The organism is Brevibacillus daliensis (genome assembly GCF_021245735.1).
Taxonomy (GTDB): Bacteria; Bacillota; Bacilli; order Brevibacillales; family Brevibacillaceae; genus Brevibacillus_B; species Brevibacillus_B daliensis.
In genome coordinates, this window is sequence record NZ_JAJISB010000003.1 from 284,202 (window position 1) to 399,544 (window position 115,343).

The 115,343-nt window shown below is 41.1% G+C and carries 128 protein-coding genes, 1 tRNA gene, 2 pseudogenes and 1 other annotated feature (2 of these 132 cut by a window edge); of the genes and pseudogenes, 122 read left to right on the forward strand and 9 right to left on the reverse strand.

The window, feature by feature from the left end:
- The 20 genes from nrdD to LM917_RS04470 all read left to right on the forward strand — a co-directional run.
- Positions 1-1,313 carry the 3' portion of an anaerobic ribonucleoside-triphosphate reductase gene (nrdD, locus tag LM917_RS04375; protein WP_232696265.1) on the forward strand. It extends 610 nt beyond the left edge of the window, so the window shows 1,313 of its 1,923 coding nt (coding positions 611-1,923); its start codon lies beyond the left edge, outside the window; it ends in the stop codon at positions 1,311-1,313.
- Complete coding sequence (gene nrdG / locus LM917_RS04380; protein ID WP_232696266.1) at positions 1,314-1,817, forward strand: anaerobic ribonucleoside-triphosphate reductase activating protein; 504 nt, start codon at positions 1,314-1,316, stop codon at positions 1,815-1,817.
- 181 nt (positions 1,818-1,998) lie between these two features.
- The gene (locus LM917_RS04385) at positions 1,999-2,469 is read left to right on the forward strand and encodes a MarR family winged helix-turn-helix transcriptional regulator (protein ID WP_232696267.1); all 471 of its coding nucleotides are present in this window, start codon (positions 1,999-2,001) and stop codon (positions 2,467-2,469) included.
- Positions 2,470-2,598: 129 nt separating this feature from the next.
- Complete coding sequence (locus LM917_RS04390; RefSeq protein ID WP_232696268.1) at positions 2,599-2,985, forward strand: DoxX family protein; 387 nt, start codon at positions 2,599-2,601, stop codon at positions 2,983-2,985.
- Positions 2,986-3,093: 108 nt separating this feature from the next.
- Positions 3,094-3,717: a nitroreductase family protein gene (locus LM917_RS04395; RefSeq protein WP_232696269.1), complete on the forward strand. Its 624-nt coding sequence runs from the start codon at positions 3,094-3,096 to the stop codon at positions 3,715-3,717.
- 309 nt (positions 3,718-4,026) lie between these two features.
- Positions 4,027-4,410, forward strand: coding sequence for a ClpX C4-type zinc finger protein (locus LM917_RS04400; protein WP_232696270.1), 384 nt, complete (start codon positions 4,027-4,029; stop codon positions 4,408-4,410).
- A 56-nt stretch (positions 4,411-4,466) separates the two neighbouring features.
- The gene (locus tag LM917_RS04405; protein ID WP_232696271.1) at positions 4,467-4,904 is read left to right on the forward strand and encodes an HD domain-containing protein; all 438 of its coding nucleotides are present in this window, start codon (positions 4,467-4,469) and stop codon (positions 4,902-4,904) included.
- A gap of 140 nt (positions 4,905-5,044) precedes the next feature.
- Entirely contained in the window at positions 5,045-5,722 is a 678-nt protein-coding gene (locus tag LM917_RS04410) for a site-2 protease family protein (protein WP_232696272.1), read from the forward strand.
- Between the two features lie 80 nt (positions 5,723-5,802).
- Positions 5,803-6,573 carry a segregation/condensation protein A gene (locus tag LM917_RS04415; RefSeq protein WP_232696273.1) on the forward strand — a complete coding sequence of 257 codons (771 nt, stop codon included), beginning with the start codon at positions 5,803-5,805 and terminating at the stop codon, positions 6,571-6,573.
- Complete coding sequence (gene scpB, locus LM917_RS04420; RefSeq protein ID WP_232696274.1) at positions 6,560-7,156, forward strand: SMC-Scp complex subunit ScpB; 597 nt, start codon at positions 6,560-6,562, stop codon at positions 7,154-7,156. The genes LM917_RS04415 and scpB overlap by 14 nt, the downstream gene beginning before the upstream one ends.
- Before the next feature lie 75 nt (positions 7,157-7,231).
- A complete protein-coding gene (locus LM917_RS04425; RefSeq protein ID WP_232696275.1) occupies positions 7,232-8,407 on the forward strand; it encodes a D-alanyl-D-alanine carboxypeptidase family protein in 1,176 nt (391 codons plus the stop codon).
- Entirely contained in the window at positions 8,400-8,990 is a 591-nt protein-coding gene (locus tag LM917_RS04430; RefSeq protein ID WP_232696276.1) for a nucleoside recognition domain-containing protein, read from the forward strand. Before LM917_RS04425 ends, LM917_RS04430 begins: the two co-directional genes overlap by 8 nt.
- A 21-nt stretch (positions 8,991-9,011) precedes the next feature.
- Positions 9,012-9,542, forward strand: coding sequence for a spore maturation protein (locus tag LM917_RS04435; RefSeq protein ID WP_232696555.1), 531 nt, complete (start codon positions 9,012-9,014; stop codon positions 9,540-9,542).
- Between the two features lie 94 nt (positions 9,543-9,636).
- Complete coding sequence (locus LM917_RS04440) at positions 9,637-10,356, forward strand: pseudouridine synthase (RefSeq protein ID WP_232696556.1); 720 nt, start codon at positions 9,637-9,639, stop codon at positions 10,354-10,356.
- 176 nt (positions 10,357-10,532) lie between these two features.
- On the forward strand, positions 10,533-11,054 hold the full coding sequence (gene resA, locus LM917_RS04445; protein ID WP_232696277.1) for a thiol-disulfide oxidoreductase ResA: 522 nt from the start codon (positions 10,533-10,535) through the stop codon (positions 11,052-11,054).
- A gap of 13 nt (positions 11,055-11,067) precedes the next feature.
- Positions 11,068-12,735, forward strand: coding sequence for a cytochrome c biogenesis protein ResB (resB, locus tag LM917_RS04450; protein ID WP_232696278.1), 1,668 nt, complete (start codon positions 11,068-11,070; stop codon positions 12,733-12,735).
- A 19-nt stretch (positions 12,736-12,754) separates the two neighbouring features.
- A complete protein-coding gene (gene ccsB / locus LM917_RS04455; RefSeq protein ID WP_232696279.1) occupies positions 12,755-13,981 on the forward strand; it encodes a c-type cytochrome biogenesis protein CcsB in 1,227 nt (408 codons plus the stop codon).
- Between the two features lie 91 nt (positions 13,982-14,072).
- Complete coding sequence (locus LM917_RS04460) at positions 14,073-14,786, forward strand: response regulator transcription factor (protein WP_309241929.1); 714 nt, start codon at positions 14,073-14,075, stop codon at positions 14,784-14,786.
- Positions 14,787-16,562, forward strand: a complete 1,776-nt coding sequence (locus tag LM917_RS04465; protein WP_232696280.1) for an ATP-binding protein — start codon at positions 14,787-14,789, stop codon at positions 16,560-16,562. It abuts the gene before it with no gap.
- A gap of 42 nt (positions 16,563-16,604) precedes the next feature.
- Positions 16,605-17,741, forward strand: a complete 1,137-nt coding sequence (locus LM917_RS04470) for an HAD family hydrolase (protein ID WP_232696281.1) — start codon at positions 16,605-16,607, stop codon at positions 17,739-17,741.
- 62 nt (positions 17,742-17,803) lie between these two features.
- Here the strand turns inward: LM917_RS04470 and serA are convergent, their stop codons facing one another.
- From serA to LM917_RS04490, 4 genes are all read right to left on the reverse strand, one after another.
- Positions 17,804-19,393 (reverse strand): phosphoglycerate dehydrogenase, encoded by a 1,590-nt coding sequence (gene serA, locus LM917_RS04475; protein ID WP_232696282.1) that lies wholly within the window; start codon positions 19,391-19,393, stop codon positions 17,804-17,806.
- Entirely contained in the window at positions 19,386-20,540 is a 1,155-nt protein-coding gene (locus LM917_RS04480; RefSeq protein WP_232696283.1) for a pyridoxal-phosphate-dependent aminotransferase family protein, read from the reverse strand. The genes serA and LM917_RS04480 overlap by 8 nt, the downstream gene beginning before the upstream one ends.
- A 90-nt stretch (positions 20,541-20,630) precedes the next feature.
- Positions 20,631-20,874: a binding site (T-box leader), on the reverse strand.
- A gap of 329 nt (positions 20,875-21,203) precedes the next feature.
- Positions 21,204-21,413, reverse strand: a complete 210-nt coding sequence (locus LM917_RS04485) for a ferredoxin (protein ID WP_232696284.1) — start codon at positions 21,411-21,413, stop codon at positions 21,204-21,206.
- Positions 21,414-21,527: 114 nt separating this feature from the next.
- Entirely contained in the window at positions 21,528-22,454 is a 927-nt protein-coding gene (locus LM917_RS04490) for a hypothetical protein (RefSeq protein WP_232696285.1), read from the reverse strand.
- An 83-nt stretch (positions 22,455-22,537) separates the two neighbouring features.
- Between LM917_RS04490 and LM917_RS04495 the strand changes: the two genes are divergently transcribed.
- From LM917_RS04495 to LM917_RS04520, 6 genes are all read left to right on the forward strand, one after another.
- On the forward strand, positions 22,538-23,635 hold the full coding sequence (locus tag LM917_RS04495) for a YpbB family protein (protein WP_232696286.1): 1,098 nt from the start codon (positions 22,538-22,540) through the stop codon (positions 23,633-23,635).
- A complete protein-coding gene (locus LM917_RS04500; RefSeq protein WP_232696287.1) occupies positions 23,628-25,229 on the forward strand; it encodes a RecQ family ATP-dependent DNA helicase in 1,602 nt (533 codons plus the stop codon). Before LM917_RS04495 ends, LM917_RS04500 begins: the two co-directional genes overlap by 8 nt.
- Positions 25,213-25,797, forward strand: a complete 585-nt coding sequence (locus LM917_RS04505) for a CPBP family intramembrane glutamic endopeptidase (RefSeq protein WP_232696288.1) — start codon at positions 25,213-25,215, stop codon at positions 25,795-25,797. The genes LM917_RS04500 and LM917_RS04505 overlap by 17 nt, the downstream gene beginning before the upstream one ends.
- A gap of 21 nt (positions 25,798-25,818) precedes the next feature.
- Complete coding sequence (locus LM917_RS04510; protein WP_232696289.1) at positions 25,819-26,502, forward strand: LysM peptidoglycan-binding domain-containing protein; 684 nt, start codon at positions 25,819-25,821, stop codon at positions 26,500-26,502.
- Between the two features lie 54 nt (positions 26,503-26,556).
- Complete coding sequence (locus tag LM917_RS04515; RefSeq protein WP_232696290.1) at positions 26,557-27,462, forward strand: NAD(P)/FAD-dependent oxidoreductase; 906 nt, start codon at positions 26,557-26,559, stop codon at positions 27,460-27,462.
- 466 nt (positions 27,463-27,928) lie between these two features.
- The gene (locus LM917_RS04520; RefSeq protein WP_232696291.1) at positions 27,929-28,522 is read left to right on the forward strand and encodes a genetic competence negative regulator; all 594 of its coding nucleotides are present in this window, start codon (positions 27,929-27,931) and stop codon (positions 28,520-28,522) included.
- Positions 28,523-28,768: 246 nt separating this feature from the next.
- Here LM917_RS04520 and LM917_RS04525 read toward each other — a convergent pair whose 3' ends face one another.
- The gene (locus LM917_RS04525; RefSeq protein ID WP_232696292.1) at positions 28,769-29,542 is read right to left on the reverse strand and encodes a PIG-L deacetylase family protein; all 774 of its coding nucleotides are present in this window, start codon (positions 29,540-29,542) and stop codon (positions 28,769-28,771) included.
- Between the two features lie 352 nt (positions 29,543-29,894).
- Here LM917_RS04525 and LM917_RS04530 point away from each other — a divergent pair, with 352 nt between their 5' ends.
- A complete protein-coding gene (locus LM917_RS04530; protein WP_232696558.1) occupies positions 29,895-31,169 on the forward strand; it encodes a Glu/Leu/Phe/Val family dehydrogenase in 1,275 nt (424 codons plus the stop codon).
- An 89-nt stretch (positions 31,170-31,258) separates the two neighbouring features.
- Here the strand turns inward: LM917_RS04530 and LM917_RS04535 are convergent, their stop codons facing one another.
- A complete protein-coding gene (locus LM917_RS04535) occupies positions 31,259-32,230 on the reverse strand; it encodes an asparaginase (RefSeq protein WP_232696293.1) in 972 nt (323 codons plus the stop codon).
- A gap of 89 nt (positions 32,231-32,319) precedes the next feature.
- Between LM917_RS04535 and prsW the strand changes: the two genes are divergently transcribed.
- From prsW to LM917_RS04615, 16 genes and pseudogenes are all read left to right on the forward strand, one after another.
- A complete protein-coding gene (gene prsW / locus LM917_RS04540) occupies positions 32,320-32,994 on the forward strand; it encodes a glutamic-type intramembrane protease PrsW (protein WP_232696294.1) in 675 nt (224 codons plus the stop codon).
- Between the two features lie 20 nt (positions 32,995-33,014).
- A complete protein-coding gene (locus LM917_RS04545; RefSeq protein WP_232696295.1) occupies positions 33,015-33,179 on the forward strand; it encodes a hypothetical protein in 165 nt (54 codons plus the stop codon).
- Between the two features lie 250 nt (positions 33,180-33,429).
- A pseudogene (locus LM917_RS04550) lies at positions 33,430-33,828 on the forward strand (cell wall hydrolase); the annotation flags it as partial.
- Between the two features lie 44 nt (positions 33,829-33,872).
- Positions 33,873-35,252, forward strand: a complete 1,380-nt coding sequence (gene ypeB / locus LM917_RS04555; protein WP_232696559.1) for a germination protein YpeB — start codon at positions 33,873-33,875, stop codon at positions 35,250-35,252.
- Between the two features lie 128 nt (positions 35,253-35,380).
- Positions 35,381-36,064, forward strand: a complete 684-nt coding sequence (locus LM917_RS04560; RefSeq protein WP_232696296.1) for a flagellar brake protein — start codon at positions 35,381-35,383, stop codon at positions 36,062-36,064.
- A 24-nt stretch (positions 36,065-36,088) separates the two neighbouring features.
- Positions 36,089-36,274 carry a hypothetical protein gene (locus LM917_RS04565; RefSeq protein WP_232696297.1) on the forward strand — a complete coding sequence of 62 codons (186 nt, stop codon included), beginning with the start codon at positions 36,089-36,091 and terminating at the stop codon, positions 36,272-36,274.
- Between the two features lie 118 nt (positions 36,275-36,392).
- Positions 36,393-37,043 (forward strand): (d)CMP kinase, encoded by a 651-nt coding sequence (gene cmk / locus LM917_RS04570; RefSeq protein WP_232696298.1) that lies wholly within the window; start codon positions 36,393-36,395, stop codon positions 37,041-37,043.
- 13 nt (positions 37,044-37,056) lie between these two features.
- Entirely contained in the window at positions 37,057-37,647 is a 591-nt protein-coding gene (locus tag LM917_RS04575) for a lysophospholipid acyltransferase family protein (RefSeq protein ID WP_232696299.1), read from the forward strand.
- A 163-nt stretch (positions 37,648-37,810) separates the two neighbouring features.
- Complete coding sequence (gene rpsA, locus LM917_RS04580; RefSeq protein ID WP_232696300.1) at positions 37,811-38,992, forward strand: 30S ribosomal protein S1; 1,182 nt, start codon at positions 37,811-37,813, stop codon at positions 38,990-38,992.
- Positions 38,993-39,218: 226 nt separating this feature from the next.
- Positions 39,219-39,884 (forward strand): YphA family membrane protein, encoded by a 666-nt coding sequence (locus tag LM917_RS04585; RefSeq protein WP_232696301.1) that lies wholly within the window; start codon positions 39,219-39,221, stop codon positions 39,882-39,884.
- Between the two features lies 1 nt (position 39,885).
- On the forward strand, positions 39,886-40,800 hold the full coding sequence (locus LM917_RS04590; RefSeq protein WP_232696302.1) for a YIEGIA family protein: 915 nt from the start codon (positions 39,886-39,888) through the stop codon (positions 40,798-40,800).
- Positions 40,800-40,979, forward strand: coding sequence for a capping complex subunit for YIEGIA (locus tag LM917_RS04595; RefSeq protein WP_232696303.1), 180 nt, complete (start codon positions 40,800-40,802; stop codon positions 40,977-40,979). Before LM917_RS04590 ends, LM917_RS04595 begins: the two co-directional genes overlap by 1 nt.
- Positions 40,980-41,035: 56 nt before the next feature.
- On the forward strand, positions 41,036-42,349 hold the full coding sequence (der, locus tag LM917_RS04600; RefSeq protein ID WP_232696304.1) for a ribosome biogenesis GTPase Der: 1,314 nt from the start codon (positions 41,036-41,038) through the stop codon (positions 42,347-42,349).
- Positions 42,350-42,367: 18 nt separating this feature from the next.
- Positions 42,368-42,973 (forward strand): glycerol-3-phosphate 1-O-acyltransferase PlsY, encoded by a 606-nt coding sequence (gene plsY, locus LM917_RS04605; protein ID WP_232696560.1) that lies wholly within the window; start codon positions 42,368-42,370, stop codon positions 42,971-42,973.
- A 12-nt stretch (positions 42,974-42,985) separates the two neighbouring features.
- Positions 42,986-44,020: an NAD(P)H-dependent glycerol-3-phosphate dehydrogenase gene (locus LM917_RS04610; protein ID WP_232696305.1), complete on the forward strand. Its 1,035-nt coding sequence runs from the start codon at positions 42,986-42,988 to the stop codon at positions 44,018-44,020.
- Positions 44,021-44,091: 71 nt separating this feature from the next.
- The gene (locus LM917_RS04615) at positions 44,092-44,358 is read left to right on the forward strand and encodes a stage VI sporulation protein F (RefSeq protein WP_232696306.1); all 267 of its coding nucleotides are present in this window, start codon (positions 44,092-44,094) and stop codon (positions 44,356-44,358) included.
- Between the two features lie 203 nt (positions 44,359-44,561).
- Here LM917_RS04615 and LM917_RS04620 read toward each other — a convergent pair whose 3' ends face one another.
- Complete coding sequence (locus tag LM917_RS04620; RefSeq protein ID WP_232696307.1) at positions 44,562-45,149, reverse strand: hypothetical protein; 588 nt, start codon at positions 45,147-45,149, stop codon at positions 44,562-44,564.
- Between the two features lie 148 nt (positions 45,150-45,297).
- Between LM917_RS04620 and LM917_RS04625 the strand changes: the two genes are divergently transcribed.
- The 63 genes and pseudogenes from LM917_RS04625 (at position 45,298) to LM917_RS04925 (ending at position 101,466) form a co-directional block, all read left to right on the forward strand.
- Positions 45,298-45,462: a DUF2768 family protein gene (locus tag LM917_RS04625; protein WP_255667945.1), complete on the forward strand. Its 165-nt coding sequence runs from the start codon at positions 45,298-45,300 to the stop codon at positions 45,460-45,462.
- 12 nt (positions 45,463-45,474) lie between these two features.
- Complete coding sequence (locus LM917_RS04630) at positions 45,475-45,777, forward strand: 2Fe-2S iron-sulfur cluster-binding protein (RefSeq protein WP_232696308.1); 303 nt, start codon at positions 45,475-45,477, stop codon at positions 45,775-45,777.
- A 10-nt stretch (positions 45,778-45,787) separates the two neighbouring features.
- Entirely contained in the window at positions 45,788-46,132 is a 345-nt protein-coding gene (locus LM917_RS04635) for a 2Fe-2S iron-sulfur cluster-binding protein (RefSeq protein ID WP_232696309.1), read from the forward strand.
- 10 nt (positions 46,133-46,142) lie between these two features.
- The gene (locus LM917_RS04640) at positions 46,143-46,862 is read left to right on the forward strand and encodes a YphF family lipoprotein (protein WP_232696310.1); all 720 of its coding nucleotides are present in this window, start codon (positions 46,143-46,145) and stop codon (positions 46,860-46,862) included.
- A 218-nt stretch (positions 46,863-47,080) separates the two neighbouring features.
- Positions 47,081-48,559, forward strand: a complete 1,479-nt coding sequence (gene spoIVA, locus LM917_RS04645) for a stage IV sporulation protein A (protein WP_232696562.1) — start codon at positions 47,081-47,083, stop codon at positions 48,557-48,559.
- A 309-nt stretch (positions 48,560-48,868) separates the two neighbouring features.
- Positions 48,869-49,141: a non-specific DNA-binding protein Hbs gene (gene hbs / locus LM917_RS04650; protein ID WP_232696311.1), complete on the forward strand. Its 273-nt coding sequence runs from the start codon at positions 48,869-48,871 to the stop codon at positions 49,139-49,141.
- 198 nt (positions 49,142-49,339) lie between these two features.
- Positions 49,340-49,906, forward strand: a complete 567-nt coding sequence (gene folE, locus LM917_RS04655; RefSeq protein WP_232696563.1) for a GTP cyclohydrolase I FolE — start codon at positions 49,340-49,342, stop codon at positions 49,904-49,906.
- 270 nt (positions 49,907-50,176) lie between these two features.
- Complete coding sequence (locus tag LM917_RS04660; RefSeq protein ID WP_232696312.1) at positions 50,177-50,422, forward strand: hypothetical protein; 246 nt, start codon at positions 50,177-50,179, stop codon at positions 50,420-50,422.
- Between the two features lie 331 nt (positions 50,423-50,753).
- A tRNA-Pro gene (locus LM917_RS04665) sits at positions 50,754-50,830 on the forward strand.
- Between the two features lie 191 nt (positions 50,831-51,021).
- The gene (locus tag LM917_RS04670) at positions 51,022-51,717 is read left to right on the forward strand and encodes a lytic transglycosylase domain-containing protein (protein WP_309241930.1); all 696 of its coding nucleotides are present in this window, start codon (positions 51,022-51,024) and stop codon (positions 51,715-51,717) included.
- Positions 51,718-51,768: 51 nt separating this feature from the next.
- Entirely contained in the window at positions 51,769-51,999 is a 231-nt protein-coding gene (gene mtrB / locus LM917_RS04675) for a trp RNA-binding attenuation protein MtrB (protein ID WP_232696313.1), read from the forward strand.
- Positions 52,000-52,266: 267 nt separating this feature from the next.
- Positions 52,267-53,889: a peptide ABC transporter substrate-binding protein gene (locus tag LM917_RS04680; RefSeq protein WP_232696314.1), complete on the forward strand. Its 1,623-nt coding sequence runs from the start codon at positions 52,267-52,269 to the stop codon at positions 53,887-53,889.
- Between the two features lie 360 nt (positions 53,890-54,249).
- Positions 54,250-54,426 carry a hypothetical protein gene (locus tag LM917_RS04685; protein ID WP_232696315.1) on the forward strand — a complete coding sequence of 59 codons (177 nt, stop codon included), beginning with the start codon at positions 54,250-54,252 and terminating at the stop codon, positions 54,424-54,426.
- Between the two features lie 178 nt (positions 54,427-54,604).
- Positions 54,605-55,591 carry a thiamine pyrophosphate-dependent dehydrogenase E1 component subunit alpha gene (locus LM917_RS04690; protein WP_232696316.1) on the forward strand — a complete coding sequence of 329 codons (987 nt, stop codon included), beginning with the start codon at positions 54,605-54,607 and terminating at the stop codon, positions 55,589-55,591.
- Between the two features lie 30 nt (positions 55,592-55,621).
- Positions 55,622-56,605, forward strand: coding sequence for an alpha-ketoacid dehydrogenase subunit beta (locus LM917_RS04695; protein ID WP_232696317.1), 984 nt, complete (start codon positions 55,622-55,624; stop codon positions 56,603-56,605).
- Positions 56,606-56,620: 15 nt separating this feature from the next.
- Positions 56,621-57,949 (forward strand): dihydrolipoamide acetyltransferase family protein, encoded by a 1,329-nt coding sequence (locus tag LM917_RS04700; RefSeq protein WP_232696318.1) that lies wholly within the window; start codon positions 56,621-56,623, stop codon positions 57,947-57,949.
- Positions 57,950-57,960: 11 nt separating this feature from the next.
- Positions 57,961-59,340 (forward strand): dihydrolipoyl dehydrogenase, encoded by a 1,380-nt coding sequence (lpdA, locus tag LM917_RS04705; RefSeq protein ID WP_232696319.1) that lies wholly within the window; start codon positions 57,961-57,963, stop codon positions 59,338-59,340.
- A 114-nt stretch (positions 59,341-59,454) separates the two neighbouring features.
- Complete coding sequence (locus tag LM917_RS04710) at positions 59,455-60,420, forward strand: sugar-binding transcriptional regulator (protein ID WP_232696320.1); 966 nt, start codon at positions 59,455-59,457, stop codon at positions 60,418-60,420.
- A gap of 42 nt (positions 60,421-60,462) precedes the next feature.
- A complete protein-coding gene (locus tag LM917_RS04715) occupies positions 60,463-60,834 on the forward strand; it encodes a hypothetical protein (protein ID WP_232696321.1) in 372 nt (123 codons plus the stop codon).
- Positions 60,835-61,049: 215 nt separating this feature from the next.
- Entirely contained in the window at positions 61,050-61,565 is a 516-nt protein-coding gene (locus tag LM917_RS04720) for a hypothetical protein (protein WP_232696322.1), read from the forward strand.
- 146 nt (positions 61,566-61,711) lie between these two features.
- Entirely contained in the window at positions 61,712-62,545 is an 834-nt protein-coding gene (locus LM917_RS04725) for a heptaprenyl diphosphate synthase component 1 (protein WP_232696323.1), read from the forward strand.
- 5 nt (positions 62,546-62,550) lie between these two features.
- Positions 62,551-63,270, forward strand: coding sequence for a demethylmenaquinone methyltransferase (locus LM917_RS04730; RefSeq protein WP_232696324.1), 720 nt, complete (start codon positions 62,551-62,553; stop codon positions 63,268-63,270).
- Positions 63,271-63,383: 113 nt separating this feature from the next.
- Positions 63,384-64,253 carry a UbiA-like polyprenyltransferase gene (locus LM917_RS04735; RefSeq protein WP_232696325.1) on the forward strand — a complete coding sequence of 290 codons (870 nt, stop codon included), beginning with the start codon at positions 63,384-63,386 and terminating at the stop codon, positions 64,251-64,253.
- Positions 64,250-64,861: a UbiX family flavin prenyltransferase gene (locus LM917_RS04740; protein ID WP_232696326.1), complete on the forward strand. Its 612-nt coding sequence runs from the start codon at positions 64,250-64,252 to the stop codon at positions 64,859-64,861. The genes LM917_RS04735 and LM917_RS04740 overlap by 4 nt, the downstream gene beginning before the upstream one ends.
- Positions 64,854-65,714, forward strand: coding sequence for a menaquinone biosynthesis protein (locus LM917_RS04745; RefSeq protein WP_232696327.1), 861 nt, complete (start codon positions 64,854-64,856; stop codon positions 65,712-65,714). The genes LM917_RS04740 and LM917_RS04745 overlap by 8 nt, the downstream gene beginning before the upstream one ends.
- Positions 65,715-65,723: 9 nt before the next feature.
- Complete coding sequence (locus LM917_RS04750) at positions 65,724-66,689, forward strand: polyprenyl synthetase family protein (protein ID WP_232696328.1); 966 nt, start codon at positions 65,724-65,726, stop codon at positions 66,687-66,689.
- Between the two features lie 182 nt (positions 66,690-66,871).
- Positions 66,872-67,315, forward strand: coding sequence for a nucleoside-diphosphate kinase (gene ndk / locus LM917_RS04755; RefSeq protein WP_232696329.1), 444 nt, complete (start codon positions 66,872-66,874; stop codon positions 67,313-67,315).
- Between the two features lie 638 nt (positions 67,316-67,953).
- A complete protein-coding gene (locus LM917_RS04760; protein ID WP_309241931.1) occupies positions 67,954-68,736 on the forward strand; it encodes a CheR family methyltransferase in 783 nt (260 codons plus the stop codon).
- A 76-nt stretch (positions 68,737-68,812) separates the two neighbouring features.
- The gene (locus LM917_RS04765; RefSeq protein WP_232696330.1) at positions 68,813-68,968 is read left to right on the forward strand and encodes a hypothetical protein; all 156 of its coding nucleotides are present in this window, start codon (positions 68,813-68,815) and stop codon (positions 68,966-68,968) included.
- 129 nt (positions 68,969-69,097) lie between these two features.
- Positions 69,098-70,261 (forward strand): chorismate synthase, encoded by a 1,164-nt coding sequence (aroC, locus tag LM917_RS04770; RefSeq protein WP_232696331.1) that lies wholly within the window; start codon positions 69,098-69,100, stop codon positions 70,259-70,261.
- Positions 70,261-71,370, forward strand: coding sequence for a 3-dehydroquinate synthase (aroB, locus tag LM917_RS04775; protein WP_232696332.1), 1,110 nt, complete (start codon positions 70,261-70,263; stop codon positions 71,368-71,370). Before aroC ends, aroB begins: the two co-directional genes overlap by 1 nt.
- Positions 71,367-71,738, forward strand: coding sequence for a chorismate mutase (gene aroH / locus LM917_RS04780; RefSeq protein WP_232696333.1), 372 nt, complete (start codon positions 71,367-71,369; stop codon positions 71,736-71,738). The genes aroB and aroH overlap by 4 nt, the downstream gene beginning before the upstream one ends.
- Before the next feature lie 261 nt (positions 71,739-71,999).
- Positions 72,000-73,517, forward strand: coding sequence for an anthranilate synthase component I (gene trpE / locus LM917_RS04785; protein ID WP_232696334.1), 1,518 nt, complete (start codon positions 72,000-72,002; stop codon positions 73,515-73,517).
- The gene (trpD, locus tag LM917_RS04790) at positions 73,511-74,536 is read left to right on the forward strand and encodes an anthranilate phosphoribosyltransferase (RefSeq protein ID WP_232696335.1); all 1,026 of its coding nucleotides are present in this window, start codon (positions 73,511-73,513) and stop codon (positions 74,534-74,536) included. The genes trpE and trpD overlap by 7 nt, the downstream gene beginning before the upstream one ends.
- Positions 74,526-75,362, forward strand: coding sequence for an indole-3-glycerol phosphate synthase TrpC (gene trpC / locus LM917_RS04795; RefSeq protein WP_232696336.1), 837 nt, complete (start codon positions 74,526-74,528; stop codon positions 75,360-75,362). The genes trpD and trpC overlap by 11 nt, the downstream gene beginning before the upstream one ends.
- A complete protein-coding gene (locus tag LM917_RS04800) occupies positions 75,359-76,045 on the forward strand; it encodes a phosphoribosylanthranilate isomerase (protein WP_232696337.1) in 687 nt (228 codons plus the stop codon). The genes trpC and LM917_RS04800 overlap by 4 nt, the downstream gene beginning before the upstream one ends.
- Positions 76,029-77,249, forward strand: coding sequence for a tryptophan synthase subunit beta (trpB, locus tag LM917_RS04805; protein ID WP_232696338.1), 1,221 nt, complete (start codon positions 76,029-76,031; stop codon positions 77,247-77,249). The genes LM917_RS04800 and trpB overlap by 17 nt, the downstream gene beginning before the upstream one ends.
- Positions 77,246-78,064, forward strand: coding sequence for a tryptophan synthase subunit alpha (gene trpA / locus LM917_RS04810; protein WP_232696339.1), 819 nt, complete (start codon positions 77,246-77,248; stop codon positions 78,062-78,064). The genes trpB and trpA overlap by 4 nt, the downstream gene beginning before the upstream one ends.
- Before the next feature lie 31 nt (positions 78,065-78,095).
- Positions 78,096-79,193 carry a histidinol-phosphate transaminase gene (gene hisC / locus LM917_RS04815; RefSeq protein ID WP_232696340.1) on the forward strand — a complete coding sequence of 366 codons (1,098 nt, stop codon included), beginning with the start codon at positions 78,096-78,098 and terminating at the stop codon, positions 79,191-79,193.
- A gap of 113 nt (positions 79,194-79,306) precedes the next feature.
- Entirely contained in the window at positions 79,307-80,407 is a 1,101-nt protein-coding gene (locus LM917_RS04820) for a prephenate dehydrogenase (protein ID WP_232696341.1), read from the forward strand.
- A 51-nt stretch (positions 80,408-80,458) separates the two neighbouring features.
- Entirely contained in the window at positions 80,459-81,748 is a 1,290-nt protein-coding gene (gene aroA, locus LM917_RS04825) for a 3-phosphoshikimate 1-carboxyvinyltransferase (RefSeq protein ID WP_232696342.1), read from the forward strand.
- Positions 81,749-81,964: 216 nt separating this feature from the next.
- Entirely contained in the window at positions 81,965-83,110 is a 1,146-nt protein-coding gene (locus LM917_RS04830; protein WP_232696343.1) for a DUF4097 family beta strand repeat-containing protein, read from the forward strand.
- A 285-nt stretch (positions 83,111-83,395) separates the two neighbouring features.
- Entirely contained in the window at positions 83,396-84,508 is a 1,113-nt protein-coding gene (locus LM917_RS04835) for an amidohydrolase family protein (protein ID WP_232696344.1), read from the forward strand.
- 345 nt (positions 84,509-84,853) lie between these two features.
- Positions 84,854-85,447 (forward strand): RNA polymerase sigma factor, encoded by a 594-nt coding sequence (locus tag LM917_RS04840; RefSeq protein WP_232696345.1) that lies wholly within the window; start codon positions 84,854-84,856, stop codon positions 85,445-85,447.
- Positions 85,444-86,106: a zf-HC2 domain-containing protein gene (locus LM917_RS04845; protein ID WP_232696346.1), complete on the forward strand. Its 663-nt coding sequence runs from the start codon at positions 85,444-85,446 to the stop codon at positions 86,104-86,106. The genes LM917_RS04840 and LM917_RS04845 overlap by 4 nt, the downstream gene beginning before the upstream one ends.
- Before the next feature lie 91 nt (positions 86,107-86,197).
- Positions 86,198-87,151 carry a tetratricopeptide repeat protein gene (locus tag LM917_RS04850; protein ID WP_232696347.1) on the forward strand — a complete coding sequence of 318 codons (954 nt, stop codon included), beginning with the start codon at positions 86,198-86,200 and terminating at the stop codon, positions 87,149-87,151.
- Positions 87,152-87,715: 564 nt separating this feature from the next.
- Positions 87,716-88,598: pseudogene (locus tag LM917_RS04855) on the forward strand (iron-containing alcohol dehydrogenase); the annotation flags it as partial.
- A gap of 372 nt (positions 88,599-88,970) precedes the next feature.
- Entirely contained in the window at positions 88,971-90,299 is a 1,329-nt protein-coding gene (locus LM917_RS04860; RefSeq protein ID WP_304502578.1) for an aromatic ring-hydroxylating dioxygenase subunit alpha, read from the forward strand.
- Between the two features lie 34 nt (positions 90,300-90,333).
- Positions 90,334-90,936, forward strand: coding sequence for an aromatic-ring-hydroxylating dioxygenase subunit beta (locus tag LM917_RS04865; protein WP_232696348.1), 603 nt, complete (start codon positions 90,334-90,336; stop codon positions 90,934-90,936).
- Positions 90,937-90,965: 29 nt separating this feature from the next.
- The gene (locus LM917_RS04870; RefSeq protein WP_232696349.1) at positions 90,966-91,301 is read left to right on the forward strand and encodes a non-heme iron oxygenase ferredoxin subunit; all 336 of its coding nucleotides are present in this window, start codon (positions 90,966-90,968) and stop codon (positions 91,299-91,301) included.
- 54 nt (positions 91,302-91,355) lie between these two features.
- Complete coding sequence (gene hcaB / locus LM917_RS04875) at positions 91,356-92,222, forward strand: 3-(cis-5,6-dihydroxycyclohexa-1,3-dien-1-yl)propanoate dehydrogenase (protein WP_232696350.1); 867 nt, start codon at positions 91,356-91,358, stop codon at positions 92,220-92,222.
- Positions 92,223-92,276: 54 nt separating this feature from the next.
- Positions 92,277-92,510 carry a VOC family protein gene (locus tag LM917_RS04880; RefSeq protein WP_232696351.1) on the forward strand — a complete coding sequence of 78 codons (234 nt, stop codon included), beginning with the start codon at positions 92,277-92,279 and terminating at the stop codon, positions 92,508-92,510.
- 100 nt (positions 92,511-92,610) lie between these two features.
- Entirely contained in the window at positions 92,611-94,029 is a 1,419-nt protein-coding gene (locus LM917_RS04885) for a PucR family transcriptional regulator (RefSeq protein ID WP_232696352.1), read from the forward strand.
- Between the two features lie 380 nt (positions 94,030-94,409).
- Entirely contained in the window at positions 94,410-95,204 is a 795-nt protein-coding gene (locus LM917_RS04890) for a 2-keto-4-pentenoate hydratase (protein ID WP_232696353.1), read from the forward strand.
- Complete coding sequence (locus LM917_RS04895) at positions 95,205-96,098, forward strand: acetaldehyde dehydrogenase (acetylating) (RefSeq protein ID WP_232696354.1); 894 nt, start codon at positions 95,205-95,207, stop codon at positions 96,096-96,098.
- Positions 96,095-97,123, forward strand: a complete 1,029-nt coding sequence (gene dmpG, locus LM917_RS04900; RefSeq protein WP_232696355.1) for a 4-hydroxy-2-oxovalerate aldolase — start codon at positions 96,095-96,097, stop codon at positions 97,121-97,123. Before LM917_RS04895 ends, dmpG begins: the two co-directional genes overlap by 4 nt.
- A 302-nt stretch (positions 97,124-97,425) precedes the next feature.
- Positions 97,426-98,361 (forward strand): DODA-type extradiol aromatic ring-opening family dioxygenase, encoded by a 936-nt coding sequence (locus LM917_RS04905; protein ID WP_232696356.1) that lies wholly within the window; start codon positions 97,426-97,428, stop codon positions 98,359-98,361.
- 194 nt (positions 98,362-98,555) lie between these two features.
- Positions 98,556-99,422, forward strand: coding sequence for an alpha/beta fold hydrolase (locus LM917_RS04910; RefSeq protein WP_232696357.1), 867 nt, complete (start codon positions 98,556-98,558; stop codon positions 99,420-99,422).
- Positions 99,423-99,442: 20 nt separating this feature from the next.
- The gene (locus LM917_RS24725) at positions 99,443-99,655 is read left to right on the forward strand and encodes a hypothetical protein (RefSeq protein WP_373688761.1); all 213 of its coding nucleotides are present in this window, start codon (positions 99,443-99,445) and stop codon (positions 99,653-99,655) included.
- Positions 99,656-99,979: a hypothetical protein gene (locus LM917_RS04915; RefSeq protein ID WP_373688762.1), complete on the forward strand. Its 324-nt coding sequence runs from the start codon at positions 99,656-99,658 to the stop codon at positions 99,977-99,979.
- Positions 99,980-100,243: 264 nt separating this feature from the next.
- Positions 100,244-100,375 carry a hypothetical protein gene (locus LM917_RS24365; protein ID WP_255667919.1) on the forward strand — a complete coding sequence of 44 codons (132 nt, stop codon included), beginning with the start codon at positions 100,244-100,246 and terminating at the stop codon, positions 100,373-100,375.
- 102 nt (positions 100,376-100,477) lie between these two features.
- Positions 100,478-100,696 carry a site-specific integrase gene (locus LM917_RS04920; protein WP_232696359.1) on the forward strand — a complete coding sequence of 73 codons (219 nt, stop codon included), beginning with the start codon at positions 100,478-100,480 and terminating at the stop codon, positions 100,694-100,696.
- Between the two features lie 263 nt (positions 100,697-100,959).
- Complete coding sequence (locus LM917_RS04925) at positions 100,960-101,466, forward strand: tyrosine-type recombinase/integrase (protein ID WP_232696360.1); 507 nt, start codon at positions 100,960-100,962, stop codon at positions 101,464-101,466.
- A gap of 362 nt (positions 101,467-101,828) precedes the next feature.
- Here the strand turns inward: LM917_RS04925 and LM917_RS04930 are convergent, their stop codons facing one another.
- Positions 101,829-102,449 carry a tyrosine-type recombinase/integrase gene (locus LM917_RS04930; protein ID WP_232696361.1) on the reverse strand — a complete coding sequence of 207 codons (621 nt, stop codon included), beginning with the start codon at positions 102,447-102,449 and terminating at the stop codon, positions 101,829-101,831.
- 363 nt (positions 102,450-102,812) lie between these two features.
- Between LM917_RS04930 and LM917_RS04935 the strand changes: the two genes are divergently transcribed.
- The 10 genes from LM917_RS04935 to LM917_RS04980 all read left to right on the forward strand — a co-directional run bounded on the left by LM917_RS04935 (position 102,813) and on the right by LM917_RS04980 (position 110,589).
- Positions 102,813-103,928, forward strand: coding sequence for a hypothetical protein (locus tag LM917_RS04935; protein WP_232696362.1), 1,116 nt, complete (start codon positions 102,813-102,815; stop codon positions 103,926-103,928).
- A gap of 10 nt (positions 103,929-103,938) precedes the next feature.
- Positions 103,939-104,145 carry an IDEAL domain-containing protein gene (locus LM917_RS04940; RefSeq protein WP_232696363.1) on the forward strand — a complete coding sequence of 69 codons (207 nt, stop codon included), beginning with the start codon at positions 103,939-103,941 and terminating at the stop codon, positions 104,143-104,145.
- Positions 104,146-104,215: 70 nt separating this feature from the next.
- The gene (locus LM917_RS04945; RefSeq protein ID WP_232696364.1) at positions 104,216-104,659 is read left to right on the forward strand and encodes a DUF2487 family protein; all 444 of its coding nucleotides are present in this window, start codon (positions 104,216-104,218) and stop codon (positions 104,657-104,659) included.
- A 296-nt stretch (positions 104,660-104,955) separates the two neighbouring features.
- The gene (locus LM917_RS04950) at positions 104,956-105,471 is read left to right on the forward strand and encodes a QcrA and Rieske domain-containing protein (RefSeq protein ID WP_232696365.1); all 516 of its coding nucleotides are present in this window, start codon (positions 104,956-104,958) and stop codon (positions 105,469-105,471) included.
- Between the two features lies 1 nt (position 105,472).
- Positions 105,473-106,144 (forward strand): menaquinol-cytochrome c reductase cytochrome b subunit, encoded by a 672-nt coding sequence (gene qcrB / locus LM917_RS04955; RefSeq protein WP_232696366.1) that lies wholly within the window; start codon positions 105,473-105,475, stop codon positions 106,142-106,144.
- A 30-nt stretch (positions 106,145-106,174) separates the two neighbouring features.
- Positions 106,175-106,948, forward strand: coding sequence for a menaquinol-cytochrome c reductase cytochrome b/c subunit (locus tag LM917_RS04960; RefSeq protein ID WP_232696367.1), 774 nt, complete (start codon positions 106,175-106,177; stop codon positions 106,946-106,948).
- Positions 106,949-107,095: 147 nt separating this feature from the next.
- Positions 107,096-107,704, forward strand: coding sequence for a DUF1405 domain-containing protein (locus LM917_RS04965; RefSeq protein WP_232696368.1), 609 nt, complete (start codon positions 107,096-107,098; stop codon positions 107,702-107,704).
- Between the two features lie 47 nt (positions 107,705-107,751).
- Positions 107,752-108,567: a sporulation protein YpjB gene (locus LM917_RS04970; protein WP_232696369.1), complete on the forward strand. Its 816-nt coding sequence runs from the start codon at positions 107,752-107,754 to the stop codon at positions 108,565-108,567.
- A gap of 127 nt (positions 108,568-108,694) precedes the next feature.
- On the forward strand, positions 108,695-109,240 hold the full coding sequence (locus tag LM917_RS04975) for a sigma-70 family RNA polymerase sigma factor (RefSeq protein WP_232696370.1): 546 nt from the start codon (positions 108,695-108,697) through the stop codon (positions 109,238-109,240).
- Positions 109,219-110,589 (forward strand): DUF4179 domain-containing protein, encoded by a 1,371-nt coding sequence (locus tag LM917_RS04980; protein ID WP_232696371.1) that lies wholly within the window; start codon positions 109,219-109,221, stop codon positions 110,587-110,589. Before LM917_RS04975 ends, LM917_RS04980 begins: the two co-directional genes overlap by 22 nt.
- Before the next feature lie 63 nt (positions 110,590-110,652).
- Here the strand turns inward: LM917_RS04980 and LM917_RS04985 are convergent, their stop codons facing one another.
- Complete coding sequence (locus LM917_RS04985; protein ID WP_232696372.1) at positions 110,653-111,516, reverse strand: YitT family protein; 864 nt, start codon at positions 111,514-111,516, stop codon at positions 110,653-110,655.
- A 176-nt stretch (positions 111,517-111,692) separates the two neighbouring features.
- Between LM917_RS04985 and LM917_RS04990 the strand changes: the two genes are divergently transcribed.
- The 6 genes from LM917_RS04990 to LM917_RS05015 form a co-directional block, all read left to right on the forward strand.
- Positions 111,693-112,025, forward strand: a complete 333-nt coding sequence (locus tag LM917_RS04990) for a nucleotide pyrophosphohydrolase (RefSeq protein ID WP_232696373.1) — start codon at positions 111,693-111,695, stop codon at positions 112,023-112,025.
- Between the two features lie 6 nt (positions 112,026-112,031).
- The gene (gene dapB, locus LM917_RS04995; protein ID WP_232696374.1) at positions 112,032-112,841 is read left to right on the forward strand and encodes a 4-hydroxy-tetrahydrodipicolinate reductase; all 810 of its coding nucleotides are present in this window, start codon (positions 112,032-112,034) and stop codon (positions 112,839-112,841) included.
- A 72-nt stretch (positions 112,842-112,913) separates the two neighbouring features.
- Positions 112,914-113,309 (forward strand): methylglyoxal synthase, encoded by a 396-nt coding sequence (gene mgsA, locus LM917_RS05000; protein WP_232696375.1) that lies wholly within the window; start codon positions 112,914-112,916, stop codon positions 113,307-113,309.
- Positions 113,310-113,322: 13 nt separating this feature from the next.
- Complete coding sequence (gene bshB1 / locus LM917_RS05005; protein WP_232696376.1) at positions 113,323-114,045, forward strand: bacillithiol biosynthesis deacetylase BshB1; 723 nt, start codon at positions 113,323-113,325, stop codon at positions 114,043-114,045.
- A 64-nt stretch (positions 114,046-114,109) separates the two neighbouring features.
- Positions 114,110-115,228 carry an N-acetyl-alpha-D-glucosaminyl L-malate synthase BshA gene (gene bshA / locus LM917_RS05010; protein WP_232696377.1) on the forward strand — a complete coding sequence of 373 codons (1,119 nt, stop codon included), beginning with the start codon at positions 114,110-114,112 and terminating at the stop codon, positions 115,226-115,228.
- Between the two features lie 53 nt (positions 115,229-115,281).
- Positions 115,282-115,343: the 5' end (the start) of a CCA tRNA nucleotidyltransferase gene (locus tag LM917_RS05015; RefSeq protein ID WP_232696378.1), read on the forward strand. It continues 1,165 nt past the right edge of the window; 62 of the gene's 1,227 nt are visible here — the first part of the coding sequence; its start codon is at positions 115,282-115,284; the stop codon falls past the right edge of the window.

Below are 115,343 nucleotides of genomic sequence, written 5' to 3' on the forward strand. Positions count from 1 at the left end.
ATGGTGCACAGTCCCTAGAATACGAAGTAAATACACTGTACACCTCTAATGGACAGACACCATTTATTACATTTGGTATAGATTCAGAGTTATCTTGGGAAGGTAGAGAAATCCAGAAGGCAATCTTCCTGAATAGATACAAGGGAATTGGAAAAGAAGGGAAGACAGCGATTTTTCCTAAACTTGTCTATGCATTAGAGGAGGGGAACAACCTTAAGCCAGAAGATCCGAACTATGATATTAAATTGCTGGCAATAAAATGTAGTGCCAAAAGATTATATCCAGATATCGTTTCCAAACCGCTAATCAGAGAAATTACAGGGGACTTCAAGTTTCCCATGGGATGTAGAAGTTTCTTAGGTACATATACGAATGAAGATGGAAAAAGAGTTACAGATGGCAGAATGAATTTGGGTGTAGTTTCGTTAAATCTGCCAAAAATAGCAATTCGATCCGAGGGTAACGAAGAGATGTTTTTCTCTCTACTCGATGAGGCACTGGATCTCGCATATAAAGGGCTGCAAACTAGAATTGGAAGATTTAAAACAGTAACAAGTGATGTAGCACCTATCTTGTATCAACAAGGTGCAACTGGATTCAGGCTTCCAGCGCATACGCCAATTCATGATATTTTTAAAAACGGCTTTGCTTCTGTAAGTCTTGGCTATATTGGAATACACGAAACCATTATTTCATTATATGGAAAAAAATTATGGGGGAACGAGGACCTTCATCATAAAGCTCTTGATATTGTTAGGTATCTAAGAGCAGCTGTTGATAAATGGAGAAACGAGACTGGTTATGGCTTTAGCCTGTATTCAACTCCATCGGAAAGTCTGTGCCATCGATTTTGCAAAATTGATCAGGATGAATTTGGAATTATCCCAGGTGTTACTGACAAAGGTTACTATACCAATAGTTTTCACCTTAGCGTGGAGGAAGCTGTAACTCCGTTTGAAAAAATAAAATTTGAAAGCGAGTATCCACAACTGGCATCAGGGGGATTTATTTCTTTTGTAGAAGTAAACTCTTTGATCAATAATCCAGAAGCTCTTGAAATGATTTGGGATTATGCGTATTCTCATGTGCCATACTTTGGTGTTAACACACCGAGTGACAAATGTTTTGAATGTAGATTCGAGGGTGAATTTGAAGCCTCCATAGATGGGTACAAATGCCCTAATTGCGGTAACAATAATCCATCCACTGTTTCTGTAATTAGAAGATGCTGTGGCTACCTTTCTGAACCAAGTGATCGTGCCTTTAATAAGGGAAAACAGATTGAGGTAACGAAGCGGGTGAAACATCTCTAAATGAATATTGCCAGTTTTAAAAAGTTCGACACCTTAAATGGCACTGGAATTAGGCATACCTTGTTTGTTAGTGGTTGTACACATAGATGTAATGGCTGTTTTAATCCCCAGGCTTGGAATAAGAATTATGGAGAAGCATTTACTAGGGAAACTGAGAGAATGATAATGGATGCATTTCGGGATGCTCCAATTAGAATGTCTGGATTGTCCATTTTAGGTGGCGAGCCATTTGAAAGTGCGGAGGAATTACTTCCTTTTGTCAAAGAATTTAAAAGAGAATTTCCCGACATGAATATTTGGACTTGGTCGGGTTATACTTTTGAGGAAATAGTAAAGGATAAAAACAAAAAAGAACTGTTACAGCTGTGTAATGTACTAGTAGATGGCAGATTCGTTCTTGAGCAAAAAGATTTAACCCTAAAATTCAAGGGATCTACTAATCAGAGAGTTATTGATGTTCCAAATAGTTTATTAGTTAATCAGGCGATAACAATGAACTTATAAATATTAGAACCTAATATCCACTGTCAGAGGTACTGCCCCTGACAGTGGATATGTAGTAGGTGAAATCCCCAAAATAAATTGACATGTTGACAAAAGAAAAAATAACACATATAATTATCTTAAATTCAAGATATAACAATTAAAGAAACTAAAAATGTAGGTGATAAGGAGGGAAGCTTCCATGACAGACCAACAGGGTGAATCAACAGTAGTGGATGTTACACAAGAGAGTCTTGACTTGCTTATAGTCCTTACTCGTTCCTATAACTGGGTAACACTGCACGTTAATAAATTCCTTCGCCAATATGGTTTAAATCCAACAGAGTTTGGAGTATTAGAAGTACTGTATCACAAAGGCGGTATGCCCTTACAACAAATAGGAGAAAAAATTCTGATTTCAAGCGGAAATATTACGTATGTGATTGATAAGCTGGAAAAAAGAGGACTTTTACTTAGAAAGCCATGTAAAGCAGATCGTCGTGTAATATATGCCGAGCTAACGGAAGAGGGACATAAGCTGATAGCTGAGATTTTTCCTCTCCAACATCAAAATCTGGAAGAGTCATTACAAGGGCTTACTCTAGAAGAAAAGCGCCAGATTATCCCGCTATTAAAAAAACTGGGTAAGAGTGCTCAGGCACTGAAGAAATAGCGTTTATAAAAAAAGATGCTCCCACCTGAGGAACAGGAGTATCTGACTCTCTTATATCTTAAAATAAAGATATAAAAAATAAAGCTATACAAAATTAAAATAATCATAATTAATTGGAGGTTTTATAACATGTTGGATCTAGGTTTACTTATCATACGTATTGTCATTGGTGGATTATTCGTAGCTCACGGGGCACAGAAGCTATTCGGATGGTTCGGAGGTTATGGACTAAAAGGTACTGCAGGTTGGTTGGAATCAATAGGGCTACGCCCTGGGGTATTCATGGCATTTATGGCAGGAGCCTCTGAATTAGTAGGTGGTTTGCTATTCGCTACGGGCGTGTTTACCTGGTTAGGAGCATTGATGATCACAGGAGCAATGGTGGTGGCGATTGCTACCGTTCACGGGAAAAATGGTCTGTGGGCAACTCAAAACGGTTATGAATATAATCTTGTATTGATAGCAGTCGTCATAGGGGTAGCATTAGGTGGTCCAGGTGCATACGTACTACTGTAATTGACACGGTTTATCCATATCATAATCGGTAAGTGAGGCATATCATTGTATGATGAGCTATCAGTCGATATCATATATCTCTAACATTTGAAAAAGGGGACGGACTTAATGAGTGACTTTATTAATCTGCTAAAAACTAGACGATCGGCCAATAAATTTGAAGAAGGCGTAACAATCTCGCACAAAGAATTAGAAGAGATGTTTTCATTGGTGAAATTTGCACCTTCTGCGTTTAATTTACAACATGTTCATTATCTGGCAGTTACGGATGAGCAATTGAAAGAAAAAATTTATGAGTCAACGAAGCAATATAAGGTTCACACTTCATCTGCAGTTATTGTGGTAGTAGGGGATTTGCGTGCTTATCAGGACGTAGCAAGAATAAATCAGGGATTTTTAGACTTGGGTATTTTAAGTAAGCAAGAGTACGATAGAGAAATAGAAGTTGTTACTAGCTTCTATGAAGGTAGAGGTCCTGTTTTCCAAAAAGAAGAAGCAATTCGAAATGGAAGTTTATCTGCAATGTTGTTTATGCTGATCGCAAAGGAAAAAGGTTGGGATACTTGCCCAATGATTGGTTATGATCCGCAGGAAATTTCTGAGATATTGGAAATTCCTGAAGGGAAAATCCCTGTCATGATGATTACGCTTGGTAAGGAAGACACGACAAAACAAAGACCAAGAGGTTATCGAAAACCGACTGGTGAATTTGTTAGATTTAACAAATTTTAATTTTCGGGATTTTTGTCGGAGGAATCTTTTACAGGTAAACGAGATTTTTGCATAAAATATTTATAAAGAGAAGCTGTTTTCGCCATGATTGGGAAAACAGCTTCTTTTGTTATCAAAATATGCTTGTTAATTACAGCGACTGTTTGTCATTTGATAATTCATATAATGGTATTCCTTCGATATTTCTCCATCTCCTCTATATTTGATTCCTTTTACGTTTATATCACATAAATTGGTCTTTTCTGATACAAGAAGGAATTAATTGGCTACATGTTGTATACAAATGTATACAAAGAAAGGTGGGAGAGGATGGGGGATTTCCGAAAGAAGACATTTCGTGGAGCAAAACTTGAAGATCTGATTCTGGAAGTAGAAAGACTGGAAAAAGAGTTTGATCGTACCTATCACTCTACACAAGAGACGGACCGTAAACTTTTTTATGAAGGTATGGCAGTTGCATTTAAAATTGTGGTTATGAAAATAAAAGGAGAGTTCGAGTATCATGAGGATACACAAGTAAATTCTGATAATGATGTCAGCGTTAATAAAACGGTCATGGATCATAACAGATGCTCCTTTTGTTTACGAACTAAAGAGGTTGTTGTGAGAGGACCTTCTGTAATCATATGTGGTGAATGTCTTGATTTTGGTAAACAACTCTTGACGACAGATACCAATCATTCAGTTACGTGATAGTATATTCAACATAACATCTTGTCCGCGCAAAAATGTCTCAAGGAGGGATTACCATGAATATGGTAGTGAAAGCAGTTCAATTGGCAACGAAAGCACATGAAGGTCAGAAGGATAAAGGGGGACAACCCTATATGTTGCATCCATTACGCTTAATGCTTCATATGTCTTCTGATGAAGCGAGAATGGTTGCTCTTCTACATGATGTACTGGAGGATACGGAAGTGACAGCTGACGATCTTCGGGAAGAAGGATTTCCGGAAGAGGTCATCTTATCTGTTATTGCCCTTACGAAAAAAGCGAATGAAGAATATGACTTATATTTACAACGAGTAAAGGATAATCCGCTTGCAACAAAGGTGAAATTGGCGGATTTAAAGGATAATATGGATCTATCCCGCATTCCGGAACCAGATACGAAAGATTATGCGAGAGTAGCAAAATATCAGGATGCTTTTCAATTTCTAACACAGGAAGATTTCGCGGAGAAATAAAAAATCTTGTCACAAGCTCCGTTATATTGTTATAGATAACAATTGCTTATACTTGTAACCACTTCTACAGGCTGTTATTCTATTAAAATAGGCATATAAGCATATGGTTGGAACGTGCGAAGAAGGAGGATTTTTATTTCATGGGTTTATTTCATTTTGATTTGTATAGCCTTCCATTTCGGGTAATTGCGTTTGTAATCGCATTTTCTCTGCATGAATATGCGCATGCACTGGCAGCGTATAGCTTGGGAGATAGAACAGCAAAAAATGAGGGCAGGCTAACAATTAATCCCTTGCCCCATCTTGATCCATTTGGATTAATTATGATCTTGTTTGGACCATTTGGATGGGCTAAACCTGTACCATTTAATCCGAATAATTTTAAAGGAAATAAACGATTAGGAATTGTTTATGTAGCAGCTGCTGGACCAGTGATCAATATGATCTTGGCTTTTATTTTCTTGTTATTGTTTTATATGTTTCAAGCACCCTTTATGATCGAGATAATGGCTACTTGGTCAGATAAAGTAATCGAAGCTATTCAGTTGACAATTCAATATTGTGTATTTATTAACCTCGGTTTAATGGTATTTAACTTACTACCTATTTCTCCGCTAGATGGTTCTAAAATCGTGCGATATATAACACCACATCGCTGGGATCGCTTTTTTGACAAGCTAGATTTGTATGGCCCTTGGCTGTTGCTGTTAATCGTGTTGTTGCCACCATTCAGGAGTATCCTCGTCATTCCGATGGAAATGACCTTGAAAGTTTTGGAGTCAATCGTTCGTCCTATTGCGTTACAATTATTTTTATAAGGTGAGTTAGATACAATCTACTCTCGTTCATAGAAAAGGATTTACCAGTCGGATTTAGATAAAGCAAGGCGGGATTAGCATTGTCATACAGTATTAAGCTAGATTCTTTTGAAGGTCCACTCGATTTACTGCTCCATTTAATTGATAAAGCAGAAGTGGACATTTACGACATACCGATTGCAGAAATAACGGAACAGTATCTCATAACTATCCAGACCATGCATGAATTGCAATTAGATGTTGCCAGTGAGTTTGTCGTAATGGCTGCCACCTTGTTATCTATTAAAAGCAAGCTGCTTCTCCCCAAAAAGGAGGAGCAGCAATTAGATATGAGTTTGTACGATTATGACATGGATGAAATGGACCCACGAGATGATCTGGTGCAACGCTTACTTGAATATAAGAAATTTAAAAAAGTGGCGGAACAGCTCCGAGAAATGGAAATGGGTAGAAGTCACGTGTTTACTCGTCCAGCAGAGGATTTAACTCCTTACGTGCGTGAGGAAGAACAGCCAGCGATTAAAAATGTTACGTTATTTGATATGGTACAAGCTCTGGAAAACATGATACAACGTCTGAAAACAAAAGATCCTGTCACCAAGGTATCTCGTGATGAAGTATCGATTAAGGATCGGATGACTGAGATTCGTCAATTGGTAAAAGTAGGCGGAGGTCATGTCCGGTTTTCTCAACTATTTGTTAATGATGTTTCTCGTACAGAGATCGTTACAACCTTCCTAGCTTTGCTAGAGCTGATGAAATCAAAAGCAATCACCTGTGTACAAAACCAGCTCTTTACAGACATCATGATTAGTGAAGTAAAAGGAGGGAACAATAGTGGATTTGAATAAAATGAAATCTGTTGTGGAAGGCTTGTTGTTTTTGGCAGGGGATGAAGGGCTTGAATCAAAGCAGATTGCAGAAATATTGGAGCTTAACGAAGCAAGGGTCATTGATCTTATGGATGAAATGAAAAAAGATTTCATCCAGGCAGGCAGAGGTATACAGATTGTTGAGGTAGCAAGAGCCTATCAGTTCACCACATTGCCAGAACATATGCCTTATTTTGAAAAGATGGCACACTCACCAACCAATTCAACTCTCTCACAAGCAGCCTTGGAAACATTAGCCATCGTTGCTTACAGGCAGCCGATTACACGATCGGATATAGAAGAAATTCGTGGTGTCAAATGCGAAAAAGCACTACATACCCTAATGACCAAAGTGTTAATCAAGGAAATAGGCCGCGCAGAAGGAATAGGGCGCCCAATTTTATATGGGACTACCCGTGAATTCCTGGATTATTTTGGATTGAAAGATATTGGAGATTTACCAGAGCCACCTGTTAATTTATCGATGGAACTGGATGAATTGGAAGCTTCACAGCTATTTGCTAAAAAAGAGATCACAGAAAACGACCAGACGCTAGAGTAAGATTGGGTATATCATTAGACTTGTCTCCATATACTTGGTACAAACCATTTTGGAAACCAAGCATGGGAGGACACTATGAAATACCAGTCTAAACCAATCGGCGTTCTCGTCGTTTTCTTTTTATGTATGGCTACACTCTCCCCAACGTCCAATATAGAAGCGGCACCGAGTGATAGTCCAAGTATCTCAGCGGAGTCAGCTGCTGTTATCGATGTGGCATCAGGACGAATTCTGTTTGAGAAAAATGGTCATAAACAGATGAGAATTGCTAGTTTGACCAAAACATTAACAGCAATTACAGCGATTGAATCAAGTGACATTAACCAAATGGTGACGGTTCCTGATCAGGCAGTAGGAGTGGAAGGCTCGTCCATCTTTCTGAAAAGAGGGGAAAAATTAACACTGGAACAATTGTTGTATGGATTAATGCTCAGGTCCGGTAATGATGCGGCGACCGCCATAGCCATGCAAGTAGGCGGATCGACGCAAGGCTTTGCTACTATGATGAATGAGAAGGCTAGCTTTATTGGAATGACGGAGAGTAACTTCACCAATCCTCATGGACTAGATGATAGTGATGAACATTATTCTACAGCGATAGATATGGTGAAATTATCTGCGTATGCCTTGAAAAATCCAGCTTTTCAACAAATCGTCTCAACTAAGGTGAAAAATATTCCGTGGGACGGAGAAAAGTGGGAGAGACGTCTACAGAACAAAAATAAGATGTTGCACCTATATAAGGGAGCAGATGGCGTAAAAACAGGTTTTACGAAAAAGGCAAGAAGATGTCTCGCTTCGTCCGCCACCCGAGATGGAAGGCAGTTAGCCGTAATCACACTGAATGCATCTGATGATTGGAAGGACCATGCTAACCTGTTGGACTTTGGTTTTCAACAATACAGCGAGCATACTTTGCTAGAAAAAGGGAAAAGCTGGTCGCTCCCTGATCATCTGAAAAATAAGGAGAATAAGGACTGGATTTTGACCGTTCAAGATTCATTTCGATATCCCTTACAAGCTGGAGAAGAACAGCATGTCCGTACAAAATGGAATGTCACGTTGCCTCTAAAAAAATCATCGCTGAATCAGCAAGCGGGATTTATTGAGTTATATTTGCATGACGATCTAATAGGAAAAATGCCGGTAACACTTCAGCAAGCAAAAGACACCTTTCAGCAGTTCGATGAACCTTCTAGCTCTTGGAAAAATGTGATGCAATGGTTGCGGGGAGGTGCAAAAAGTGCTTAATGTGATCTGGTTGTTCATGATTGTCATAAGCATAATTGTGGCAGCAATTAATGGCAGAATGGAAACGGTTAGTCAGGCGGTATTTGATGGAGCAAAAACAGGTCTTACCGTTAGCTTTGGATTACTAAGCGTCCTCATCTTTTGGATGGGGCTAATGAAAATTGCCGAAAAATCCGGACTATTGCATCTTGTGTCAATTGCATTAGGCCCAATCGTACAACGTTTATTTCCCGATATTCCAAAAGGTCATCCAGCTATTGGTTATATCATGTCAAACATTAGTGCCAATATATTAGGATTAGGTAATGCTGCAACACCCATGGGTTTAAAAGCAATGGAAGAGCTGCAAAAATTAAACCCAGACAAAGAAAGAGCATCGCCTGCAATGTGCACACTTCTAGCTATTAACACAGCGAGCATTACACTTATTCCCACCACAATGATAGCCATTCGCCTCCAATACGGATCAAGCAATGCTTTTGAAATAGTGAGCAGTACCCTCTTGGCCTCATCTATCGCTACCCTATTTGCCCTAATGCTAGATCGTTATTATCGATATCGTACGATGAACAAACTTCGTTAAGGAACAGGAGGAGATATGACAATGTATCAAGTGGTCAATCTACTCTCGATTTGGGCCATCCCCTGTTTTATTGCATTTATTTTAACGCACGGTTGGTGGAAGAAAGTACCTGTCTATGACACCTTTGTAGAGGGAGCAAAGGGAGGATTGGTTACAACAATTCGAATATTGCCTCATCTTGTGGCGATGATGGTAGCTATTACTCTGTTCCGTCAATCAGGAGCTCTTGATCTTTTTTTAGAACTTATAAAGCCGCTGCTTGTTTTTTTGCATATTCCTTCCGAGATCGTTCCATTAGCGTTATTGCGTCCCTTGTCTGGAACAGGTTCATTAGCGATTGCTACCGATATAATTGCCCAGTATGGTCCTGATTCTATGATTGGACGTCTTGCCTCGACGATGCAAGGGAGCACGGATACTACCTTTTATGTATTAACTGTTTACTTTGGAGCGGTGGGGATCAGAAATAGTATGTATGCGCTTAAAGTGGGACTCTGGTCTGATTTAATGGGGGTAGTAGCATCATTAGTTGTGGTAGCAGTCCTGTTTTAATACAGAAACTGTCAGAAAACCGGTTGAAACCGGTTTTTTTGCTTGTTCAACAAGATGGAAATGGGTAGAATGTTGAAGGGGTGATGTATGAATGATGGAGCGCTTGCAAAAGGTTCTTGCTCAAGCGGGTGTCGCCTCGAGACGCAGCTCAGAGGAACTCATCAAGCAAGGCAGAGTCAAAGTTAATGGTGCAATTGTTACTGAACTAGGGACGAAGGTAGATCCAGCTTCTGACATAATTCTCGTGGATAATAAAAGCATTGCACAAGAAAAACATGTCTATCTACTGGTAAACAAACCAACAGGTGTAATAACAAGCATGCATGATCCACAAGGAAGAAAAACTGTTCGTGATCTGGTAAAAAGCATTAACGAACGTGTTTATCCAGTGGGACGGCTTGATTACGACACGTCTGGTCTATTATTAATGACCAATGATGGAGATTTAGCAAATCGGCTTGCTCACCCATCATATGAGATCGATAAGGTGTATCGTGCGTGGGTAAAAGGAATACCGAGTAAGGCTTCTGTTAACCTATTGGCTACTGGTATTGAATTAGAAGATGGAATGACCTCTCCTGGTGAAGCAGAAATACTATTCATTGATAAAGCTCATAATCGGGCGCAGATTCAGCTTACGATCCATGAGGGACGTAACAGGCAGGTTAGAAGAATGTGTGAGGCAATCGGACATCCTGTGGTTACCCTTGAACGAATTCGTGTTGGATTTTTAACGTTGGATGAAGTAAGATCCGGGGGATTTCGACATCTGAAACCTCAGGAAGTAAAGCACTTAAAAAAAGTGCTGAAGTAAACAATCTGAAGAACGGATGTGTGATGTAGCTCACATCGTTCATAAGTTGTTCAAAAAGTTTAATAAGTATTGGAAGGTCTCCCCGCTATAATGAAGGGGAGTATATTCATTTTTCAAACGATTTAGAGAGTTCGGAAGACAGATTGACAAGAAACGGCAAAAGGCCAGGTGACGTAATGGGCAAAGAAAAGCGAATCTATATGCGAATAGGCGTCTTGGGAATATTATTAATTGCACTCGTGTTTGCTATTTATAGCAGTATTTCTAAACCTGGACTCCTTAAAGTTGGAGACGAAGCACCCAATTTCAGTCTGAAGGATAGGGAAGATAAAAATGTAACGCTGGCAGATTTAAAAGGGAAAACGGTAATCTTGAATTTCTGGGGGACGTGGTGTGAACCTTGCCGCAATGAAATGCCTGCTCTTGAAAAGATCTATCAAAAATATAAATCAGACGACGTGGTAGTGATTGGACTTAATGTTGGTGAAGCAAAACTAACAGCAGAACAGTTTATTAGACAAGTGGAAGTTACCTTCCCAATCTGGTTTGACTCAAGAAAAGAAGTAACCAAGCGTTATAGCGTAGGAAAAATGCCAACTACATATTTTATTGATAAAGATGGAGTGATCCGTGTCATTAAGACAGGTGAGATGACCGAAAGAGTCATGGAACAACTATTATCTGAAACTAAACAATAAGTGAGGAAAAAGTATGAGCGATGATAGAAAATGTGAATGCGGTCATACCAATCCCATAGGAACGGTTCTTTGTGAATCCTGTGGTAAACCGCTTCTGATGACAGATGCCGAACTGGAAGAAGCGGACAACTTCCCAAGCATGCGCTATGAAGGAATGGCGAGACGCTCCAAAACATATTCCCGTAAATTGGTTGATAAGGTATGGAATTTCTTTTCATCTGTCAAAATAGCTGTAATTATCATTATTATCACATTAGTAATGGCGAGTGTGGGAACGATCCTACCTCAGAAGATGTATGTACAAGTACCACTTCTAGACGAACAAATGACCAGAGATTATTACAGCGGTACGTACGGACTATTCGGCGATATCTATTATTTACTTGGTTTTCATGAAATGTATAATTCCTGGTGGTTCGTCACATTAATGGCGATGATCGGGATTTCATTGGTAATATGTAGCCTTGATCGGATTATCCCGCTTTACAAAGCGTTACGTAAACCGAGAATTAATCAGCATTTAGCTTTCTATCGCGGACAAAGGCTGTTTATTCCCCTGCCGGTAGAGGGGGCAAAAGAATTAGATGCTACTATGGATCAAACAAAAGGCTGGTTGAAGAAGAGAGGGTACAAGATCTTCGGAGAAGGAACATCCATCCTGGCTGAAAAAGGACGTATAAGTCGATGGGGTCCTTATATTAATCACGTTGGTTTGATTGTATTTTTACTAGGGGTGCTCTTGCGTGGCGTACCAGCTTTCCATATTGAAGAGTTCATATGGGTTCGTGAAGGCCAAACAGTTTCTATTCCAGGAACGAAGTTATTTGTTAAGAATCTGGAATACAAGACGGAATATTATGCGGAAGACGAATATGTAGAAGAGCTTGGTATGAAAGAAGGGATGGTAATCCCGAAAAATTTTCAGACTGATGTGATTATATACAAAAATGAAAATGAGAATTTACCTGGTGCAGAGCCTAATTTGACCCAGGTAAAAGAAGGTCCTATTACTGTAAATCATCCGATTACGTATCAAGGTATTTCGTTATTTCAGCTAGATCGACGTGAACAAATATTGGGTGCTTTAAATTTTACACTGATTGATATGGATTCTCCTGACTCTAAGGAAATAGGGGAAGTGAAGATCGATTTGTTCGATCCCTCTTCTGAAATTAAAGTGGGAGAGAATTACGTAGTTCGTATTCTGGATTACTTCCCTGATTATCAAATGGGTACTGACAATAGACCGCAAACCAAAGGTGTACTTCCGAACAATCCAATGGTTGCCATGGAGATTGTTGATACAAAAACAAATGTGTTGGAGCGCGTTGCATATGTAGCTGGTGGATTTGTTCAGCAAAATGAGAATACACCTCGTTTTCAACTAGCAACTCATATGCCTGATCTCATTGATTCTTCAGGGCTAATCGTACGAAAAGATACGATGCTCCCATTGATTCTGTTTGGGGCAATTGTCTCTATGATTGGTTTGGTTATGGGCTTTTATTGGAACCACCGACGCATCTGGATTCATATGGAAGCAGGTCGCATTTATGTAGCTGGCCATACGAACAAAAACTGGTTTGGATTGAAACAAGAAGCTAAGTTTTTGATGAAACATCTGAATCTTTCGAATGATTTGGTTGCTGTTCAAGATAAGGACAAAAAGAAAAATACGTAAAGAAAAGGGGGCGTCTTGATTGATAGAATTGAGTGGTAATTTGTTACTTGGAGCTTTTATCCTCTATCTGATTGCTACAATGCTTTTTACAGTAGCAATTACAGGTAGAAAATGGTCGAATCGAGACCCCGAAGAGCATGCAACAAAATATGGCCGCATAGGTATGGTTGTTAGTTTGATAGGGTTTATTCTCCATCTGGGACAAATCGTGCTGCGTTGGGCAGCAGCGGGAAGATCGCCAACAAGCAATATGTTCGAATTTATTTCGCTCTTTGCGTTTTTCATTGTTGCAGGGTTCCTCATACTTTACTATTTGTATCGGTTAACAATACTTGGAGCGTTTTCAATGCCACTCGCAGCTATCATGTTAGCGTATGCCAGTGTGTTCCCAAAAGAAATTACACCACTTGTTCCTTCTCTTCAAAATTACTGGTTACAAATTCACGTTTCAACCGTGTCGCTAGGAGAAGGTATACTTGCTATTGGTTTTGCTGCCGGTCTCATGTATTTGATTCGGACAATACCACAAAAAATACGTTCAAAAAGCACGTTTATGCTGGAGCTCACAATTAGTGTCATTTTGATGATGATTGGATTTATTGTTGTATCATTCGCTCTCCAATCGCCTAATATGGCAACAACCTTTGAATTTCCTGTGTATGATGCAAATAATCCTGGGGTTGTCAAAGAAATGCAACAAGTTGAATACAAGTTGCCAGCCATTGCTGGTCCACAGGATTACACGATCATAAAAGAGGGACCGATGAAACCACTTTTTGAAACTCCTACTTTCATGCATGGTCTTGATGCTGCTCGCAAATTTAATACTGTTATCTGGTCCGTTATGTCGGGGTTAGTGCTTTATGGACTTCTACGCCTTATTTTACGTAAAAGAATTGCGGCAGCTATGCAGCCAGCAATGGATGATATTGACCCTGAGTTACTTGATGAAATCAGTTACAGGGCTATTGCCATCGGATATCCGATCTTTACGTTAGGTGGTTTAATCTTTGCAATGATTTGGGCTCATGAGGCGTGGGGACGCTTCTGGGGATGGGATCCAAAGGAGACTTGGGCACTGATTGTATGGTTGTTTTATAGTGCATATTTGCATCTTCGTCTATCAAAAGGATGGTTGGGAGAAAAATCTGCTTGGATGGCAGTGGTAGGGTTTGTTATTATATTAATAACACTAGTTGTAGTAAATCTGGTTATTGTAGGTTTGCATTCCTATGCAGGCGTTTAATATACCGATTTAATTACACTCAAAAGGCTGGTGTCAAGGCACCAGTCTTTTGGAGTTATTATGCACATATGCTGCTGTAGAGGTGATCTGGGTGGAGAAAGAACGTATCCTCATTGTAGATGATGAAGAAAGAATTCGTCGTCTACTGAAAATGTATTTGGAGAGAGAGAACTACTATATTGACGAAGCGGAACATGGAGAGGAAGCGCTAGAAAAAGCATTAAACCAGGATTATAACATTATTCTTCTTGATTTAATGCTTCCTGGGATGGATGGAATCGAAGTCTGTGAAAAAATCCGCGAACAAAAGGCAACACCAATTATTATGCTGACAGCCAAAGGTGAGGAAGCTAACCGGGTAAATGGCTTTGAAGCAGGTGCTGACGATTATGTTGTAAAACCTTTCAGCCCACGTGAAGTTGTATTTCGTGTGAAAGCAATCTTGCGTCGCTCATCTGCGACAGCTTATTTAAAGACAGATACCGTTTCAAGTCATTCTATTCTCGTATTCCCTGAGTTAACGATCGATCATGATGCTCACAAAGTTACAGCGAATGGTGTAGAGGTAAATCTCACACCAAAAGAGTACGAGCTGTTACATTATTTAGCTCTGTCTCCTGATAAAGTATTTACACGTGAAGAATTATTAAAAGATGTTTGGCATTATGATTTCTTTGGTGATCTAAGAACTGTAGATACCCATATTAAACGTTTGCGGGAAAAACTGAATAAGGTTTCACCGGATGCAGCCCAAATGATATCTACCGTATGGGGCGTTGGATATAAACTAGAGGTGCCAAAGTAAGTGGAAAGGTATCTTCGAAGTGTCGTTGGCAAGCTATGGATGACGATCATTGCCCTCTTCGCGGTTGTTCTAACAATATTCAGCCTCTTGCTGGTTAATTCTTTCGGCAGTTATTATTTTAAACACCAGAGTGATAATCTGGCACAACTTGGTGAGAACTTGGCTGCGACCTTAGAAAGCTCTACGAACCAGCAAGAAATGCTAACTACTGCTTCAAATATTTTATCTGTTAGTAACACGGGAATTTTAATTGTTGATGCTAATAAGCAGGTGCTTGCTCATAATCAAGTGAAAGATAAAATGTTTCAAATTTCATATTCTTATTTAATTCGAGAAGAGTTTCCTTTGTCTGATGCATTGAACGGGAAAACGGTAGCTCCTACTCGAATAGTTGTTGGTAGTGAAGTAGGCGGTGCTGTCCATCGTACACAATATTTGACGATGGCTTTGCCTGTTAGTTTTGGCAATGAAAAACAGGCAGCGATGATTTTGTATCAGGCAGTTCAAGAAGTGAACGGCACTTATCTGGAGATCCGACAACTAATATTTGTGGTTGGAGTAATTGGGTTTATTTTGACTACGGTGTTTGCTTTCTTCCTGTCGTCGCGTATTACTTCACCGTTACGACAAATGAAGCAGACTGCACAACGAATTGCTGATGGTGAATTTCATGCCGAAATTCCTATTCGGACTACGGATGAAATAGGTGAGCTTGCTTCAGCCTTTAATATTATGACGGCTAAGCTGAGAAAGGTTGTGAATGCACTTTCTCATGAAAAAGAGCAAATCGCAACTGTACTAAGCAGCATGGTTGATGGTGTCGTGATGATGGATATGAAAGGAAGCATTGTTCTTACCAATCCGCAAGCAGAAGAATTTATTAAGGATTGGCAGTATGAATACAGTGGGCATCCACTGCCTGTATATGAGCTATTCCAAAAGGTATTGACGTCTGAGCACGAAGTGACGGCAGATATGGAAGTCCAGGGCCGGTTTTGGTCCATTGTCACGGTACCGTTATATGATAATAATCAGGTTCGTGGCGCTGTAGCTGTAGTTAGAGATTTGACTAAAGAGCGTAAAATGGATAAGCTTCGTCAGGATTTCGTTGCTAACATCTCTCATGAATTACGCACACCATTGTCAATGTTACAAGGCTATAGTGAAGCTATCGTTGATGATATTGCTTCCACTCCAGAAGAGCATAAGGAATTGGCTCAGATTATTTATGACGAATCAGTTCGTATGAGTAAGCTGGTTAACGAATTATTAAATCTGGCGAGAATGGAAGCAGGGCATGTAGAACTTCATGAGGAAATGACAGAACTTAAGCCATACATGGAACGAGTGATGCGCAAGTTTGTTACTGTTTCTATGGAAAGACGCGTACAATTTCATTTAGAATTGAAATCTGTTCATAAATCAGTATTGTTTGATCCAGACAAAATCGAGCAGGTATTAACCAATTTAATTGATAATGCAGTTCGCCATACACCAGACGGTGGCGATATTTCCCTACACGTGTATGATGAAGAAGAAGGAAAACTTATCATGGAAGTTAGAGATACAGGAAGTGGTATTCCTCAGGATGATTTACCATTTGTATTTGAGCGTTTTTATAAGGCTGATAAGGCTCGTACAAGAGGTAGAGCAGGTACCGGACTGGGGCTGGCCATTGCCAAAAATATCGTATCGGCTCATGGTGGAAAAATATCTGTACAAAGTAAAACAAATGAAGGTACTACCTTTACGATTGTCATACCTGTCAAGTCATGAATAGAGAATAGATGAAATGCGGCGAATGGAGAGTGCTAAAGGTTGGAAAAGACCATACTGTTTGATGTTGATGGAGTGTTTTTGAGTGAAGAACGTTACTTTGATGCTTCTGCTTTAACCGTTTGGGAATTGCTACATAGCGACAATTATCTCGGAGTAAGTGGGGATACGTTTGAAGCAGCTCCTCTGGAACCTAAGATCAGAGAAGTACGGACTCGCGTTTTTTCGAATGACGATGTTCTGAACTTTATCAAGAGTCGAGGCATTAATTCAAACTGGGATATGGTTTTTCTGGCCTTCTCCTACCAGTTGATTCGACTTGTTGAGCAGTTGAAGAAAGCAAAGGGAGACCAAGTTGCTTCTATTCTACAAAATCAGATTAATCGTAATGAAATAGCTGATTTGAAATCTTGGCTGATTGAAGAGAAGCAGAATTTTGTCCCTGATTATGCTAGTTTTGTTTCAGACTTTTCAAAAGGGAATGCTGTGAAAGGTGAAATGCTTTCCTATCTTAACCAAATCGCCCTTGAGAAGTGCGGAGTGAAAACAGAGATGTTTTCTCGTAACAGTGAACTATGGGTTCTATGTCAGCAGACATTCCAAGAGTGGTATCTTGGTGATGGACTCATTGTGGATTCAATTGGCAGAGTATCTTTCCAACCTGGGAAGAAGGGCTTTTTGTCAGATGAGATTGCCATTGTACCACCTAGCAAAATGCGTGTGATTTTGCAAGGCTTAAAAGATCGAGGATATCGGTTGGGTATTGGAACGGGTCGTCCTTCTATTGAGACGTATGTGCCGTTAGAAGAGTTGGGATTGCTCGAATTCTTTGAACCAAATCGTATTGTGACAGCGAGTCATGTCCTGGATGCTGAAAACGAGTTTCCAGAAAAAGCTCCGCTTTCAAAACCACATCCGTACTGCTATTTACATGGATACCTTACAAGAGAGCAATCTGTAGCAGAAGCACTTTCCTATACGCTTACAGAAGAAGAGAAGAAACATTTACTTATCGTAGGGGATTCTTTAGCTGATTTATTAGCTGCCCGGTCCATTGGCTGTCAATTTGCTGCTACATTGACTGGTTTGTCAGGTGAAGAGGCACGTGAAAAATTTGTACAGGAGAAAGCAGAGTTCATCTGGAAGGATGTCAGTGAAGTCGCTTCGCTTACCTGGTAAAATAGATAAAAGGAAAGCGTGTAGACCAGAGAATGGTCTACACGCTTTTTAGTTATATAAGCTTATAGTTCGATTTGAGTGACGCTTACAACCTCAGCTAATCCGCCCAATTCGTCCAAAATTTTAGAATTAACCTGTTTATCCACAGTTAACATCATAATTGCATCTCCACCAATATCTTTACGACCAACCTGCATAGTTGCGATGTTAATGTTGTTTTTACCAAGAATACTACCAACATACCCGATGACACCAGGGCGGTCATTATGTTGAACGTAGAGCAGATTACCTGCTGGTTGTACATCGATTGTGGATTGGTCAATTTTTACGATACGTTCGCCGTAACCATTTAATCTAGTACCAGCAATACTTCTTGTTTCTAGATTGGAGCGAAGCGTAACAGTGATTAGGCTGGTAAATCCACGGTGAATCGTTGATTTTTCTTCTGTTACAGAAATGTCTCTCACTTTAGCCAAATAATTTGCATTAATATAGTTAACTTCAGAACCTAAGCGATAGGAAAGTAAGCCTTTTAAAATGGTACGTGTGAGTGGGGATGTATCCATATCAGCCAGTTCACCACTGTACGTAATTTTAACTTCTTGCAGGGCACCTATTGTAAGCTGAGCTAGGAATTGTCCAAGTTTTTCTGAAAGAATAAAGTATGGCTGAACACGTTCCATCAAATGTGCAGCAATGGTAGGTAAGTTAACTGCATTTTTAAAGGACTCACCACGGAGCACCTTCAGTAATTCATAAGATACGTCGATGGCAACATTCTCCTGAGCCTCAAATGTTGATGCACCTAAATGAGGCGTTGTAACCACACGAGGATGCCCGATTAAAGGATTATTAACAGGTGGCTCCTCTTCATATACATCAAGGGCAGCACCTGCGATTTGGTGATTATCCAGAGCGTGTAGGAGAGCAGCTTCATCAATGATGCCTCCGCGAGCACAGTTAATGACACGAACATTAGGCTTCATTTTAGCGAACTCTTTATAGCTGAGAATATGTCGTGTCTCTTTCATAAGTGGAGTGTGAACCGTAATGAAATCTGCTTTCTCTACGATATCAGCGACACTACCGTTAATGACTCCCAACTTTTGAGCTCGTTCATCCGTTAGATAAGGATCGTAACCAATTACAGTCATATTGAAGGCTTTAGCGCGTTTTGCTACCTCAGAACCGATACGACCCATACCGATGATCCCTAATGTTTTATTGTTTAGCTCCACACCTTGGAAACTTTTGCGATCCCATGTTCCATCTACGAGCTTCTTGTGAGCTTGTGGGATATTGCGTGCTACTGCCATCAGCATGGCAAAGGAATGTTCTGCGGTGGAGATAGTATTTCCGTCAGGAGCATTGATGATTACAATCCCAGCCTCTGTAGCGGCGTTGATATTGATGTTGTCCACACCAACTCCGGCACGGCCTACTACTTTCATGCGTTTTGCCTGTTTAAGTACTTCAGCGGTTACCTGAGTCTGACTGCGAACTAGTAGAGCATCATAGTCAGCAATAATCTCAAGTAACTCTTCCTGACTAATGCCTACTTTTTGCACAACCTCTACGTCTTCAGCATCAAGCAGCTGTTGAATTCCTTGTTCACTAAGTGGATCTGTAATTAAAACCTGAAATTTATCCATGTTGAATCAACACCTCCTGGGCGGCCTTGACGCCAGCACCTAATTCTACTTGGTAACCTATTTGAATGAGTGAAACTTCGATTAAGGCAATAACGGTCAACACATCTTGAGGGTCACAGTAGCCCATATGACCAATACGGAAAATTTTCCCCTTCAAATGCTGTTGTCCACCAGCGATAGTGACATTGTATTTGGTCCGTAAAGTTTTACGTAGTGCTTCTGCATCAAACAAGTCACCCGGATTAATAGATGTAACAGTAGGAGAGGCGTATTGATCACTTGTCATCAGTGGTACATTCAAAGCACGCATAGCTTGGCGTGTCATTTCTTTCATCAATTCATGACGAGCATAAATTTGCTCTAAACCTTCCTCCTGAATCATGGCAACTACTTCTTGTAAGCCGTGAATCAAAGAAACAGCTGGTGTATATGGAGTTGTATCGTCAGCTAAACTTTTGCGATATGCGCGTAGGTCAAGATAGAATGCGCGTGGATCAACTTCTTCGATACGTTTCCAAGCACGTTCACTTACAGCGATAAATGCAAGACCAGTAGGGAGCATAAACGCCTTTTGAGAGCCTGTTACAACAATATCTACACCCCAATCATCCATTTCACATGGAACGGCACCGAGGCAGCTTACTGCATCCACGATGAACAACGCGTTGCTGTGCTGATTAATGGTCCCGGCCAATTCTTTGATCGGGTTAAGGATTCCTGTAGATGTTTCACAATGAGTTGCAAAGACTGCTTTAGCAGAAGGATGCTCTTGTAAGAAGGATTGCAATTGTTCAGGTAAAATGGCTTCGCCCCAAGGTACTTGAAGACGGTGAACCGTAATGTTGTAGCGTTCACAGATTTTTGCGAATCGTTCACCAAAAGCGCCGCTCACGGTTACGATTGCTTCATCGCCAGGAGCCAATGTATTCACAACGCTCATTTCTAGAGCGCTAGTTCCGCTACCTGCAATGGTGTATACATCTTGTGTTGTTCCAAAGATTGGTTTCAGTTGCTCGGCTGTTTCCTTCAGGATCTTGGAGAATTGTCCACTGCGATGCCCGATCATTGGCTGACTCATTGCTTGTTGTACTCTTGGTGGAATTGGGGTAGGGCCAGGGATGCGTAGAATTGCTTTTTCTTGTAACATAATATCTCAACCTCCTACATGATCTCTCAAAATATCTGTTTGTAAATATAAAAAAACCTCTCATAAACCACCCACTACACGTATTGTGCAGTGAGGGACGAGAAGTTTGATTTTCGCGGTACCACCCTCATTTGTTATTCTCTTCACAGAGAAAAACCTTACCAGGTATCTTAACCTGAGAGATAACGGATCACCCGTTCAAGCCTACTAACTGATAATAGGGTTAGGCTTGCCAACTCAGAAGTGCTTATCTTTTAAAGAAATCACCGGTTCGCAGCGACCACCGGCTCTCTGGGGATTTTCTCAAAAAGCATCTCTTCTTCAATGTTGTTTTATATGTAGCTGTGTAAGTTAGAACTAACTTTATCACGGTAATTCAGAAGCGTCAAGCATAAAAAAAATTTTAAAGGATGAACATTATTTATACATAATGAGTGCATGTTCGGTAATTGGTTTAATAAATGCTGAATAGGAAGGTAAGAGAGTAGAATGTTCGTGTTTTGTGCGGATCAGAATGTATTTCCTACACAGAGATACTTTCTGAAAAGTATGAAAAATAAACTGGGAATTATTAGCTTATTCGAATGAACCATCGATATAAGCTATTCTAAATGAAGACAAGCTGACTTCCACGTAAGTAGATGTCAGCTTGCTAATAAAGAATTACCCTTCAATCTTAATAGAATCAGTCGGGCAACCATCAACTGCATCACGAACATCTTCGTGTAAAATATCCGGAATTTCAGCAGTATTAGTGTTGTCATCGATTTTGTTGAAGGCAATACCATCATCATCATAATCGAATACGTCAGGAGCGGTAGCACCACAAGCTCCGCACGCAATACAAGTATCTTTATCAACCCATGTAGTCATAGTAGGTTTCACCTCCCGAAGAACCTCGTACAGACTCTGTACACAATTATTGTATTATTTCTAGCTATTTTTTTCAATAATGAATCGCGTCTATAAATGTACCTAATACATGATTCATTTTGTGAAAAGTGGCATCTCGGGCAATTTCAATACAGGGTAGAGACTTTTGTTTAAATTGGAAAAGTCGCCAGCTTGTACCGAATTGCTTGCAATCAATACATTAACACCAATCGCTATATTTTGCCAGCCTCTGCTCTCAAATTCTTTTTTCTTCCGAATCAAATCAATTTTAGCAGTTACGTCATGCGGTACGAACTGAGGTAACACATGCATGTTTTGCATATATCGAGCAGATAAATAATTGCGGTAGTGAAATGGCATCTTGTCCCAATTATCTTCAGAAACAGAAGAGATATCTACGTCACTTATGCTATGCTTCAGCACATATATTTGTTCCCAGAGTGCAATGGCATGATACATCTTTTTCTGGGCCTCTAACCATTTGGTTGTAAATGCTTGTAAATGTCGCTGGGCGGCAATGTCTTGCGCAGTGTATGTATTTCCTTGTGGATCATCGATCACATTCTGTATGCTCGTTTTTAACGTTTGTAAACTTGCTATGTATTCTGCTTTTGCATCCACCAATAATGGGGAAGTAGCGGAGACCATTGCGGGCTCAAGCTGTTTTAGTTTTGCTTGTATGATTTTCAAAAAGTCTTGATGATGTTTTTTTTGACCCTCGATTGTTTTTCCCTGTAAGTTGGCTACATAGAGAAAATAATCTTCCTTGAAAGATTCGATAGGCTGATAAAATCCATAATAATAGCTGGTGAAATCTTGTTCACGATATAATTTTTTCTCCTTAATAAGTTGATCATTTTGCTGCATTTGATTGTTGGCTTGCTGCAATTGATTAATTTGTACGTTCATTTTTGATTGTACAACAGAAGCACCTAAAAAAAATCCGCCGATTAAGCAAGCAAATGATAAGATAATCATATAGATCACGAGGTACTCTTGTCTGGATAATCTCTTTGTCATAATATCCCTCCACATTACAGACAGGTCTTCTAGTAATCATTTAGTTGTAAAACTGGTAAATCGAAAAGGAGAAACATGTAGCAATGGAGGACCAAAACTTTACGATCATTTCCTATGTGATGCTAACCGGATTGGCAATTGTTGAGCGTGAAAGAACCGTTCAATCGTTATATCACATGGTAAGAGGGCGCAAAGCCAGCCAAGTACTACAGGATGTTCACCATTTTGTCCTCTATCCATATTATCGGTTATTTCCTCAGCTTTCGAGAGAGAGTTGGGACGAAATCGTTAAATATTTACATGATAATAAGTATATAGAAGAAATGAACTGGACTGATCATAATAAGAAGAGCTTTTACGTAACGGAAAAGGGAAGAGAAAAAATAAAAGAGGTAGATAATGAGCATCAGTTAACCTACAAATTATCCCTGATAGACGGTTTGCGTTTTACACCAAAAGTGGAACGGTTTCGCAAACATCTCCATTTAGTGGTTCAAACCGTTTCTCATTTGTTATTTGAGGATATGAGATTCTCTCCAATCATTTCTCACAAGGATATTCAGCGAACAGTAAAACAGCTGTTAGCAACTCCTCAGGCAAGAAAGGCATGGATAACTGGTTTAGAACGAGAATTATATCAACTGTTATCCATCTATTCTGCAGATATTCAGGAGCAGTTGTTTGATCAGTTGACGGGAGTAGGACAAGTAGGGATGACATGGCAGCAGTTAGCTTACAAAAACAACATGCCACTTGTGTTATTTCAACTCTCCATGACCGGAATCTGGACCCAAGTATATAAAGAAGTAGAGGAGAATCATGACAAGTACCCTCTGCTTACGATGCTAATAGAAGACGATAGCCGAGCTTTGCTTTCAGTTAGTACTAGTACAATGGAAACGTACCGCTTGTTACAAAAAGGGGCGGATATACAGGAGATTGCTGTTAGACGTAACATTAAAAGTAATACAGTTGAGGACCATATCATTGAAATTGCACTGGCTGGAATCCCTCTTGATTTTAGTCGCTGGATTACCAAGGGACAAATAAATGAAGTAAATCAAGTTAGCAAACAGTATGAGACAAAACGGTTACGACTTATTAAAGATGAATTGGGAAATTCCTATACCTATTTACAAATCAGGCTTGCTTTAGCGTTGAAAGGAGGGCCAAATGGATAAGAATTTATTGGTGCTAAGCGATGCCTTACAAGCGAAATTTGGTCATACTTCCTTTCGGGAGGGACAGAAAGAGATTATGGTTCCTTTGCTACAAGGAAACCATGTACTGGGTATCATGTCGACGGGAGGGGGAAAATCCCTTACTTATCAGCTACCTGCTTACCTGTTTCCGGGAATTACACTTGTGGTTTCCCCGTTAATTTCATTGATGGTGGATCAGGTTCAAAAGCTTCAAAAACATGGACATCGTTATGCTACCTACCTAAACAGCTCACTTGATCGGGATGAGATGAGAATAGTAATGGAAGAGGTAGTAGCAGGAGTTTATCAACTGCTGTATATTTCACCTGAAAAGCTGATGCAACCGCAAGTCATTTCTCTATTAAGAAAAAGAGGAGTATCATTGGTAGCAATCGATGAAGCACATTGTATTTCACAATGGGGTCATGACTTCCGTACAGATTATCTGAAATTGCCTGATCTAGTTAATAGTTTGGGGAACCCACTGGTACTCGCAGTGACGGCAACGGCAACAGCAGAGGTTCAGCGTGAGATAGGGGAGCTATTTCAAATTTTACCGGAACACCAAGTCAGATTGACAGTTAATCGTCCGACAATAGCGATTGATGTTAAATGGGTAAAAAATGATGCTGAAAAGCAGGAAATTCTCTTTTCCCAGCTAAAAGAATTACGAATGCCCGGAATTGTATATTGCAGTACCCGTCAAACTGTGGACAAGCTGGTTGCCAAATGTCACGGGGAAGGCTTACATCGTGTCAGTGGTTTTCATGGTGGAATGAACCCGATGGAGCGAATTTTGATTCAGGAGCAATTTGTGCAGAATCAACTAGACATTATTTTTGCCACGAATGCTTTTGGCATGGGGATTGATAAACCCGACATTCGGTTTGTACTTCATTATCATACGCCTTCCAGTATGGAAGCATATACACAAGAGATCGGTCGCATTGGGCGGGATAATCAGCCAGGCTATGCGTGCTTGTACTATCGCGAAGAAGACTTATTGATTCATCATCGTTTGTTTGCCCAGGAGTATCCTACTGTAGAAGAGGTAATAAGGTTTATACACCTGTTTGCAAGAAATCAGGAGGAGTTCAACACGCTGACACATGAACAGCTATTTGAAGAAGTAGGTGTCGGTGAAAATGTGACAAGATTACTGTTTTATTACGCGGAGAAGGCGGGAGCCATTTCCTCGGTTCATCAGTTGAAAAATGGATATGAAATACGAAAAAATGTGTTTCAACCAGAGCAAATGATAGAACAGCTTTGGGGGATCATTCAACAAGTAAAATCTCAAAAATATCAAAAACTAAAGGGAATTCAAGATTGGTTACAAGGAGATTCTTGTTTGCGCGGTAGAATGCTTACCTATTTTGGTGAGGAAATGGCTGGTCACCACGTAGTGAATTGCTGTGTACATTGCGGGATTGATCCCACCATGTATGAAAAAAAGGAGATGTCTGTGGAGATTCCTACTAGACTCGTTTGGGATCTAAAAACCGCATTGTCCCAGCTTTTGCCCGGTGTTACGCATTATGAGAAGGGAGAACATCATGAAGATAACCCCTGAGCAACTGGATGATCGTACGTTACTGCTTAATTTGTGGCTGTCACAGGCTATTTTGTTAGGAATTGCGGTTGTATCAACTTTTTTCATATACAGTAATGATGAGCTTTTGCAGTTATTTACCTCAATTGATAGTCGAGGACTCTTATATGCAGCGTTGTTTGTAGGATTTATTGTTTCACTCAATCTGATAATGGATAAAACATTACCTGCTGACTGGTTAGATGATGGCGGCTTAAATGAGCGATTGTTTCGAAGCCAGTCCTTACCGATGATCATGCTGATATGCATCGTGGTTGGTATTAGTGAAGAGTGGTTGTTTCGTGGAGTGATCCAACACTTTATGGGCAACTTTTGGACGAGTGTGATATTTACTTTAATTCATATCCGCTATCTGAAAAAAATTCTACTCGTGCTTGTGGTGTTTGGAACCAGTTACTTATTAGGCTTATTGTTCATACACACCCAATCCCTGGGTATCGTAATGTTGGCTCATGCCGTCGTAGATTTTCTTTTGGCGCTTGCTTTGAAATATTTACATAAACCAATTAATCAAGATAGCATACGTTAGTGAAGATGGAGGATTTTTTATATGACTAAACATGATCAGATGAAAGACGAAGAGGAAACGAATACAGAGGAACATTACCATCTACCTCCTCGAAGTAACAGGCATCAGAAAAAAGAGAAGAATGGATCATCAAATAGAAAAATAGGGGTGTTGCCGATAGCAGGTGCTGTCGTGGCCGTTGCAGCTGCAGCAATATGGATCTTTTGGCCGACTTCAACGGAAGTGAATCAGAAAGCCCCTGGCGAACAAACATCTGTACCTCAAGCAACTTCAACCTTAGGACAAGAAGCTTCCCAGCCAAGAGAGGTCGAGCAAGAACCAGTAGATAATCAACCTTCTCAATCTAGTGATCCTACTGTTAAGCAGAAGGCTGGTGGAGAATCAAATAGTGGCACGAGTCACGATTCAAACATTCAGAATCAGACGACACCAACAGTGCCTTCTAGTAACACGAATTCAGAAACAGGTAATGGAACCACGTCAAATTCAAATCATGCACAACTAGAGCAAACCCAGCCCGTAAAAACGGAGCAAAAGGTAAAAAGCAAGCTATATCGAGTACAAAAAGGGGATAATTTGTACAAGATCTCTCGCAAATACTACGGTAATAACGATGGTGCGAAACGAATCGCACATTTTAATGGTCTTAAAATGGAGGCATCTCTACCTGTAGGTAGAAAGCTGTACATTCCCATTACACCTTAATGAGTAAAGGCGAATTGGGGTAACATACCCATAGCACGAATCAGGAGGGTAGTCATGATCTATGATACGATTGTGATCGGCGGCGGTATAGCTGGATTACAGGCGACCATTCAATTGGTTAGAAGCAGACGGAAGGTTTTAGTAATAGATAGCGGGATGGGCAGATCGGTACTTGCTCGCAACTATCAAAATATACTAGGATTTCCGGATGGAGTAAGTGGAGAAGAACTTAGACAGAGAGGACAGCAAATGGCCAAAAAATGGGGGGCTGTCTTTTTGGAAGCTACAGCAACCTTTTGTGAACAGAACGAAGATGGTATCTTTCAGGTAACAGTACAAAATGAAGACCAATTGCTACTCGGCAGGACCCTACTTTTTTCGACCGGTATTAAGGATGTTCTTCCGCCCATTCCGGGTCTACTACCTTGTCTAGGAAAGAGCATTTATATATGTCCGGATTGTGATGGCTTTGAAATTATCAATAAGTCCACTGTTGTGATCGGTAGTGGTATACAAGCCATAAACATGGCAGATAGTCTTCAGTATTATTCTGATGATTTAACTGTGATCAATCATGCCAGAATTAATTTAGATCATGAAGAACAGAAGATAACAGAGAAATGGGGAAGTCGTTACCGGAATGAAGAAATAGCTGAGATTTTACAGGTATACGGAATGATTAGCGGCTTTCGGTTACAATCAGGCGAAACTTATCAGGTTGAGAGAGGATTTCTCGCCTTCAAAGGGGCACATGTAAACACTGACCTCATGAGAACGTTTCAGATTGGTTTTCTAGATAAAGGTCACGTACGGGTTGACCCTAGAACGAAAGAAACCACCCATAGGAACATTTGGGCTGCAGGAGATATTAATGCCCATTCGCAACAAGTCGTAACATCATTAGCAGATGGTGCAGTAGCAGCAATCTGGATACATAAGAGATTATTTGAAATCACGTAAGTAGCAGAATAAGTCGCCATAGTTGCGGCTTTTTCTTTTACTTACTATGTGGATAGGAACAAAGTGTTTGATAGGAAAAACAATTGTTATAAAGTGAACAGCTTTCTTAGTTCCTTTCAATAGAGCTTTTCAAATAATTATTACTTGTAACATGAAACGAAATGATAGAATAATCGTATAACTATCAAGATAGACAAGATAAAAAGTTTCCTGGGAAAGCGCAGAAATTGACAAGGTTAGCATAAAAATCGTAATAGCTCTAATTATGTCAATACTTGTGGGAGATTTGAGAGTTTGACCATCTTTGTTCTTTGCATTGATTGTGTTATCATGATGGAATAGAGACAAGTATAAGCTTGCCACAATTATGTGCTGATGAAGTGTCTTTTTATGGTTGTATGTACGGAACTCTTACAGGCTTCGCTACATACGTTGTAATAGGACTGGATGGTTAGGAGGGACAGTCATGCGAGTAGAGCGCCTTGGCACAGATAAGATAAGAATTTTTTTAACCTTTGATGATCTTACAGAGCGAGGGATTGAAAAGGAAGACATGTGGCGTGACACCCATAAGGTTCATGAACTGTTTAATGATATGATGGAGCAGGCCTACCATGAGCTCGGATTCGAAATATCTGGTCCTGTCGCTGTGGAAGTGTTCGCCCTTCCTGCGCAAGGTATGGTTGTGATCGTAACCCGTGGAAAAGCAGGAGTTGCAACCGAGAAGGACGAAGAGGATGAAGATGTATACGAAATGGAAGTAACTCTTGAAGAGAGTGACTTGATCATATATGCTTTCCGAGATTTTGAAGATGTGGTAGAAGTCTCCCATCGTATTAATTCAATGTTAGTGGACGGTGGAAGTCTATATTCTTACCAAGACAAATACTATCTTGTATTAGAGGAAGTTGATCTGGAGCAGGATAAATATCAGCATCTGATTGCGATATTATCTGAATATGGGGAGGCAACTCCAATAACGGTATATGTGCTTGAAGAATATGGGAAGGTTGTCATGGCTGATGATGCTGTGAAACAAGTGGCGCGTTATTTCAATTGATAGGTTTGGAATTCATGATAAAGAACAGGACTCATTCTAATGGAGTGGGGCCTGTTTTTTCGTACTGCGGTTCCACGGAGTCCCTTGGCTATTATTCCTGACATTGATTTACTATACAAAGTACAAGAAGAAATTGGTCCAATCATCTGAGGAAACCACTGGGAAAGTAGTATAAAAAAAGGAGTCCACTCAAATAAGGTGGACTCTGATTGTAAAAAGAAAAGGGGTCTGTATCATATAGATTCTTTACTCAGTAACATGGGCAAATAAATCAGCCTCTTTGACATCGGTATCAACAATATAATCAGTAAGGTTATGCCAAGCCAGGATATAGTAATTTTTTGTTCGTACATTCTCATAATTGTGTGAACCAATACCTGGAAACACCCGTTCAACTGACATATGCTGAGTTCGATGGGCTAAAAGTGCTTTGGCCACTTGCTCCTGTTGTTGTTCATTTTCAATGATAGTCGTAATGTTCTCGATAAGATCACCATTCGTTGGGGTACCCTGTTTGCTTGTAAATGGGGAATTCAAAGGAATGGTAACATAATAAAGTTTCTTGACGCTGGACGATTTATCAAGTACATGGTCGACGACATATTTGGTTGCTTGTGAAATGGCGATATGATCAGGGTGACCAGAAATACCATGAGGGGCAAACGTAACAAGAATTTGTGGCTGTTCTTCATCGATCATTTTCTTGATGTGCCCGGCCAATTCTTCTTTGGGAACATCGCTTACATGTTTATCTTCATAATCAAGTATTTCTACTCGATTCATTCCAAGAATTTTGCATGCTTCTCTTAATTCAGCTTCACGCAAAGCAGGTAATTCCTCAGGGGTACAAAGAGGAGGATTCCCAGGCTTTCCTGCTTGGCCCCGAGTCGCACACAGCAGTGAGAGGCGGGTATCTTCTTGATTTGCATAACTTGCAAGGGTAATGCCTGATGCAAATGTCTCGTCGTCAGGGTGAGCATAAATAAATAAGATGGTTTTGTTGGAAATTGTAGAGGACATTACATGACTCTCCCTTTCTAATCTATGAAGTGTTTTTAAACGGTCAAGAACGTAATACATTTTTCTCTTACGTAAGTGCAACTAAGGCTACCCTACTATTATATCATCATGAGGAGAAGAGCATTACAAACACTTACAAGTGCATCCAACCCTTTTCATTTACCAAGAAGAAGGATATGCTGTGGCTAGGGCGAAAAGAATTGGTATGATCCAGTAATTATGGTGAATATTTTAATAACTGGGCATATAATGAATTTTTTTGCTTCTCTTTGAAAAAGAGAACGTGTATACTAAGCGTTGGAATAATCGACATAATTTTCTGAGGTGGGATTTAAAAATGGGTAATCACGAAATGGTAACCAATAGCAATGAATCAAGTCAACAGACAGAAAGCTTGAACTTGCTGACTTCTACTCAGTCAGTAATTAAGGAAGCACTGAGTAAACTTGGTTACCAAGAGTCGATGTACGAACTGTTAAAGGAGCCATTGCGCGTATTGACCGTTCGCATCCCAGTGCGTATGGATAACGGTGAAGTAAAAGTGTTCACTGGTTACCGCGCCCAACACAATGATGCAGTAGGACCAACAAAAGGTGGGATTCGTTTTCATCCAGAAGTTACTGAAGAAGAAGTGAAAGCGCTTTCGATTTGGATGAGCTTAAAGGCGGGAATTGTTGACTTGCCATATGGCGGTGGAAAAGGCGGAATCATTTGTGATCCTCGTGAGATGTCTTTCCCTGAGTTAGAACGTTTAAGCCGTGGTTATGTACGAGCGATCAGTCAAGTGGTAGGGCCTACCAAAGACATTCCAGCACCAGACGTATTTACCAATTCCCAAATCATGGCGTGGATGATGGACGAGTACAGCTGTATTCGTGAATTTGATTCTCCTGGATTTATTACGGGTAAACCGATTGCCTTAGGCGGATCACACGGTAGAGAGACAGCAACTGCAAAAGGCGTAACCATCTGTATACGCGAAGCTGCTAAGAAGCGTGGCTTTGAGCTAAATGGGGCTCGTGTGGTGGTTCAAGGTTTTGGTAATGCAGGTGCTTATCTTTCCAAGTTCATGCATGATGCAGGAGCGAAGGTAGTAGGTATCTCCGATGCTTATGGTGCTTTGTATGATCCAAATGGTTTAGACATTGATTATCTACTGGATCGCCGTGATTCATTTGGAACAGTTACCAAACTATTCTCAAACACGATTACCAACAAAGAATTATTGGAGTCAGAATGCGATATCCTGGTTCCGGCTGCTATCGAGAACCAAATTACAGCGCAAAATGCTCCTCACATAAAAGCAGCTATCGTTGTTGAGGCAGCAAATGGTCCGACTACTTTGGAAGCTACGAAGATTCTGACAGAACGCGGAATTTTGCTGGTTCCTGATGTTTTGGCTAGTGCTGGTGGAGTTACAGTATCATACTTTGAGTGGGTTCAAAACAATCAAGGTTACTACTGGTCAGAAGAAGAAGTAGAAGAAAAATTGGAAAAAGTAATGGTTCGCTCCTTTGAAAATGTGTACACAACTTCTCAAACCAGACGTGTTAACATGCGCCTTGCAGCATACATGGTAGGTGCACGTAAAATGGCGGAAGCTTCTCGTTTCCGTGGTTGGGTATAAAATAATAAATGAAACCCCGGAGCCTTATGGTTCCGGGGTTTTTTGTGTACAAAAATATTTTGGTGAGACATCGATACGTCCAAATCTAGTTACAGTTCAAAACAATTCTGTAGCTCTTTTGGATTTGTGGTTTGTTGTAAGGCAACAATGAGCTTTAAACGTGCTTTCTGGCCATTTAAGCCATTGGAGAAAATAACGCCCAACTCTTTAAGCTGTTGTCCGCCACCTTCATAACCATAGATATCTTGTACTTGTCCATTGTGACAGCGAGATACCATGACTACAGGAATACCTTTTTCAATTAATTGTCGTAAAACCGGTAAAATGGTTGGTGGCAGGTTACCTAAACCAAATGCTTCAATGACGACGCCATCGATGTTTTGTTCAAGTAAAAAAGTTAACCACGCTGGGTCCATACCTGTTACAGCTTTAACTAGTGGTACGTTCCCATTTCCATGGTTAATGGAATAAAATTCACGCTCAAGAGGTGCATGGTAATAATGGATGTTTTTTTTCATGACGGACCCAATAGGACCATAAGCAGGTGATTGGAATGTTGCTACATTTGATGTATGGGTTTTGGTTACGTAACGAGCAGCATGAATCTCATCATTAAAAACAACAAGGACCCCTTTATTTCTGCTTTCTGGGCCAATGGCTGTACGCACAGAAGATATCAAATTAACAGGACCATCAGCACCCAGCTCATTACTTGATCGCATTGCACCTGTCACTACGATAGGGACGGTCACCGGAAGAGTAAGATCAAGGAAATAAGCAGTCTCTTCCAAGGTATCAGTTCCATGAGTAATAACGATGCCATCATAAATGTCATTGATAAGCTCGTTTTCAATAAATTGACGTAGTTGGTTCATTATTGCAGGCGTAATATGAGGGCTAGGTAAATTTGCCATGTCCTTCATAACTACATCAGCATACTTAGATAGATACGGGAGGTTCTGGTTCAATACCTGTTCATCGATAGGCTTAACGCTTTCCGTCCCTTCTTCGACTGACATGGCAATGGTGCCACCTGTATTGATCACTAGCACTTTTTTCATAAAGGCACTCTCTCCTGTTGCGGGTTTTCTTCATTATTGTTCTATGGTACGATGGGAAGGTAACTTATGTAAAGGAGCAAACAGGTATTATGATCACGCTTATTGGTGCTGCAGTGGCACCAGGCCTTGCGTTGCTGTGTTATTTTTATTTGCGTGACAATTTAGAGCCCGAACCGATTTCTATGGTGGTTCGCTCTTTTATTTTTGGGATACTGATCGCATTTCCTGTAATGATTCTTCAGTATATTATCCAAGTTGAGTGGGGATTTAATTCCGTTTGGGCCTCTTCTGTATTGTCAGCGGCAATAGTGGAAGAATTTTTTAAATGGTTAGTCGTTTTCCTAACAGCATATAAACATGTGGAATTTAATGAGCCTTATGATGGAATCGTCTATGCGGTAGCGACTTCTTTAGGGTTTGCTACATTGGAAAATTTGTTGTATCTCATTTTAAATGGCAATACAGTGGCCATTTGGCGTTCGTTATTACCAGTTTCCAGCCATGCCTTGTTCGCAGTCTGGATGGGTTATTACATGGGAAGAGCCAAGTTTGCAGGAGAAAATGAAAATCGAAGGGTATTCCTGCTGTTTTCACTCTTTTTACCGATGCTCCTTCATGTTATTTATAATGTTATCTTCATGTCTGCTCAGTATTGGATGATGCTAATCATTCCATTCATGATAGTATTATGGTGGCTAGGGCTAAAAAAAGTTCACCTCGCTCATGAATTTGGTTCTAAAAATGCACACAATCGCCCACAATAAGGTCAAGGGGGCGACAGTATTTGACGAAAACTGATCGATTCAAAGTAATGATACGATGTAATCAATGTGGCGAAAGATTTATTTTGCGTGGTCGCCGAAGCACAGAAGGCAGAGTAGAGACCGGATTTAAGCAATGTGTATGTGATAATGCTGAACGATTTGATATTTTATCGATGGATGAATGAAGAGACTGGTATTTACTGGTCTCTTTTTTTTTGTATAAACATGTTTTTCCTCACGAACAATACAGATACAAAAATATTCCACTAGTGAGGAGGCAACCATGTGAAAGCTAAATTCGCCCGTAACATAAGAGTAGCCACAACGTCTCTGATTGCCCTGATTTGCATCATTCTTTATTCGGTTTCTGACTTTCCTAAGGAAACTGATAACGCATCAGTCGTCTCAGGCATAGAAGAACAGCTTGCTTTAGAGACTGCAGCAAAGAATAAAGAATCAACCTTTCATATTTCAAAGGTTTCACAAAATGATTTAAAACTAATGGCGAATGCTGTATATGGAGAAGCAAGGGGGGAACCATATATTGGACAAGTAGCTATTGCTGCAGTTATTTTAAATCGTGCAGCAAGCCCATCTTTTCCTAATTCACCATCTGCGGTGATTTATGAGCCTCGTGCATTTACGGCTGTAGCTGATGGACAAATTAACTTAGAGCCCAATGAAACGGCGAAAAAGGCAGTTCAGGATGCGATGAAGGGAATGGACCCAACAGGTGGGTGTACCTACTACTTCAATCCTGTAACTGCTACCTCAAAATGGATTTGGAGCAGACCACAGGTTAAGAAGATCGGTAAACATATTTTTTGTAGATAAAAGATAGATGCATCAGAGAGTAGACAATAAAAAGGAGGTTTCCCATCGTGTACGGAGCTATTTCTCGTGTAATGTTTCCCATTTGCTTGATTGCGTTAATTGGGGTTGGTGTTTGGGGGTATCAGGAGCATAATGAAAAAAACAGCATTTTAATTAATGCAGAAAACCAATACCAACGAGCTTTTCATGATCTGAATTATCATGTGAACAAACTTCATGATGAACTAGGAAAATCTGTTGTTCTTAATTCGCGAAAACAGATTTCTCCTTGTCTAACAAATGTATGGCGCCTGTCTTATACAGCTCAAAATGATCTCGGACAATTACCGCTATCACTGATGCCCTTCAATAAGACAGAGGAGTTTTTGTCAAATGTAGCCGATTTTTCATATGAAGTTGCTGTTCGGGATTTACAGAAGCAGCCTCTTTCAGAAAAAGAATACAAGATGCTAAACAGCCTCTATGATCATTCAAAGAATATCCAAACAGAACTAAATACGGTACAAACAAAAGTAATTGATAGTAAGCTTCGCTGGATGGAAGTTGAATCTGCTTTAGCCAAACAGAAGGAGCCAGGAGATAACACAATTGTAGATGGATTTACAACGATGGATAAGAAAGTTCAGGAATTCCCTGAGATGGATTGGGGAGTGACTGTAACGACCATGAATAAGAAAAGACAACAACGTATTCAAGGGGTTTCTGGTAAATCTATTACAGAAGAAGAAGCAAAAGAGATTGCGAAGAAGTTCGTGGGACATATTTCAAAAGGTGCTACTATTGAAGTGGACAAAAATGGGAAAGGTATGCAATACAATGCATATAGTGTACGAATTACAGGGAAAAATAAAGAGGCTCCCATCAACTTAGATATCACCAAAAAAGGTGGTCAGGTAGTTTGGTTGCTTAACGAGCGCAACGTCCAAAATGAAAAAATATCATTAGATGAAGCGGAAAGAAGCGCGCAGAAATTTTTACAGGCTAAAGGATATGGAAACATGGTTGCATCGGAACGTGATACATATGGAGGATTGGGGATCTTTACGTTCGTACCAAAAGAAAAAGATGTCGTAATCTACCCAGATGCTGTTACCGTGAAGGTTGCACTAGATAATGGAGATGTGAATGGATTCCATTCTGTAGAATATTTATTTAATCATAAGCAGCGTAAAATGAATGGACCAAAGGTTACCGCCGAAAAAGCAAGAACGATGATTAACCCTCACGTTAAGATTAAGGGACACCAAATGGCTCTGATTCAAGGAAAGAATGATGGGAAAGAAGTCCTTGTTCATGAATTCAGAGGTGACTATAAAAATGATCACTATCTGATCTACATTAATGCTGAAAATGGAGATGAAGAAGAGGTAATAAAAATGTTCATGGGTGATGGAGCGCCTCGTAAAAAAGGAACTGCGTCATAACCGTCGAACTATGAACACCGTCGAATTATGAACAAAGAAGTTTGTGCCACGCAAACTTCTTTGTTTGCTGTATGGATATTAGCCTGTGTATAATGGAGGCAGAGGGTATAATAGGGGAGGAAAAAAGAGTGAGTGTGCTGCCTCAAGTTGGACAAGTGATGCACCTGTCTCTAGCATCTTTAACGGATGAAAATAGCAAACAAATTTACAAAACAAGAGTTGCTGATTATTCTGACAAAGAGATTGCAATAGAATTACCTACTGAAGAGGATACAGGTAAAGCCTCGTCATTTCCTTCTGGGGTAACGTGTTTTGTATGGTACATAGGAAATGATGGGTCAAGATATGATTTTGTGACCTCAGTGGTTGGAAGGAAACGAGAAAACATCCCGATGCTCCTATTGGCAAAGGTACCTAAAGAAGAAATAGTTAGAACGCAGAGACGAGGATATTTACGTGTTCAAGCGTCGTTGGAAATATCCATCAGCTATTTGAAGGGAAAAAACAAGCAGACGTTCTTGGCTAGAACGATAGATATCAGTGGTGGAGGACTTGCTTTTACTTGTCCAAAGCACTATATATTTCATGAACAGCAAGAATTAGAAATCTGGTTATCGCTCCCATCCAAAAATGGTAGTGTCAGTCATTCATTTTCCAAAGCTAGAGTTATTCGAGTTAATCAACAAGAGCATAGCTCATTCTCTTGGGTCTCCGTTAAATATACCGAGATTTCAGAGGCAGACCGTGCAAAAATTGTACGTATCTGTTACGAGCGGCAATTGGAGGACAGACAAAAAGGCTTGACGGACTAAGCATCTTGTAAAGGGGCCACCCAGATGAGTCAACAAGAATTTGACAGCTGTTTTATATCGTTTTCCAAGCGAATGGAGAAAATGATTCGTAAAGGGATTTTTTTGTTTGCTATCATGATAGTATTGGCCCAACTACTTTTAGCAGTAGGAGTGTATCGAAATTTCCTAGTCCCGACAGTGAGATTGGAAGGCGTAGCTGTAGTGCGCTGAGTTTGCTTCATCTGGTGGGATGTGGTACAATATACCATAGAATGGCTTCGACGAATGTTCTTCGTTCGGGGCTTTCTTGCTTTCTATCTTTCTATTTTTTAGTAGGTGACTTCTGATCATGAATATAGCGATTGATGGACCTGCAGGCGCAGGGAAAAGTACGGTGGCCCAACGAGTAGCTGCATCCCTACAATTTGTATATGTAGATACAGGTGCAATGTACCGGGCGTTAGCTTGGGCTGTTATTCATAATAGTGTAGATGTGCTTGATCAAAAAGCAGTTTCTGCACTGTTACAAAATGCTCAAATTGAGTTAAAACGTATGCAAGATGGACAACATGTATTCTGGAATGGAGAAGATATTACCCACCATATCCGGACACAAGAAGTAAGTAACTATGCTTCTGTTGTTGCTAGTTACCCAGACGTACGCAATAGAATGCTTACCCTTCAACGAGAAATGGCACATCAAGGTAATGTGGTCATGGATGGTCGCGATATTGGCACACATGTATTGCCAGACGCGAGAGTGAAAATATTCTTGACTGCTTCTATTGAAGAAAGAGCTAGACGCCGTTATGGTGATTTGATTGCAAAAGGTGAAACACCAGACTTGGAACTTTTGCAAAAAGAGATTGCCGAACGAGATCAGCGTGATAAGGAAAGAAAAAGTGCTCCGTTACGAAAAGCAGAGGACGCTGTATTGCTTGATACGACAAGCATGTCCCTCGATGAAGTGGTTATTAATATTCTAGCGTTATGCAGATAATTGGGTGAAAGAATTGAACTTATACAAGATTTTCCGTTCAGGTTTTCGCTTTTTATTACGAATTTTTTATAAATATGAGGTTGTTGGCTCACACCATTTGCCTACTACGGGTCCAGTTATTTTATGTGCAAATCACATTAGTAACTGGGATCCGATGTCGTTAGGGGGCGCTGTGGAGCGGCAGGTTTGTTACATGGCAAAGGCTGAATTATTTGACATCCCCGTAGTTTCCTATCTTGTTAAAGAATTTGGTGCTTTTCCAGTTAAACGGGGTGGTGGCGACCGAGCTGCGATTCGTGCTACCATGCAGATACTAGATGAAGGGAAAGTTTTCGGGATATTTCCTGAAGGTTCTCGCAGTAAAACTGGCGAAGTAGGTGAAGGGAAATCAGGTGTTGCCCTTTTTGCGCTTAAATCTGATGCTGCCGTTGTTCCTGTTGCAATCATTGGACCTTATCGACTTTTTCGTAAAGTTAAAGTTGTTGTAGGTAAACCGCTTGATTTATCACCGTGGAAGACTGAGAAACCAACGGGAGAAACGATGAAACAGGTGACAGACTTCATTATGGATGAAATACGAAGAATGATTGTAGAGCACAAATAATCTACTGCATCTTTCTTCCAATCAAGTTGCATACTACTTACTGCACATACATTTTTACTGTTTGTCAGACCTTCGCCACTGGCGGGGTTTAACATATTTATTGTTCACGAGCCTGGCTACTATCACTTACATGTCAATGTTGGCATTCGAGGAGGTTTATTCAATGGTCGATGGAACAGATAGCAACCTAAGTCTAAACAATGTGGAAACTCTATCCGTAGGGGACGTTGTAAAGGCAAAGGTAACCAAAGTGGAAGACAAACAAGTACTTGTTGATGTTGGCTACAAATATGATGGTCTCATTCCGATAAGCGAACTGTCAGGTCTTCATGTAGAAAAAACATCTGATCTAGTTGCTATCGGAGATGAGTTTGAAGTTAAAGTTACGAAACTGAATGATGATAGCGAAGAATTGGTGGTTTCCAAAAAAGCAGTTGATGCAGAAAATGCTTGGAAAGACCTTGTAGAAAAAAAGGAAACTGGCGTTATCATTGAAGCAGAAGTAAAAGATGTAGTGAAAGGTGGCCTTGTAGTAGATGTTGGTCTACGCGGCTTTATTCCTGCCTCTATGGTAGAACGTCATTTTGTGGAAGATTTCTCTGATTACAAGGGTCGTACTTTAAAACTTCGAGTTATGGAACTTGATAAAGAGAAAAATAAAGTGATCCTGTCTCACAAGGCAATTCTTGATGAGGAAGCTAAGCAAGGCAAGACAAAAGTATTGGAAACCATTGAGGTTGGCAGTATTTTGGACGGAACCGTACAACGTTTGACCGATTTCGGTGTATTCGTTGATATTGGTGGCGTTGATGGTCTGGTCCACGTTTCCGAACTTGCCTGGGATCATGTAGAGAAGCCTTCTGATGTAGTAAAAGAAGGGGAACAGGTTAAAGTAAAAGTATTGAAAGTAGATAAAAATAATGAGCGTATTAGCTTAAGCATGAAGGATGCTCAGCCAGGTCCTTTTGATGAAGCGGCTGAAAAATTCAAGAAGGGCGACGTCGTATCTGGTACAGTAAAAAGACTGACAGGATTCGGTGCTTTTGTTGAGATTGCTCCACGCGTAGAAGGTTTGGTTCATATCTCACAAATCGCAAATCGCCGTGTGAAAACTCCAAGTGAAGTGTTGAAGGAAGGCCAGGAAGTAAAAGTGAAGGTCCTGGATATTAATTTAAAAGACCAGCGTATCAGCTTAAGTATTCGTGCTGTTGAAGAAGACCGCGAAGAGGAAGCAGAACGTATTTCTCGTAAAGAACTTCAACAATACACGCAAGAGAATAACCAACAAGGAATGGGTATAACCCTAGGAGACTTGTTTGGTGATCTGAAAGATAAATTAAAATAAGAGTAACAAAACGGTCATGACCGTTTTGTTGGACCGCAAGCGATCACATCCAATTTCATGAAAAACGTCGAGACGTTTTTCACAGAAAACAAAGGATATGCCCAAAGACGTTTAATCGTCAGGACATATCCTTTTTTTGTGTGAAGAAGAGACTACTACCACACCAAGTGAGTCATACTACAGGCAGGTACCTAAATGTCGAAAGTAGATTGTGCAGGTGTTCAATATGAATGATGGAATCGTAGCGTTACTACTACAATGGTTGTTTCTGTGTATTGTCTGGATGGGGTTGGCAGATCGTCTCCTAGCCAAAATGAAAGTAAAACGCTCTACGGTATTGGTTATCGTAACGTGCTTTCTCCTAACGGGCTTTGCTGAGTGGAAATTGTATTTTTATCCGGCGATTGTTAATGTTAGTGGGTTTCTATTACCACTTGCCGTTGCAGCTTTAATTTGGTCAGGTAACTCTTCTTCTCTACAAGAGAGAAGTCGATTATTTCTAGGTGCATTGATTCTCATTTTTTCACTAGTTTTTTTAAGAAAGATCATTTTTTGGAATCCAGTATTGTTATTACTGGATGAAAAAATCCTGATTCCTTTGATTACTATCAGTCTCTGTTTCTTTCTTGCACGCCATCTCTTGCATCATGTCTTTTATCTTACTGCGGTGCTGCCCATTTCAGATGCCATCTATCAGCTTTCCTTTGTTTCATTAACCAATCAAGCTAGTATGGGTGGTGCATACCTACAAGATTTGCTGTGGGTATGTATAGCCGCTGTGGCTGTTCTTTATCCAGTTTTTTCGCTTGCTATGAATGGGGGAGCCCGAGGATATCAATTTGTAAGTATGATTGTGCGTAAAATAATTAATCAAAAACAGACAGGTGAATAATATGCTAAAACAGTTACTCACGAATGAGTATGTTATTCCTTTATTTCTAGGAGTAGCCTTCGGAATCATTAATCGTATTTATCTTCTACGCACTGATTATCGCCAGTATCCAACCTATCCTCATGGACAATTGATCCATATTTCACTTGGAGTCATTGCTGCAGGGTTGGGTGCTGTTGCAGTGCCTTCCTTCTTGAAGGAGGACTACACGGCGATCACCTTCCTCTCTCTAGCAGCTCAGCAATTTCGGGATGTTCGTAACATGGAACGTAATACCTTGACTGAAATCGACCAGATGGAGCTAGTTCCCAGAGGGAAATCGTACATTGAAGGGATAGCCATGGTATTTGAAGGGCGCAATTATTTGGTTATTTTTTCATCCTTTCTTACGACGTTCGCCACTGTCTTATTTACTTGGAAGGGTGGGATTATAGTAGGAATAGTCACGTTGATCGTTTCGCATCTGTTGAAGTCAGGAAAGACCTTGGAACATATTGTTGATGTAATACCCGGACATGTTCGTCTGGAAGGGGTAAATTTGTACGTAGATGATATATATATTATGAATGTAGGTTCCACTGCCGCTCAAGATATCATAGCAGAAAAAGGGGTGGGATATGTTTTGATTCCTAAAAATGATAATGCCAAGGTTACGATCGCTCACCCGGGTCAACGCCAAGCAATTTTGCATGATGCCTCTACAATCCTTGGCGTATATACAGACCAGGGCGAACCATCCCTTACCCCTCTTGTAAAACGTGATTTAAAGACAGGTAGATTAGGTGTATTCCTTTTACCTTACGATAAAGACATAACAAAAGGGGCGAAGGTAATAGAAGGTTCTACAATCATTGAGAGTTCGATTCGTATGCCTCAAGAAGCAAAAGTGAATCAAGCGAAAGGAAGAGAGACGTAATGAAGGAAATATCTGCGATCATTACGACGAGAAGAGAAGATGTATCAGGAGGAACTCCCGTTTTTGTTGCAAAGGATGAACAAGAAATGCAGGATATTGCCTTTTTATTGGAGAAAATTTTGGATGGAATGGTACATGAAATTGCCCCTCGGATCCTAGTCATTGTTAGGCACAAGTAGAATATGATATGATTAGCAGATGAAATCAAGTAAGCAGAGAGAGAGTGTTGAGTAGTATGGGATTACCAGTAGTAGCAATTGTCGGACGCCCTAACGTTGGTAAGTCGACGATTTTTAACCGATTAGTAGGAGAACGAGTTGCAATCGTTGAGGACAAGCCAGGTGTTACACGTGATCGTCTTTATGCAAAAGCAGAATGGCTAACTCGAGAATTTCATGTTATAGATACAGGTGGAATTGAATTTGCGGAAACGGATCATATTTTGACGCAAATGCGTAATCAGGCTGAATTAGCCATTGATGAAGCAGACGTAATTATCCTGATCGTAGATGTTCGTTCTGGAGTGACCGATGCTGATCTAAACGTGGCACGTATGTTGAACAGAACAGGAAAACCAATTGTTCTGGCAGTAAATAAAGTAGATAACTTTGAGATGCGAAATGATATTTATGAGTTTTACCAACTTGGTGTAGGCGAGCCATATCCAATTTCCGGTTCTCATGGTCTAGGTTTGGGCGACATGCTGGATGAAGTAATTGCTCACTTCCCTAGTGTTGAAGAAGAGGCAAAACGGGATGATGAAATTCGCATCTCCATTATTGGACGTCCGAATGTAGGGAAGTCTTCATTAACGAACGCTATCCTTGGTGCAGAGCGTGTTATTGTTAGTGAGGTGGCTGGTACCACTCGTGATGCGATTGATACTCCATTTGTTCGTGAAGGACAAGAGTATGTACTGGTTGATACAGCTGGGATGCGTAAAAAAGGAAAAGTGTATGAAAGCACCGAAAAATATAGTGTAATGCGCGCCCTCAAAGCGATTGAAGACTCAGATGTGGTCTTGGTTGTTATTAACGGGGAAGAAGGAATTATTGAGCAGGATAAAAAAATCGCTGGATACGCACATGAAGCTGGACGTGGTGTCATTATTGTCGTTAATAAATGGGATGCCCTTGAAAAAGACGACAAGACCATGCAACGCTTTACAGAGTTGATTCGTGAGGAGTTCAAATATCTTTCGTACGCACCAATCCTGTATGTCTCAGCAAAAACAAAACAACGGGTGCACACTATTTTGCCAAAGGTAAATGAGGTAGCAGAAGCACATACGATGCGTGTGAATACTTCAGTGTTGAATGATTTGATCACAGATGCGACGATCATGACGTCTCCACCGAGTGATAAAGGTAAACGCTTAAGAATTAACTATACGACCCAGGCAGCTATTAAACCACCAACCTTTATTGTCTTCGTAAATGACCCTGAATTAATGCATTTCTCCTATGAACGTTACTTAGAGAATAAAATTAGAGAAGCGTTTGTATTCGAAGGGACGCCTATCCGTATCTTAACCCGTAAGAAAACATAGGGAGTGGAGAATGCAATGATGATTTTGCTTTCACTAATCATCAGTTATTTGATTGGTTCAATTAGTTTCAGCTATCTAATTGGGAAAAAAGTAGCAGGAATTGACATTAGAAGTCATGGTAGCGGGAATGCCGGAGCGACGAATACGCTCCGGGTTCTCGGTAAAGGTCCGGCGGTCATGGTTCTATTACTGGATGCATTAAAACCTGTTGCAACCATGTACATTACATATTGGTTAACAGATAGTAATCAGCTTGCATTTGCTGCTGCAGGGTTATTCACTGTCATAGGTCATAACTGGCCTATTTACTATGGATTCCGCGGTGGAAAAGGGATTGCCACAACAGCTGGTGTTGCTCTTGCCCTAAATCCGTTAGCATTTGTTATCTGTGCAGTTCTTGCCATTGCAAGTATAGCGATTACAAAATATGTTTCTTTGGGCTCCTTGCTGTTTGTTACGTTATTTCCCATCTTATTGCTATTATTTACGCAAAACTACCTGCTATTTTTTATAAGCTTGCTGATTACTGTGTTGGCTTATTACCGTCATTATTCCAATATCACTAATTTGATGCAGGGGAAAGAGCGTAAAATCGGAGATAAATCCCACAGAAAACTTAATTAAGTGGAGGAAGACATGTTGAACAACCGTGTGGCAGTATTGGGTGCAGGTAGCTGGGGAACAGCTTTAGCCTCCGTCTGCGCCGATAACAACTTTGATGTAACCTTGTGGGTCCGCGATCAAAAACATGCGGACGAGATTAATTACAACCATACGAACCAAAAATATCTGAAAGAGGTAACTCTTTCACCAAAGATTACAGCGACAACAAATATTCAAGATGCAGTTACGGAAGCTTCCGTTGTGATTTTGGTTGTCCCATCCAGTGCAATGCGTGAAGTAACAAAAAAAGTAGCTCCTTATTTAGCGAAAGATGTAACCTTGGTTCACGCAACCAAAGGTTTTGAATTAGAGAGTTTGAAACGCATGTCTGAAGTCATCAAGGAAGAAATTCCAGCTGAAATATCAGATGGATTAGTCGTATTAACAGGTCCGAGCCATGCTGAAGAAGTAATCAAAAAATCACCTACGACCGTAGTCGTTGCTTCCACTTGTGAGGCAAGCATAACAAAAGCACAAGACATTTTCATGAATTCGTATTTCCGTGTATACATGAACCCGGATATGGTTGGTGCGGAAATTGCTGGCGCTTTGAAAAATATCATAGCACTTGGCGCAGGAATGAGCGATGGGCTTGGTTTTGGAGATAATGCGAAAGCAGCGTTACTTACCCGTGGGCTGGCAGAAATTGGACGAATGGGTGTAAAACTAGGTGCAGATCCTTTAACGTTTGCTGGACTTGCTGGAGTAGGGGATCTCGTTGTTACATGTAACAGTAAGCATAGCCGTAACTGGAGAGCTGGCTATATGTTAGGTCAGGGAAAACCTTTAGAGGAAGTTCTCGCGCATATGGGAATGGTCGTGGAAGGTGTCCGGACTACGAGAGCTGCTGAGGCTATGGCAAAAAGAGAAGGAATCGAAATGCCAATTACGAGCGTGTTGTATAACGTGCTTTTTGAGGGATGCTCACCACGTCAAGGTGTTGAGGATCTAATGGGACGTGGCAAACGTTATGAAATGGAAGACATCGTGAGATATACAAATAAATAGGCATCTCACCACTTTGCCCCTCTCCTCATACAGTAATGAGAAGTTTACTGTAGAATAAGGAGGAGAAGAAAGTGGAAAACAAAGGGATGTCACGCCGTTTACTTGATAAGTTGGCTGGTAAGACGAAGGTAGACGGTGATCAATTGATGCAGGTCGCTCAGACTTTCAAAAAGGAAGATTTGCAAAGCGAAGAAAAAATTCGTCAATTAATTAAAATGGTCTCCATGATGAGTGGATTTGATATCACAAAGGAAAAAGAGGATGAGATCCTTACCATGATTCAGGATGGAACGTTTAATCCAAATGAAATTCAATCCATGCTGGAACGCATGAAATAGGCAAAAATGAGCAACAAATGGGCGAGATTGTTAGTTCCCCTAAAATTGGAATGACATAGAGTAGAACAAGGAACAATCATGGCTCTACAGGGACATGGCTGTTTAGTACCAAAAATTCTGTTACGAACAGGTTAGCGGGAACAAAACAGAATCGAAACAGGTGATGGTTTTTATAACCATCGAAACACACAAAAAAAGAGGGATTATCCCTCTTTTTTTCGTGTCTCATCATTTGAAGATTGATTCAATAGACTTTGTACTAACGGTGATTGCAATAATCCGAGCAACTGTCCAAGATCAATGTTTGATAACAGGTTACTAGCAGAATTATTTTTTTGTATAGGTGACTCATCATCAAGGTTATCAGTCGATTCTGCTGCTTCCGTTCTAGAGGAACGTGAATCTAGTACACTTTCTTTTGTACTTGCCTTTGCAGGATTTCCAAAGGCTTCAAACATCTCCATGGCACCAAAGATCGTATCCATTGTATCTTCCATTTGTTTAATGGTTGAGCTGATCCCTTTTATGTTACTTCTGATTCGAGTAACTGACGTACGTATATCCAGATTGTTGAGAATGTTCAAGGCGGGAAAGTTTGCAAATAACGTTTTTCGCTCAGGAACATTACGTTCCTCCCTTGGCTCTACAACATCAACGTCGGGAGATTCGTCGACCTCTTTCACTGCTACGGGAACAGCTTTTTTGGACTGAGGTTTCGATTGTTTAGCGCTCGGATGAGTTGTTTTCTTTTGAATCGTGACATATGGATTTCGCCAATTCCGTTTATTCATGCAACTTCCTCCAAGTGGACGTGAATTATCGTAATATCCTATGTAGGTGATTCGAAATGGGTTCGTGTCCCGAACATTTATGTTATACTTAGCACAAAAAGACAAGTAAAGGACACTTTGCCATATGTATATCGATCCAATGACAAAAATGTACATATCATTTGTTGCGATTTTTCTCATGTTTGTGTGCAATTTTTTATTGATTTTTGCACGCAAAAAAGCAGGTACATTTATTTCAGTCCTTATTAAAATTTTCTCATTTTTATTGCTACTCTTAACTTTCGGTATGATTATTATTGTTATGTTTGTATAGGAGTGAAATATCATGGATCAGATTACACTAATAACAAAAATAGGCGAATCTTACCATATACCGGTGGAGCAGCATACATCCATTGTTGAATTAGCAAAAAAAAATAAGATCCCCTGGGGATATGCCTGCCAGAGAGGGATATGTGCGCAATGTCGTACAAGAGTTACGGAGGGAAGAGAATTTTTAAACGATATCACCCCTGAAGAAAAACTCCGACTTAAAAAGGCAGAGCGAAGAGAGCATATTCGTCTTGGATGTCAAATTAAATTGATCGGTGAGGGCTCCGTACAACTGGTACATACTCCATATATGTAGGTGAATAATGATGTCACTCGTAACTTTCTTACCTAGTAAACGTACATACAAGGCACGAAAAGGACAAAACCTCCTGCAAATTGCAAGGGCTGCAAGGGTAATAATCCCAACACGTTGCCACGGACAAGCCTCTTGTTTAATGTGCAAAGTAAAGATTGAAGCAGGAGCGGTAGGTCCGCCTACTGATAAAGAGAAAAGAAAGCTGAGCGCAGGTGACTTGAAGGAAGGCATTCGTCTAAGCTGTCAAACGATTGTAACAGATGAGCCTTGCACAGTGAGAATTCCAGAGGACCGACTAAAATCAGTCGTTCAACGAGCGCTAGAGCGCCAGCACATGGATCAAGATGATTGGTAGGAGGAACAAAATGATACGAAAGAAAAAAGGCTGGCTCCTATCTTGGATGGTCATCCTGTCTACGATCGTAAGCGGTTGCCTATATCCGCAGAATCAACGTGTAGAAAATCAGGTGCCTATCCCAGTTTATTTGGAACAGACGCAAAAAGCGATGGAGGAATTCCAAAAGACAGAAGGCGGATTGCCTATTTATACAACTGCTGCTTCCACGCCCTACTTCGAAAAGTATGAGATAGATTTCAAAAGATTGATACCGAGATATTTACCTGATATTCCGGGAAATGCTTTTGAAAAAGGTGGGCCTTATAAGTATGTAATCATTGATGTGGAAGACAATCCGAAGGTAAGATTAATCGATTTGCGAGAGGTTAGTAAAGTAACGCAAGTTCAGCACAAAATTATTTACTATGTAACAGCAAACAATAAATTGCCGATTGATCAGGACCTCGGCAACAGCTATTATTCCATCAATTACACGGCAATAGGGGCGACAGAGCCTCAGATAGAAAGTCCATTTAGTGATCAGCTCTTGCCGCTTATTATGAATAAAGAAGGGCAAGTAGGGATCAATTATGCTAGTGATATTGCAAGCATGATGAGGGAGCAAAAGATAACGGTTCCTAAAGATACGGACCCACGTTATGCGGTCGCTCGTGAATCCTTTTTTGTTCCGTTTAAATCATTCCCATATAAACTGGTAAATAATGAGCCAGAGTTGCTAAAATATTAATAAGCTTGAAAAGCTATCTCCCTTTTATGGGGGGATAGCTTTTTTCTTTTCTATATAAGAAGGAACTATCTTTTTCGTTCTAAAGATTAGAGTTTTTCATATATTAATATTGTCTACAACAATTGTACAGGCAAGGTGAGGAAATTCTTTGGATGAGAGGGATAAATTCTAAAAACAGCCATAGATTTAAATAGACAATCATAAGGAGGTTTTCGATGGTGGAACGAATCGATATCTTTAAAGACATAGCCGAGCGTACGGGTGGTGATATTTATCTCGGTATCGTAGGACCTGTCCGTACAGGGAAGTCAACCTTTATTAAACGATTTATGGAGCAGGCGGTCATACCCAACATTCCATCCGAGGCAGATCGTATTCGAGCCACGGATGAGCTTCCACAGAGTGCTTCGGGAAAAACCATTATGACGACTGAACCAAAATTCGTGCCTAACCAGGCGGTACAGATAAACGTAACAGAGGGTTTAATGATTAATGTCCGTCTAGTGGATTGCGTCGGCTACACAGTAGATGGGGCCAAAGGATTTGAAGACGAAAATGGACCACGGATGGTTAATACTCCTTGGTATGAGGAGCCGGTTCCATTTGAGGAAGCAGCTGAGGTTGGAACACGTAAAGTAATCCAGGAGCATTCCACCATCGGGATTGTAGTTACCACGGACGGAACTATTGCAGAAATACCGCGCGAAGGCTATTTGGAGGCGGAAGAACGGGTTGTACAAGAGTTAAAGGAAGTTGGTAAGCCATTTGTTATCCTTGTTAACTCGACACGTCCACGTACAGAAGAAACCCAAGCTCTTCGTCAGGAATTACAAGAAAAATATGATGTTCCGGTAGTAGCTCTTTCTGTAGATACACTAACGGAATCTGAGGTTCTTCACATTTTAAAAGAAGTCTTGTTCGAGTTCCCCGTACATGAGGTAAACGTGAACTTACCAAGTTGGGTAATGGTTCTAGAGAACGGTCACTGGCTCCGTCAAAACTATGAAGAAGCTGTGGGAGAAACGGTTAAAGATATCCGGCGTCTCCGTGATGTAGATCGTGTAGTAGGGTTTTTCAATGAGTATGATTTTATTGAGCGTGCAGCTTTGGCTGGTATGGATATGGGGCATGGTGTAGCAGAAATCGACCTCATGGCTCCTGATCACTTGTACGATCAAATTTTAATGGAGATTGTTGGTGAAGAGATTAGCGGGAAAGATCATCTGTTAAAAATCATGCAGGAATTCGCTCATGCGAAAAAAGAGTATGATCAAGTTGCTGAAGCTCTGCATATGGTACGTAGTACTGGTTATGGCATCGCAGCACCATCCCTGCATGAGATGACATTAGATGAACCAGAAATGATTCGTCAGGGTCCTCGTTTCGGGGTACGTCTGAGAGCTACAGCGCCATCTATTCATATGATCCGTGTAGACGTAGAGTCGGAATTTGCTCCGATTATTGGCACTGAAAAGCAAAGTGAAGAGTTGGTACGATACCTCATGCAGGATTTTGACAAGGACCCACTTGCAATATGGAATTCTGATATATTTGGTCGATCGCTTCACTCCATCGTAAGAGAGGGCATTCAGGCAAAGATTCTGATGATGCCAGACAATGCACGATACAAGCTACAGGAAACATTGGGTAGAATTATAAACGAAGGCTCTGGCGGGCTAATTGCGATCATCCTATAGAAATAATCGTAATAGTTGTCGCTCCATAACGATATCTCATAGGAAACTCTCCTCATCTTAAAGGGATGGGAGAGTTTTTTTGCATGTTCTAGAAGGTATATACGTAGGATTTTTAGACCTGATTTGTAACTATTTTTATTGAATTGCATCATTGTAAAGTGGAAAAGTCTTGTAAAAACCTATGCCCTGTATTACTATAAGCTTGTCAGATGGCTTAGTAACGCCATTCTACGTATAAAAATCGATTAATCTGTTAAGACATGTAATACCATTAGATTAGTGATTATGCTAAGAGGGGAGGTGAAAGCTATGAACAAAACAGAATTGATTGCAAAAGTTGCAGATACAACCGAATTAACAAAGAAGGATGCGACAAAAGCTGTTGAAGCAGTTCTTGAATCGATTGCTGACGCTCTGAAAGATGGAGACAAAGTACAATTGATTGGCTTTGGTAACTTTGAGGTGCGTGAGCGTGCTGCTCGTAAAGGACGTAATCCTCAAACAGGCGAGGAGATCGATATCGCTTCCAGTAAGGTACCTGCGTTTAAACCTGGTAAACAATTAAAGGATTCCATTAAATAAGGTGCAACCAGGACTTACATATAAAAGGTCTCCTATGAAATAATTAGCATGTTACATGCTAATACTTCATAGAGAGATCTTTTTTGGATACATACCAGGTACTCACACACATATACTTTTAACACATTATTGTTTTGTATTTTTCGTTAGGGTATGGTAAGATTGGCGTGTTCTTGCTTTAAGGGTTGGGAGGTTGTCATTATGAATGTAGATCACGAAAAAATTAAGCAAGCAGTACGAATGATCCTAGAAGCTGTAGGTGAAGATCCTGACCGAGAAGGTCTGCTAGACACTCCGAAGAGAGTAGCCAAGATGTATGCAGAAGCTTTTGAGGGTATGTGGGTCGATGAAGAACAATATTTCGAGACAATTTTCACAGAAGATCATGAAGAAATCGTACTTGTAAAAGATATCCCATTCTATTCTATGTGTGAACACCATTTAGTGCCTTTCTTTGGGAAGGCGCATGTAGCATACATTCCAAAAGGCGGTAGAGTAGTTGGGCTTAGTAAACTGGCACGCGCCGTTGAAAGCGTAGCTCGTCGTCCTCAACTTCAAGAGAGAATTACCTCTACAGTTGCGAATGCTATCATGAAAAAGTTAGATCCTCATGGCGTAATGGTCATGGTAGAAGCAGAACATATGTGCATGACAATGCGCGGAGTGAAGAAACCTGGTTCTTCCACGGTTACCACTGCTGTTCGTGGTGTCTTTGAAAAAGATGCCAACGCTCGTGCAGAAGTTTTACAGTATATTAAAGGGTAATAAGATAAAAAAAGCGTCCTTCAGTGAAAGCTGAGGGATGCTTTTTTTTTACTGTATCAGAAAATATAAACTTCGAAGGCTCACTTCCTGATACGCATGAAAAACATCCTCTAAGGATGAACCAGTTTCTTCGAAAGTACTTCGATCGAAGTTTTTCTTATGGGGTTGGAATGAGGAATGAAATGATCTACCAGAGGTTAGACGGATGATAGTCTTTCATAACGAAGAATGTTATGAGAAGAAATGACAAGAAGAACAAGGGGAGATCATTTGAAAAGGATTAGAGTAGCCACTATTAAGGATATGGAAGCCATTTATATGATGGGGTATGACGTGTGGGGAGAAGGTATGCCTATAGAAAAATATGTAAGATCGTGTCATACATCCGCTAAGTACAAGAGAGGAATGTGGTATGTGCTAGAAGACACAGAAACAGAAGAGTTAGTAAGTTCCCTGATCGTACATCCTTTAGATAATAGTATTGCTAGAGGGTTGCTCCTAATGGCTTGTTTTTGATTGCTGGGGTTGATGGAAAGATTGTGGGTAATCTTACCTTTAGAGGTGGAGAATTTTTGATTAATGATGTTTTCTACGATTGTATTTATATGGGTATCGATGTTGACTGAGGCATGGTGCAGTAATTTGTCGTGGGAAGCAACATACTATGTTCAGGGTGAAAATAGCATCGACTCCGAGTGAAAAAACGGGGAGGGGTTCGCTCCCAAATATTGAAAGGGTGAGCACCTATGTGCTATAATTGCCTAAATCAGAATAGAAAACGTACAATTACGATGTTGTAAACCATAAAAAAACCCCTTCAAACCAATGTTTTTATCCGACTTTCCGTCGGGATGTGGCGCAGCTCGGTAGCGCGCACCCTTGGGGTGGGTGAGGTCCAGGGTTCAAATCCCTGCATTCCGACCATATACGGAAGTGTAAACTTATCTAATGCCTTAGGTAACAACTAAGATAGATAAGTTTTTTTATTTTTCAGGTAAATACCCACTTATGTTATCTGATGACGAAAGAGCAACTTTTTCCAGTTTCCACTTGGCTCTGAAGACTCCTATCCTTTATAATGAAAGGAACGTCAAATCAGAATGGATGAGTGAACGGTGAAGATAGATGCGACGACTCTAGCAAGAGTAGCTTTTGAGAATCAAAACTATGCGTCACAAATGGCACGCAATACGAACCAGGAAGAGACGAGCACTCAAAACATGATGATCTCTTCCGATCAAGAGGTGCTGTTTGAGAATGTGTTAGCTCAGGAAATAGATAAACGCCAGACCGTGATTTCTGCTGAACAGGTTCTCTCTCAGTTGGATGGAACCAAGCCTTATGAGCATAAGCCTTTCCAACATACGAAACACCAACTTCTACCTGCTAACAGCCAGGCAGCCGTTCCTTCGTTTATTTTGGAAAAGATTGAAGAGGCTAGTAAGCGCTTTGGTGTGGATTCTGATCTAGTGCAAGAGGTAGTACGTGCGGAGTCTAGTTTTAACCCGAATGCCATTTCGGTTGCAGGAGCAAAAGGGTTAATGCAACTAATGGATGCTACTGCACAAAGTCTGGGTGTTACCAACTCATTCGATCCGGTTCAAAATATTAACGGCGGAACAAAATATCTTGGTCAGCTTTTGGATCGATATGATGGAAATGTGAAAGTTGCGTTGGCAGCTTATAACGCAGGGTCAGGTCGAATAAGCAGAACGGGCATTCAAACAGACGAAGATTTTGAACGGTTATATCATTTACTACCACAAGAGACCCAACGATATGTTGATAAAATAACTGATAATCTCAAGTGAATTGGTGCGAGTGGGTAGTAAACATTACATCACGAACAGGAGGCTTTACATATGGAAGATAAACAAAGCGGTTTCCATGACTTTTTTGTCATTAAAGCAAAAGAGAATGGGGTAAACGTGATTGGATTAACAAGAGGAACAGATACACGTTTTCACCATACGGAAAAACTAGACAAGGGTGAAGTAATGCTAGCCCAGTTTACAGAACATACTTCTGCCATTAAAGTACGAGGAAAAGCAATAATCCAAACAAGACATGGGGTTATTGACACAGAAGAATAAAATAAGCATATGTCAAAAAAGTAGCGAATTGCTACTTTTTTTATTTTATGCGCCTTTATTTCTTCTGTAGCAGATGCAGAAGAAACACATTTTTTGTCTGCGAACTCGTTCAGGTCCTGTAAGGAAGCGTAGACTGTCCGATACACAGAAAATGGTTGGAAAAGTGCGAAAATATCGGAATCTATTAAGGTTGATTACCTATCATTTATTTGGTAAAGTATGGAAGGATATGATTTGAGAAAATATTCGGAATAGGTGGGTAAAAACATGAATCATAAGGGCATGCTTATGGCAATGAGTGCACTGCTGACTGCCGCTTCGCTTTTAGGCACAGGCACAGGAGCTCAGGCAAACAAGGTAGAACAAAAGCAGGTCAAGGTTGCTGATAACAAGCAGCTTCAAATCAACCTGTCGAGGGAGGTAGTATCGATGGACCCGGCCTTGGCAGAAGATGCGCAGTCGTTTACCATGGTTCGCGCTACATTTGACGGGTTGACCCGGACAGATGCAGAGGGCAAAATTGTCCCGTCGATGGCGAAAAAGATTGATGTTTCCGAAGACATGATTACATACACCTTCCACCTGCGGGACGCCAAATGGAGCAACGGAGATCCGGTAACCGCATACGACTTTGAGTATGCGTGGAAACGGGTGCTGTCTGTTGACTTGGACGCAAACTACTCCTATCAGCTTTTTCCGATCAAAAACGCTGAAGAGGCGAATTTTGGCAAGGTAAAGATGGACGAGGTTGGTATAAAAGTGCTGGATGACAAAACTTTGCAAGTGATCCTGGAAAAGCCAACACCATATTTCCTTGAACTAACATCGTTCTCCGCCTACTATCCTGTCAATAAAAAAGTGGTAGAGAAAAACAAAGAATGGGCTTATGAGGCTAGAACCCACGTAGGCAATGGGCCGTTCAAGCTGGACAGATGGGAACACGAACAAAAGATGACACTGGTGAAAAACGAAAATTACTGGGATAAGGATGCCGTGAAGCTGGAGAGCATCGAAGGTCTGATGATAGAAGATGAGGAAGAAGCTCTTGCTCTGTTTGACAAGGGAGGTCTGGATTGGATTGGACAGCCATTGGATATATTGCCGGGCGATACGATCCCTGCCCTGAAGAAGTCCGGCAAACTGCAAAGCCATCCGCTTTCTGGTGTGTACTGGTACAAGTTCAATGTAGAACAAGCTCCGTTTAACAATGCCAAAATTCGCAAAGCATTCGCCTACGCAATCGACAGAAAGCAGATTACCGACGAAGTGTTGGGACTAGGTCAAATTCCAGCTATGTCTGTTATTCCCCCGACGATGACATTAAAGGGAGGCGGTTACTTCAAGGACAACGACAAGGAAACGGCGAAAAAGCTTCTGAAGGAGGGCATGAAGGAATTAGGCATTAACGAGCTGCCGCCGATTGCTTTATCGTTCAATACCAGCGATGCAAACAAAAAGATAGCGAATGCCGTCCAAAAGAAATGGAAGGAAACGCTTGGTGTTGATGTAAAACTGCAGAATAAAGAATGGAAAGTGCACCTGGAAGATATGCATAACGGAAACTACCAGATCGCACGCCTCGGCTGGAACTCTGATTTTACGGACCCGATCAACTTCTTGGAGATGTTCAAGGAGAAGGAAAACGGTAACAACGATACCAGATGGGAGCACCCACAATACAAGAAGCTGCTGGATGAATCAGACAAGGAAAAAGATCCTAAAAAGCGGAAGCAGCTCTTGGCTGAGGCAGAAGCTGTCATAATAAACGAGATGCCGGTTGTGCCAATTTACTTTAACAACAACGTATATCTAAAAAATGAAAAGCTAAATGGCTTCGTTATCGACGGTGTCGGTACGATTGATTTTAAATGGGCATATTATAAAGAATAGTAAGAAAAACCTTCTATTGTAAAACCAGTAGAAGGTTTTTCTTTCGGAAAATTTTCGCCGTTGGACTGGACAATAAACCAAGTTTTTTCAATCATACAGCGTAACCATATCTATTGACTGAAACTGCTGCCCAAGTGTAGAATATGGAGGAAGCGAACATTTGAAAATGTTTAGAACATTTGTAAACGAAAGGTTGATACAATCGCAGCGTTGTTCCAAAAAGACCTAGTGTAGATGGGAGTTGAACATTCGCTTTTAATTTGGGTAACAATTGAAAGCGTTACCAATTTGTTCAAATTAACGCAAAAAATAGAGAAGCGGTGATCAACCTGTTGGCAACGACATTTTGGAGGAGGAGAGATGGATACAATGAAGAGAGTTACTCCAGGTACAAAAGTTTATAAGTTATTTGAGGACCAACATTTTGTTTGCGAAGGAACAGAAGAAGTTTTTTTAATTTCTGTTAAAAAGCTGTCTAAAGAGGATTACCAGAAGAAATTGGATGAAAATCCAAACTTTTTGCAATCACAAAATTAAATAAAAAATCAATATAAGTAGTTGTTGACTTATTGGAAGTAATAGAGGTAGAATAGGACTCGTAGAACAAATGTAATCATATAGAACAAATGTAAAAGGGCTGCGGGCCGGATGCTTTTTCTCTGAGAAGCGTTCGGTCCGTTTTGTTTTTTTACAGACATTGATAGGAGGGTGCAGTATGACTGTTGCTTGGAAATTGCCAGAAATGGTTACCGAGGAGAAATTAATCGAGTTGTATCATCAAATGTGGGTTATTCGCTTCTTTGATGAGAAAGTGGATGAGTTTTTTGCCAAAGGTATGATTCACGGAACAACGCATCTATGCGTAGGACAAGAGGCTACTGCTGCTGGTGTAGGTGCACTTCTTACAAAAGAAGATAAAATTACAGGTACTCACCGCGGACATGGACAATGTATCGCCAAAGGTGCAGAAGCAAGCCGTATGATGGCTGAGTTGTTCGGTCGTGCTACCGGATATTGTAAAGGTAAAGGTGGCTCCATGCACATCGCCGACTTGGAAACAGGTAACCTTGGTGCGAATGGTATCGTAGGTGGCGGTATTCCAATCGCAGTAGGAGCAGCACTTACTTCTAAAATGAAAAATTTAGGATACGTTACTGTCAGTTACTTTGGAGATGGAGCAAGTAATGAAGGTAGCTTCCATGAAGCTGTTAACATGGCTTCCATTTGGAATCTTCCGGTTATTTTCTTCTGTGAAAACAACCAATACGGAATGTCCGGCCCTGTAAAAGAAATGGTTAACATTGAAAATATAGCTGATCGCGCTGTTGGATACGGAATCCCAGGCGTGGTTGTAGATGGTAATAACATTTTTGACGTTATGCTTGCAACTGAAGAAGCTGTAAATCGTGCAAAACGTGGCGAAGGTCCAACACTAATCGAAGCTAAAACATATCGTTATAAAGGTCATTCTAAGAGTGATGGTAAAAAATACCGTACTCGCGAAGAGGAAATGGACTGGAGAAAGAACCGCGATTGCATCCAATTCCTTGAAAAAGCACTTATCGAAAAAGGCCTAATTACAGTAGAGAAAGCAAGAGAGCTTGAAGCAGATGCAAAGAAAGTAATTGAAGATGCTGTTGAGTTCGCTTTAAATAGCCCGCATCCATCAATGGATACCCTAGAAGAAGACGTATACGCATAAAGGATATGGAGAAAGGAAGGTAACGAGGACATGAGAGAAATCACCTATTTAGAAGCTGTACGTGAAGCAATGAGCCAAGAAATGCGCATCAATGAAGACGTATTTATCATGGGGGAAGATATTGGGGTATACGGGGGAGCATTTGGTGTAACTCGCGGAATGATTGAAGAATTCGGTCCTGAACGAGTTCGTATCACTCCTATCTCTGAAGCAGCGATTGCTGGTGCATCTGTAGGTGCAGCGATGACTGGTATGAGACCAATCATGGAACTTCAATTCTCTGACTTTATTACAATTGCAATGGACCAATTAGTTAACCAAGCTGCGAAAAACCGTTATATGTTCGGTGGTAAAGGTAAAGTTCCGATGGTTGTTCGCACACCATCTGGTTCTGGTACTGGAGCAGCAGCTCAACATACACAAAGCTTGGAAGCTTGGGTTGCACACGTTCCAGGGTTGAAAGTAGTCCAACCTTCCACTGCTTATGATGCAAAAGGTTTGTTAAAAGCCGCAATGGATGACGATAATCCGGTTGTGTTCTATGAACATAAATTACTATATAAAGCTTCTGGTGAAGTTCCAGAAGAGCAATACTCGATTCCACTAGGTGTTGCAGATGTTAAACGTGAAGGTACAGATGTAACGATTGTTGCTACAGCGATCATGGTACATAAAGCGCTGGAAGCAGCGGCTGAACTAGAAAAAGAAGGAATTTCTGTAGAGGTAATTGATCCTCGCACCCTTGTTCCATTAGATACAGAAACCATCATTAAATCCGTGAAGAAAACAGGTAAATGTATCGTTGTGCATGAAGCGGTTAAGTTCGGTGGATTTGGTGGAGAAATTGCAAGTATCATTGCTGAGAGTGAAGCATTTGACTATTTGGATGCACCGATTCGTCGTTTAGGTGCTCTATGGATCCCAATGCCATACCATCCTGAAATGGAAAAAGCAGCGATTCCACAAGTTCCAGATATCATTCAAGCAGTTAAAGATACAGTGGCATTTCGCTAAGAGGGGGAGAAACTGATGGCAACAGAAGTTTTCATGCCGAAACTGAGCATGACCATGGAAACTGGTACGATCCTACAATGGTTTAAGCAAGAGGGCGATGAGGTAGAAGAAGGCGATCTCCTTCTTGAGGTTATGACCGACAAGATCAATATCGAAGTAGAGGCATATGCTTCAGGTACCTTGCTGAAAACATATTATGAAGAGAACGCTGTTGTTCCTGTTCAAGCAATCATTGGTTATATCGGGAACGAAGGGGAAAACGTTCCTGACGCAGCTCCACCAGTAGAAGGTGCGAGTGAAGCACCTGCCCCTGTGGCTCTTGAAGAGGAAACAGAGGAAACTGCTGAAGCGGCTACTGAATATCAAGCAAACGGTGAAAAAGTTCGTGCGACTCCAGCTGCAAAACGTTTGGCGAAAGATAAAAATGTATCTTTACAAGAAGTATCAGGACGTGGAGCAAATGGTCGTATTCATAAAGTAGATGTAGAAGAGTTCGTGAAAAGCGGTCCTAAAGCAACACCGCTTGCTAAAAAAGTTGCTGCTGGAAATGGAGTCGATCTTGCATGTGTACAAGGTACAGGTGCAAACGGCAAAATCACAAAAGGTGATGTATTAGGTGCTGGTTCCACACAACAAGTTGCAGCTCCAACAAGCGAACCAAGACGTGTGAAAATGGATGGAATGCGTAAGGTCATTGCTGATCGTATGTGTCAAAGCGCGTACACAGCTCCTCATGTAACCATGGGTACAGAAGTAGATATGACCAATGCAATTCAAGTCCGCAATGCCCTACTGCCAATTATCGAAAAAGAAACAGGCTATCGCCTATCTTATACAGAGATCATCATGAAAGCAGTAGCGTACGCGCTTCGCAAGCATCCTGAGATCAATGTGTCGCTTGAGGGTGATTACATTGTTTATAAAAATGAAATCAACACAGGTCTAGCTGTATCTGTTCCAAACGGCCTGCTCGTTCCTGTTGTGAAAAATGCTGATCAAAAAGGCTTGGCAGCACTTACAGCAGAATGTAAGGAACTTGGCAGGGCAGCTCGTGAAAGTAAACTTCTACCTGCAAATATGCAAGGCGGTACTTTTACAATTAGTAATGTTGGTATGTACGAAGTTGACATGTTTACTCCGATTATTAACCAACCTGAATCTGCAATCTTGGGTGTAGGTCGTATTGCGGAGAAAGCGATCGGAGTAAATGGCGAATTGAAACTTCGCCCAATGATGACTTTAAGTCTGTCCTTCGATCACCGGATCATCGATGGATCACCAGCCGCAGCATTCTTACAAACCGTAAAACGTTCACTTGAAGAACCATATCAGTTACTAGTTTAGGAGGAACAAGCATGAAAACCTACGATATCGTCGTAATTGGTGGAGGACCAGGTGGTTACGTCGCAGCTATCCGTGCTTCCAAAGAAGGGAAAAAAGTAGCACTGGTAGAACAAGGACATCTGGGCGGCACTTGCTTGAATCGTGGTTGTATTCCTTCAAAAGCTCTCTTGAAGCATGCAGAAGTGATTCATACGATCCGTGATGCTTCCAAATACGGGGTAGAGGTGGGAGACATGACTTTCTCCCTTTCTAAAATGATGGACCGCAAAAATCAGGTAATTAACACGTTGCGTGGTGGTATCCAAGCATTGTTACGTGGAGGTAAAATAGACCTGTATGAAGGAAAAGGTTCCGTGCAACCTGATAAAACGGTAAAAGTAATTGGTGAAAAGGAAGAAACCATTCAAGGAACCTCGATCATTGTGGCTACTGGTTCTTTCCCAACCATTCCACCAATTGAAGGCTTGGATAAAATCTCGTATCTTACTAGTGATGACGTATTTGATATCACAGAAATTCCTGAATCTATTGCGATCATCGGTGGTGGAGTTATCGGTGTTGAGTTTGCCAGTATTTTTGAAAGCTTAGGCACAAATGTAACAATTGTGGAGATGGCAGATCGCATCGTACCTAGTGAAGATCCAGCTGCATCTCAATTGCTGACAAAAACACTACGCAAAAACAAGATTACGATTCTGACAAGCACGAAGGTAACTGCATTCAAAGAAGAAGCTGACAAAAAAATCGTAGTGATTCAGGATGAAATGGGAGCAAATAAGGAATTGGCTGTTTCAGCTGTCCTTGTAGCAATTGGTCGTTCTCCTAACCACTCTGCAACAGAAGCACTTACCTTGCAGAAGGATGGTAAATTCATTAAAGTAAATGAAAAACTGGAGACAAGTCAATCAGGTATTTATGCAATCGGTGATGTTATTGGTAACTGGCAACTGGCGCATGTTGCTAGTGCAGAAGGCATGGTTGCTGCTCAAAATGCGGCTGGCCTAAACAAAATAATGGATTATCGAATTGTGCCGCGTTGCATCTATACTTCTCCGGAGATTGCTAGTGTAGGTCTGACAGAAGCTCAGGCAAAAGAACAAGGATATCAAGTGAAAACGGCAACGTATCAACTTGCTGTAAATGGTAAAGCACTGGCAAGTGACCATCGCGAAGGTTTTGTAAAAATCATTGCCGACAAGGAATATGGCGAGATCCTCGGTGCTCTTCTTGTAGGACCGCATGTAACGGATATGATTTCTCAAATATCTTCCTACATGCAGCTTGAAGGTACAGTTGAAGAAATGGCGGAATTGATTTTTCCACACCCTACCATTTCTGAAACACTGATGGAAGCAGCGAATGATTGGCTAGGAAAAGGTATTCATTCCTAGGCAATTTTGACAACAAGAACTGGGGAGCAAATATATCCCCAGTTCTTTTTCTTCGCTAAAGGTTCGTTTGTTAGTATAATAGTATGGAAATCATAAAAGAAGTGAGGTGAGCAAATGGATTGGACAGAAAAAAGAGAACTTGTGCGTGTCTCTAAGTTGTATTATTTTCAAGGATTAACACAAGCAGATATCGCAAAAAAAATTGGAGTATCGCGCCCCGTTATCTCCAAATTGCTCCAGAAAGCAAAAGATGCGGGTATCGTTGAGATAATTATTAAGGATGAAACAGTAAATGTCGTAGAAATTGAACAACAGCTAGAATCTCTCTTTTCATTAGAGGAGGCTATTGTCGTTCCTGCGAGTGGAATAGATAATCAGGACATTGTAAAACAGCTAGTAGCGAAGGAAGCCGCTATTCATCTGTCTAAATTAGCTAAGAATGTGAAAAGCATTGGTCTATCTTGGGGAACAACCCTGTATCATATGGTAAATGAGTATCCGTATCAAAGGAATCCAGAACTTACCGTGTATCCGTTAGTAGGAGGTACGGGACGCAGATTTGTAGAGATCCACTCCAATCAATTAGCGTTTGAACTATCAAAACGAATGGGAGCAAAATGTCAGTTTTTATATGCACCTGCTTTGGTAGAAACAGTTGAATTAAAGGAACAGATGTTGCAAAATGAATCCATACATGAGCTACTTGATGAAATCAAGAGTGTAGATATTGCCTTACTCGGGATTGGAAATATTGAAAATTCCACTTTGCTAAGCATGGGATACATGAAAGATAGTGAGATTGAAGAGCTAAGAAGGCATAAAGCAATTGGTGACATTGGTTCCAGATTTATTGATGAACACGGCAATCTGATTGATATTCCGATTAATAATCGAGTCATCGGTGTTGATTGTGAAGATCTACGAGACATTCCTTGTGTAATCGCCCTTACTTCCGGAAGGGAAAAAGTTAGAGCAATAGCAGCTGCATTACGCGGAGGATATTTTCATAAGTTGTTCATTGATGAACATACGGCCAGAGATCTGGTTGAATTAGTTCAATCGCAAGCCTTAGTAAAGTAATCTATAAAGAAGTTAGTATCTGTCATGAAGGGGGTTGGACGTATGAAGGAGACGGCAATTGAAACGGAGTTGTATTGCATGACGTGTCTTGGGCAAGCTCCCCATACGGTTATTTATGTCAATGATATTTTGTACAAAGTAACATGTGAGCAATGCGGAAAAGAAAGTGTCATGGAACCTGATTTAATTAAAGAGATCTATACCCAGTATGTCGATCGAATTATTTCCAAGCCACATCGTATTACGCAAGAGTTCCGGGAAGATTTAAGCCATTTTATTTCCACACTCCCTTATCGAGTCATTAGTAAACCGTATCGAACCTATCAGGAATTTAGCGGTATATTTCACTACAGAAAAAAAGCATCTGGGTGGAATTCAACCAGATCTATTCAAAGTAATAAAGAAGATGAATAGTTGTCATTCAAAATGTAAAAGGATAACCTGGAAGCTCACGCTGCTGGGTTTTTTACATGTCCACTTGCAAAAAATCTGTCGAGGAGAGAACGGTTTCTTTGAGCCGAACTCTGAAAAAGGAGTTCTTTCTGTAAGAAGAACACAAGCTTTTTTCTGCTACATTGGTATAGCTTTTCCATCTCATTTGTAAAATGAGTAGGAAAGGAGGAATGGTCATGCCCCGACAATTTTTGTATGCCTTACTGGTATCCCTTGGTTTGTCACTTACTATTTCAGTTATACCTAATGTAGTGGTAAAGAAAGATTTATCTGCAGACATCCCTACATTTCAAGAAATGCCAAAACAAGTTGTATACACGCATAATATCGTAGACTTACTAGCTTATATGCAAACATATCACAAGGTGAGTCGTGTTGAATGGAAACAGCCTTCCTTACGCATTACCTTACATGTAAAGAATAATAGTACGAACAATCGAGAGCGAATGTTTAAGGATACGTATGCTATATTGTACCATTGCTTACTTTATACTGAGAATATTGAAAAAATAACTGTCCGATTTTCTTCCATGTTAAATGAGAATCAGGGTGCTCCGGAATTGGAAATCGAAGCTAATCGAATCAGTGCACAGGAACTGGATAAATGGGAGAAACCTGAGCAAGTAGAAAATGCAGAAGATTATGTGAAAAAGTTAGGTATAATCCAAATAAGAGAAGCGTCCGGGTTGTAGTAAAATTATTGTAACCCTAAAAAATATGATATACTGTATGGCGATAGATACGATTTCCACATTGTGGTGTGAAGATATTGATGAACGGAAACTGTCATGATGGTGGCATGCAAAATAGCTTCAAGGTTGTAGATGGAGGAGGCACAATGAGCACAGAACGCACTACACTTTTACAAGAAACGAAAGAGTTGCTCGAAGATCTCAAAAAAATGGCTTCGCACTCGTATATTCAACATTACACAGACATTCCTGCTCTCAAAGAAAATCGACTTGCTCTCTTATATTTTTTCTTGAATGAAAATGGTTTTACCAAGGAGAGAGCTCGTATTCTAACCATAGCAACCGGGCTGGTTCAACTGGGTATCGATACACATGAAACGGTTAAGAATCAATACGAAAAAAACAATCTGATTGCAGAGCGGAACAGACAACTTACTGTTCTTTCTGGAGATTATTATAGCGCCTTGTATTATCATCTGCTTGCTGACCAGGGTGAAGTTGAAGCCATCCGTACGCTTGCAATGGGTAATCAAATGGTTCATGAAACAAAAATGAAGCTCTATTTGGCTGAACGAGATAATAAGATGCCGCTAGAGACCTATCTTTCTTTACGTAAAACAATTGATACGGCCCTTTATGTAGCCATCGTGAATCAGTACGCGAAAGAAGAGCAAATGAGAGCATTTTGGATTAGCTTGTTTGAACAAACTTCTGCTTTTGAGCAGCTTATGGGAGAATGGGAGCAACTCGAATGGCAAGATCAATCTCCTGGGCGAATGGTACAATTTTTATTGCAAAAACCAGGAGTTACTTTGGCACTTGTTCTGGATACCATTGAAAATAGAGTCATGGACTTATTACAGGTATGCGATCAGCTCCTTAAAAATTGGAAACCAACAGAAAAACAGAGCGATCTGGAGTGGGTAACATCTCGCTTTACCAATCGTGTGCAACGTTTAAAAAGGGCAGAGGAGATGTAGGGATCATGAGTGCGAAAGATACTAGCCCAAAGGCGGAACACGTCCATTCCGTCTTTGAAAGCATTGCGGATGAATATGACCGCATGAATAATGTTATTAGTTTTGGTAGTCATGGCGCATGGCGAAAATATACAATGCGCCAAATGCAAGTACAGCCTGGACAAGCATGTCTGGATGTTGCATGCGGTACCTGCGACTGGACGATTAGCCTTGCCAAAAGTGTGGGGGATAGTGGTCGAGCTGTTGGGCTGGATTTCAGTCAAAATATGCTTAATGTAGGTGCATATAAGGTAGAGAAGGAAGGACTCTCACAAATCGAGCTAATCAACGCGAATGCGATGAAAATGCCATTTGAGGATAATACCTTTGATCATGTAACAATAGGCTTTGGACTGAGAAATGTTCCGGATGTGCAAACAGTGCTTAATGAGATGGCTCGAGTGGTGAAGCCGGGCGGAAAAGTAGTTTGCTTGGAAGTGTCCAAGCCTCCGTTTATGCCATACCGCAAACTATTTTATCTATATTTTTATAAAATGCTACCGTGGGTTGCCAAGATGGTTGTAAACAAGTATGAAGAATATGCTTGGTTGCCACAATCTTTAACAAATTTTCCAGATAGCAAAGAATTAGCCAGAATGTTTAAACAAGCGGGCCTAGATCCCGTGCAGGTTAAGCTGTTTATGGGTGGAGTATCTGCTATGCATATTGGTACAAAACGGTCATGACCGTTTTGGTTGGACCGCAAGCGGTCACATCCTATTTTATGAAAACCGTCGAGACGGTTTTCACAGGAAATAAACGTAATTCATTTGCAAAATAGAATGGAAGTGCACGACAAATGGGAATTCAAAAACTAAAGATCATCCTGGAAATGATTAAATTTGAGCATAGTATTTTTGCACTACCATTCGCATTCATGGGAGCGGTGCTAGGTAGTTTTGTGGTTAGTGGCACATGGCCAGACTGGATGGATATTTTTTGGGTAACGATTGCTATGGTAGCGGCCAGAAACGCAGCGATGTCGCTTAATCGTTTAATTGATCGTTTTATTGATGCAAGAAATCCACGTACTGCCACGAGGGCAATCCCTGCTGGTCTACTTTCAGTGGTTGAAGTTATCGTCTTTATTATTGTTTCATTTGGAATATTATTTTTTGCTGCGTACAAACTTAATCCGTTAGCAGTAAAATTATTGCCGCTTGCTGTGTTTGTACTTATCCTCTATTCTTACACGAAACGTTTTACTTGGCTCTGTCATTTTGTACTAGGTATCGCACTTGGATTTGGACCGCTTGGCGGGTGGGTAGCCACGACTGGCATGATTGATGGAACTGCCATGCTACTATTTGTTATCATTGTGCTATGGACTGCCGGGTTTGATATCGTGTACGCCTGCCAGGATCACGAATTTGATGTGGATGAAGGTTTACATTCCATTCCGAGTAGATTCGGGATAAGGAACGCTCTTATTATTGCACGTGTTTGTCATGCGATTACCGTGATTGGATTTTTCGCACTATATGCCACAACAAATCTATCAATCTGGTTCTTGATCGGCATTATTGTGGCAACACTAATACTAATCTACGAACATCGTCTAGTGAAACCAAATGATTTATCTAAGCTAGATGTTGCCTTTTTTACCATGAATGGAATACTAAGTGTAGTTGTATTTATTTTTACTATGCTGGATTTGGTGATTACATGAAAAAAATGAGATTAGGTGTTGGAATAACAGGCGCAAGTGGTGCGATATACGGAATCCGTCTTGTGGAAGAGTTGCTTCGAGCAGGTCATCTGGTCCACCTGATGGTTACAGAAGCAGGGTGGCAAGTCTTTCATGATGAGCTAGACTTGGCACCTGACGTTACAGAACGCGAAACATTCTTGCAAGAGTACTTTGCACCACAAAATCAAGGAGAACTTCATTACTGGACACTTCGGAATTTTAATTGTCCGATGGCTAGCGGTTCCTATCAGAGTGACGGGATGATCATCGTCCCTTGCTCAATGGGTACTTTATCAGGGATTGCCCATGGTGCTTCGGGTAATCTGATGGAAAGATGCGCTGATGTAATGATTAAGGAGGGGCGTAAACTAGTGCTTGTCCCAAGGGAGACGCCTTTAAATGCCTTGCACTTGGAAAACATGCTGAAGCTTAGTCAACTAGGCGTTAGAATCCTACCAGCCATGCCAGGTTTTTATCAAAGACCTCAAACATTGGAGGATGTCGTTAACTTTGTCGTTGGAAAGGCGCTCGATTCGTTGCAAGTGCCTAATCAGATGTTTAGAAGATGGGGGGATCACCTTGAGTAAAAAGAGACTTCAAGTCGGTCAAATATCCTATACGAATACCCTTCCCGTTTATTATTATGTACAGACTGAAAAATTTATCAATAAAGCTGATATCATTCAACAGTATCCGGCTCAATTAAATGATGCAATGGCAGAAGGAAAGATTGATGTAGGACCAATCTCTTCTTTTAGCTATGCGGAACATGCAGAAGAGTATGTTCTTATGCCAGATATATGTGTTGGAGCCAAAGGCCCGGTTAACTCTATCTTTCTATTTAGTAAAAAGTCGATTGAGAAATTAGACCAAGCAAAAATTGCTTTGACGAATACCTCTGCAACTTCTGTTAATCTACTAAAGATCCTATTGCAGAAATGTAAGGGTTTATCTCCATCCTATACAGTTATGAGACCCGTATTATCAGAGATGATGGTGGAACACGATGCTGCTTTACTAATTGGCGATGAAGCTATTGTGGCTAAGCGCTCCGATCATGGGTATTTCGTCTATGATCTTGGACAATTGTGGTATGAAGAGACAGGTTATCCAATGACCTTTGCTGTTTGGGCTATTCGCCGTGATGCGCTTGAACAACATGAAGAATTGCTTAGCGAACTGCATCATCAGTTTGTTCTTAGCAAGAATAAGAGCCAACGGGACTTCACGGAAGTGGTGGAGTACACAGTTAAACATTTTGGCGCGGACACAGACTTTTGGCATGGATATTACTCGGGCTTGATTCATGACTTCACAAGCGAGCAAATCGCTGGGTTAGAGCATTATTATGCCTACGCGGCTGAGTTAGGTTTATTGCCAAAACCGGTAAAGGTAACATTTTGGCCTGCAGACAGCTACACTACTACGTCAATGAATTAGGTGAATGGAATGAATTTGGTTGATATTTATATGCAAGTTAAGAGCGATGTTTCATACATCGAACGGGAACTGGAAAAGTCAATTGATCCAGATTCCCGAGAGCTATATCAATCCTCCACACATTTAATGAAGGCAGGCGGAAAACGAATCCGCCCTGTCTTTGTGTTGTTAGCGGGAAAGATGGGGGAGTATGACGTGAAGCAATTAGCTCATGTGGCTGTACCTCTAGAATTAATTCACATGGCTACTTTGGTTCACGATGATGTGGTAGATGATGCACATAAACGACGTGGTAGAGATACAGTACGTACGAAATGGGACAATAAAACTGCCATGTACACGGGTAATTATGTTTTGGCAAGAGCCCTTACCATTATCACGAAATTGCCTAATCCACTGATTCATCGCATTATGTCGAATGCTATCTTGGAGATGTGTAAAGGCGAGATTGCACAAGTTCGTGACCTACATAACTGGGATCAAGGATTACGCAATTATTTGCGTAGAATCAAGAGAAAGACGGCTTTGCTTATCGCGATTAGTTGTCAGTTGGGAGCAGTTGCTTCCAATGCTTCTACTGATGTTGTTCGACGTATGTACCAATTTGGCTATAATGTTGGTATGGCTTTTCAGATTACGGATGACATTTTAGACTTTACAGGTACGGAAAAACAATTGGGAAAACCTGCTGGAAGCGACTTGCGTCAAGGAAATGTCACACTGCCAGCTTTATACTCAGCATATGCAGGAAGTACAAGAAGCACCTTCCAGGATTGGATTCGTACCGGTGAAATATATTCACGTACAGAGGATGCGATTACTCTCATTCATCAAGGAGAAGGTCTAGCGTACTCTCAAGAGTTGGCGGAACGATACCTGGCTCGTGCGAAAGCTGCATTGGTTGATTTACCAGATTCATCGGCTAAGAAATCAATGTTGCAGATTGCCGATTATATCGGGGGCCGTAAGTTTTAGATGACAACGATCTATCAAAAAACCACTCTCATAAAGGAGATGTGGTTTTTTTGTGAATAGAAAGAAGGGATTGAAGTTTCTTGCAATTCGGTTATTGCTTGTACTCTCTGGTTTTGATAAAATTTTGATGTTACAGGTAAATAGTAGTGCAAATCTTAGTAGGTATTATGGAGGGCATTAGAATGGAAAAAACTTTTATCATGGTAAAGCCAGATGGTGTACAACGCAATCTTGTGGGAGAAATCGTTTCTCGTTTTGAGAAAAAGGGCTTTACTTTGGTTGGCGCAAAAATAATGAACGTAAGTAAAGAACTCGCTGAACAGCACTATGCTGAACATAAAGAGCGTCCTTTCTTTGGGGAATTGGTTGATTTCATCACTTCTGGACCAGTTTTCGCTATGGTTTGGGAAGGTAACAATGTAATCACAACGGCTCGCACGATGATGGGTAAAACAAATCCTGTTGATGCAGCACCTGGTACAATTCGTGGTGATTATGCAGTATCTGTTGGCATGAACATTATTCACGGTTCTGATTCTCCAGAGAGCGCAGAGCGTGAAATTGGTCTTTGGTTTGCTACTAACGAAATCGCTTCCATTGAAAAAACGATTCAACGCTGGATCTAATAAGAGCACACAAGAGGTATATCGCTAACCGTAACAGGTTAAGTGTTATACCTCTTTTTTCTTGTGTAAGCATGTATAAGCAATGTATGTACACAACTGTAGTGGGCTTCTTCTGCAAAGGGTTGTGGTGAAAAAACCAAGTAACTTCAAATCATGAAAAACCAGACTGCTCCACAACACCGTTCGAGGGAAACGCAAAAGGAAGCTATCTCAAAGATGTACCACATAGGTAGCGTTTCTATTTCCTCGAACAGTGTTGTTACGCAAGGTAGGATGGTAAAAGGTCCCTTGCCAGAAAACATGATTCTTTTCGCAAGCTTATCCTCTTCAAACAAGGAAAATGAAATTGTGTAAACATGGATGGAAAGTTTTTATCCTGCTAACAGACTGCATCATTTTAATGAGGAACAGCCTCTATGAACAGGCAATAGTTTTTTATGATTCGTTAATCCACTACAGCTGGTTGTCTCCACCAAGTTGGAAGTAAACACAAGGAAGCTTCCACGAAAACCTTATCTATAAAGTTCTCTTGGTAAATCACAATTATTAACATTTCGCGGACATTTTTTATAAACAAGCAGGAATTAGCCCTGTTAGTAACGAAAAGGCATCATTAGTGCAAAAGGGGGCTATACATAGTGGATGATAAAGATTTTTTACAGTTTATCGCCCTGGTCAAAGGCAAAACGGGTATTGATTTAGCACTGTATAAAGAAGCTCAGATGAAGCGCCGATTAACGTCGCTCCGAATGAAACGTGGTTACTCAACGTTTGTTTCCTATTATGAAGCAATCAGCAAGGATCAGTCTCTTTTTTATGAGTTCTTGGACAGAATGACAATCAATGTCTCAGAATTTTTCCGTAATCCAGGTAGATGGACAACATTAGAAGAGCGAATCCTTCCTAAATTGAGCCAAGAGTCAAGTCGTCTGAAATTGTGGAGTGCAGCTTGTTCAACGGGAGAAGAACCATACACATTAGCACTAACTCTCAAGCGTAAGCATTTGCTTGGGAAGTCTAGTATTTTGGCTACAGATATTGATGAGGGGGCCATCAGTAAGGCAAAACAGGGTGTCTACATGGAACGTTCGTTGCAAGATTGTCCCAATGACCTACTTCAAAAATATTTCCAGAAGGATCAGCTTACATATCGGATTGATCAGGAAATCAAGCAAGCCGTTCATTTTAAGAAGCATAACCTATTAGCAGAACCGTTTGAGACCGGATTCGATCTCATTATTTGTCGTAACGTTCTTATATATTTCACTGAGGAAGCAAAACATGAATTATATCAAAAATTTAGCCGTGCCCTGCGCCCAGGTGGAGTATTATTCGTAGGAAGTACGGAGCAAATATTTCAACCACAACAGTATCAATTACAGCCAGAAGATACGTTTTTCTATAAAAAAACAGAAAAATAAAAACGACGATGTATAGGAAAGGGGCTTCCTTTGAAAAATAGGAATATAAAACTTTTCCAATCAAAGGAGCTCTTTCATGGACAAGTCTAAAGCGATTGAAGCATATCGTCACGGGTTGATTAGTATAAAGGAATGCAGTCAGATTATTGGAATGGAAACCAGATTTATGGAGACCGTAAACAATCTGTACGAGCAGGAAAAAAACAGAGTGACTAAAGTAAAATCAGTATAATCTGATGTACATGTAAGGTGCTTCTCATGAATGTGGGAAGCATTTTATCTTTCATCCATTTTCTTATTTTGTATTGTATGATATTATAACGCTTAAAAGTGTTAAAGGATTGGATTGGAGGAGACGAGATTGAGATATATAACAGCAGGTGAATCACACGGTCCCCAACTAACGGCAATTATAGAGGGGGTACCAAGTAACGTTCCTTTTTCATTTGACGAAATAAATAAACAATTAGAGCGTCGACAAAAAGGTCATGGTCGTGGTCGCCGGATGCAAATCGAGAAAGATACTGCTAAAATTGTGTCTGGTGTTCGACATGGATTTACAACAGGTGCTCCAATTACGCTCGTAGTTGAAAATAATGATTGGACACACTGGCAAAAAATTATGGGTGCCGAACCAATACCTGAGGAAGACGAAGCACGTCGCCGTGTGTCTCGCCCTCGTCCTGGACATGCTGACTTAAATGGAGCGATCAAATATCATCAGCGTGATATGCGTAACATTTTGGAGCGTTCCAGTGCCAGGGAAACAACGATGCGTGTTGCCGTTGGAGCTGTTGCACGCATTCTATTAGAGCAATTTGGTATTCGTGTAGCTGGACGCGTGAAGCAAATTGGCGAAGTGATCGCTCGGGATCGTGAGCTCTCACTATCCGAACTCATAGAAATTACGGAAGCATCACCAGTGCGCTGCGTTGATCCGATTGCAGAGAAAAAGATGATGGAACTAATTGATAAAGCGAAGGAAGATGGAGATTCGCTAGGTGGTATTGTCGAAGTAGTGGTAGAAGGTGTACCGACTGGGTTAGGAAGCCATGTTCAATGGGATCGAAAACTGGATAGTCGACTGGCCCAAGCGATAGTAAGCATCCAAGCCTTTAAAGGTGTAGAAATTGGAATTGGCTTTGAAGCAGCAGGTCTTCCTGGTTCACAGGTTCATGATGAAATTGTCTGGAATAAAGAATCAGGCTATAGCCGAACTACCAATCGTGCAGGCGGTTTGGAAGGCGGTATGACGACTGGAATGCCGATTGTTGTTCGTGGCGTGATGAAACCAATCCCTACCTTGTACAAACCATTGATGAGTGTGGATATTGATACAAAAGAAGCATTTACCGCTCAGATAGAGCGTTCTGATAGTTGTGCGGTACCAGCTGCTAGCGTGGTGGCGGAAGCGGTCGTAGCGTGGGAAATTGCTTGTGCCATGTGTGAGAAATTCCCTTCAGATGCCTTGGAAGATATGATTGCTAACGTAAAGGACTATCGGGCATATACGGAGAGCTTTTAATGAATACCAAACAAGTAACGGTCGAGTTGGGTGAGAGAACCTACCAGATTTTAATTGGTTCTGGGCTTTTGGAAGAAGTAACCACGCACATACAGCAAGTTGGAATAAAAGGTACCCAAAAGCTTTTTATCGTAACTGATACAAATGTTGCTCCGTACTATTTAGAAAAAATCAAGGCACAGCTTGCGGATGGCGGCTATCAGGTTGCTACATTTATCGTTTCAGCTGGGGAAAAGGCAAAGCAGTTTGCAGTTTACGAAGAAGTGATGACAGCTGCCATAGAAGCAAAATTAGATCGAAAATCAGTGGTGTTAGCACTTGGAGGCGGGGTAGTTGGTGATCTGGCGGGATTTGTCGCAGCTACCTACATGCGAGGAATCAGCTTCATTCAGATTCCAACTACTTTGCTCGCCCATGACAGCTCTGTCGGAGGAAAGGTAGCTATTAACCACAGGTTAGGTAAGAACTTGGTAGGGGCCTTTCATCAGCCATTGCTGGTTTTATACGATGTCTCTACGCTTACGTCCTTACCAAAACGTGAAATTGCAGCTGGATTTGCAGAAATTATTAAGCATGGATTGATTTCAGACGAAGGCTTTGTACGCTGGTTGGAAGAACATGCGGACGAGCTTAAGCAACTACATCCTGAATTATTGGCAGAGGCCATTTATCGTGGATGTGCTGTTAAGACAAATGTAGTCTCTGAGGATGAGACAGAGCAAGGGATACGTGCGATTTTGAACCTAGGTCATACCTTTGGACATGCGTTTGAAGCTTTGTGCGGCTATCAGGAGCTAAATCATGGAGAGGCAATTTCTGTTGGGATGGTCCTTGCTGCTCGGTTTGCAGAGCAGGAACATCTGGCACCACAGGGTGTAGCTAAACGAACGAGCAGTGTCCTCAGTATGTTTGATCTACCAGTCAGCTGGCCAAAAGAAATGAATCCAGATAATGTATTAGAAGTAATGGAAAGAGATAAGAAGGGCGTTGCCGGTCAGATCAACCTTATACTTCCGACATCAATCGGTCATGTTCAGATTGTTCCCGGGATAGCTATAGAAAAACTACAGAAGTTTTTAAGAGACGAGTGGGAGGAATCGAAGAAATGATGATGGTGAGGGGTGTTCGGGGAGCTATTACAGTAAATCATAATGAGAAGAATGAGATGTTAGAAGCCACCTCGGAAATGTTACAAGAGATCATGAAACGCAATCAATTAGACGCTGATGATATTGCAAGTGCAATCATCACGGTAACGGATGATCTGGATGCTGTTTTCCCAGCTCAGGCTGCGCGTGACACATTGAAATGGGAACATGTTCCTCTGATGTGTGCCAAAGAAATTTCAATACCTGGGAGCCTGCAAAAGTGTATTCGCGTCATGCTACACGTCAATACAACAAAGAGCCCGCAAGAGATTCAGCACGTTTTCTTACGTGATGCTGTGCGATTACGCCCTGATCTGGTAAAAGAATAGTTGACATCACGAGCGGTTTTTTGTAAAGTAAGATCAAGTTTTTAAAGCAACCGTAAGATCACAGGATCTTAGGTTTTGAGTGAGTAAGATGAGTAGAGCTGAGAAGAGATAGGTTGTATGAGATGAGGAGAGCTGAGCTAGCTACGGGACTAAAGTCTAACACCCAGCACTCTGCTGGGTGTTTTTGTGTTACATAAAAACTACCCTCCTTATATTCATGATACTATCCTCTTCCACATTACGGAAAGAGGTGTGTTAGCCATGTTTGAACCCCGTTTTGAAGAAGTGCTTCGTTTATCACGTACACACAATTTGATTCCCATCCGACTGTCTATGATGGCAGATCAAGAAACTCCCATTCGACTTTTTCAGAAGTATCAAAAAGAAGCCGCTTTTCTGCTTGAAAGTGTAGAAGGAACAAAGCATTGGTCTCGTTACTCTTTTATCGGATTAACGCCATTTTTACGGGTAAAGGCAACAGAACAAGAAGTGGAATTACAATATGCTACGGGAGAGCGTGAACGATTATCAGCCAACCCGATTGAGGTATTGCGAAGGCTATGCAGAGCGTACCAAACCCCTCAACTACCTGACTTTCCTCCATTAACCGGAGGAGCGGTCGGATACTTAGGCTATAACACGCTACGTAACGTGGAGGAGCGATTGCCGAAGCATAAACGACAATCTTTACAAATTCCAGATGTGCAAATCCTGTTTGTTGATGAAATGCTAGTTTATGATCATGTGAAACAGGAAATACAATTTTTTGTCCATGTGAAAATAGCTCCCGATGATACAGAGGATATCGTAAGAACGAAGTATCAGGAAGCTACTGAAAGATTGTTGGAGCTTCAAAAACAGTCGGAGGGTGAAGGAGAACAGATACAACGTGCTCCCATTATTACGCAGGATCATAAGCCTCTTGTGTTAACAGGAAATATGACCTACAAAGAGTACGAATCCATGATAAACAAAGGAAAAGAGTACATTGCCAGTGGTGATATATTCCAAATTGTCTTATCACAACGGTTGAGTGCAGAAACTAGCGTTGATCCATTTGCAGTTTATCGAGTATTGCGTACGACCAATCCATCTCCTTATCTGTACTACTTACCATTAGAGTCAGCCACGTTGGTAGGTGCCTCACCTGAAGTGGTGGTAAAGGTTCAGGATAAACAGGTGCAAATCAGACCAATTGCTGGAACGAGAAAGCGTGGTTCAACGAAAGAAGAGGATATGGCTCTGGAGCAAGAACTTCTAGCCGATGAAAAAGAGTTAGCTGAACATCATATGTTAGTAGATTTAGCTAGAAATGATGTTGGTCGCGTATGTAACTATGCATCTGTGAATGTAGACCAAATGCTCGAAATAGAGAGATACTCTCAGGTCATGCACATTTCTTCCACTGTTTCAGGGGTGCTTAAAGATAATATGGACTGCTTTGATGCCTTACTATCTGCATTTCCAGCTGGGACGGTATCAGGTGCTCCCAAAATTAGAGCGATGGAGTTAATAGCAGAGCTGGAGCAGGACGATCGACATACGTATGCCGGGGCAATATGCTATTTCAGCTTTACGGGTAACCTCGACAGCTGCATTGCAATTCGTACTCTACTCTTTACGGAGGGTAAGGTGCATATGCAGTCTGGTGGCGGAATTGTAGCGGATTCTATACCGGAATTAGAATATCAGGAAGCATTGAATAAGGCCAAAGCAATGATAAAAGCCTTAGAAAAGGCGGAGAAAATGTTTACAAAAAAGGAGGCAGGGGTATGTTAGTCAAAACATTAGAACATCTCAGTCGTCAAAATCATCTGGATCGTGAGACAGCAAGGATTGCCATGGGCGAAATCATGGATGGTCATGCAACTCCTGCCCAAATCGGTGCGTTTCTGGCGTTTCTACGCATAAAAGGGGAACAAGTGGAAGAACTGATTGGTTTTGCACAAGCCATGCGAGAGAGAGTGAATCATTTTCCACTACAGCAAGGTAATCTAGTGGATACCTGCGGTACAGGTGGAGATGGCGCGCACACTTTTAATATTTCCACTGCTGCAGCTATTGTTGCGGCTAGTGGTAATGTTCAGATAGCGAAACACGGAAATCGGGCTGTTTCGAGTAAATGCGGCAGTGCTGACGTATTGGAAGCGTTGGGAGTACCCATTCAACTAGCGCCTGAGCAAGCAGCGGAATGTCTGACCCAGACCAACCTATGTTTCCTGTTTGCACCGCTATATCATGAGGCAATGCGCCATGCGGCAGGTCCACGGAAAGAACTGGCAATTCGAACGGTTTTTAATTTACTTGGTCCGTTAACAAACCCCGCACGAGCAGATCGACAGCTACTAGGTATTTATGATCGTTCTCTTTTAGTGCCTATCGCAGAAGCGTTGGGTGAACTAGGGGTGAAACGGGCAATGGTCGTAGCAGGCTCAGACGGTCTAGATGAGTTGACCATTACAGGCGATAGTGAAGTAGCTGAACTCCGTGATGGTGTAGTCACTTCTTATCGTGTGAATCCAGTAGAATTCGGGCTCTCACTGGGAAGTGCAGAGGAGATTAAAGGCGGAGATGCTTCTTACAATGCAGAAATACTCTCTAGTATTTTTCAAGGGAAACGAGGAGCGGCTAGGAATATCGTTCTCTTAAATGCTGGTGCCATTCTTTACATTTCTGAAAAGGTACTTTCGTTGCAGGATGGCATTATTAAAGCGGCAGAACTAATCGATAATGGGCTGGCTTCAGCCAAATTGGAACAGCTTCGTCAGTTATCGGGGAGGATTAGCCATGCTTCGTAAAATCGTAGAACAGAAAAAAATCGAAGTACAGCATCTCTACAACACAACATCAACTCAGTCCATGTTAAGAGAGATTGTTCATCAATCAGATTGCCGAGGGTTTGTTGATGCCTTACTTACAAGCAATAGACCTGTCAGTTTAATTGCAGAGGTAAAAAAAGCGTCACCTTCAAAAGGACTCATTCGTCCAGATTTCGATCCAGTAGCTATTGCTCTTGATTATTCTGCTGTACAGGCAGATGCGATTTCTGTTTTGACGGACCGGCAGTTTTTTCAGGGGAATTTATCTTACCTGCAAGCTATTCGTGATGCTATAGAACAGCCGCTTCTACGTAAAGATTTTATCATTGATGACATACAAATTGTCGAGGCGCGTTTATCTGGTGCTGACGCTATCCTTCTGATTGCAGCTATTCTCGAGCCTGCACAGCTACAGCATTTATACCAGTCTGCTAAGGGTTTAGGCTTAGATGTCTTGATCGAGATCCACAATCAGAGGGAACTTGCGCAAGTACTGTCAGTCGTGAAACCAGAATTGCTAGGTATTAATAACCGTAATCTTCATACCTTCCAAACAGATATCCAAACAACAGCTGAACTCATGCCTCTTGTTCCATCGGGAATTCCGGTTGTAAGTGAGAGTGGTCTTTCCAGCTATGAGGATGTTGTTCACGTTCGCCAGGTTGGAGCTCGTTCCGTATTGGTAGGAGAACAATTTATGCGTAAACAAAATATCAGAGAAGCCGTTCAGAGTTTTTTACGAGAAAATGATCCTTTGAGTAATGTTCAGATATCCGGTTCGTTTGCAAGTGGTGATATACGATGAGCCAATTAAAAATTTGTGGCATACGTGACAGCGAGACCATGATACTACTCGCTCGGCTTCAGGTTACTTATGCAGGATTTGTTTTTGCTAAAAGTAAACGCCAGGTAAGTACAGAAGAAGCCAGGCAGATTGTAGAGCAAGCCAGAGTGGAAGGTGCCAAGCTGCCTAATGCATCAACTATTACATTGCCTCAATTGGTTGGAGTCTTTGTAAATCCGACGATGGAAGAAGTAACGGAAGCGGTTATGCGAGTCCCGCTTCATGTCATTCAATTACACGGAACGGAAACGCCAACGTTCTGTGCAAAGGTTCGTGCGAGGTTTCCACAGTGTGAGGTATGGAAAGCGATTGGAATAGGAAATGAGGGAGATTATAAGGAGCGGATTCAATCATATAAAGAGAATGCAGATGCCTTGTTATTTGATACCCATGATGAGAAGCAGGCTGGAGGCACAGGCAGACGTTTTTCATGGAGTGAAATCCCTTTACTAACCAAGGATACTTCTCCTCGCGTAACTGTCATTGCAGGTGGAATCACACCAGATAATGTTACTGAATTACGAAGAGATTATGATCCGGCCATTATTGATTTATCCAGTGGAGTGGAAACGGAAGGAAAAAAAGATAAAGAAAAAATCAAGATGCTTGTTGAAAGGATGGGACAACATGTCGCAGGTGTATAACTCAGAGCAGCTATCCAAGCCCGTAAATGGCAGATTTGGTGAATTTGGAGGAAGATTTGTTCCCGAAACATTGATGAATGCTTTATTTAGATTGGAGAGTAGTTTTGAAGAAGCAATCCAAGACGAGAGTTTTCAAAGGGAATTAAAAGAACTACTAACATTTTACGCAGGTAGACCGACTCCGTTTTATTATGCAGAACGCCTAAGTGAATACTTGGGTGGAGCTCACATTTATTTAAAAAGAGAAGATTTGAATCATACGGGGGCACATAAGCTGAACAATGCTTTGGCCCAGGGACTTCTTGCAAAAAGAATGGGAAAACAATCAATTATTGCCGAAACTGGTGCAGGACAACATGGGGTTGCTAGTGCTACTGTAGCAGCCAGATTGGGCTTGTCTTGCAAAGTATTTATGGGAGAAGAAGATATCAGACGACAAGAATTGAACGTTTTTCGTATGAAACTATTAGGGGCAGAAGTGATTCCAGTCTCTTCTGGATCGGCTACCTTAAAGGATGCCACAAATGAGGCAATCCGTTACTGGGTTAGTCATGTGGAAGATACCTACTATGTAATTGGATCGGTTGTGGGTCCACATCCATATCCTTACATGGTGCGAGAATTCCAGAAGATTATTGGTGAAGAGACCAGGGAACAATCAATTGCTCAACTAGGCAAACTACCAGATGAGCTGATTGCTTGTGTAGGTGGAGGAAGCAATGCAATTGGATTCTTCCATCCATTCGTCAATGACGACATTAAAATCACAGGGGTAGAAGCAGCAGGTAAAGGTGTTCATACAGATAAACACGCTGCTACTTTAACACTGGGTCGTCCAGGAGTGATTCATGGTTCCATGACTTATCTTTTACAAGACGAGTATGGACAAGTGCAGGAGGCTCATTCTGTATCAGCAGGATTAGATTATCCAGGGGTAGGTCCCGAGCATTCTTATTTAAAGGATTCTGGACGTGTCGAGTACACATCAGTTACAGATGTGGAAGCGTTGGAGGCATGCCAGCTACTTACAAGACTGGAAGGTATTTTACCAGCTCTTGAGAGTTCACACGCCTTAGCCGAGGTAATAAAACGAGCAAAAAAATATACCAAAGAGACGACTATCGCCGTTTGCCTATCAGGTCGTGGAGATAAGGATGTCCATACCTTGCAAGAATACTTTGGCAATCAGGAGGACTCACAATGAACAGAGTGCAAACAAGGCTGGAATCACTTTTTACCGATAAAAGTAAAAAACGTTTTATCCCCTTTATTACCGTAGGAGATCCGTCTCTCGAAGTAACATTCCAATTGGTTCTTAAACTGGTTGAAGCAGGGGCGGATGTCATAGAGTTGGGCGTTCCGTATTCCGATCCGCTAGCTGATGGACCTGTTATTCAAAGGGCTTCCAAACGGGCACTTTCACAGGGAGTACAATTACCAGATGCTCTTCTGTTGGGTCAACGATTACGAGAAGCAGGGGTGTCTATTCCATTACTTATCTTCACCTATGTTAACCCGGTAATCCAGTATGGCATAGAGAGATTCTTTGCTGATATAAATAAGTTCGATCTGGATGGGGCTATCATTCCTGATTTACCATTTGAAGAGAACGAAAGAGCAAGAGGGATAGCCGCACAACATGGTACAGATTTAATTCAATTAGTAGCTCCCACTTCACAAGAAAGATTAGCACTGATCGGAAAAGAGTCCGGAGGATTTCTTTATTGCGTATCTTCTCTTGGGGTAACGGGAGTCCGGCAAGAGATTCCAGTGGAAGTACGTGAACTGGTAGAGCAGGCAAGGGCAAATTCTTCTGCACCGATTGGCGTCGGTTTTGGTATATCAACACCTGAGCAGGTAAAAGAGGTAGCCAAATATGCGGATGCAGTAATTGTCGGTAGTGCAATTGTACAAGAAGTTGAGAAATACACGGAGGAACTCATTAACGAAACAACGCGGAACAGTGCGTTAGAAAATGTGAAAAAGTTTGTCAGAACCTTGACAGATGCGATACAATAGCAAAAAACAATCAACCATGAGGTGAGGAACTGTGATTCCGAAACAAAGTCTTTCGCAGGTTCCGGTATATAAACCGGGTAAACCAATTGAAGATGTAAAACGTGAACTAGGACTTACTGAAGTAATTAAACTGGCTTCAAATGAAAATCCTTATGGATGCTCTCCACTGGCAAAAGAAGCGATTGTAAACGCGATGGATCATCTAGCCATCTATCCAGATGGTGCAAGTAGATTGTTGCGGGAAGAATTAGCTACATTTTACAACATCGATGAAAATCATTTGATCTTTGGTAATGGTTCAGATGAACTGGTGCTTATGCTTTCCAGGGCCTACTTAGAGCCAGGTAGTCGAGTCATTATGGCAGATGTTACTTTTCCACAGTACAAATCCACAGCTGTGGTTGAAGGAGCAGAGATTGTAGAAGTACCATTGAAAGATGGCGTTCATGATCTGGATGCCATGTTAAACCAAGTAAACGAAAAAACTCGTATTGTTTGGGTATGTAATCCAAATAATCCAACCGGTACGATTAACACCTCGGAAGAAATTGCACAGTTTGTAGAGAAAGTGCCTAGTAATGTGTTGGTTGTTTTGGATGAAGCATACTATGAGTATGTTGTAGATTCGCAATATCCTGACAGTTTACCTTTGGTAGCAAAATATCCAAACCTTGTTGTACTCCGCACGTTTTCCAAGAGCTACGGTTTGGCAGCATTGCGTATGGGGTACGGAATTGCAGCAAAAGAAATCGTGGACAATTTAAATCGTGTTCGTGAACCTTTTAACACAAACTCCCTTTCTCAGGTAGCTGCACGTGAAGCATTGCGAGATCAGGAATTCGTTACAGAATGCAGTCGGAAAAACCGTATTGAAATGAAAAGATTTACAGATAAATTTGAGGAGTTGGGGTTACATTATTACCCGTCTCAAACCAACTTCATTTTATTCGAAGTGAAAAGGGATTCTGATGAGGCATTTACCTACTTCTTGAAGAACGGAATTATCACACGTTCAGGAAATGCATTGGGATGCCCAGGCTATTTGCGAGTTACGATTGGAGATGCTGAGCAAACTACGCGCTTCCTCGAAATATTGGAAAGCATGGTAGCTCAGCCATTGCAAAACTAAGCTTGCTGTTTAGCAATGAAATTAGAGTGATGTAGATGAAAGGCCGGTTATAACCGGCTTTTCTCTTTTACCTACCTATAAGAATGAGATAAATAGAAGTGGAGAGAAACAACATGAGTAGAACCATTGCCATACTTGGTGTCGGACTAATTGGTGCATCCATTGCTGTCGCGTTACGCCAGGATTCGATCAATCGTATTATTGGCTTTGATTTGTATCGAGAACAGCTGGATAAGGCAATTAATAAAGGGATCTTGCATGCGGGTACTACTGATCTTCAAACTGCGGTACGTGATGCAGATTTTATCTTTTTATCTGCACCTGTTGAATATATACATCAACTAATTGATGATCTTGCAGAACTAGATTTAAAAAGTGGTGTAATCGTTACAGATGTGGGATCAACTAAACTTGAAATCGTGAAAAAAGGTCAGAGCTTAGGGAAGAAAGGCATCACCTTTATAGGTGGACATCCGATGGCTGGCTCCCATAAATCTGGCGTAGATGCTGCAAATGTTCGATTATATGAAAATGCCTTCTATGTTTTAACGCCGACGGAAGAGACGAAACAGTCAGAAGTTGAAAAGCTCCAACACTTATTGCAGCCACTACATGCAAAGGTAATCACGTTAAAAGCGGACGAGCATGATGAAATTGTTGGTGCCATTAGTCATTTTCCACATATCATAGCTGCACTTTTGGTAAATCAGGTTTCAAAATATAACGGGGAGCAACCTTGGTATCACCGGCTGGCCGCAGGAGGGTTTCGTGATATCACACGTATTGCATCTAGTAATCCTAAGCTTTGGCGTGACATTATACTGAGTAATACAGAATATTTGCTTGAGATTGCAAAAGACTGGCAACGCGATTTTGCTCAAATTGTGCATGCTCTTGAACAGCAGGATTCTACAGAGATCGAAGCCTTTTTCAGAGACGCACGTGAGTTTCGAGATTCTATACCGGAAAAACAGCCTGGTGCCATTCCACCATTGTATGATTTGTATGTAGATATTCCAGACCATCCTGGTGAAATCGGTAAGATTACCACCTTGCTAGGAAGTAAGAATATTAGTATCAGCAATTTGCAAATCAGAGAAACTAGGGAAGATCTTTTTGGTGCTCTACGAATCAGTTTCAGTAATCAACGTGGATTAGAGAAAGGCATAGAATTACTGCAATACTTCGATTACAATGTGTATCAAAGAGAATAAGAGAGAAAACCAGTAGAATAGAAAAGAAATCGTGTGATAGGGAGTGTACATATGACTGAGCAGTTAACCATTAACAAGGTTACCACGATCAGCGGAGAAGTCGTAGTACCAGGCGACAAATCCATCTCACATCGTGCTGTGATGTTTGGTGCCTTAGCAGAAGGAACTACATCTATAACAGGTTTCTTGCCTGGGGCAGATTGTCTCAGTACGATCAATTGTTTTCAACGGATGGGAATTCAAATCGAACAAAATGAAGATAAAGTAACCGTCATAGGAAAAGGATGGTTTGGATTAGAAGAACCAGATCAAAAGCTCGATGTGGGCAACTCAGGGACAACCATTCGTCTGATGAGCGGTATATTGGCAACCCAGCCTTTTCATTGTGTAATAGAAGGGGATGAATCGATTGCCAAAAGACCCATGCGACGGGTTGTTGGGCCGCTTAAGGAAATGGGAGCTAGAATTGACGGGCGGAAAAGCGGTGAGTTTACACCACTTGCGATCCGTGGAGGAGATTTAATTGGAATTAACTACGTATCACCTGTCGCAAGCGCGCAAGTTAAATCAGCAATTTTATTAGCAGGACTACAAGCAAATGGTACTACTTCTGTTGAAGAACCAAGCATTTCACGAGATCACACGGAAAGAATGCTTCAAGCCTTTGGTGTGGAAATCAAGCGTGAAGGTAAAAAGGTAACTGTAACAGGTGGTCAACGTTTAACGGCAACAGACATATCTGTTCCTGGTGACATTTCCTCAGCAGCATTTTTAATTGCGGCTGTTATGATTCTACCTGGAAGCAGACTAGTAATAAAAAATGTAGGGATCAATCCTACACGCACAGGAATCATTGACGTTGTAAAAGCAATGGGTGGAATTATTGAGCTACGTAATGAGCGTATTGTTAATGAAGAGCCCGTAGCAGATATTTATGTGGAATATACGGCACTTAAAGGGACTGTACTAGAAGGGGATCTGATTCCACGCTTGATTGATGAAATTCCAGTAATCGCTGTAATGGCTTCACAGGCAGAAGGTCAAACCATTATCCGCGATGCAAAAGAATTGAGAGTGAAAGAAACAGATCGTATTGCTACTGTAGTGAACCAGTTAGGCAAATTCGGTGCGAAGGTAATCCCAACAGACGATGGAATGATCATTGAGGGTAACCAAAGGCTGCATGGAGCCGAGATTGATAGTATGGGTGATCATCGGATTGGGATGGCAATGGCTATTGCTGGATTAATAGCTGAAGGACAAACGGTAATTAATCAGGCAGATGCAATTCGAGTGTCGTTTCCTGGATTTGCAGAATTATTGCATTCGATTTGTAAATAAGTGATCAGAGAAAAAGTGCTGGTATTTTATAGGATATCCAGCACTTTTTCGTTGCAATATAGTTAACATAATATATTTATGGTAACCATACAGAATTAAAGGTCTGAGATAAAGATCCATCTCAGGTCTGAATTAGTATGATGTATTATATGTTACAATATTCACATATAAAAGAATGTAAGTACATAATAGAAGAAAGGAGTTGACGACCTACTTATGGAAGACCAAGTATTTAAGGAGCATAATTATAAACCTCCTACTCGTTATAAACGTGTTGGAATCTGGCAATTGGCCGTTGCATTTGTGGCGATCGGCTGTGTAATTCTTGCCGATCGTACATGGGATACAGATTATTTGGGTATGATTTTACCTTTTTGGCCTGTGCTTTTAATAGCAATTGGTTTAGAACTGATCCTTTATCAATTATTTTCAAAAGATGATACGAATTATGAGACAAAAATTAGCTTCAAGAGTATCTTTATTCTTATCCTACTTGTAGGTGGTACATATACCTACTATATGATAACAGAAGGAAACTTCTTCAATAATATGGGCAACTATATTTATCGCGGACCAGTGGAAAATCATATGATTGTAGAGAAGGATGTGCCTTTTGCAGAAGCAGAGAACATACGTATTACGAATCCTTTTGGAAAAGTAATCGTGGAGGGTTCGGCAGATAAAAACGTTCACCTATCCGTCTCAGCAAACCTAAAAGCAGATGACGTAAATAATGTAGAGGAATACCTGAAAGATATTCAAGTTATCTTGAGAGAAGGTAGCACCAGTTCAGTAACGATTGAAGATCCTAAACATCGAGCCAGAGATATTGATATAATCATGCGAGTCCCCGCTCACATGAATATTCAGACTAAAGTGGATGCAGGGTCTATTATGGTAACAAATGTTGCTTCAGCTGAGCTTCATTCTAATGCAGGGACAATTACTGTTGACCAAATTACGAAAAAACTACAGGCTGCAACAAATGCAGGCGAAATACAAGCGAGCAATGTTAACTCTGCAAATCTCGAATCGAACGTAGGGAAAATTGAAGTGAAAAACGAGATTAGAGGAGATTTAACAATCAAAAATGATGTTGGTAAGGTGGAAGTTACCGCTACTTCAAGTCCAGATGGTGATTGGAAGCTAATCAACAATATCGGAAAAGTAGAAATTACGATACCGAGAGAAAGTAACGTTACACTTAGTGGGGAAACAGAGCTTGGTTCAATTGATATGATCGATCAAACATTTTCGTCTCATGAAGACCGTAATATGCTGAAAGAGAAGCTAGGAACTGGACAGAACAATATCAGAGTTGAGACTGGTGTAGGTAATATATTATTTCAGCTAACAGAGTAAAAACCGGCTACATTTAGTCGGTTTTTTCTTTTGCAAGAATAGATACTTGATTCGAGTAGATTTTCTAATAAAAATAGTTTGACAAGTGATGGAAATATAATATAATAAAAGTACAGTATGGTTTCTCTCCACTCCTATCCAAATTATTAAAGCACGAATGTGCTGCCGTTGATTGAATGCGCTTTCATTCATCAGCGGCTTTTTTTTATTTTTATAGCAAGTATTATTATCCTCTCCTCTTTCATATGCTTGTCCTAGGAGGTTTTCCAGAAGGGGGAGTAGGTCATGAAAAAACTTACTATTATTAAAGATGCAGAAGTGCTCTCATCCCATAGTTCCAGAAAGACAGACATTTGGATTCAGGATGGAAAAATATTGCGAATGAATCTAGATACACTTTCTCGTATTTTCCCAGAAAACTATCAGGTAGAATATGTTATGGCATCTGATTATTACGTATTGCCTGGTTTCGTTACTCTATTTCCGGCAGATCAGCTTGTCCAGCGATCTGCATCCAGCTATATCAACCAAATTAGAAAGCTGATAGAACAGGGGACAACGAGCTTCGTCGCTACAATCCCTTTTCATGACTGGATGGATGATTATCAGTTACTGTATAAAATCTATCCCCACTATAATAGTATTCTTGATTACGCCATACGAATTCAATTTTCAGGTAGTAGCTTTAAAATAAATCGTCTGAAAAGAGCAGTGGAAAAAGGATTTTGTCTTTTCGAAATAGTTGTTGAGCATGAGGATCAGTTACATCGTATGGATTGGGAGCAGCTATCCATCTATATGAAAGGAAGACAAATTTCTCTTCATGTAACGATACCTTCTTCAGTCTCTACAGCCGATCGAGAAAAAATTATTGAACATTGGAATACCTATTGTGTATATTATAAGATCAGAACCCGTTATGAAATGGGAGTGGCTCGGGAGAGAGAAGAAGAGGTTCCCTTTTTCTTAATTAAGTTTATATCTCAAATGAATAATCATGATTGGAAAAAAATGATGCTTCAACTGGATCAAGATGAATATCAGTATTTACCTGTTATCTTGTCTCCTGAGCTACTTTTTGCTCGTAGGGAAACGCGGGTAATTCAGTTTCTATCAATGCTAGTACGATTCTGTTCCACAAATCCTGCTAAAATGATTGGCTGTTATCCCCAAAAAGGAAATGTCCAAAGTGGAGCAGATGCAGACTTAATTTTCCTTAATAAGGATATTTTCTTGACAAAAGATGCCTTTTCTACTATGCTAACTTTTAGCGAAATGTGTAATTCTGCGCTTGTTATGTCGAAGGGTATGTGGATTTATCGACATGGAATGCATGAGTCAATAATAGGGACTGGTAAATATTTGCAACATTTGAAACCTTATAATTATGCATTGTAGCCCCTTATGGGGTTTTTTTCGCAAGACTTATGATGACTTGTCTCACACAGATTCATAATCGACATGCTAAAAAAATTTCCTCAATAAAACTTTCGTTACTCTGATTTACCTCGAAGTAAAAGTATGGTTGAACGTACATATCTCGTACTCATTTCCTAGTTAGAACTCCCCTTTATGACACTGTCCATTGACTAATGGGGAAGACTTTTTTCGCAGTACATAGAAAAATGGAATTTATCTCGAAAAAGTCTCTGGCTTTTCCGCAACTTTTAGTGATCAATACTGTCTAAGTTAATGTATCGATCACTGGGATGGTAGGAATCGCTTAGGAGGTAAACCTAGATCATGACTGATTCCCAGTTAATTCGCGAAATTAAAGAGGGCAATTTGGAAAGTTACGCTGAGTTAATCAGGCGTTATGAACGTAAGATCTTGACTTTTGTTTCTCATATGCTTAGACAGGCACATTTAGAGCATGTCGCTGAGGATATTTGTCAGGAGACTTTTTACAAGGCGTACAAGAGTATTCACTCATTCCGGGATGTGGAAGCTACTTTTTCGACGTGGCTCTACACGATTGCTCGCAATACGGTTTTAAGTGAACTTCGTAAAAGCAGGAATGCTGATGTTTATCTGGAAGACAGCATTCACGTTCCAAGTATTGCCTTTGAACGTTTGCCTGAACAGCAGTTGCTGCAAACGGAACGGGAAGATTTGGTTCGTCAAGCCATAAATAATTTACCAGAAAAACAGCGTTCAGCATTAGTTTTACGGGAATATGAGCAATTGGATTACAGTGAAATTGCCCAAATCCTAGACTTAACCGTCAGTTCAGTTAAATCTCTTTTATTTCGCGCGCGACAAAGCATAAAACTCCAATTGGAAGCATATGTCATAGATTCTCAACTGGAAGAAGTCGAAGGGATGAGTAAGCGATGAGGTGCGAGGAAATTCAAGATTTATTACAAGAATATGTGAAAGGTAGTTTGTCGGAATTATCGGAACGCCGTGTCCAGAACCATATTGGTCAATGTGAACATTGTAATTCGCAATATACAGTGGTTCGAGATAGTTCTTACTACCTCCAATTAAATAAAGAAAAGTATAACGAGGATACGCAGCCTAGTAAATCGATTGTAGATGCAGTGATGACTAGAATACTATCTGAAGAAAAATGGGCTATTCCTATTGGTAAAAAGATTTTTACCGTTACAGTACGCATGAGAAGAATGGGTCTCGCTGCAGCTATGTTCCTGCTGATGATTTTTTCGTTTACACTTTATAATCAGACGGGTAATAATATGGATGTCTTCCTGTCATACACGGCAAAGGCAGAAGCTCTTTCTTCTGATAGCATTGGTCCAAAAGCTGATGTTAGTACAGCATCAGAATCTGATAAAGCCGTGCAGATTGTAGATAGCCTGTCTTCTGATCAGGCTGTGCAGAAAAAAGTACTTCCTGCTGAGAAACATGTTAAAGAAATTGCTTCTGATGCAATGGATTACCAGACTGGTACCGAGCCTAATTTTGGTGTCATTCTTAGTCTTTTAGGAATATTTATTACTGTTATCACGATGAGTTGGTTTACAAGAGCGTAAGAAACCAATAAAATAGAATTGATTAAGGTAAGACCGTCCGGGCGACGGTCTTTTAGTTGTCTCGGGAATGTATGAAAAGAGGTGGAACCGCATGCCTAAGAAATGGTTGCGAGTAATGGAAGAAGCAATAAATAAAATTGAGAACAATGAAGTAGAGCTTGGGATACAAGTTTTGAATAAAATCGGTGAGCACGGCAAAGAGTTTCCAGATGTCATGTTCTACCTGGCAGATGTATGGAATGAATTGGGTCATACAGAAGCGGCAATGACGATTCTACGAGATCTGATCGAAGAGAAAAAGGGTGACACGGAGCTTCTTCAAGAAGCAAAAATTATGGCGTCCGAGATCTCTTTGGATGAAGGGGACTTTGACACAGCGCATGATTATCTTTATGAACTTAAAGATGAGGGATATGATGATACGCAGCTGTATTTATTATTAGCTGATCTATACGCTATGCAGGGTTTGGAAGAGGTAGCGATTAAGTATTTGCAAGTGGCTCATTCACGCGATGATGATAATGAAGAATTAACAACCATTTTGAGTGAGATGTATTTAAAAGCAGGGCGAGTACAAGAAGCGATTGATTTGTTGGAGGACATTTCAGAGACAACATTCCATTCGCTCGTATTAAAAGCACGCATGTTTGCTCAACAGGGTCAATTTGAGGAAGCATATCAACTTTACACAAAAGCGGCTCAGTACGAACAAATTCCTGAGGTGCTTTATGGGTGTAGCTTAATGGCGTTCAATACAGAAAAATGGGAAGAAGCTCTGCGATTTGTTGAACTGTTATTAGCGGTTGATGAAGAGTATATGATTGCTTATCCGTTACACTGTGATATTCTGCTTTCACTAGGTAATACGGAAGCTGCTATCGAAAGCTTGAAAAAATATGTAGATATATCTGGTTTCGATGTTGAACAGATTCGTAGATTAACTGCATTATTACTTCAAGCTGGACGCTATGAGGAAGTCAAAGAGTATCAGAAACTGTTAGATCAATGGGATCTACAAGAAGAAACGGAAGAAGAGAAGAGCTAGAATAACTGAATAAAAAGCGTCAGATCCATTTGTACTGGGTCTGACGCTTTTTTACGTTATTTGAATGTGATCAGGAAAGAAGTTCAAATAGATTCCATAATAAATATTATGGAACGGATAAACGAGAGTTATAGAGTCGTTCCGATAATTATTGGTGCGTCTAGGGGAGTTATGGGTTGCGTCCCTGGTAGTTATGTTGGACATCTAAGACTGTTAATAAACCCACACATACATATTTGGTATCATGGATTTAATATAATCAATAGCACGTTGAAAACACTATTAAAGATTGCTTTCTCGAAAGAATCTGCAGCGTATCGTCGAATATTAGGGATTAGGTGACTAAATGTATTTAAGACCATTCGTGTGTTTGCAAGCCCCAAATGTTTTGCAACAATATATGTATGAACTCTTTAGGAGTAAAAGGGTGCGATGGGTATGCCGTATGTAATGAAAACAACAGTTTGGTAAATTAGGTTTTTCAATTATGATTTTGAGTTGTCGATTAAGATACCGAGAATTTATTGGGGCTTTTTCATTTGACTGTACAGCTAAACAATTAGGGGAAGCGGAAGCTGTATCGATACGGCAAAAGCCATCGTGGTTCTGGAGAGCAATGGTGGTTACATCGGGGACTACATGGGTGGCAAAAAAACATGCAAGCCAGCAAACATCACCCATATTGCGATTCCCACAACAGCCGGGACCGGTTCGGAAGCCACGGATGTCACCATTATCACGAACACCACTACTGACGTCAAAATGATGATCAAACACCCTGCCTTCATGTCAACAGTCGCCATCGTCGACCCTTACTTGACCTGCTCAGCACCACTGCCTGTCATCGCGGCCACAGGAGTCGATGCTCTCTGCCATGCCATTGAAGCGTTTCTATCCAAAAAAGCACATCCCATGACCCACACCCTTGCCCGATCCGCTATCACACATATTATCAGCTCCTTACAACGCTCCTATGACGATCCGCATGATCTGGATGCCAAAGAAAGCATGTGCATCGGATCGCTGCAGGCAGGTATGGCCTTCTCCAATGCATCCGTCACTTTGGTACACGGCATGTCCCGTCCAGTCGGCGCTCTTTTTCACGTCCCGCACGGCATTTTCAATGCGATGCTGCTGCCTGCTGTCTTGGACTTCAGCAAGGAGGATTGTGTCGAGCAGTTAGCTGAATTGCTGCCTTTGTTTATGCCGGACAGGAAAACGGATTCTCTCTCAGTCGAAGCGAGGGCGGATATGATGATTCAACAGGTCAAGGAGCTGTGCCGTTACCTGCAAATTCCCACTCTGCGTGGCTGGTGGCTGGGGGGGGCCCGAAGAGGTGTTTAAGGCTTCCCTGGATAAAATGGCCCATGATGCACTAGCGAGTGGAAGCCCTGGCAACAATCCAAGGGTGCCGTCGAAAGAAGAAATCGTGAATCTTTACATGATTACGCTTATTCGCTCAGCTAACAAGGAACTCTGCTGCTCATGCACCAATGAGGCAGCAGAGTTTTTTTACGCAAAGGCAAATCGTAAATGCAACATATTTACAATAATTTATTTATTTTGTTTTGTTTTGTGTTATTGGTTTGTATTTAAACGCTTAAAGTGCTGCGTGGCATCGGAAGGACTTTGGTTATATATACTTATATTCCGAGTGCCGTTAAATGGGGAATTTTGTAATTCTTTTTGTATTAAATGTTCAGAAAATACAGAAATAAAAGCACTTCTTGCTGTATTTTTTAATCGTTAGAAAATTTAAACTTAATAAAAGAAAGCGATTTCTTTTCGTGATTTTAAGCAGAAAGGAAGGATTTAATCCATGAGCCTTAATTCAGGAAAATGGACACCCGAAGCAATCCGTGCCCTTATCGATGAGGAGAAGGGAGTGTTAGATCCACGCATTTATTCGGATCAGGAACTGTATGAGTTGGAATTGGAGAGGGTTTTTGGCCGCTCATGGCTGCTTCTTGGCCATGAGAGCCACGTTCCCAATCCGGGAGATTACTTGACCACCTATATGGGAGAAGATCCTGTGGTGATGGTGCGGCAGAGAGATAGAAGCATCAAGGTGTTCCATAATCAATGCCGGCATCGTGGGATGAAGATTTGCCGGGCGGATTGCGGGAATGCCAAGGCGTTCACGTGCACCTACCATGGATGGGCGTATGACACAGCAGGCATTCTGGTCAATGTGCCGTTTGAAGAAGAAGCATTCTCCGGATTCAAGAAAGAAGAATGGGGGCCGATACAGGCTCGGGTGGAGATATACAAGGGGTTAGTATTTGCCAACTGGGATCCGGAAGCGCCGGATTTGCTGACTTATTTGAGTGATGCAACCCCTTACATGGACACCATGTTGGATCGTTCCGAGGCAGGGACAGAAGCCATCGGGGTCATGCAAAAGTGGGTGATTTCCTGTAACTGGAAGTTTGCTGCGGAGCAATTTGCCAGTGACATGTACCATGCTGCCACGACATCTCATTTGGCTGCTGTAGTTGCAGGGTTGCCACCCGAGCAAGATTTATCCAATTTTGAGCCTCATATGAAAGGACATCAGTTCCGAGCCAAATGGGGCGGTCATGGATGCGGCTTTTATATTGATACAGCAAGAGGTTCGGTACGTGTAGGACCCATAGTCGACAAATATTATAGCGAAGGCCCGGCTTATGAAAAGGCGAAAGAACGTCTGACTCCTCTGCTGCCATACCACAGAATGGGGGCAAGCCACATGACTATCTTCCCAAGCTGCTCATTCTTGCCGTATGGTATGAACACTGTGCGGACCTGGCATCCGAAGGGACCGGATCAGATTGAGGTGTGGGCATTCGTCGTCGTTGATAAGGACGCACCGCAGGAAATCAAGGAAGAACTGGCTCGTCAAAATGTCCGCACGTTCAGTGCCGGTGGAGTGTACGAGCAGGATGACGGGGAGAACTGGGTTGAGATTCAGAGCGCTCTTCGTGGGTACAAGTCCAGAACTGCGCCGCTGGCTATGCAAATGGGGCTGAATGTTCTGGGAAAAAACAATCCGGAATTTCCGGGTAAAACCTCCTATGTATTTTCTGAAGAAGTAGCTAGAGGGTTTTATTCCCATTGGGCCCGCATGATGTCGGAACCGAGTTGGGATACATTGAGGCCCCAATCTTAAGTTGGGGTCGTTGCCTACACATATGAGGGATCGGATGTCATACGATTTAGGATTAAAACAAGGGGGGATAAAAGGCATGGAAATAATGGAGTTAGTCAAACCATTTAAATGGGCGGAAAGTAGCTCAAGTCTGGAACTGCAACATGAAATTGAGCAGTTTTACTACAAGGAAGCGCAGCTGTTAGACCACTCGGAGTTTGAATCGTGGTTCGAGCTGATGGACAAGAATATTCATTATTGGATGCCGATTCGCATGAACCGAGTAGGTAGAGAAATGTCGCAGGAGTATGCGCCTCAAGGAAAAGGAGCGCACTACGACGATACCTATGAAACGATGCGCGGACGTATTCGAGCGAGAGTATCGGGGGTGAACTGGGCGGAGAATCCGGTGTCGCGTACACGGCACATTATTTCCAACGTCATTATTCGGGAAATGGAGGAACCGAACACGTATGAGGTGGCATCGTCATTTATCGTGTATCGCAACCGTTCGGAACATCAGGCAGATATTTTTCCGGGCGAGCGCCGGGATGTACTGCGGCGTTCGGAGGAGGGATTGGGCTTTAAAATTGCCCGCCGAACAATTTTGATTGATCAAGGTACGCTTTTGGCAAATAACTTGTCTGTCTTTTTTTAATCATTACTGCAGTTGAAAGGAAATGCATTATGAAATTTACAAAGGTTTGCACGTTGTCTGATCTACCGAATGATGAGGGGTTAAAGGTAGTGGAAGGAAACACGGCAGTAGCTGTGTTTAAAGTCAATGACGAAGTATTTGCAACACAAGACCGCTGTTCTCACGCCAAATGGTCGCTGTCTGAAGGCGGTTATCTAGAGGGAGATGTCATCGTGTGCTCATTGCATATGGGAAAGTTTTGTGCCCGCACGGGAGAGGTAAAGATGCCCCCCCCTTGGAAACCTTTGAAAAAGTATCCGGTACGGGTTGATGGAGACGATGTATATGTGGCTTTTGAAGACGGTTACTTTGAAAAAAAAGAGTAACCAACCCATGATCATGCCACATGTGACTTTTTATACGAGTGGGGAGCTACAATTATGAGATTGACCAATGAAGTGGCCTTGATTACAGGCGGTGCATCCGGCGTCGGTCGTGCCATTGTGGAACGATTTGTGGCTGAAGGTGCCAAAGTTGCAGTGTTTGACAAGTCGGCAGATCGTCTGAATCAGCTTGAACAAGAGTATGGTGAAAATGTCATTGGAATGGTTGGAGACGTACGTCGGTTCAGTGACCTCAAGTCAGCGGTAAGCCGGTGTACTGAACATTTCGGGAAAATTGACACGTTAATTGCAAATGTCGGTATTTGGGATTACAACATGTCGCTGGTGGATCTTCCGGAAGACAAGATTGATCAAGCATTTGATGAATTGTTCCATATCAATGTCAAGGGTTACTTGCTTGCGGCCAAGGCGTGTCTGCCGCAATTGGCGGCAACTCGGGGGAATATGATCTTTACGGTTTCTAATGCAGGCTTTTACACAAACGGAGGCGGGCCGCTTTACACATCCACCAAGCATGCCGTTGTTGGCTTGGTTCGCCAGTTGGCATTTGAATTAGCACCTTATATCCGAGTGAACGGCATTGCCATTGGCGGTGCAATGACAGATTTGAGGGGACCTGCCTCATTGGAAATGGACAATAGGTCCATAACGAGCATGTATAAAGATTGGTACAAAGACGTTGATTTGGAACGGGGTAAGGAGAATGTAGAGTCTGCCTCTCCGATCGGGCGTATATTGTACGGAGAAGATTATGCTGGGGCTTACGTATTTTTTGCCTCGCGAAATGACAATATTCCGGCTACAGGAGCGGTATTGAATTTCGATGGAGGCTGGGGCATTCGAGGTCTTCGCAGAAAAACGGGAAGTCAGGGATTGCTGGAGAAAGTAAGGATTAGAGATTGAAAAAGTACGATTAATTCCATTTCACCGAGCAGTTTAGGTGAAGGATGAGATAGCATGGCAATTGAAAACATGGGATATTTGGGTTTTTCTGTGAAGGATGTGCCCACATGGAGAAGTCACATGACAAATATGCTAGGGATGGTAGAAGTTGATGGCTCAGATCATTCAGCTTTGTATCGCATGGATTCCGTATGCTTGCGATGGGTTGGTCTCGCTGGACGCTCTTTCATCCCTATGGACTTTGCTTTGCATAGTTCCTCAAAGTCCGTCATTAACGGGATGATGTAACGAATCGACAAGCGCACTCAGGAGAGATAGAATATTCTTAAAATGCTAATTTTTCACAAGAGCTAATTAAGGTTGTAACTTTCTTAAGTGGGTGAATATATTGCAAAATAAGGTCTATTATCCTAAAGCAATGGAAATGTTTGTTCAAATGTCGTCGCATTTTGGAAACTATGACTTCACAGAGAAGGAGTTCGAATCGGGACTGCCACAAATGCTTCTGAACTGCCTCGATACAGTTTTAACTGAAAAGAATAACTTGCAGGATGCCATGGATTTTAATAACCAAGCCATAGGGCAGTTTCTAAATGGCATTGAGGAAACACGATTGGCAGACGTATGCTATCAGCTTACAAACATCCCCATCATTCTTGAAGATTTAGGATTTAACTATCTTTATTCAATAGGTTTAGATCCGGAACTGGCTAGACAATATAGCAGGAACTTAAAGAGAATCGTTAAAAATAATCTCGATGGAGATAATCACATCAAACTGACTGAACTTATTGAGAAGCAACAAATTGTCGAACTGGTCCAATCTGATAAACATAAGAGATTAATTGCTCCGATGGTATCCAGAGGCAAGATTGTAGGTTACTGCTCCTTTATTAACACTTCTTTTAGTGCAGTTGATTGGTTGAAAATAAAGCAAATGTGTCTCATCGGATCTGTGAGTAATTATAACAAGGAAACAATCCTGGAAACAGAACTGAAGTTAAACATCAAAGGCGGATTGTTAGAAGATATGATCCATAATCGTCTAAACCCTGTAGTATTATTCAAAAGGGCTAGATATATTGGAGTGGATTTGGGCAAAGAGTATCAATTTTTAGTTTTGAAAGGGGATCCAAATTTTTATCTGAATGGAAACGATCCAATCGGCGGTATGAATTTGATTGAGGTTTTTTCAAGATATTTTATGAATAGTAATCTTAATATCTTAATCTCGGAAGACTCTCAAAACACTCAAAACATAGCTGCGTTGATGCCTGTTGACTTGTTCTCGAAATATTCTATAAACTTCGATGAATTTATCAGAAAATTACTTTGTTTTCTGAAAGAAAAATACCCTAATATACCTTTTGAAATTGGCATGAGCTCAAGATCAAAGTCTCTTGAAGATATACCGATTCTGTACAATGAAGCTCTCATTTCATTGAACATGAACTATCAGCAAAAGGAAATTACGTACTTTGATGATTTAGGAGCGGTGGGGATTTTATTTCGCGCAGGAAAAATGGATGATATCCGGCATTTCTGCAACAAAATGCTTTCGAAATTAATTGAATACGATCGAGGGAAAGAATCAGAGTTAACCAAAACTTTATATTATTACATTAAAAGTGGCCAAAATATATATAAAGCAGCAAAAATGATGAATTTGTCGAATGGTGGATTACGATATCGCGTGCAAAAAATATGTGAAATTTTAGATGTTGATATCAATGATCTAAATACCAGTTGTCAGCTTTTCTTGGCACTGCAAGCGGGTATCATTTTGGGAGATCTGAAAATTGAGTGAATAATTTCACCGTTTGGTTGCCGTAATGGGGGCTGTTTTAATTTGAGTTGACAAAAACAAATTAAAAAACAGTTACTACTTAGGTCACTCAAAAACCGGATTACCGCGCAAAGCTGAAATAAGCATTGAGATTACTAGGCAATTTTGTTTAATTTGTTATGAAATTACTGGTAAAGGTACTGGATCCGTGACACTTAAAGGCATGATCAAATATAGAGTGGTCAGTGTAGCTGTGTAATCCGTCAACGACATCATGTTTGATGGAGGCAAAGTGGTATTTTCACCAACCTATGAGAAAACGTATGATTTAGCACTGCTCTAAAGATCGATGATGAGATTTGCGAACAGTTAACATAGTACGTACAGAAGGAGGTGTGGAGATGGACAGTAAGAACATTCAAGCTCTTGCCAGGCAACTGTGGGAGGCCGAACAGAATCATACAGGGGTACAAGCCTTGACGGATGCCAACCCGGATTTGACCATACACAATGCTTATCAAGTACAACTGGTCAATATTCAACGTAAAGTGGATTTGGGTCAACGCATCACAGGCAAAAAGATCGGACTGACCTCCCGAGTCATGCAAGAGTTGCTTGGAGTGGACCAACCGGATTACGGCCATCTGCTGGACAGTATGGTTGTGGAAAACGGGGGGACCGTTCGGCTTAACCAAGTAATGCAGCCCAAAGCTGAGGGAGAAGTGGCCTTTGTATTAAAAAAGGACTTGATCGGTCCCAATGTCACGACAGCAGATGTTCTGGAGGCTACAGAATATGTACTGGCAGCCATCGAAATCGTGGACAGCCGGGTACAGGACTGGAAGATCAAACTACATGACACGATCGCGGATAATGCATCCTGTGGTTTATACGTGCTGGGCGGAAATTTGGTCAAACCTTCCGAGGTAGATCTGCGCCAGATAGGCATGGTGCTAGAGAAGAATGGCCAAGTTGTAAATAAGGGAGAGGGAACTGCTGCACTGGGAGACCCTGCTCTCTGTGTGGCCTGGCTTGCGAATAAGCTGCATGAATACGGCATCGAACTGAAGGCTGGAGAAGTGATTTTATCCGGGGCACTTTCAGCTGCGGTTGATGCATCTCCGGGAGATTCGTTCAGCATCCGGGTGGACCGCCTAGGAAGTGTCACGGTCAATTTTGAAGGAGAGGGATTCTAAATGTCCAAAGTGAAAACCGCGATACTGGGTTCGGGTAATATCGGCACGGACCTGATATTTAAACTGATGCGCTCGGATGTTCTGGAGCTGACGACCGTCATCGGCATTGATTCTAAGTCGGACGGCCTGCGCCGGGCCAAGGAAATGGGTCTGGTGGCAATCGACAACGGGATCAAGGGATTTCTGGAACGGCCAGAACTGGCTGATATCGTCATGGACGCCACGTCGGCCAAGGCGCACGTTCGTCATGCCAAACTGTTGAAGGAAGCCGGCAAGCAGGTGCTGGATCTGACGCCGGCCGCCAGAGGACCGTTTGTCTGTCCGTCGGTCAACTTGAGTGACCATCTTGATGCACCGAACATCAACATGATTACTTGTGGTGGACAGGCGACCATTCCGATTGTGCATGCTGTCAATCGGGTGGCTCCTGTTGAATATGCCGAAATCGTTGCTACCATTTCCAGTAGAAGTGCAGGACCCGGCACTCGGGAAAACATCGATGAATTTACCCTGACGACAGCCAACGCGATCGAGCAGATAGGCGGGGCCAAACGTGGAAAAGCCATCATCATCCTCAATCCGGCTGAACCGCCGATCATGATGAGAGACACTGTCTACGCGGAAGTGGCTGAAGGTACTATGGATGAAGACAAAGTTGCCGCCTCCATTCAGGAGATGGTCAGGGAAGTGCAATCTTACGTGTCCGGCTATCGCATGCGGACCGAGCCGATCTTTGACGGCAACAGGGTCACGGTCTTTCTGGAAGTGGAAGGCGCTGGTGACTACTTGCCTAAATACTCCGGCAACCTGGATATCATGACGGCAGCAGCGGTGAAAGTGGCAGAGGAGTTTGCCAAGAACCAGTTGGCCCAGCGGGAGGGAGTCAAGCAATGAATACGAAACGAGATCTGTACATTACCGAAGTGGCCTTACGTGACGGCAGCCATGCCGTGGCCCATCAGTTTACAGTTGAACAGGTACGTAACGTGGCGCGAGCCTTGGATGAAGCCAATGTGCCCTTTATCGAAGTGAGTCATGGGGATGGATTAGGTGGTTCATCGATGCAGTTCGGCCGCTCCCTGTTTGATGAATTTGAACTGATCGAAGCCGCGGTTGACGTTTGTCAGCAGGCGAAAATTGCCGTGCTCCTGTTGCCTGGCATCGGCACACAGCGTGAATTGAAAAAAGCATCTGAGCTGGGTGCCAAGATGGCCCGGATCGCCACCCACGTCACCGAGGCTGATGTCTCACCACAGCACATTCATCTGGCTAAGGAACTGGGCATGGAAACCGTCGGTTTTCTCATGATGTCCCATATGGCAACGGTGGAAAAACTCGTGGCGCAGGCCAAGCTCATGGAGAGCTATGGTGCAGACACGGTGTATATGGTAGACTCCGCAGGGGCGTTGCTGCCGCATGAGGTCAAGGAACGTATTCATGCCCTGAGGGAAAGCTTGGACGTCCACGTCGGCTTCCACGGCCACAACAACCTGTCGCTGGCCATGGCCAACACACTGGCGGCAATTGAAGAAGGAGCCACGCGCATCGATGGCAGCATCCGCTGTCTGGGTGCAGGTGCGGGGAACACGCAAACGGAAGTACTGGTTTCTGTATTGGACCGAATGAACATCGAGACTGGAATTGACGTCTTTAAAATGATGGATGTAGCCGAAGACATTGTCGCCCCGATTCTGCAGCAGGCTCAGGAGATTACCCGAGACAGCCTGGTGATGGGGTATGCGGGTGTGTATTCTAGCTTTCTCCTACATGCCAAACGTGCATCCGACAAGTTCGGGGTGGACGCAAGAGATATCCTGATCGAGCTGGGTCGTCTGAAGGTCGTCGGTGGTCAGGAGGATATGATCGTGGATGTGGCCACTGATCTGGTAAAAAAACAGAAACAGGCAGTGATCAGATAAACCTGCTCACTGCTCTGGTGTTAACCAAGCCGTTTAATAGAGAGATAGAATCGTATGGTAGACCCATTACTATCATTCATCAACAATGGATGAAAGGAATAACATTGGCAGAAGTAAGTGCTAAAGCAGGCATGGATTAGATGAAAGATGCGATGCTGGAGATCCGCTTTTTCTCCGTATAGACACTCAAAATAAAAATAATGACAAGGCAGAATGTTTATCGTTATTAAAGAAATTGACGGAAGCTATGATTTTCGGTACGAAATTAAAATATTAGTAGATTAATAATTAAGGGTGATTATATGGCAAAGATTGTAACGGGTGTGGCAATGTCACATAGCCCTTTTATTATGACGAATCGAGAAGGTGCAGGAGAAAGAGGACAGCGTTTTATCGATACGGCTTTGGAAATGCGAAGCTGGTTGAATGAGCAGAATGTTGATGTCATCATCTTGATTTCGGATGATCATTTTAACAGTTATTATTACAATCACATGCCTTCTTTTACGATTGGAATCGGAGAATGTGAGGGATGGGGGGACTGGAATTTACCACAGTATAAAATCCCAGTAGAAAAAGAATTAGCTAAACACATTTTGAATACTGGTTTGAAAAATGGAGTTGATTTTGCTTTTTCTATGTCAATGAAGGTCGATCATGGACACACTCAAGGAATATACTTTCTGAACCCTGATTTAGCCATACCAGTGGTTCCCATTGCTGTTAACACTTCTGCCCCTCCTCTGCCTACGATGGACCGTTGCTTTCAAATAGGTGAGATTTTGCGTAAGGCCATCGAATCGTGGGGAAGCGATAAAAAGGTAGCAATTGTTGCATCTGGCGGGTTGTCTCATTGGGTTCCAACGCCCAAAATCGACAGTCAAAAAGAGGAAGATCAATATATGATTAATATCTTATTGCATGGTAGAAAACAAATAGAGAATGATGAAGAATATAAAGCTTATCGATTAAAAAGGGTAACCGCGCTTACAACGGGGCCGGTAAATGAAGAATGGGATAGAAATTTTTTAGAAGCTATTGAGCAAGGGGATATGGCATCTTTGAGAAAGTTGACATATGAAGAGATTGAGCAAGAGGCAGGAAATGGGGGACAAGAATTACACAATTGGTTGGTTCTGTTAGGAATGATTCATGATTTTGAAGCGGAGACGATGTGCTATGAACCTATTCCAGAGTGGGTTACGGGAATGGGGATCGTTCGGTTTAAGTCATCGTGAAAAATTAGGTGAATCGAAGAGGCGAGACTGTGAAAACAGATTCCATTGCCCTGGACATAGTTTATAAAAGTTTAAATCAGAAAATAATGATTTTAGATAATTTACAGAGTGAAATGAATCAATGGACATTTATATACTAATATAATATGTAAATGTAGTATTAACAGTAAAAAATAAGGAGAGGGAGAAACTATATGTCAAACAACAATGTGAGTATTTGGAATGAATTGTCTGGAATCGCTTTTAAACAATACTTCGTCAATGCTGACGGTGTAAATACTAGAATTATCGAAGCTGGTGAGGGTGAACCGTTGATTCTCTTACATGGAATTGGCGGACACGCTGAAGCATACGCAAGAAATGTCAAGAGCCTGAGCAAGCATTTCAGAGTTCTTGTCTTAGATATGGTCGGGCATGGATATACGGATAAACCGAATCAACCTTATACGTTAGATGTATACAGTAATCATTTGTTAGCGGTAATTAAAACCCTCTCACTTGCAAAAGTTCACCTTTCTGGGGAGTCTTTGGGGGGATGGACGTCTGCATGGTTTGCTGCTCGTCACCCAGAATATGTAAAGTCCTTACTGTTGAACACGCCAGGTAATATTAAGGGTAAACCAGAAGTGATGAAAAAGCTGAAAGAATCCACGATTAAGGCTGTTTTGGAAGTCAATAAAGAGAATGTTCGAAAGAGGCTAGAGTTTTTGTTCTGGGATACGAGTTTTGTGACAGAAGAACTTGTTCAATCACGCTATAACATTTACACACAGCCAGAGTTAAAGAAAGCTATTGAAAATATCATGATATTACAAGAATGGGAAGTGCGAAAAAATTACACATGGGATTCAAAATGGACAAGTAAAATCACCGCTCCTACGATTATTTTAATGTCGGATCATGATCCCACAGCTACCGTCGAAGATGCGGAATACCTTCAGGAATTGATTCCTCATAGCCAATTGGTGGTAGTAGAAGGAGCGGGACATTGGCCGCAATGGGAGAAACCTGAACAATTTGATCAAATTCAAATTAATTTTGCTAAAGGGCATGTATTATAGCAGCTATTTAACCAAAATTGATGAGGGAGTTTGGCTTTTCGGAACAAGCGACCCGAAGTGCAATTTCCCGTATGCTCCAGCAAGGGTGGGTTGAATCGAGAAAAGTGGAGAATAAAAGCTACTACTCGATATCACCGCGCGGTCAGAAGCGGCTGGATGAAGCGACGGTGCGCATTTATCACCGGGATGTGGAAGAAAACTGGGACGGCAAGTGGTGCATGGTCAGTTACTGAATCCCGGAGGAACATCGCAACCTCCGGGACCAGTTTCGCAAAGAGCTTGGGTGGCTCGGTTTCGGGATGCTGTCCAACAGTACATGGATCAGTCCCCATCACGTCAAGCCTCTCGTCGAGGATCTTATCGACCATTTTGCGATTGAGGATTGTGTTGAACTTTTTTCTTCCTCCCATTTGGGACAGAACCCAAGTCGTTTGGTGGAACGTTGCTGGAATTTGGAGCACGTTCACGCTGCCTATCGACAATTTATCGATGACTATGAACCCAGATATATCGAGCTTCATTCCGAACACAAACAACCGATTGATAACTGGTATTAAACTAAAAAATGATGACGGAACGTTCCCATGTGATGAACACAGATATTGTTATTTTTACACCAGCTGTTTTACGCCCATCATTCTGGAAGATACATTTCTTTATTGCAGAGAACGCTCAAGCAGTTGCTAATTTAAGAAAAAGGTTTTCAAAAACAAAGTTACAGTATGAATTCTTTGTATAATCCAATTTCGGATTTTGCGTACATGATTTCATCCAATGGGATACCTCTTATTATTGAAACAATTATATGGAGGTTTTCATCGATGACAGGAAAAATCAATTCTCAAGATGACCATCGAACAGATGAAGAGGAGATTCGTCAGAAAGCTATGAAACTCATAGATTGTTGGCTGCAACAGTTACATGATAAAGATCATTCTGACGATACAGCCTAAAACTAAAATGAGATAAAGCCCCAAAGTCCAATTTTGGATTTAGGGGCTTTTCATATTTTCATAGGAAAGTACTAATAGTAATCATTAAGCAAGGAGGATTACATGAGTAACGACTTATCAAACGAATTCAATGTTGAAGAGAACATTACTTCTTCGACTCGGATCACTCACGCTTTTAAAGAAATGCTACATTACCGTAGTTGGTCGCAATCTACAATAGAAAGTTACTGTAGAGATATCGAAGTCTTTGAAACCTTCCTAGGTGAACAAGACATAGATCCAATTCTTCATAATGCAAAGCTTCATGTGATCCAAAAATAGATCATAAAGCAGGTTAACACTAAAACTTCTGCAACAACCATCCGCCGAAGGATGGCATCGCTATCGAGCATATACAGTTTTTACAAGGACTTGGGTATTATCACCAGCAACCCTTTTAAAGCCATTGAAGTACCAATTAGGGATAGAGGACATCATTCAGCTGTCATGACCATGGATCAATTAGTTGAAGTATGGAGATACGTAAAAGATTTAAAGAAAGAAGGGATTGATGTTGAACTTACAGTAAAAAGTTATTTACTGGATTGAGAAACCAAGCACTTACCATGTTAAAGGTCAAGGACGTCCTGCTAGATCGACAAATGATTCATTATGACGCGGGCCTAATCAATTCGAAGCACCGGATACAATTTTTTCCCCTACCACCAAAACTTTTAGAATTGATTCAACTACACATAGATCACCACAAGCTTCAGCCAGAAGACGTATTGTTATATGGTTTAAAGGGCATTCCATTGCACAATAAGCAATTAAATAGGATTACCAATAAAATATGCGAAGGTCTTGGTTGGAAAGGGGAAGATAAGGTAACACCTCACGGTTTTAGAACCAGTATCGCTACAATCTTAGATGAGAGGGGAAATGTCAGCCTCGATTCCATTAAGTTCTTATTAGGACACAGCAATCAGGAAAATATTCAGTATTACTTACGACGGGATCAGCGTAAAATCAATGCATTACGTAAAGAAATGACGAAAATTGAGGAAGAATTAGATACAAGTTTACATAATGATCTACCGGTAAGTAACTAATGAAAGAATTGATTCAAAAAGTGAGGTGAGTAACAAAGTGGATGTAAGTGCACATACCTCCATATCGGAAGATTTATTATTACAGATTTTTAAAAGCCATCCTAGATTAGTAAATAAGATGATAGAGCAAGGAGTCTTCAAATATTGACAAAAAAAGGGTGAGGGTTATTGAAGCAATAATAGATACTAAAAACTTAGAACCCGAAATATAAGAGGAAAGTAAATGAAAAGGATTGCAAATACAGCGAGACAAAATTAGAAATCGCTATCTTATTGGGTTGTTTTAAAAACATAGCTCTATAAATACTTAAAATGGAAAAACCTCTTCTCTAATTTAACTTAGAGTGGAGGTTTTAAATGCTTTATAAGTCAAATTGAAGGGAATCAATCGCTTGTTTCTTTTGTTCCAAATCGACATGGGTGTAGATTGATGTTGCCGCCAGGCTTTCATGGCCAAGAACCTCATGTAATGTTCGAATATCAACCTTTGAAACACCATCATGTGATCTTAAGAGCAGAGTTGCAAAAGTATGGCGCAAATGATGTAGCGTAAAACGATGAGGGGGTAATCCTGCATGTTGGAGTACTTCCTTGAAGATTTTATATAACCCCCGTGGATCTAATCGGTCCCCACGATAATTCGTAAAAACCGGCTCTGCTGGATGAAATCGAATTGCTTCCAAATGCCCCTGGTATGTCTTAAGTAAAGGCAAAACGATTGGATGAAGAGGCAGCACGCGTTCTTTATTACCTTTCCTGTATATTCGTACGGTATTCCATTCCAAATCAATTTGTTCCCATGTTAAATCAACTAATTCTTGCCGACGCATGCCGGTTGTCGCCAAAAGTTTGAACATTACATGGTTTCGCAGCGAGAACTTGCGTTGGTCACTTTCGAGAAAACGAAAAAGCTGTTGCACTTCTATTAACTTCATATACACAGGCAGTTTTTTGTCTGTTTGCGGAGCTTGAATGCCCGCCATGAACTCGATGGAGATCCAATTTTCCTTTGCACAAAAGCGACAGAAGGATTTTAAGCAGGAAATACGTCTTTGCAGCGTTCTTGGTCGTGCTCGATGCTCGATAACCTGGTTTTGCACAAAACGGCGAATCGTCGAATTATGAATTTGCTGTAGTTCGTTTGTCCCGTGAACTTAAGTTATTGGTACGCTTGGTCTTTCAAATAGATTCCATAATAAATATTATGTAAACAAAAAACCTCCAGAATTTTTTGTTATACATCGTTTCATGCGTAATTTTGGCCGTTCAACTAGTTTACAGGTTTAAGCAGGAAATGAACTGGGTATGATTGGAAGTAAATCTGCTAGGTAAGGTGGGATGGATAAATGAAGTTGGCAGAAGTGCTTGTTTATGCTGATATCGGACAGCTACATCAAATCGTTAAGCATTATGGATATGAATGTGATCCGCACTCAAAAAACGATTTGGTCACCACCTTAATGACTGGCATGAGACATCAGCAAACAATTCGCACTGAGATCGAACAACAGTCCTCAATAACCCTGCATTTTTTGCTTCTGGTTTTTCTTGATAAGCGAGAGGCATTTACACTTGAAGATTTACTAGCGAAAGCGATGATTGCTCAGATGGAAGGCGAGGGAGAAAGTAAAAAAGAGGCTGCTCGTAAAATGGTTGCTCACGCTTTACGTTCCGGCTGGATTTTTCCAGCAAAGGGAAGGTTACAAGGTCAGTTTATTATCCCGGAAGATTTACGAGAACTATATTTGCAAAACTGGATAAAACATCTGACAGTTTATGAGCAATCTACTCAACCATTGGCGTATCGAGACGAAGGGATGGCTTTACTCGATGATACTTTGGTGTTTCTACGATTTTTAGAAAAAGAAGCTGTGCCCCTAACCGCCGATGGAGGTATGTATCGGCGTTATCAAACGCAATTACTCTCCTTTCTAAGCGTTAAAGAGGAACCATTGCTTCCACAAAAATGGAGGTTTGGCTACGGTCTTCACTTCGATCTTTATCCAGATCGATTCTCTTTACTCTATGATTTTTGTTACTACAAAAAATGGATTGAAGAGGATGGGAAACAAGTCAGTTTAACGGGAGAAGGCACTCAGGTACTAACAGAGGGGCTAAGTGAAGCAGATTATCAGGAATGCATTCGATTTTGGTTTAGGTTATATAAGCGACCTATTCCTAACCTGCCTGCGATGGTACAGGTAATCGCTTTATTAACAGCCAAGTCTTGGTACTCGCAAGAAAAACTGTGCCAAATCCTTCTTCCTTGGGTAAAAACTTTTTACTACGATGCTCCACTCCAAATTTTAACCAATCGGATATTGAAAATGATGGTCCATGCTGGTTTGTTACGAGTAGGGGAAGATCGTGATGGTGAATGGCTCTATCAAAGTACAGAAGCATGCCAGCATTGGCTAAAGAACTATAACGGTTTTGTAGATACGACTATCCTAATGAAATGAGGGAACAATTATGGAACAATCCAAGTATTTAGGAAATGGATTTATGTCAGGTTTGTTATCAGAGATCATGATAGATCAACAGGTACGGCAATTTCGTAAGCGGACTCTCTATGATGAAATCGATAAAGCGTTGAAGGATAGTGATAAAGAAAAATTTATGGTCCTTACAAATGAATTGAAAGAATTGTTAAGTTATGAGATAACTGAAACAGGATAAGAGAAATGGCTCGCAGAAATGCGGGCATTTTCTTCTCTTACGTATCTTTATAACGGGAGTGACGGAAGACATGCAATGGAATGCAGAAGAACTGCAGGGATTTGAAGCGGTTCGGCCCTATTACGATACAGCGTTGTTACCACATTATATCTATAATAAAAGAAAATCCCTTGCTGAGAACGCAGTTCGAATGAATTATATAAGTGGACTGGCTTTAGCAGTAGAGGAAAAATTAAAAGGTAGGGTATTATTATTTCCTCTTCAATATCAAATTGAAGAAGAGGGCAACGATGAACGTCAGATAACGTTGCCTGGTCACTTCGCTTATAATGTGATTTTACGCTTCTCTGGACAGGTGTTTAGCATATCTAATTCTCAATCAGATGGAGCGGTAGAGATTCTAACAGTAGGCGATGAAGATCTAGAATCGCTCGTTCGTTTTGAGATTACAGTGGAAGTTTTTTACAAGGAAATTTTATCGATTTGGCAAAAAGGTATACAAATAGTTAAATAATAGTTACAAAGTATTATCAAATCTCTCTAATTAAGGAAAAAGAGAGCTCTGATTGGAAGGGAAATAGAGCGTAATCAAAATAGTTCCATTATTCAAGATAACCAAACTGTTGGAATTAAGTCTAATTTTTGACAAATTCCCAACATTATCATTATTTTGGGTTTTAACTCCTAGCTCCAAAGAGTCATATTATTGACATTGACTATTGGCTTAGCTATCATTGGTTTTGACCTAGTGTTTCTTTTATACGATCTCTTACATGAATAACAGAATCTAACAGGGTAAGGAGGGGAAATATGAGCAAAAAGGAGATTTCCAGACGCACGTTTCTAAACTATGCACTGATGGGAACTGGCGGATTTTTAGCGGCTGGGATGATCACACCAATGGTCCGTATGGCAATTGATCCGATACTGAAACCAAAGGCTTCTGGTAGTGAAGTTGCGGTTGGAAGCGTAGATGATTTTGGTCCTGAGCCTAAAAAAGTCGACTTTAAGATTAATGTCGTTGATGGTTGGCATAAGGCTGAATCAACAAACGTAGCATGGGTACGCAAATTGGAAGACGGTAGCATTCTGGCCCTGTCTCCCATATGCAAGCATTTGGGATGTACTGTAAACTTTAACGATCCTTCAGGGAAACCTAATGAGTACTTTTGTCCTTGTCATGAAGGGCGTTACGCTATTAATGGTGAAGTTATTCTGAATACTCCGCCAACTGCGTCGCTGGATATGTACAAGGTAACGGTTAAAGAAGGTAAAGTATTCCTCGGAGAAAAAGAAAAAAATCCACGCGGAGGGGTGAAAGGCTAACATGATGCAAAAAATGTACGACTGGGTAGATGAACGCCTTAATATCACTCCGATGTGGCGCGATCTTGCGGATCATGAAGTTCCTGAGCACGTAAACCCTGCTCACCATTTCTCCGCTTTCGTGTACTGTTTCGGTGGTCTTACGTTCTTTATCACAGTTATTCAAATCCTGTCAGGGATGTTCTTATCGATGTATTATGTACCTGACATTATGAATGCATATGAATCGGTTAAATACCTGCAAACTGAAGTTGCGTTTGGGGTAATTGTCCGTGGTATGCATCACTGGGGAGCCAGTCTTGTTATTGTCATGATGTTCTTACATACTTTACGTGTTTTCTTCACTGGTTCTTACAAGAAGCCTCGTGAATTGAACTGGGTAGTAGGGATGCTTATTTTCTTTGTAATGCTTGGTCTTGGTTTTACAGGTTATCTGTTGCCTTGGGACCAAACAGCATATTTCGCTACAGTAGTAGGGGTACAAATCGCTGAGTCTGTTCCGATTATTGGACCTTATCTGAAATATCTGTTAACTGGTGGAGATATCTTCGGTGCTCTCACACTTGCTCGTTTCTTTGCCATTCACGTATTCTTCTTGCCAGCTGCTCTATTGGGATTGCTTGCAGCTCACTTCATCATGATTCGTGTTCAAGGGGTTTCTGGACCACTATAAGAAGTCTTCAACATATAAGGAGGAATTAGCATGGCTAAAATTGATAAAGATGCTACCTTCGTTGGAGACTCGCGGATTTCAGCGAAGCGAATCCCAAACGTGTCTCCATCGTATTCAGAATATCCAGGCAAGAATGAAGCTTTCTGGCCTGACTTTCTGTTAAAAGAATGGATGGTAGCAGCAGTCTGTCTGGTGGGTTTTCTGGTATTAACGGTATCTCATGATCCGCCATTAACAGCACGAGCTAATCCGAACGATTCATCGTTTACTCCGTATCCTGACTGGTATTTCTTGTTCTTGTATCAGCTATTGAAATATCCGTGGGTTGCTGGTAAATATGTACTCTTAGGAATTCTTGGTGTTCCTGGTGTTGCGTTCACAGCAATGATTCTTGCACCTTGGCTGGATGCTGGCAAAGAACGCAGAGCTTTCCGTCGCCCGATAGCAACAGGACTCATGTTTATTGCATTGTTCTGTATTTTCTTCCTGACATGGGAAGCGGATCATCATCACACTGCTCAATTAGCTGCTAAGGGACCGGCAGCGGCAGCTCCTGCTCCAGCTGATCCTAATTTTAAAGCAGATGGAATGTGGGCTGCCCAGACTTCTTGTATTAGTTGCCATGGTGGTAACATGGAGGGTGGACCTGCTGCTCCGAATCTTCAAAAAGTTGGCACTAATCAAAAACCGGAAGATATTCAAAAGATCATTACTGAAGGGAAAGGTGGAATGCCACCTGGAATGTTCAAAGGATCTGATGAAGATTTAAAGAAGTTGGTTGACTATTTAGCAAGCTTGAAATAAAAGAACACAAAAGCTGGCTGTTCATTCGGTCAGCTTTTTGTGCTTCAAATATGTCTAACTGTTCACATAACTTCAGTTGCAACTGTCAAATGTTGCATGTACACTAGAGAAGTATCTTTTTTTGGGCTAATAGGGGTGACGCTGGAAATGACATTGTTGTGGCACTGGTTTCTGGGTTCCTTGCAGAAATCGTGGTTTCTCTGGACATTATTTATCATTAATTTTGTAGGAACCATTTACGGTTTCTATTGGTATAAAGGGCAATTGCTGGCTACGGCTGAGAACTATCCTACCTATTTACTTTTCTTTGTTGCTGATAGCCCAACTGGAAGTGGACTGTTTACACTCGTCTTGCTCATGTACATTATAGGAAGAAGTGTTCCTATATTAGAAGCAGTAGCCTCTGTTACTAATTTTAAATATGGGATTTGGGCAGTTCTAATCATACTAGCTGGCTGGGTTGCTGGGGATGATGTACATTGGATGCAATTCATGCTAATAGCATCTCATTTAGGTATGGCGATTGAGTCGATGCTGTATGCACGGTATTATCAACTGAGTTGGTTAGCGATGGGGATTGCAGCATTGTGGGTATTAAATAACGACTTTCTCGATTATGTAATGGAAATCCATCCTTATTTTCCTGATGTATTGGTTCCGTATACAGGAATTATTGGACTAGGTACAGTCCTCTTAAGTTTACTCTCGTTAACTGTAATCTGGTACTTGAATATGAAGACCAAGAAATTGGTCTAAACTTGTCCTCCTTCCCATAGTAATGACTATAGGAAGGAGGTTTTTTTGTGTCCTGGTATTGGCGAAAAATTACACTATGGTTATTTGTAGCGATATTGGTTGTGCTACCTATTAGTTATTATGTTATAGAGCAAAATCGGCCACCTGAAGAGAAGGAACTGGCACAATTGGACAAACTGGCTAGCAGTGTCTTACGAGCTACAGAAAAAGGAGATTTGGAGACAGCTAAACAGGACGTTAGTCAGCTGGCTATGCTCTTTCCAAATAAAACCTTACCTATCAGCATAAAAATTGAGAGTCTTAATGCAGTTACACAAACCATATTATCAGCCAAAAAAGCATACTCCAATCCAACAGTTACACAAAACCAGCTAATATGGCATGCGACACAAGTGCGCTTGGTTGTTGATGCCCTTCATCAGCCAAAAAATCCATTATGGCAAACTTATTATGAATCATATTCACAGCAAATGCAGCATTTGTTGCTATCAGCTGTTGAAAGAAATAAAGAGGCGGTTCTTACTCAATTTGAGGAGAATTATCAATTATATCTTGCCTTACGTCCTGCAATGACGATTCAGGTAAAAGAAAATACCATGCAGATTATCACCAATCAATACGAGGGGATTACGAGGCAAATACGTGACTCCAAATGGGACTGGCAAGTATTGCGGGCCTCCATTCGAGAGCTGCATAATGCGATGCAGGATGCTTTTATTGGTGAAGAACAAACGGCAATAGGTTCCTCCCAAAATGGGGAAGATTCTATCTATTTCATAATGGTTTGGCTGGGAGCGTTGATCTTACTATCACTTGCTTATGTAGCCTGGATCAAGTATTCGGCAGCACAGCAACGAATTTAAAGTAGAGAAGTATAAGCGTGGAATCAGAATCAGTAGAAATTTTCTGCTGATTTTTATTTTTTTTTAAAAAGTGTGAGAAAATACGGTTTGCTGGATCAATAGTATAGAGCGGTCAGAGGAGTACAAAATGGAGTTACACAAAACAAACGAAGCCAAGTTGGAATGGTTAATGGATGAGTATGGCCGAAGAATGTTACACCTCATCTTTTTTCTAGTAAAAAACAAGGAGGTGGCTGAGGATCTTACACAAGAGGTATTTTTAAAAGCGTATCGCAGTTTAGATAGTTTTAGAAATGAGAGCACTCACAAAACCTGGTTGTATCGGATCGCAATTAATGAAGTGAAAAAATACCAGCGTTCCTGGAACTATCGAAAAATATTCGCATCGATAAAAATTATTGAGTTATCTGACCAGCACAGACAGGATAGCGTCGAACCACAAGTGATCAATGAGATGGACAAAGAAGAAATGACTAGAATAATAATGAAATTACCGCTCAACTATCGTCAGGTCATTATCCTTCATTATTATCAAGAGTTATCGGTTGAAGAGATAGCCGGAATTCTAGAAACGTCACAGGGTGCCATCCACAACAAATTGTACCGTGCTAGAAATAAACTGAGAGCTCTGCTGGACAGGGAGGAAGTCGTATGGACCTTGAGAAGGAATTAAAAGAATATCGGTATGAAAAACAAGGAAAGATTTTACGAGAATTGGACTTTACTCAGGGACTAAAAGTCAGCATCTATCAAAGAGCAGTCCAACAAAAGAAGGGGCGAAGGCAAATGGCAATGATAGCAAAAACGGTATCGGGAATAGCTGTTGCAGTTGCTTTAACAACAGGTGTTACATATAACAGTGATAGTACGGGCGGTCTGAATGGGAGCTCTGTGGAGAGTGTTTTTGCGTTTGAATTATATGATGATGACAAGATAGACAAGTACGTTGAACAGGGAATGACGGTACCGTATGCGGAAAGTAGGACGGATCAAGGTGTGACGGTAACGGTAACCGACATCTATTATGATGGTGAGGAAATGTTCATTGGTTATGTAATACGATTACCTGAAAATTGGAAAGGCTCAGAGATCGTTTCTAAAAAGTGGAATCCCAATACGAACATCACTATTAACGATGATACGTCTGTTTTTAGATCTGTAAGAGTAGATATGAAGAAGGTAAATGATAACTTGTATGCAGCGGTAGAAAAGCACCGTAGGGAGGGACCGCTTGTAAAGGAACCATTGCCAGATTCGTTTAAGATAAAATTAGAAGCAACAGAAATTGGTAACATCAAGGGAACAGGGAAATGGAAATGGGAGTTACCATTTACGATGCCAAAAGAAGCACAAGAGTATTTACAAACCTTTGAACCTAATGTAAAAGCAGCTTGGAATGATCTATCCATTCAAGTCGACAAAGTACTAAAAAATGCATCTACAACCTCAGTGTTCCTAACGGTAGAGGGACCTAAGGAGAAAAGGGAACTTTTACAATTTAATGCATCTAGTGAAAATTCAACAGAAGCCTTTCAAGTTAAAACAGAAAGACGTCACGATGAAACTAGTTCCAAAATTGAGGTTTGGTGGGACACAAGGCATAAAGAAGAAAGGGCATTGTTATTAAAACCTTATTTTTTTGACTTTGCTAGAGATTCAGTAGATCTTGAGTTGGAAAATAAATATCCAATAGAAAAGCCATTGGCAGATGGGAGTGCTGTCATTAATAAAGTGGAATATTTAGCTGAAAAAACATTGGTTCATTATGAATTGAAACAAATAACGAATTATCTGGATCATAATATTTACTCTAATGAGTTAAGACATGAAGAGGGCTCCCAACTAAAAGGGAAAATAGTACCATCAAATAAAAATTCAATGCAATTTACAGCGGAATTCCCTGCCATTGATCCTAAGCAAAAATCAAGCTTTGATTTGAGTGTAAACACCAAAGTTGATCTGTCTAAGATAGAAAAGAAAGAAGATAAAAACAAAACGATCTCCATACCTCTTCACCCATAATAAATAACAAAAGGGCCACTATCCAAAAGAAGTGGTCCTTTTGTTAACATGCGGATGATTTTCTTATGTCTGTCGAAGCGGTTTTTTGTTTTCATCTAAGGTAAAGCCTTCACCAAGAACTTCATGGACTTCACTTACTATCACGAATGCATGAGGATCAATGCTCGACATCAACTGTTTCACACGAGAAACCTCGTTACGGCTGACAACACAATATACGATCTCTTTATCAGTACCAGAAAATGCACCTTTTCCTTTCAAGATGGTTACCCCACGACCTAATGTCATGATTTCCTGTGCGATTTTTTCAGGTTGATCTGAGATGATGGTTAATGCCTTGCCTGCATAAGCTCCATCCTGGAAAAAGTCAATCACTCTCGCTGCTATATAGACGCAGACAAGTGTATACATCGCATTTGGTACGGAAAGATAGATGAGAGATAAGGCGATTACAAGGATATCCCCCATAAATAGCGTACGTCCCATGCTGATATTAAACTTTTGATTTAACAGGCGTGCAATGATATCGATACCACCTGTTGTTCCTCCATAACGAAATATAATACCGAGTCCACAACCAATAAATACACCAGCAAACAAGGCGGCTAAAAGAGTATCTCCTAATATTTGGTAATCCAGAATCATTCCAAAGACTGAGAGGGAGATGGACAAGGCGATCGTCCCAATTAAGGTGTAAATAAAGCTGGTTCGACCTAGTAAGCGATAACCAATAAAAAATAAAGGTAAATTAAGCAGGAAATATACTATCCCTTGGTCGACGAAAGGAAACATCAGTTTAATCAGGATACTAATCCCCGTGATTCCGCCTTCTGCAAGTCCGTTCGGAATATTAAATGCATTAATTCCGAACCCCATAATCATAGAACCTACGATAATTGCCAAAATGCTTTTTACGTGAATGTTCATGTTGAAAATTCACTCCTTATTAGAGAGATTCAGACTTGCTCACAGGAAGGTTTTTCATGATGTTTATTTGTGATACACTTTATTGTAACGGTTTTTTTGCTAATGTGTATCAATGAACTGTTTTGTTTCGGAATTGTAATGGGAACTATATTGCAACTCGTAAGCAGGAGGGTGAAATGGGAAAAGATAAATCGTTGCAAGAGATCCAGCAAGAAGTTGATCAGTATATCTCACAATTTAAAGAAGGCTATTTTTCACCTTTATCCATGATGGCTAGAATGACCGAGGAAGTTGGAGAGTTAGCGAGGGAAATAAACCATTACTATGGAGAAAAACCCAAAAAAACCGAAGAAAAAGAGAAAACAGTAGAAGAGGAGTTAGGTGACGTTTTTTTTATTGTTCTCTGTTTTGCCAACTCATTAAACATTAATCTTGAAGAAGCTTTTGATCGAATTATGCACAAGTTCCAGACAAGAGATAAAGATAGATGGACTAGAATTGAGGAGTAGATACATATGGAAATAAATAGAAATATCACGGTAGCAGTAGCTGGAGCAAAAGGAAGAATGGGGCAAGAGGTTGTAAAAATGCTTCAGGATGATCCAACACTAACATTCGTAGTAGGTATTGACCCCAAAATTGCAGGACAGGACGTTGGAGAAGTTATCGGAGGGAAACCTCTTGGTGTACCAATGATGAATTCTCTTGAGGAAGCACTTCGTACCTATAAGCCGGATGTATTAGTTGATTTTACAACGCCTCATCATGTATATGATAACATCCGCACATCACTTGCACATGGTGTTCGACCAGTGGTAGGAACAACTGGATTGTCGCCAGAACAACTAGCTGAGCTTACAGAGCTAAGCACTCAATCTAAAATAGGGGTTATTATTGCTCCTAACTTCGCTATTGGGGCGATTTTATGTATGAAATTTGCCAGTATGGCAGCTAAATACATGCCACATGTTGAAATCATTGAGCTTCATCATGATCGCAAGCTGGATGCGCCGAGTGGAACGGCCATTAAAACGGCTGAAATGATTGCCGAAACAAGAAAAGAACTAAAGCAAGGACATCCAGATGAAGAGGAAATTTTCGAAGGGGCAAGAGGGGCCGATTATCATGGGTTCCGTATTCATAGTGTACGCTTACCAGGGATGGTCGCACATCAGGAAGTATTATTTGGTGCGACAGGGCAAACTTTATCGATTCGTCATGACTCAATTAACCGTGAATCTTTTATGCCTGGAGTGCAAATGGCGATTAAGGCTGTTGTAAATTTGGATACGTTGGTATATGGATTAGAGCATATTATTGACTAAGTACGTAACTTTGGTGTTTGCTAAGAGCAAAGGATGATCTGAGACATACTGTTTGAGAGGAGCGATCAAAGCATGAATATTGCACTGATTGCGCATGACGAGAAGAAGGAAGAAATGGTTAATCTAGCATTGGCATACCAACTTATACTAGAGAACCATAATTTGTATTCGACAGGAACCACTGGTCTTCGGATCATGGAAAACACATCATTACAAGTACAACGCTTTTTGTCAGGACCACTTGGAGGAGATCAACAGATTGGTGCAATGATCGCCCAGAACAACATGGATGTCGTAATTTTTCTTCGAGATCCATTATGCGCTCAGCCGCATGAGCCAGATATTCAAGCTCTTCTGCGTCTATGTGATGTACATCGAATTCCTGTTGCTACCAATTTGGCTACTGCTGAAATCTTGCTGAAAGCCCTCGAACAAGGTAACATAGCTTGGCGGGAGGCTATAAAATAAGGAGCGTTTTATGATGGAAGACAGAATTGAGTATAGGAATGAGCATCAGATAGATATTCTTGCGATCGGTGCTCATCCAGATGATGTTGAAATAGGTGCATCTGGAGCATTACTGCTAGCCGCCAAACAAGGAAAGCGGACAGGCATCCTAGATTTAACTCTAGCAGAACTCTCCTCAAATGGTACAGTAGAAACAAGACAACAGGAGGCTGCAGTAGCAGCACAACGACTTGGGTTATATGCCAGGTATCAGCATAATATCCCAGATAGAGGATTGGAAACACATCGCGAGGCTGCCATCGCCAAAGTTGTGGAAATGATTCGGTTGACCAGGCCACAAATAGTACTGGCTCCCTATTGGGAGGATCGCCATCCTGATCATGGTAGTATCAGTCATATTGTAAAAGAGGCTGTTTTTTCAGCTGGGATCAGAAAATATGCAAGTGAACAACATCTTGAGGCATACCGTCCTTCTCATTTTTATTATTATTTTATCAACAGTACGGCAAAACCTGATTTTGTGATCAACATTTCAGACGTTTTTCAAGAGAAAATAGAAGTACTTCGTGCTTATTCCAGCCAATTTGAAAAGCTTGAAGGCAGTGTCAGTACTCCGTTGACCAATGGTTACCTGGAATCGGTTGAATATAGAGAGCGCTTGTTTGGTCAACAAACGAATGTAGAATTTGCAGAAGGATATAAAACATCTTCTCCTCTTGTTCTCTCATCTTTTTGACAGCATGATTAACAGTGGAGGGTAAGTCTACCCGAAGTTTATACATAAGAGTGGGGGAAATAAAATGAACATCGGTATAACATGCTATCCATCACTGGGTGGGTCCGGTGTTGTTGCCACCGAATTAGGAAAATTATTGGCAGAGCGGGGACATAACGTACATTTTATTACTGCGGGGATGCCTTTTCGGTTGGGTCAATTTCATCCTAATATTTTCTTCCACGAGGTGGAGGTTAATCAGTACGATGTGTTTAAGCATCCGCCCTATGATTTAACCTTAGCAAATCGGATGGCTCAAGTTGCAGAAACAGAAAAACTGGACCTTTTACATGTTCATTACGCCGTCCCTCATGCACTGTGTGCTTATTTGGCAAAGCAGATGGTAGGAGATCATCTGAAGATCATGACTACTCTGCATGGTACAGATATAACTGTTCTTGGATATGATCCTGGTCTACGTGATATGATTCGATTTGGAATAGAAAAGAGTGATATCGTAACAGCGGTTTCCAAAGACCTGATCAGGGAAACGAAAGAAGTGCTGCAAGTAGATAAACCAATCGAACTGGTATATAACTTTGTGGATAAAAGGCGTTATTCTAAAAAGGATGTTCATGAATGGCGTGCAAAATTTGCTCCACAAGGCGAAAAAATCATTATGCACATTTCAAATTTTCGTCCAGTTAAACGTGTCCAGGATGTTGTGATGATTTTCAGAGAGTTACATAAGAAGGTGCCTTCTAAATTAATATTAATCGGCGAGGGTCCTGAGCAATCCAGCATTCGACAATTAATTAAAGAAAACGATTTGTGTGAAGATGTTATCTTTTTGGGTAAACAAGATGATGTTGCGGAGGTTCTTTCCTTAGCAGATCTAATGATACTCCCTTCGGAAAAGGAAAGCTTTGGACTTGTTGCTTTAGAAGCAATGGCATGTGGTGTACCTGTAATTGCATCAAACGCAGGAGGATTACCGGAGGTCGTGGTACATGGGAAGTCGGGATTCCTGTGTGAAATTGGAGAAACTGATAAAATGGCTCATTTCGCTATTCAATTATTGTCAGATGAAGAGATGTATCAAACATTTAGCGATGAGGCGTTACGCCGTTCTCAAGAGAAGTTTAGCCATGAACAAATTACTCTGCAATATGAGGCATTGTATTATAAATTGTGTAAGGAATAAGAAAGAGATTAGAGGTAAAACATGCCTAGCCAAGCTAGCCAGGGGGCAAAGAAGTGAGAGAAACAGCGAAATTATTAATTAAATCCTTGGAAAAAAACGGATACGAAGCTTATTT

Excerpts from the sequence above, each read along its gene's own strand:
- prsW (WP_232696294.1), top strand. The coding sequence starts at position 32,320 with ATGATCACGCTTATTGGTGCTGCAGTGGCACCAGGCCTTGCGTTGCTG.
- LM917_RS04990 (WP_232696373.1), top strand. The coding sequence starts at position 111,693 with ATGGGAAAAGATAAATCGTTGCAAGAGATCCAGCAAGAAGTTGATCAG.
- mtrB (WP_232696313.1), top strand. The coding sequence starts at position 51,769 with ATGGAAGATAAACAAAGCGGTTTCCATGACTTTTTTGTCATTAAAGCA.
- LM917_RS04930 (WP_232696361.1), bottom strand. The coding sequence starts at position 102,449 with ATGGCGGGCATTCAAGCTCCGCAAACAGACAAAAAACTGCCTGTGTAT.
- hbs (WP_232696311.1), top strand. The coding sequence starts at position 48,869 with ATGAACAAAACAGAATTGATTGCAAAAGTTGCAGATACAACCGAATTA.
- LM917_RS04510 (WP_232696289.1), top strand. The coding sequence starts at position 25,819 with ATGACTAAACATGATCAGATGAAAGACGAAGAGGAAACGAATACAGAG.
- LM917_RS04950 (WP_232696365.1), top strand. The coding sequence starts at position 104,956 with ATGAGCAAAAAGGAGATTTCCAGACGCACGTTTCTAAACTATGCACTG.
- LM917_RS04985 (WP_232696372.1), bottom strand. The coding sequence starts at position 111,516 with ATGAACATTCACGTAAAAAGCATTTTGGCAATTATCGTAGGTTCTATG.
- LM917_RS04685 (WP_232696315.1), top strand. The coding sequence starts at position 54,250 with ATGGATACAATGAAGAGAGTTACTCCAGGTACAAAAGTTTATAAGTTA.
- LM917_RS04835 (WP_232696344.1), top strand. The coding sequence starts at position 83,396 with ATGAAAAAACTTACTATTATTAAAGATGCAGAAGTGCTCTCATCCCAT.
- LM917_RS04905 (WP_232696356.1), top strand. The coding sequence starts at position 97,426 with ATGGCAAAGATTGTAACGGGTGTGGCAATGTCACATAGCCCTTTTATT.
- LM917_RS04435 (WP_232696555.1), top strand. The coding sequence starts at position 9,012 with ATGTATCAAGTGGTCAATCTACTCTCGATTTGGGCCATCCCCTGTTTT.
- LM917_RS04535 (WP_232696293.1), bottom strand. The coding sequence starts at position 32,230 with ATGAAAAAAGTGCTAGTGATCAATACAGGTGGCACCATTGCCATGTCA.
- LM917_RS04920 (WP_232696359.1), top strand. The coding sequence starts at position 100,478 with ATGAGTAACGACTTATCAAACGAATTCAATGTTGAAGAGAACATTACT.
- bshA (WP_232696377.1), top strand. The coding sequence starts at position 114,110 with ATGAACATCGGTATAACATGCTATCCATCACTGGGTGGGTCCGGTGTT.
- trpE (WP_232696334.1), top strand. The coding sequence starts at position 72,000 with ATGTTTGAACCCCGTTTTGAAGAAGTGCTTCGTTTATCACGTACACAC.
- LM917_RS04965 (WP_232696368.1), top strand. The coding sequence starts at position 107,096 with ATGACATTGTTGTGGCACTGGTTTCTGGGTTCCTTGCAGAAATCGTGG.
- LM917_RS04940 (WP_232696363.1), top strand. The coding sequence starts at position 103,939 with ATGGAACAATCCAAGTATTTAGGAAATGGATTTATGTCAGGTTTGTTA.
- LM917_RS04700 (WP_232696318.1), top strand. The coding sequence starts at position 56,621 with ATGGCAACAGAAGTTTTCATGCCGAAACTGAGCATGACCATGGAAACT.
- LM917_RS04500 (WP_232696287.1), top strand. The coding sequence starts at position 23,628 with ATGGATAAGAATTTATTGGTGCTAAGCGATGCCTTACAAGCGAAATTT.
- lpdA (WP_232696319.1), top strand. The coding sequence starts at position 57,961 with ATGAAAACCTACGATATCGTCGTAATTGGTGGAGGACCAGGTGGTTAC.
- LM917_RS24725 (WP_373688761.1), top strand. The coding sequence starts at position 99,443 with ATGAGGGAGTTTGGCTTTTCGGAACAAGCGACCCGAAGTGCAATTTCC.
- hcaB (WP_232696350.1), top strand. The coding sequence starts at position 91,356 with ATGAGATTGACCAATGAAGTGGCCTTGATTACAGGCGGTGCATCCGGC.
- LM917_RS04390 (WP_232696268.1), top strand. The coding sequence starts at position 2,599 with ATGTTGGATCTAGGTTTACTTATCATACGTATTGTCATTGGTGGATTA.
- LM917_RS04385 (WP_232696267.1), top strand. The coding sequence starts at position 1,999 with ATGACAGACCAACAGGGTGAATCAACAGTAGTGGATGTTACACAAGAG.
- LM917_RS04750 (WP_232696328.1), top strand. The coding sequence starts at position 65,724 with ATGAATTTGGTTGATATTTATATGCAAGTTAAGAGCGATGTTTCATAC.
- LM917_RS04740 (WP_232696326.1), top strand. The coding sequence starts at position 64,250 with ATGAAAAAAATGAGATTAGGTGTTGGAATAACAGGCGCAAGTGGTGCG.
- LM917_RS04585 (WP_232696301.1), top strand. The coding sequence starts at position 39,219 with ATGAATGATGGAATCGTAGCGTTACTACTACAATGGTTGTTTCTGTGT.
- LM917_RS04410 (WP_232696272.1), top strand. The coding sequence starts at position 5,045 with ATGGGTTTATTTCATTTTGATTTGTATAGCCTTCCATTTCGGGTAATT.
- dapB (WP_232696374.1), top strand. The coding sequence starts at position 112,032 with ATGGAAATAAATAGAAATATCACGGTAGCAGTAGCTGGAGCAAAAGGA.
- LM917_RS04960 (WP_232696367.1), top strand. The coding sequence starts at position 106,175 with ATGGCTAAAATTGATAAAGATGCTACCTTCGTTGGAGACTCGCGGATT.
- LM917_RS04820 (WP_232696341.1), top strand. The coding sequence starts at position 79,307 with ATGAGTAGAACCATTGCCATACTTGGTGTCGGACTAATTGGTGCATCC.
- aroA (WP_232696342.1), top strand. The coding sequence starts at position 80,459 with ATGACTGAGCAGTTAACCATTAACAAGGTTACCACGATCAGCGGAGAA.
- LM917_RS04635 (WP_232696309.1), top strand. The coding sequence starts at position 45,788 with ATGTCACTCGTAACTTTCTTACCTAGTAAACGTACATACAAGGCACGA.
- LM917_RS04530 (WP_232696558.1), top strand. The coding sequence starts at position 29,895 with ATGGTAACCAATAGCAATGAATCAAGTCAACAGACAGAAAGCTTGAAC.
- LM917_RS04690 (WP_232696316.1), top strand. The coding sequence starts at position 54,605 with ATGACTGTTGCTTGGAAATTGCCAGAAATGGTTACCGAGGAGAAATTA.
- LM917_RS04520 (WP_232696291.1), top strand. The coding sequence starts at position 27,929 with ATGCGAGTAGAGCGCCTTGGCACAGATAAGATAAGAATTTTTTTAACC.
- LM917_RS04620 (WP_232696307.1), bottom strand. The coding sequence starts at position 45,149 with ATGAATAAACGGAATTGGCGAAATCCATATGTCACGATTCAAAAGAAA.
- LM917_RS04895 (WP_232696354.1), top strand. The coding sequence starts at position 95,205 with ATGTCCAAAGTGAAAACCGCGATACTGGGTTCGGGTAATATCGGCACG.
- LM917_RS04830 (WP_232696343.1), top strand. The coding sequence starts at position 81,965 with ATGGAAGACCAAGTATTTAAGGAGCATAATTATAAACCTCCTACTCGT.
- LM917_RS04725 (WP_232696323.1), top strand. The coding sequence starts at position 61,712 with ATGAGCACAGAACGCACTACACTTTTACAAGAAACGAAAGAGTTGCTC.
- LM917_RS04765 (WP_232696330.1), top strand. The coding sequence starts at position 68,813 with ATGGACAAGTCTAAAGCGATTGAAGCATATCGTCACGGGTTGATTAGT.
- aroB (WP_232696332.1), top strand. The coding sequence starts at position 70,261 with ATGAATACCAAACAAGTAACGGTCGAGTTGGGTGAGAGAACCTACCAG.
- nrdG (WP_232696266.1), top strand. The coding sequence starts at position 1,314 with ATGAATATTGCCAGTTTTAAAAAGTTCGACACCTTAAATGGCACTGGA.
- cmk (WP_232696298.1), top strand. The coding sequence starts at position 36,393 with ATGAATATAGCGATTGATGGACCTGCAGGCGCAGGGAAAAGTACGGTG.
- bshB1 (WP_232696376.1), top strand. The coding sequence starts at position 113,323 with ATGGAAGACAGAATTGAGTATAGGAATGAGCATCAGATAGATATTCTT.
- LM917_RS04710 (WP_232696320.1), top strand. The coding sequence starts at position 59,455 with ATGGATTGGACAGAAAAAAGAGAACTTGTGCGTGTCTCTAAGTTGTAT.
- LM917_RS04395 (WP_232696269.1), top strand. The coding sequence starts at position 3,094 with ATGAGTGACTTTATTAATCTGCTAAAAACTAGACGATCGGCCAATAAA.
- LM917_RS04735 (WP_232696325.1), top strand. The coding sequence starts at position 63,384 with ATGGGAATTCAAAAACTAAAGATCATCCTGGAAATGATTAAATTTGAG.
- LM917_RS04865 (WP_232696348.1), top strand. The coding sequence starts at position 90,334 with ATGTCATACGATTTAGGATTAAAACAAGGGGGGATAAAAGGCATGGAA.
- trpB (WP_232696338.1), top strand. The coding sequence starts at position 76,029 with ATGTCGCAGGTGTATAACTCAGAGCAGCTATCCAAGCCCGTAAATGGC.
- plsY (WP_232696560.1), top strand. The coding sequence starts at position 42,368 with ATGATTTTGCTTTCACTAATCATCAGTTATTTGATTGGTTCAATTAGT.
- LM917_RS04630 (WP_232696308.1), top strand. The coding sequence starts at position 45,475 with ATGGATCAGATTACACTAATAACAAAAATAGGCGAATCTTACCATATA.
- LM917_RS04980 (WP_232696371.1), top strand. The coding sequence starts at position 109,219 with ATGGACCTTGAGAAGGAATTAAAAGAATATCGGTATGAAAAACAAGGA.
- LM917_RS04860 (WP_304502578.1), top strand. The coding sequence starts at position 88,971 with ATGAGCCTTAATTCAGGAAAATGGACACCCGAAGCAATCCGTGCCCTT.
- LM917_RS04625 (WP_255667945.1), top strand. The coding sequence starts at position 45,298 with ATGTACATATCATTTGTTGCGATTTTTCTCATGTTTGTGTGCAATTTT.
- LM917_RS04890 (WP_232696353.1), top strand. The coding sequence starts at position 94,410 with ATGGACAGTAAGAACATTCAAGCTCTTGCCAGGCAACTGTGGGAGGCC.
- LM917_RS04405 (WP_232696271.1), top strand. The coding sequence starts at position 4,467 with ATGAATATGGTAGTGAAAGCAGTTCAATTGGCAACGAAAGCACATGAA.
- LM917_RS04490 (WP_232696285.1), bottom strand. The coding sequence starts at position 22,454 with ATGACAAAGAGATTATCCAGACAAGAGTACCTCGTGATCTATATGATT.
- LM917_RS04640 (WP_232696310.1), top strand. The coding sequence starts at position 46,143 with ATGATACGAAAGAAAAAAGGCTGGCTCCTATCTTGGATGGTCATCCTG.
- LM917_RS04975 (WP_232696370.1), top strand. The coding sequence starts at position 108,695 with ATGGAGTTACACAAAACAAACGAAGCCAAGTTGGAATGGTTAATGGAT.
- LM917_RS04480 (WP_232696283.1), bottom strand. The coding sequence starts at position 20,540 with ATGTTACAAGAAAAAGCAATTCTACGCATCCCTGGCCCTACCCCAATT.
- serA (WP_232696282.1), bottom strand. The coding sequence starts at position 19,393 with ATGGATAAATTTCAGGTTTTAATTACAGATCCACTTAGTGAACAAGGA.
- LM917_RS04935 (WP_232696362.1), top strand. The coding sequence starts at position 102,813 with ATGAAGTTGGCAGAAGTGCTTGTTTATGCTGATATCGGACAGCTACAT.
- der (WP_232696304.1), top strand. The coding sequence starts at position 41,036 with ATGGGATTACCAGTAGTAGCAATTGTCGGACGCCCTAACGTTGGTAAG.
- LM917_RS04730 (WP_232696324.1), top strand. The coding sequence starts at position 62,551 with ATGAGTGCGAAAGATACTAGCCCAAAGGCGGAACACGTCCATTCCGTC.
- LM917_RS04715 (WP_232696321.1), top strand. The coding sequence starts at position 60,463 with ATGAAGGAGACGGCAATTGAAACGGAGTTGTATTGCATGACGTGTCTT.
- LM917_RS04695 (WP_232696317.1), top strand. The coding sequence starts at position 55,622 with ATGAGAGAAATCACCTATTTAGAAGCTGTACGTGAAGCAATGAGCCAA.
- LM917_RS04845 (WP_232696346.1), top strand. The coding sequence starts at position 85,444 with ATGAGGTGCGAGGAAATTCAAGATTTATTACAAGAATATGTGAAAGGT.
- LM917_RS04720 (WP_232696322.1), top strand. The coding sequence starts at position 61,050 with ATGCCCCGACAATTTTTGTATGCCTTACTGGTATCCCTTGGTTTGTCA.
- LM917_RS04525 (WP_232696292.1), bottom strand. The coding sequence starts at position 29,542 with ATGTCCTCTACAATTTCCAACAAAACCATCTTATTTATTTATGCTCAC.
- LM917_RS04565 (WP_232696297.1), top strand. The coding sequence starts at position 36,089 with ATGAGTCAACAAGAATTTGACAGCTGTTTTATATCGTTTTCCAAGCGA.
- aroH (WP_232696333.1), top strand. The coding sequence starts at position 71,367 with ATGATGATGGTGAGGGGTGTTCGGGGAGCTATTACAGTAAATCATAAT.
- LM917_RS24365 (WP_255667919.1), top strand. The coding sequence starts at position 100,244 with ATGACAGGAAAAATCAATTCTCAAGATGACCATCGAACAGATGAAGAG.
- dmpG (WP_232696355.1), top strand. The coding sequence starts at position 96,095 with ATGAATACGAAACGAGATCTGTACATTACCGAAGTGGCCTTACGTGAC.
- resB (WP_232696278.1), top strand. The coding sequence starts at position 11,068 with ATGAGCGATGATAGAAAATGTGAATGCGGTCATACCAATCCCATAGGA.
- LM917_RS04880 (WP_232696351.1), top strand. The coding sequence starts at position 92,277 with ATGGCAATTGAAAACATGGGATATTTGGGTTTTTCTGTGAAGGATGTG.
- LM917_RS04400 (WP_232696270.1), top strand. The coding sequence starts at position 4,027 with ATGGGGGATTTCCGAAAGAAGACATTTCGTGGAGCAAAACTTGAAGAT.
- LM917_RS04910 (WP_232696357.1), top strand. The coding sequence starts at position 98,556 with ATGTCAAACAACAATGTGAGTATTTGGAATGAATTGTCTGGAATCGCT.
- trpC (WP_232696336.1), top strand. The coding sequence starts at position 74,526 with ATGCTTCGTAAAATCGTAGAACAGAAAAAAATCGAAGTACAGCATCTC.
- LM917_RS04870 (WP_232696349.1), top strand. The coding sequence starts at position 90,966 with ATGAAATTTACAAAGGTTTGCACGTTGTCTGATCTACCGAATGATGAG.
- LM917_RS04515 (WP_232696290.1), top strand. The coding sequence starts at position 26,557 with ATGATCTATGATACGATTGTGATCGGCGGCGGTATAGCTGGATTACAG.
- LM917_RS04425 (WP_232696275.1), top strand. The coding sequence starts at position 7,232 with ATGAAATACCAGTCTAAACCAATCGGCGTTCTCGTCGTTTTCTTTTTA.
- LM917_RS04595 (WP_232696303.1), top strand. The coding sequence starts at position 40,800 with ATGAAGGAAATATCTGCGATCATTACGACGAGAAGAGAAGATGTATCA.
- LM917_RS04610 (WP_232696305.1), top strand. The coding sequence starts at position 42,986 with ATGTTGAACAACCGTGTGGCAGTATTGGGTGCAGGTAGCTGGGGAACA.
- trpA (WP_232696339.1), top strand. The coding sequence starts at position 77,246 with ATGAACAGAGTGCAAACAAGGCTGGAATCACTTTTTACCGATAAAAGT.
- LM917_RS04505 (WP_232696288.1), top strand. The coding sequence starts at position 25,213 with ATGAAGATAACCCCTGAGCAACTGGATGATCGTACGTTACTGCTTAAT.
- ndk (WP_232696329.1), top strand. The coding sequence starts at position 66,872 with ATGGAAAAAACTTTTATCATGGTAAAGCCAGATGGTGTACAACGCAAT.
- rpsA (WP_232696300.1), top strand. The coding sequence starts at position 37,811 with ATGGTCGATGGAACAGATAGCAACCTAAGTCTAAACAATGTGGAAACT.
- LM917_RS04800 (WP_232696337.1), top strand. The coding sequence starts at position 75,359 with ATGAGCCAATTAAAAATTTGTGGCATACGTGACAGCGAGACCATGATA.
- LM917_RS04440 (WP_232696556.1), top strand. The coding sequence starts at position 9,637 with ATGGAGCGCTTGCAAAAGGTTCTTGCTCAAGCGGGTGTCGCCTCGAGA.
- LM917_RS04590 (WP_232696302.1), top strand. The coding sequence starts at position 39,886 with ATGCTAAAACAGTTACTCACGAATGAGTATGTTATTCCTTTATTTCTA.
- LM917_RS04485 (WP_232696284.1), bottom strand. The coding sequence starts at position 21,413 with ATGACTACATGGGTTGATAAAGATACTTGTATTGCGTGCGGAGCTTGT.
- LM917_RS04945 (WP_232696364.1), top strand. The coding sequence starts at position 104,216 with ATGCAATGGAATGCAGAAGAACTGCAGGGATTTGAAGCGGTTCGGCCC.
- LM917_RS04495 (WP_232696286.1), top strand. The coding sequence starts at position 22,538 with ATGGAGGACCAAAACTTTACGATCATTTCCTATGTGATGCTAACCGGA.
- LM917_RS04680 (WP_232696314.1), top strand. The coding sequence starts at position 52,267 with ATGAATCATAAGGGCATGCTTATGGCAATGAGTGCACTGCTGACTGCC.
- resA (WP_232696277.1), top strand. The coding sequence starts at position 10,533 with ATGGGCAAAGAAAAGCGAATCTATATGCGAATAGGCGTCTTGGGAATA.
- qcrB (WP_232696366.1), top strand. The coding sequence starts at position 105,473 with ATGATGCAAAAAATGTACGACTGGGTAGATGAACGCCTTAATATCACT.
- mgsA (WP_232696375.1), top strand. The coding sequence starts at position 112,914 with ATGAATATTGCACTGATTGCGCATGACGAGAAGAAGGAAGAAATGGTT.
- trpD (WP_232696335.1), top strand. The coding sequence starts at position 73,511 with ATGTTAGTCAAAACATTAGAACATCTCAGTCGTCAAAATCATCTGGAT.
- LM917_RS04850 (WP_232696347.1), top strand. The coding sequence starts at position 86,198 with ATGCCTAAGAAATGGTTGCGAGTAATGGAAGAAGCAATAAATAAAATT.
- LM917_RS04840 (WP_232696345.1), top strand. The coding sequence starts at position 84,854 with ATGACTGATTCCCAGTTAATTCGCGAAATTAAAGAGGGCAATTTGGAA.